The sequence below is a fragment of the Microbacterium sp. W4I4 genome (genome assembly GCF_030816235.1).
Classification (GTDB): Bacteria; Actinomycetota; Actinomycetes; order Actinomycetales; family Microbacteriaceae; genus Microbacterium.
Window position 1 is genome coordinate 3068664 of record NZ_JAUSXT010000001.1, and the last position, 113903, is coordinate 3182566.

At 66.4% G+C, this 113903-nt stretch carries 108 protein-coding genes and 1 tRNA gene (2 of these 109 cut by a window edge); 64 read left to right on the forward strand and 45 right to left on the reverse strand.

Translation table 11 applies throughout. From position 1 onward, the window contains the following. Both QF046_RS14495 and QF046_RS14500 read right to left on the reverse strand, forming a co-directional pair. Window positions 1-106, reverse strand: the 5' portion of a protein-coding gene (locus tag QF046_RS14495) for an endonuclease domain-containing protein (protein WP_307371100.1). 821 nt of this gene lie to the left of the window's left edge; 106 of the gene's 927 nt are visible here — the first part of the coding sequence; the start codon lies at window positions 104-106; its stop codon lies off the left edge, out of view. Between the two features lie 258 nt (window positions 107-364). Next, window positions 365-1417: an LLM class flavin-dependent oxidoreductase gene (locus QF046_RS14500; RefSeq protein WP_307371102.1), complete on the reverse strand. Its 1053-nt coding sequence runs from the start codon at window positions 1415-1417 to the stop codon at window positions 365-367. A 90-nt stretch (window positions 1418-1507) separates the two neighbouring features. Between QF046_RS14500 and QF046_RS14505 the strand changes: the two genes are divergently transcribed. From QF046_RS14505 to QF046_RS14530, 6 genes are all read left to right on the forward strand, one after another. Next, window positions 1508-2155 (forward strand): phosphoribosyltransferase, encoded by a 648-nt coding sequence (locus QF046_RS14505; RefSeq protein WP_307371106.1) that lies wholly within the window; start codon window positions 1508-1510, stop codon window positions 2153-2155. Window positions 2156-2379: 224 nt separating this feature from the next. After that, a complete protein-coding gene (locus QF046_RS14510; protein ID WP_307371110.1) occupies window positions 2380-3483 on the forward strand; it encodes an ROK family transcriptional regulator in 1104 nt (367 codons plus the stop codon). Window positions 3484-3581: 98 nt separating this feature from the next. Beyond that, window positions 3582-4691, forward strand: coding sequence for a sugar ABC transporter substrate-binding protein (locus QF046_RS14515; protein WP_307371113.1), 1110 nt, complete (start codon window positions 3582-3584; stop codon window positions 4689-4691). A 58-nt stretch (window positions 4692-4749) separates the two neighbouring features. Continuing rightward, the gene (locus tag QF046_RS14520; RefSeq protein WP_307371115.1) at window positions 4750-5568 is read left to right on the forward strand and encodes an ATP-binding cassette domain-containing protein; all 819 of its coding nucleotides are present in this window, start codon (window positions 4750-4752) and stop codon (window positions 5566-5568) included. Further along, on the forward strand, window positions 5565-6827 hold the full coding sequence (locus QF046_RS14525; protein WP_307371117.1) for a sugar ABC transporter permease: 1263 nt from the start codon (window positions 5565-5567) through the stop codon (window positions 6825-6827). The genes QF046_RS14520 and QF046_RS14525 overlap by 4 nt, the downstream gene beginning before the upstream one ends. 286 nt (window positions 6828-7113) lie before the next feature. Continuing rightward, complete coding sequence (locus QF046_RS14530; protein WP_307371119.1) at window positions 7114-8829, forward strand: sodium:proton antiporter; 1716 nt, start codon at window positions 7114-7116, stop codon at window positions 8827-8829. 187 nt (window positions 8830-9016) lie between these two features. On the opposite strand, the gene QF046_RS14535 is transcribed toward QF046_RS14530, so the two are convergent. The 3 genes from QF046_RS14535 to QF046_RS14545 all read right to left on the reverse strand — a co-directional run bounded on the left by QF046_RS14535 (window position 9017) and on the right by QF046_RS14545 (window position 11275). Beyond that, on the reverse strand, window positions 9017-10474 hold the full coding sequence (locus QF046_RS14535; RefSeq protein WP_373425733.1) for a dicarboxylate/amino acid:cation symporter: 1458 nt from the start codon (window positions 10472-10474) through the stop codon (window positions 9017-9019). 139 nt (window positions 10475-10613) lie between these two features. After that, the gene (locus tag QF046_RS14540) at window positions 10614-10952 is read right to left on the reverse strand and encodes a DUF2695 domain-containing protein (RefSeq protein WP_307371121.1); all 339 of its coding nucleotides are present in this window, start codon (window positions 10950-10952) and stop codon (window positions 10614-10616) included. Between the two features lie 50 nt (window positions 10953-11002). After that, window positions 11003-11275, reverse strand: coding sequence for a helix-turn-helix domain-containing protein (locus QF046_RS14545; protein WP_307371123.1), 273 nt, complete (start codon window positions 11273-11275; stop codon window positions 11003-11005). Window positions 11276-11366: 91 nt separating this feature from the next. On the opposite strand from QF046_RS14545, the gene QF046_RS14550 reads away from it, so the two are divergent. The 6 genes from QF046_RS14550 to brxL are packed head-to-tail and all read left to right on the forward strand — an operon-like array spanning window position 11367 to window position 23775. Beyond that, window positions 11367-12176, forward strand: coding sequence for a hypothetical protein (locus QF046_RS14550; protein WP_307371126.1), 810 nt, complete (start codon window positions 11367-11369; stop codon window positions 12174-12176). Then, window positions 12173-12730 (forward strand): BREX protein BrxB domain-containing protein, encoded by a 558-nt coding sequence (locus tag QF046_RS14555; RefSeq protein ID WP_307371127.1) that lies wholly within the window; start codon window positions 12173-12175, stop codon window positions 12728-12730. Before QF046_RS14550 ends, QF046_RS14555 begins: the two co-directional genes overlap by 4 nt. Further along, window positions 12727-16182 (forward strand): BREX system P-loop protein BrxC, encoded by a 3456-nt coding sequence (brxC, locus tag QF046_RS14560; protein ID WP_307371129.1) that lies wholly within the window; start codon window positions 12727-12729, stop codon window positions 16180-16182. The genes QF046_RS14555 and brxC overlap by 4 nt, the downstream gene beginning before the upstream one ends. 2 nt (window positions 16183-16184) lie before the next feature. Beyond that, the gene (locus QF046_RS14565) at window positions 16185-19391 is read left to right on the forward strand and encodes an Eco57I restriction-modification methylase domain-containing protein (RefSeq protein ID WP_307371132.1); all 3207 of its coding nucleotides are present in this window, start codon (window positions 16185-16187) and stop codon (window positions 19389-19391) included. Continuing rightward, window positions 19388-21721, forward strand: a complete 2334-nt coding sequence (gene pglZ / locus QF046_RS14570; protein WP_307371135.1) for a BREX-1 system phosphatase PglZ type B — start codon at window positions 19388-19390, stop codon at window positions 21719-21721. Before QF046_RS14565 ends, pglZ begins: the two co-directional genes overlap by 4 nt. Beyond that, entirely contained in the window at window positions 21649-23775 is a 2127-nt protein-coding gene (gene brxL / locus QF046_RS14575) for a protease Lon-related BREX system protein BrxL (protein ID WP_307371137.1), read from the forward strand. The genes pglZ and brxL overlap by 73 nt, the downstream gene beginning before the upstream one ends. Window positions 23776-23850: 75 nt before the next feature. Here brxL and QF046_RS14580 read toward each other — a convergent pair whose 3' ends face one another. Next, complete coding sequence (locus QF046_RS14580; protein ID WP_307371140.1) at window positions 23851-24255, reverse strand: hypothetical protein; 405 nt, start codon at window positions 24253-24255, stop codon at window positions 23851-23853. Between the two features lie 4 nt (window positions 24256-24259). Further along, window positions 24260-25048 carry a DUF433 domain-containing protein gene (locus tag QF046_RS14585; protein ID WP_307371142.1) on the reverse strand — a complete coding sequence of 263 codons (789 nt, stop codon included), beginning with the start codon at window positions 25046-25048 and terminating at the stop codon, window positions 24260-24262. A 67-nt stretch (window positions 25049-25115) separates the two neighbouring features. On the opposite strand from QF046_RS14585, the gene QF046_RS14590 reads away from it, so the two are divergent. The 5 genes from QF046_RS14590 to QF046_RS14610 are packed head-to-tail and all read left to right on the forward strand — an operon-like array spanning window position 25116 to window position 31660. Next, window positions 25116-26558: an APC family permease gene (locus QF046_RS14590; RefSeq protein WP_307371145.1), complete on the forward strand. Its 1443-nt coding sequence runs from the start codon at window positions 25116-25118 to the stop codon at window positions 26556-26558. 22 nt (window positions 26559-26580) lie between these two features. After that, a complete protein-coding gene (locus tag QF046_RS14595; protein WP_307371148.1) occupies window positions 26581-27894 on the forward strand; it encodes a glutamine synthetase family protein in 1314 nt (437 codons plus the stop codon). Beyond that, window positions 27878-29077: an amidohydrolase gene (locus QF046_RS14600; RefSeq protein WP_373425734.1), complete on the forward strand. Its 1200-nt coding sequence runs from the start codon at window positions 27878-27880 to the stop codon at window positions 29075-29077. Before QF046_RS14595 ends, QF046_RS14600 begins: the two co-directional genes overlap by 17 nt. Then, window positions 29074-30312: a M20 family metallopeptidase gene (locus QF046_RS14605; RefSeq protein ID WP_307371151.1), complete on the forward strand. Its 1239-nt coding sequence runs from the start codon at window positions 29074-29076 to the stop codon at window positions 30310-30312. Before QF046_RS14600 ends, QF046_RS14605 begins: the two co-directional genes overlap by 4 nt. A gap of 13 nt (window positions 30313-30325) precedes the next feature. Continuing rightward, on the forward strand, window positions 30326-31660 hold the full coding sequence (locus QF046_RS14610) for an aspartate aminotransferase family protein (protein WP_307371153.1): 1335 nt from the start codon (window positions 30326-30328) through the stop codon (window positions 31658-31660). A gap of 9 nt (window positions 31661-31669) precedes the next feature. On the opposite strand, the gene QF046_RS14615 is transcribed toward QF046_RS14610, so the two are convergent. From QF046_RS14615 to QF046_RS14625, 3 genes are all read right to left on the reverse strand, one after another. After that, the gene (locus QF046_RS14615; RefSeq protein WP_307371155.1) at window positions 31670-32566 is read right to left on the reverse strand and encodes a MurR/RpiR family transcriptional regulator; all 897 of its coding nucleotides are present in this window, start codon (window positions 32564-32566) and stop codon (window positions 31670-31672) included. 122 nt (window positions 32567-32688) lie between these two features. Further along, a complete protein-coding gene (locus QF046_RS14620; protein WP_307371157.1) occupies window positions 32689-33138 on the reverse strand; it encodes a TA system VapC family ribonuclease toxin in 450 nt (149 codons plus the stop codon). Continuing rightward, entirely contained in the window at window positions 33135-33371 is a 237-nt protein-coding gene (locus QF046_RS14625) for a CopG family transcriptional regulator (protein WP_307371159.1), read from the reverse strand. Before QF046_RS14625 ends, QF046_RS14620 begins: the two co-directional genes overlap by 4 nt. Before the next feature lie 67 nt (window positions 33372-33438). Between QF046_RS14625 and QF046_RS14630 the strand changes: the two genes are divergently transcribed. Continuing rightward, entirely contained in the window at window positions 33439-34923 is a 1485-nt protein-coding gene (locus tag QF046_RS14630) for an HNH endonuclease signature motif containing protein (protein WP_307371161.1), read from the forward strand. A gap of 11 nt (window positions 34924-34934) precedes the next feature. Here the strand turns inward: QF046_RS14630 and QF046_RS14635 are convergent, their stop codons facing one another. Genes QF046_RS14635 through QF046_RS14650 form a run of 4 tightly spaced genes read right to left on the reverse strand, consistent with a single transcriptional unit; the run spans window position 34935 to window position 36731 of the window. Continuing rightward, the gene (locus QF046_RS14635) at window positions 34935-35153 is read right to left on the reverse strand and encodes a hypothetical protein (protein ID WP_307371164.1); all 219 of its coding nucleotides are present in this window, start codon (window positions 35151-35153) and stop codon (window positions 34935-34937) included. After that, complete coding sequence (locus QF046_RS14640; protein WP_307371167.1) at window positions 35153-35383, reverse strand: helix-turn-helix transcriptional regulator; 231 nt, start codon at window positions 35381-35383, stop codon at window positions 35153-35155. Before QF046_RS14640 ends, QF046_RS14635 begins: the two co-directional genes overlap by 1 nt. Continuing rightward, complete coding sequence (locus tag QF046_RS14645) at window positions 35380-36123, reverse strand: hypothetical protein (RefSeq protein WP_307371169.1); 744 nt, start codon at window positions 36121-36123, stop codon at window positions 35380-35382. Before QF046_RS14645 ends, QF046_RS14640 begins: the two co-directional genes overlap by 4 nt. Further along, window positions 36123-36731, reverse strand: a complete 609-nt coding sequence (locus tag QF046_RS14650; protein WP_307371171.1) for a DUF2975 domain-containing protein — start codon at window positions 36729-36731, stop codon at window positions 36123-36125. The genes QF046_RS14645 and QF046_RS14650 overlap by 1 nt, the downstream gene beginning before the upstream one ends. A gap of 360 nt (window positions 36732-37091) precedes the next feature. Here QF046_RS14650 and QF046_RS14655 point away from each other — a divergent pair, with 360 nt between their 5' ends. The 4 genes from QF046_RS14655 to QF046_RS14670 all read left to right on the forward strand — a co-directional run bounded on the left by QF046_RS14655 (window position 37092) and on the right by QF046_RS14670 (window position 41500). After that, window positions 37092-39611 carry an ATP-dependent Clp protease ATP-binding subunit gene (locus QF046_RS14655; protein ID WP_307371173.1) on the forward strand — a complete coding sequence of 840 codons (2520 nt, stop codon included), beginning with the start codon at window positions 37092-37094 and terminating at the stop codon, window positions 39609-39611. Window positions 39612-39702: 91 nt separating this feature from the next. Beyond that, entirely contained in the window at window positions 39703-40206 is a 504-nt protein-coding gene (locus tag QF046_RS14660; protein ID WP_307371175.1) for an amino-acid N-acetyltransferase, read from the forward strand. A gap of 9 nt (window positions 40207-40215) precedes the next feature. Continuing rightward, window positions 40216-40875: a hypothetical protein gene (locus QF046_RS14665; RefSeq protein ID WP_307371177.1), complete on the forward strand. Its 660-nt coding sequence runs from the start codon at window positions 40216-40218 to the stop codon at window positions 40873-40875. 214 nt (window positions 40876-41089) lie between these two features. Next, entirely contained in the window at window positions 41090-41500 is a 411-nt protein-coding gene (locus tag QF046_RS14670; RefSeq protein WP_307371179.1) for a dehydrogenase, read from the forward strand. Between the two features lie 4 nt (window positions 41501-41504). Here the strand turns inward: QF046_RS14670 and radA are convergent, their stop codons facing one another. Further along, the gene (gene radA, locus QF046_RS14675; protein ID WP_307371181.1) at window positions 41505-42911 is read right to left on the reverse strand and encodes a DNA repair protein RadA; all 1407 of its coding nucleotides are present in this window, start codon (window positions 42909-42911) and stop codon (window positions 41505-41507) included. A 73-nt stretch (window positions 42912-42984) separates the two neighbouring features. Here radA and QF046_RS14680 point away from each other — a divergent pair, with 73 nt between their 5' ends. The 12 genes from QF046_RS14680 (at window position 42985) to QF046_RS14735 (ending at window position 54992) form a co-directional block, all read left to right on the forward strand. Beyond that, complete coding sequence (locus tag QF046_RS14680) at window positions 42985-44028, forward strand: hypothetical protein (RefSeq protein ID WP_307371182.1); 1044 nt, start codon at window positions 42985-42987, stop codon at window positions 44026-44028. 52 nt (window positions 44029-44080) lie between these two features. Beyond that, window positions 44081-44746: a GntR family transcriptional regulator gene (locus tag QF046_RS14685; RefSeq protein WP_307371183.1), complete on the forward strand. Its 666-nt coding sequence runs from the start codon at window positions 44081-44083 to the stop codon at window positions 44744-44746. Between the two features lie 112 nt (window positions 44747-44858). Further along, window positions 44859-46046, forward strand: coding sequence for a branched-chain amino acid ABC transporter substrate-binding protein (locus QF046_RS14690; protein WP_307371185.1), 1188 nt, complete (start codon window positions 44859-44861; stop codon window positions 46044-46046). A gap of 72 nt (window positions 46047-46118) precedes the next feature. Next, window positions 46119-47006, forward strand: coding sequence for a branched-chain amino acid ABC transporter permease (locus tag QF046_RS14695; protein ID WP_307372873.1), 888 nt, complete (start codon window positions 46119-46121; stop codon window positions 47004-47006). A gap of 1 nt (window position 47007) precedes the next feature. Then, entirely contained in the window at window positions 47008-48180 is a 1173-nt protein-coding gene (locus tag QF046_RS14700) for a branched-chain amino acid ABC transporter permease (RefSeq protein WP_307371187.1), read from the forward strand. After that, window positions 48177-49085 carry an ABC transporter ATP-binding protein gene (locus QF046_RS14705; protein WP_307371188.1) on the forward strand — a complete coding sequence of 303 codons (909 nt, stop codon included), beginning with the start codon at window positions 48177-48179 and terminating at the stop codon, window positions 49083-49085. Before QF046_RS14700 ends, QF046_RS14705 begins: the two co-directional genes overlap by 4 nt. Further along, window positions 49082-49795 carry an ABC transporter ATP-binding protein gene (locus QF046_RS14710; RefSeq protein WP_373425762.1) on the forward strand — a complete coding sequence of 238 codons (714 nt, stop codon included), beginning with the start codon at window positions 49082-49084 and terminating at the stop codon, window positions 49793-49795. Before QF046_RS14705 ends, QF046_RS14710 begins: the two co-directional genes overlap by 4 nt. A 133-nt stretch (window positions 49796-49928) precedes the next feature. Continuing rightward, window positions 49929-51134: an FAD-binding oxidoreductase gene (locus QF046_RS14715; protein WP_307371192.1), complete on the forward strand. Its 1206-nt coding sequence runs from the start codon at window positions 49929-49931 to the stop codon at window positions 51132-51134. Between the two features lie 226 nt (window positions 51135-51360). Next, a complete protein-coding gene (locus tag QF046_RS14720; RefSeq protein ID WP_307371195.1) occupies window positions 51361-51606 on the forward strand; it encodes a (2Fe-2S)-binding protein in 246 nt (81 codons plus the stop codon). After that, window positions 51603-52988, forward strand: a complete 1386-nt coding sequence (locus QF046_RS14725) for an FAD-dependent oxidoreductase (protein ID WP_307371198.1) — start codon at window positions 51603-51605, stop codon at window positions 52986-52988. Before QF046_RS14720 ends, QF046_RS14725 begins: the two co-directional genes overlap by 4 nt. After that, window positions 52985-53917: a dihydrodipicolinate synthase family protein gene (locus tag QF046_RS14730; protein ID WP_307371200.1), complete on the forward strand. Its 933-nt coding sequence runs from the start codon at window positions 52985-52987 to the stop codon at window positions 53915-53917. Before QF046_RS14725 ends, QF046_RS14730 begins: the two co-directional genes overlap by 4 nt. A 73-nt stretch (window positions 53918-53990) precedes the next feature. Continuing rightward, window positions 53991-54992, forward strand: coding sequence for a proline racemase family protein (locus QF046_RS14735; RefSeq protein WP_307371202.1), 1002 nt, complete (start codon window positions 53991-53993; stop codon window positions 54990-54992). Window positions 54993-55108: 116 nt separating this feature from the next. Here the strand turns inward: QF046_RS14735 and QF046_RS14740 are convergent, their stop codons facing one another. Then, window positions 55109-56092 (reverse strand): proline racemase family protein, encoded by a 984-nt coding sequence (locus QF046_RS14740; RefSeq protein ID WP_307371203.1) that lies wholly within the window; start codon window positions 56090-56092, stop codon window positions 55109-55111. A gap of 34 nt (window positions 56093-56126) precedes the next feature. Continuing rightward, window positions 56127-57056, reverse strand: coding sequence for an ornithine cyclodeaminase family protein (locus QF046_RS14745; RefSeq protein ID WP_307371204.1), 930 nt, complete (start codon window positions 57054-57056; stop codon window positions 56127-56129). A 106-nt stretch (window positions 57057-57162) separates the two neighbouring features. Here QF046_RS14745 and QF046_RS14750 point away from each other — a divergent pair. Then, a tRNA-Ser gene (locus QF046_RS14750) sits at window positions 57163-57252 on the forward strand. A 209-nt stretch (window positions 57253-57461) separates the two neighbouring features. Here the strand turns inward: QF046_RS14750 and QF046_RS14755 are convergent. Together QF046_RS14755 and QF046_RS14760 are read right to left on the reverse strand one after the other, a co-directional pair. Continuing rightward, entirely contained in the window at window positions 57462-58685 is a 1224-nt protein-coding gene (locus QF046_RS14755) for a site-specific integrase (protein ID WP_307371206.1), read from the reverse strand. After that, entirely contained in the window at window positions 58678-59268 is a 591-nt protein-coding gene (locus QF046_RS14760) for a hypothetical protein (protein ID WP_307371208.1), read from the reverse strand. The genes QF046_RS14755 and QF046_RS14760 overlap by 8 nt, the downstream gene beginning before the upstream one ends. A gap of 115 nt (window positions 59269-59383) precedes the next feature. Here QF046_RS14760 and QF046_RS14765 point away from each other — a divergent pair, with 115 nt between their 5' ends. The 4 genes from QF046_RS14765 (at window position 59384) to QF046_RS14780 (ending at window position 61722) form a co-directional block, all read left to right on the forward strand. After that, window positions 59384-59617 (forward strand): hypothetical protein, encoded by a 234-nt coding sequence (locus tag QF046_RS14765; protein WP_307371211.1) that lies wholly within the window; start codon window positions 59384-59386, stop codon window positions 59615-59617. Then, a complete protein-coding gene (locus tag QF046_RS14770) occupies window positions 59607-60314 on the forward strand; it encodes a ParA family protein (protein ID WP_307371214.1) in 708 nt (235 codons plus the stop codon). The genes QF046_RS14765 and QF046_RS14770 overlap by 11 nt, the downstream gene beginning before the upstream one ends. Window positions 60315-60820: 506 nt before the next feature. Continuing rightward, on the forward strand, window positions 60821-61066 hold the full coding sequence (locus tag QF046_RS14775; protein WP_307371217.1) for a glutaredoxin family protein: 246 nt from the start codon (window positions 60821-60823) through the stop codon (window positions 61064-61066). A 74-nt stretch (window positions 61067-61140) separates the two neighbouring features. Then, window positions 61141-61722, forward strand: a complete 582-nt coding sequence (locus QF046_RS14780) for a hypothetical protein (RefSeq protein ID WP_307371219.1) — start codon at window positions 61141-61143, stop codon at window positions 61720-61722. 169 nt (window positions 61723-61891) lie between these two features. On the opposite strand, the gene QF046_RS14785 is transcribed toward QF046_RS14780, so the two are convergent. The 3 genes from QF046_RS14785 to QF046_RS14795 form a co-directional block, all read right to left on the reverse strand. Then, on the reverse strand, window positions 61892-62881 hold the full coding sequence (locus QF046_RS14785) for an Abi family protein (protein ID WP_307371222.1): 990 nt from the start codon (window positions 62879-62881) through the stop codon (window positions 61892-61894). A gap of 291 nt (window positions 62882-63172) precedes the next feature. Then, window positions 63173-64171: a zeta toxin family protein gene (locus QF046_RS14790; RefSeq protein WP_307371225.1), complete on the reverse strand. Its 999-nt coding sequence runs from the start codon at window positions 64169-64171 to the stop codon at window positions 63173-63175. After that, entirely contained in the window at window positions 64164-64415 is a 252-nt protein-coding gene (locus QF046_RS14795) for a hypothetical protein (protein ID WP_307371228.1), read from the reverse strand. Before QF046_RS14795 ends, QF046_RS14790 begins: the two co-directional genes overlap by 8 nt. Window positions 64416-64587: 172 nt before the next feature. Here QF046_RS14795 and QF046_RS14800 point away from each other — a divergent pair, with 172 nt between their 5' ends. Genes QF046_RS14800 through QF046_RS14815 form a run of 4 tightly spaced genes read left to right on the forward strand, consistent with a single transcriptional unit; the run spans window position 64588 to window position 67079 of the window. Next, window positions 64588-65124: a type IV toxin-antitoxin system AbiEi family antitoxin domain-containing protein gene (locus QF046_RS14800; RefSeq protein WP_307371230.1), complete on the forward strand. Its 537-nt coding sequence runs from the start codon at window positions 64588-64590 to the stop codon at window positions 65122-65124. Next, window positions 65121-65480 carry a hypothetical protein gene (locus QF046_RS14805; protein ID WP_307371232.1) on the forward strand — a complete coding sequence of 120 codons (360 nt, stop codon included), beginning with the start codon at window positions 65121-65123 and terminating at the stop codon, window positions 65478-65480. The genes QF046_RS14800 and QF046_RS14805 overlap by 4 nt, the downstream gene beginning before the upstream one ends. Next, window positions 65477-66025 carry a nucleotidyl transferase AbiEii/AbiGii toxin family protein gene (locus QF046_RS14810; RefSeq protein WP_307371233.1) on the forward strand — a complete coding sequence of 183 codons (549 nt, stop codon included), beginning with the start codon at window positions 65477-65479 and terminating at the stop codon, window positions 66023-66025. Before QF046_RS14805 ends, QF046_RS14810 begins: the two co-directional genes overlap by 4 nt. A 22-nt stretch (window positions 66026-66047) precedes the next feature. Further along, window positions 66048-67079 (forward strand): hypothetical protein, encoded by a 1032-nt coding sequence (locus tag QF046_RS14815; RefSeq protein ID WP_307371235.1) that lies wholly within the window; start codon window positions 66048-66050, stop codon window positions 67077-67079. 225 nt (window positions 67080-67304) lie between these two features. Here QF046_RS14815 and QF046_RS14820 read toward each other — a convergent pair whose 3' ends face one another. The 3 genes from QF046_RS14820 to QF046_RS14830 form a co-directional block, all read right to left on the reverse strand. Continuing rightward, on the reverse strand, window positions 67305-70109 hold the full coding sequence (locus tag QF046_RS14820; RefSeq protein WP_307371238.1) for a DNA methyltransferase: 2805 nt from the start codon (window positions 70107-70109) through the stop codon (window positions 67305-67307). A gap of 616 nt (window positions 70110-70725) precedes the next feature. Then, window positions 70726-71289: an ImmA/IrrE family metallo-endopeptidase gene (locus tag QF046_RS14825; RefSeq protein WP_307371240.1), complete on the reverse strand. Its 564-nt coding sequence runs from the start codon at window positions 71287-71289 to the stop codon at window positions 70726-70728. Between the two features lie 3 nt (window positions 71290-71292). Beyond that, on the reverse strand, window positions 71293-71664 hold the full coding sequence (locus QF046_RS14830) for a hypothetical protein (RefSeq protein WP_307371242.1): 372 nt from the start codon (window positions 71662-71664) through the stop codon (window positions 71293-71295). A gap of 135 nt (window positions 71665-71799) precedes the next feature. Between QF046_RS14830 and QF046_RS14835 the strand changes: the two genes are divergently transcribed. From QF046_RS14835 to QF046_RS14850, 4 genes are all read left to right on the forward strand, one after another. Further along, a complete protein-coding gene (locus tag QF046_RS14835; protein ID WP_307371244.1) occupies window positions 71800-71967 on the forward strand; it encodes a hypothetical protein in 168 nt (55 codons plus the stop codon). A 3-nt stretch (window positions 71968-71970) separates the two neighbouring features. Next, the gene (locus tag QF046_RS14840) at window positions 71971-72558 is read left to right on the forward strand and encodes a hypothetical protein (protein WP_307371246.1); all 588 of its coding nucleotides are present in this window, start codon (window positions 71971-71973) and stop codon (window positions 72556-72558) included. A gap of 9 nt (window positions 72559-72567) precedes the next feature. Beyond that, complete coding sequence (locus QF046_RS14845) at window positions 72568-73407, forward strand: hypothetical protein (RefSeq protein ID WP_307371249.1); 840 nt, start codon at window positions 72568-72570, stop codon at window positions 73405-73407. An 889-nt stretch (window positions 73408-74296) separates the two neighbouring features. Further along, on the forward strand, window positions 74297-74851 hold the full coding sequence (locus QF046_RS14850; protein ID WP_307371251.1) for a hypothetical protein: 555 nt from the start codon (window positions 74297-74299) through the stop codon (window positions 74849-74851). Window positions 74852-75080: 229 nt separating this feature from the next. Here QF046_RS14850 and QF046_RS14855 read toward each other — a convergent pair whose 3' ends face one another. The 3 genes from QF046_RS14855 to QF046_RS14865 form a co-directional block, all read right to left on the reverse strand. Continuing rightward, window positions 75081-78401, reverse strand: coding sequence for an HNH endonuclease (locus QF046_RS14855; RefSeq protein ID WP_307371254.1), 3321 nt, complete (start codon window positions 78399-78401; stop codon window positions 75081-75083). A gap of 591 nt (window positions 78402-78992) precedes the next feature. After that, window positions 78993-79838, reverse strand: coding sequence for a hypothetical protein (locus tag QF046_RS14860; protein ID WP_307371256.1), 846 nt, complete (start codon window positions 79836-79838; stop codon window positions 78993-78995). A 322-nt stretch (window positions 79839-80160) separates the two neighbouring features. Then, the gene (locus QF046_RS14865; RefSeq protein ID WP_307371258.1) at window positions 80161-80862 is read right to left on the reverse strand and encodes a hypothetical protein; all 702 of its coding nucleotides are present in this window, start codon (window positions 80860-80862) and stop codon (window positions 80161-80163) included. Window positions 80863-81199: 337 nt separating this feature from the next. On the opposite strand from QF046_RS14865, the gene QF046_RS14870 reads away from it, so the two are divergent. The 3 genes from QF046_RS14870 to QF046_RS14880 are packed head-to-tail and all read left to right on the forward strand — an operon-like array spanning window position 81200 to window position 85594. Beyond that, the gene (locus QF046_RS14870; protein WP_307371261.1) at window positions 81200-84121 is read left to right on the forward strand and encodes an AAA family ATPase; all 2922 of its coding nucleotides are present in this window, start codon (window positions 81200-81202) and stop codon (window positions 84119-84121) included. After that, on the forward strand, window positions 84118-84378 hold the full coding sequence (locus QF046_RS14875; protein ID WP_307371263.1) for a hypothetical protein: 261 nt from the start codon (window positions 84118-84120) through the stop codon (window positions 84376-84378). The genes QF046_RS14870 and QF046_RS14875 overlap by 4 nt, the downstream gene beginning before the upstream one ends. Before the next feature lie 4 nt (window positions 84379-84382). Further along, complete coding sequence (locus QF046_RS14880; RefSeq protein WP_307371265.1) at window positions 84383-85594, forward strand: hypothetical protein; 1212 nt, start codon at window positions 84383-84385, stop codon at window positions 85592-85594. 100 nt (window positions 85595-85694) lie between these two features. On the opposite strand, the gene QF046_RS14885 is transcribed toward QF046_RS14880, so the two are convergent. Next, on the reverse strand, window positions 85695-85886 hold the full coding sequence (locus QF046_RS14885; protein ID WP_307371267.1) for a hypothetical protein: 192 nt from the start codon (window positions 85884-85886) through the stop codon (window positions 85695-85697). Window positions 85887-86053: 167 nt separating this feature from the next. Here QF046_RS14885 and QF046_RS14890 point away from each other — a divergent pair, with 167 nt between their 5' ends. The 4 genes from QF046_RS14890 (at window position 86054) to QF046_RS18325 (ending at window position 88395) form a co-directional block, all read left to right on the forward strand. Continuing rightward, entirely contained in the window at window positions 86054-87094 is a 1041-nt protein-coding gene (locus QF046_RS14890; RefSeq protein ID WP_307371268.1) for a hypothetical protein, read from the forward strand. Beyond that, on the forward strand, window positions 87091-87942 hold the full coding sequence (locus QF046_RS14895; RefSeq protein WP_307371270.1) for a hypothetical protein: 852 nt from the start codon (window positions 87091-87093) through the stop codon (window positions 87940-87942). The genes QF046_RS14890 and QF046_RS14895 overlap by 4 nt, the downstream gene beginning before the upstream one ends. 81 nt (window positions 87943-88023) lie before the next feature. Then, a complete protein-coding gene (locus tag QF046_RS18320; protein WP_373425735.1) occupies window positions 88024-88167 on the forward strand; it encodes a GntR family transcriptional regulator in 144 nt (47 codons plus the stop codon). Between the two features lie 3 nt (window positions 88168-88170). Continuing rightward, entirely contained in the window at window positions 88171-88395 is a 225-nt protein-coding gene (locus tag QF046_RS18325; protein ID WP_373425736.1) for a UTRA domain-containing protein, read from the forward strand. A 261-nt stretch (window positions 88396-88656) separates the two neighbouring features. Here the strand turns inward: QF046_RS18325 and QF046_RS14900 are convergent, their stop codons facing one another. Genes QF046_RS14900 through QF046_RS14925 form a run of 6 tightly spaced genes read right to left on the reverse strand, consistent with a single transcriptional unit; the run spans window position 88657 to window position 93815 of the window. Next, on the reverse strand, window positions 88657-89103 hold the full coding sequence (locus tag QF046_RS14900) for a single-stranded DNA-binding protein (RefSeq protein WP_307371271.1): 447 nt from the start codon (window positions 89101-89103) through the stop codon (window positions 88657-88659). Window positions 89104-89141: 38 nt separating this feature from the next. Next, the gene (locus QF046_RS14905) at window positions 89142-89621 is read right to left on the reverse strand and encodes a hypothetical protein (protein ID WP_307371272.1); all 480 of its coding nucleotides are present in this window, start codon (window positions 89619-89621) and stop codon (window positions 89142-89144) included. Further along, on the reverse strand, window positions 89618-90007 hold the full coding sequence (locus QF046_RS14910) for a hypothetical protein (protein ID WP_307371275.1): 390 nt from the start codon (window positions 90005-90007) through the stop codon (window positions 89618-89620). The genes QF046_RS14905 and QF046_RS14910 overlap by 4 nt, the downstream gene beginning before the upstream one ends. After that, window positions 90004-91851: a type IV secretory system conjugative DNA transfer family protein gene (locus QF046_RS14915; RefSeq protein ID WP_307371277.1), complete on the reverse strand. Its 1848-nt coding sequence runs from the start codon at window positions 91849-91851 to the stop codon at window positions 90004-90006. The genes QF046_RS14910 and QF046_RS14915 overlap by 4 nt, the downstream gene beginning before the upstream one ends. Before the next feature lie 9 nt (window positions 91852-91860). Then, entirely contained in the window at window positions 91861-93135 is a 1275-nt protein-coding gene (locus tag QF046_RS14920) for an AAA family ATPase (protein ID WP_307371280.1), read from the reverse strand. Further along, window positions 93132-93815 (reverse strand): hypothetical protein, encoded by a 684-nt coding sequence (locus QF046_RS14925; protein WP_307371282.1) that lies wholly within the window; start codon window positions 93813-93815, stop codon window positions 93132-93134. Before QF046_RS14925 ends, QF046_RS14920 begins: the two co-directional genes overlap by 4 nt. Before the next feature lie 166 nt (window positions 93816-93981). On the opposite strand from QF046_RS14925, the gene QF046_RS14930 reads away from it, so the two are divergent. After that, window positions 93982-94362, forward strand: coding sequence for a hypothetical protein (locus tag QF046_RS14930; RefSeq protein ID WP_307371284.1), 381 nt, complete (start codon window positions 93982-93984; stop codon window positions 94360-94362). 371 nt (window positions 94363-94733) lie between these two features. Here QF046_RS14930 and QF046_RS14935 read toward each other — a convergent pair whose 3' ends face one another. Both QF046_RS14935 and QF046_RS14940 read right to left on the reverse strand, forming a co-directional pair. Continuing rightward, window positions 94734-96227, reverse strand: coding sequence for an SCO6880 family protein (locus tag QF046_RS14935; protein WP_307371285.1), 1494 nt, complete (start codon window positions 96225-96227; stop codon window positions 94734-94736). Beyond that, a complete protein-coding gene (locus tag QF046_RS14940) occupies window positions 96224-97255 on the reverse strand; it encodes a hypothetical protein (protein WP_307371287.1) in 1032 nt (343 codons plus the stop codon). The genes QF046_RS14935 and QF046_RS14940 overlap by 4 nt, the downstream gene beginning before the upstream one ends. Here QF046_RS14940 and QF046_RS14945 point away from each other — a divergent pair. Continuing rightward, window positions 97254-97391 (forward strand): hypothetical protein, encoded by a 138-nt coding sequence (locus QF046_RS14945; RefSeq protein WP_307371290.1) that lies wholly within the window; start codon window positions 97254-97256, stop codon window positions 97389-97391. The two genes, QF046_RS14940 and QF046_RS14945, sit on opposite strands and share 2 nt — an antisense overlap. Window positions 97392-97707: 316 nt before the next feature. Here QF046_RS14945 and QF046_RS14950 read toward each other — a convergent pair whose 3' ends face one another. From QF046_RS14950 to QF046_RS14960, 3 genes are read right to left on the reverse strand one after another with little or no spacing between them, the layout of a single operon-like run. Continuing rightward, entirely contained in the window at window positions 97708-97995 is a 288-nt protein-coding gene (locus tag QF046_RS14950) for a hypothetical protein (RefSeq protein ID WP_307371292.1), read from the reverse strand. 17 nt (window positions 97996-98012) lie between these two features. Next, window positions 98013-98630, reverse strand: coding sequence for a M23 family metallopeptidase (locus QF046_RS14955; protein WP_307371294.1), 618 nt, complete (start codon window positions 98628-98630; stop codon window positions 98013-98015). Window position 98631: 1 nt separating this feature from the next. Next, a complete protein-coding gene (locus tag QF046_RS14960) occupies window positions 98632-99363 on the reverse strand; it encodes a hypothetical protein (protein WP_307371295.1) in 732 nt (243 codons plus the stop codon). Between the two features lie 278 nt (window positions 99364-99641). Here QF046_RS14960 and QF046_RS14965 point away from each other — a divergent pair, with 278 nt between their 5' ends. From QF046_RS14965 to QF046_RS14990, 6 genes are all read left to right on the forward strand, one after another. Further along, window positions 99642-99959: a hypothetical protein gene (locus QF046_RS14965; protein ID WP_307371297.1), complete on the forward strand. Its 318-nt coding sequence runs from the start codon at window positions 99642-99644 to the stop codon at window positions 99957-99959. Between the two features lie 577 nt (window positions 99960-100536). After that, a complete protein-coding gene (locus QF046_RS14970; protein ID WP_307371299.1) occupies window positions 100537-100743 on the forward strand; it encodes a hypothetical protein in 207 nt (68 codons plus the stop codon). Between the two features lie 5 nt (window positions 100744-100748). Next, a complete protein-coding gene (locus QF046_RS14975; protein ID WP_307371302.1) occupies window positions 100749-101669 on the forward strand; it encodes a BadF/BadG/BcrA/BcrD ATPase family protein in 921 nt (306 codons plus the stop codon). Continuing rightward, window positions 101669-102442, forward strand: a complete 774-nt coding sequence (locus QF046_RS14980) for a GntR family transcriptional regulator (protein ID WP_307371304.1) — start codon at window positions 101669-101671, stop codon at window positions 102440-102442. Before QF046_RS14975 ends, QF046_RS14980 begins: the two co-directional genes overlap by 1 nt. Before the next feature lie 69 nt (window positions 102443-102511). Beyond that, entirely contained in the window at window positions 102512-103873 is a 1362-nt protein-coding gene (locus QF046_RS14985) for a hypothetical protein (protein WP_307371306.1), read from the forward strand. Continuing rightward, window positions 103870-104616 (forward strand): sugar isomerase domain-containing protein, encoded by a 747-nt coding sequence (locus QF046_RS14990; protein WP_307371308.1) that lies wholly within the window; start codon window positions 103870-103872, stop codon window positions 104614-104616. The genes QF046_RS14985 and QF046_RS14990 overlap by 4 nt, the downstream gene beginning before the upstream one ends. Window positions 104617-104849: 233 nt before the next feature. Here QF046_RS14990 and QF046_RS14995 read toward each other — a convergent pair whose 3' ends face one another. After that, window positions 104850-105944 carry a LacI family DNA-binding transcriptional regulator gene (locus QF046_RS14995; RefSeq protein ID WP_307371310.1) on the reverse strand — a complete coding sequence of 365 codons (1095 nt, stop codon included), beginning with the start codon at window positions 105942-105944 and terminating at the stop codon, window positions 104850-104852. Window positions 105945-106076: 132 nt separating this feature from the next. Between QF046_RS14995 and QF046_RS15000 the strand changes: the two genes are divergently transcribed. Further along, window positions 106077-108869: a hypothetical protein gene (locus QF046_RS15000; protein WP_307371312.1), complete on the forward strand. Its 2793-nt coding sequence runs from the start codon at window positions 106077-106079 to the stop codon at window positions 108867-108869. 21 nt (window positions 108870-108890) lie between these two features. Beyond that, window positions 108891-109925 (forward strand): alpha/beta fold hydrolase, encoded by a 1035-nt coding sequence (locus tag QF046_RS15005; RefSeq protein WP_307371314.1) that lies wholly within the window; start codon window positions 108891-108893, stop codon window positions 109923-109925. Here the strand turns inward: QF046_RS15005 and QF046_RS15010 are convergent. The 4 genes from QF046_RS15010 to QF046_RS15025 form a co-directional block, all read right to left on the reverse strand. Continuing rightward, window positions 109887-111716 carry a hypothetical protein gene (locus QF046_RS15010; protein WP_307371316.1) on the reverse strand — a complete coding sequence of 610 codons (1830 nt, stop codon included), beginning with the start codon at window positions 111714-111716 and terminating at the stop codon, window positions 109887-109889. The two genes, QF046_RS15005 and QF046_RS15010, sit on opposite strands and share 39 nt — an antisense overlap. Beyond that, on the reverse strand, window positions 111713-112615 hold the full coding sequence (locus tag QF046_RS15015; protein WP_307371318.1) for a carbohydrate ABC transporter permease: 903 nt from the start codon (window positions 112613-112615) through the stop codon (window positions 111713-111715). The genes QF046_RS15010 and QF046_RS15015 overlap by 4 nt, the downstream gene beginning before the upstream one ends. After that, on the reverse strand, window positions 112608-113564 hold the full coding sequence (locus QF046_RS15020; protein WP_307371321.1) for a carbohydrate ABC transporter permease: 957 nt from the start codon (window positions 113562-113564) through the stop codon (window positions 112608-112610). Before QF046_RS15020 ends, QF046_RS15015 begins: the two co-directional genes overlap by 8 nt. An 87-nt stretch (window positions 113565-113651) precedes the next feature. Next, a protein-coding gene (locus tag QF046_RS15025) for an ABC transporter substrate-binding protein (protein ID WP_307371325.1) crosses the window boundary here: on the reverse strand, window positions 113652-113903 show its final stretch. It continues 1077 nt past the right edge of the window; only the last 252 of its 1329 coding nucleotides appear in the window; its start codon lies off the right edge, out of view — the gene reads right to left on this strand; the stop codon is at window positions 113652-113654.

Below are 113903 nucleotides of genomic sequence, written 5' to 3' on the forward strand. Positions count from 1 at the left end.
GCAGATCGGGGGTGTCGCGTCGCCATCGGCCGACGCCTGCAGCATCCGCAGTTCTGACAGCGAAGTGCTCCCCGAGGCTCACGGGGAGGGGGATCCGGTGTCGCATTCCGACATCGTGACCCGGCGGGCGTGATCAGATGGACCGGAATCCCGAGAACCGTGGAGAACTCGTGGCCACGGGCGATTGTGCAGGAGATTCGCGCCGCGCGGCGCTGCCCAGGCCGCGGATGGAAAACGTCGGTCACAGGGGTGTTTCACCGACGTTTTCCATCCGCGGAGTGTTGGGGAGATGGAAAACGTCGGCTACGCGGCTTGCTGACCGACCTTTTCCATCTGCGCGCGGGCAGGACGCGCGCAGCGCGACTCAGGCGAGCAGCTCCAGGGTATGGGCGCGGCCGACGGCGGAGTCGAGGGGCTCGGATGCGAAGGAGCCGGCCACAGGGGAGATCATGATCTCGTCGACGCCGTGCCGCCCGGCGAAGGCCGCCAGCTCGGAGCGCACCGTCGCCGGGTCGCCGACGAACCAGTTGGCGCGGGCTCCGTCGATGAGGGTCTGCTCGGCGGCATCCGGGGCATCGGCCAGACCCTGCTGCGCCTCCTCGACCGTCTCGAGAGCGGCCAGCGGCAGGTTGCGGCGCAGCCGCGCCATCATGCGCAGCTGGGGCAGCGCGCGGGCCTCGGCCTCGTCGGCCGTGGGCGAGACGACGACGTTCGCGGTGAGGAACGTGCGCGGCTCGGCGAGGGTCTCACTGGGCTGGAACGAAGCCCGGTACAGGTCGAGCGCGCGCTCGAGCCCCTGGCCGGCGAAGTGGTTCGCGAACACGTACGGCAGGCCGAGGGATGCCGCGAGCTGGGCGGAGTAGTCGCTGGAGCCCAGCAGCCAGATCTCGGGGGAGGCGGATGCCGCGGGCGTCGCGCGCACCGGGTACTCCTGGCCACTCGTGAACCGCACGGTCGCCCCACCGGAGGTCATCAACAGCGCGATGTCCTGCACGTGCGAGGGGAACCGCTCCACGTCGCCCGTGGTGCCGGACTGACGCAGCAACTGCGTGATCACCGGGTCGCTGCCCGGCGCACGGCCGAGGCCGAGATCGATGCGGCCGGGCGCGATGGCCTCGAGCGCCGCGAACTGCTCGGCGACGATGAGCGCCGCATGGTTCGGCAGCATGACCCCGCCCGAGCCGACCCGGATGCGCGTGGTGCGCGAAGCGGCCGCAGCGATGAGGACCGGGGGAGAGGTCGAAGCCACGGACGGCATGTTGTGGTGCTCGGCGAACCAGTAGCGGCGGAAGCCGAGCTCGTCGGCGCGCTGGGCGAGCGTCATCGACGAGGCGACGGCCTGCGCGCTGGTCTGCCCGGTGCGCACCGGGACGAGGTCGAGGACGGACAGCGCTGGGGTCATCTCGGAGGCAGTCATCACAAGGGGCAACCGCATCGAGGTCCGGGGCATTCCGCGAGGGGCTTGACCCAGGCGGTCGCGCGGCGTAGTCCGGAGGCAGGTGATGTCATGTGGAATTTCGAGGACCGGTTCGACGCGGGCCAGGAACTGGCGAGGAGCCTGACGCATCGCGCGCACGAGGATGCCGTCGTGCTGGGCCTTCCGCGCGGCGGAGTGCCGGTTGCGGCGTTGGTGGCCCGCGCGCTGTCCGCACCGCTCGACGTGCTCGTCGTGCGCAAGGTTGGCGCACCCGGACACTCGGAGCTCGCCATGGGGGCGGTCGGTGAAGACGGCGCGGTGGTGCGCAACCCCGGAGTGATCGACGCCGTCGGGGTGAGTGACGCCGAGCTCGCCGCCGCCGAGCAGCGCTCACGGGACGAGGTCGAGAGCAGGGTCCGGATGCTGCGTGCCGGGCGGCCGCCAGTCCCGATCGCCGGGCGCGTGGCGATCATCGTCGATGACGGCATCGCCACGGGCGCCACCATGCGGACGGCCTGCGCGGTGGCCCGCTCGCGGGGCGCCCGCCAGGTGGTCGTCGCGGTGCCGGTGGCGTCACCGGGCGCGCTGTCAGGGCTTGACGGTGCTGAAGGGGGCGATGCCGACGAGGTCGTGTGCCTGTGCGCGCCGCCCGGGTTCATGGCCGTCGGCATGTACTACATCGACTTCCGGCAGACCACGGACGAAGAGGTGACCCGGCTGCTTGCCGAGGCTCGCTGAGGGCCCTCGTTCCGGCTGCTCGCCGAGGTCTGCGACCGGCTGCGGCAGACGCCGCTGGCGGAGCGGACGCGGATGCCGGCGAGCACGAGGCGACGGCATCCCGAACCATCGCATCAAGACAGTGATCGCGTTGTCGCCCTCCTGCCGGGTAGTGTGTCGTCGTGGCATCACATAGGCGTCCTCCCGGGTCTCAGGCTTCATTGCGTGAAGCCAACCGGCGTCGTGTGACCGCTGCGATCAAGAAGCAGGGCAGCCTGACACAGGTGGAGCTCGCCGCGGTGACGGGGCTGTCGGCGGCATCCGTCTCGAACATCGTCAAGGAGCTCGCGGCCGCGGGCATCCTGCGCACCGCTCCCAGCATCCGCAGCGGCCGGCGGGCGACGCTCGTCTCCTTCGCCCGCGCGGTCGGGCTGGTGGCCGGAATCCATGTCGCGGCGCGCCACCTGCGCGTGCTGGTGGCCGACATCAATGGCACCGTGCTGGGCGAGAACCACATGCCGCTCGCCCGCGATCACCGGGCCGACAACGAGCTTGATCGCGCATCGCTGCTGCTCTCCGACATCCTCACCAACCTCGAGTCCGGCATGGACGAGCTGCGCGGCGTCGGCATCGCCGTCTCGGCGCCGATCGACCGCGCCTCAGGGCGCGTGGCCGGGCGCGGCATCCTGCGCGGGTGGACCGGAGTCGACATCGTCGAGGTCGTGCACCGGCGGCTGCGGCAGCCGGTCTTCCTCGACAACGCCTCGAACCTCGCGGCGCTCGCCGAGACGCGGCTGGGCGCGGGGCGAGGCAAGCAGAACATCGTGTACCTGGATGTCGGCGAGGGCGTCGGCTCGGGGCTCGTGCTCGACGGGCGCGTACTGCGCGGGCACAACGGCACCGCGGGCGAGCTCGGCCACACCGTGATCATCGAGGACGGGCCGCTCTGCCGCTGCGGCAACCGCGGATGCCTGGAGGCGATCGCCGGTGGCCCCGCGATCCTGGAGCGATTGGGCGATGCCGGCGGCATCACGAAGGTCAGCGACGTGGTGCTGCGGGCGATGGCGAACGACGGCGACTGCATCCGGGCTCTGGCGGATGCCGGCAGGCACATCGGACTCGCCGCTGGCAACCTCTGCAACCTCTTCGACCCCGAGCGGATCGTCGTGGGCGGCGACCTGGCGCGGGCGGGGGAGCTGCTGCTCGGCCCCATCCGGCTGGCGATGGAGAACACCGTGATCGTCGAGGGGGATGCCGTGCCTGATGTCGTGCAGGGGCAGCTCGGCCCTGGCGTCTCGGCGCGCGGGGCGGCTGTGCGCGCGATCGATGAGATGAACGTCCGCGACTGAGGGAGATAACGGATTGAGTTCAAGTCTTGACGTCAAGGCGTGAAGACTGCAACACTCAGGAAGTCGCCAAGGTGGTCGGCACAGCTATGGAGGTTTCGATGAAGAACATGACCAAGCGAGCGCTGGCGGTCGGCGCCGCACTCGCCCTCTCCGTGGGCATGCTGAGCGCATGTTCCAACGGCACGTCGACCGGCGCCGCGCCGGACGACTCGGCGAAGGACGGAGCCAAGACGATCGGTCTGCTCCTTCCCGACAACGTCACCGAGCGCTACGCCAGCGCCGACAAGCCCTACTTCGAAGAGCGCGTGAAGGAACTCTGCGCCGACTGCAAGGTCCTCTTCGCCAACGCCGACGGCGACGCCGCCAAGCAGCAGCAGCAGGCGGAGTCGATGCTCACCCAGGGCGTCGACGTGCTCGTCCTCGACCCGTTCGACGGCAAGGCCGCCGCAGCTGTCGTGAACCAGGCCAAGGCCAAGAACATCCCGGTCATCTCCTACGACCGCCTGATCGACAGCGCCGATGTCTCCTACTACGTCTCCTTCGACAACGAGAAGGTCGGACAGTTGCAGGCGCAGGCACTCGTCGACCAGATGAAGACGCTCGGCCTTCCGGCCGACTCCGGCATCATCATGGTCAACGGCTCGCCGACCGACCCGAACGCCGCCCAGTTCAAGAAGGGCGCGCACAGCGTCATCGACGCCTCCGGCCTGACCGTGCTCAGCGAGTACGACACACCCGGATGGGAGCCGCCCAAGGCTCAGGACTGGGTCTCCGGCCAGGTGACCAAGTTCGGCGACAAGATCACGGGCGTCTACGACGCGAACGACGACACCGCCGGCGGTGCCATCGCGGCGCTGAAGGCCGGTGGCATCACTCCGCTTCCTCCCGTCACAGGTCAGGATGCTTCGCTCTCGGGCATCCAGCGCATCCTCACCGGCGACCAGTTCATGACCGTCTACAAGGCGTTCAAGCCCGAGGCGTACAAGGCCGCCGAGCTCGCCGTCGCGCTGGCCAACGGCGAGTCGCCCAAGGCCGACACCACCGCCGACACCGCCAGCGGCGCAGCCGTCCAGTCCTTCCTGCTGAACCCGGTCGCCGTGACCGTCGACAACATCAAGGACACGGTCGTCGCCGACGGCCTGTACACGATCGACCAGATCTGCACCACCGCGTACGCCGACGCGTGCGCAGCGCACGGTCTCAAGTGATCACCCCCGCGGTGCCGGCGATCCGCCGGCACCGCGGCCACACAGCGAAGGAGCCGCAGTGGCTTTAGCATCCGACCTCGACGAGCAGCCTGATGCGGTGCGCGAGCCCGTTCTCTCGATCCGAGGCATCTCGAAAGGCTTCGGCGCCGTCAGGGCGCTGACCGACATCGACCTCGACGTCTACCCGGGAGAGGTCGTCGCCCTCGTCGGCGACAACGGCGCCGGAAAGTCGACGCTGGTGAAGATCCTCGCCGGCGTGCACCCCGCCGACAGCGGCGTCATCACGTTCAACGGCGCACCGGTGTCGATCCCCTCCCCGACCGAGTCGCGGGAGCTGGGCATCGCCACGGTCTTCCAGGACCTGGCGCTCTGCGACAACCTCGACGTCGTCGCCAACCTGTTCCTCGGTCGCGAACGCGGCGGATTCCTGGTCGACGAGGAGCTCATGGAGGAGCAGGCCTGGGCGCTGCTGCGCCAGCTCTCCGCGAAGATCCCCTCCGTGCGCATCGCCGTGGCCTCCCTCTCCGGAGGTCAGCGACAGACGGTCGCGATCGCCCGCTCGCTGATCGGCGAACCGCGCATCGTGATCCTCGACGAGCCGACCGCGGCCCTGGGCGTCGCCCAGACGGCGGAGGTGCTGAACCTCATCGAGCGGTTGCGCGAGCGCGGCCTCGGCGTCATCCTGATCAGCCACAACATGGCCGACGTGCAGGCTGTGGCCGACCGCGTGGTGGTGCTGCGACTCGGCCGCAACAATGGCGTGTTCCGCACCGCCGATGTCAGCTACGAGGACATCGTCGCCGCCATCACCGGCGCCACCGACAACCCCGTCAGCAGTCGCAGTGCCGCGCACTCCACCCCGAAGGACGCAGAATGAGCGAGCAGACGAAGGACAATTCCGCGCCCACCACGATCGCGACCGATCTGCAGGATGAGCGCGTGCTGCGCGGCGAGGGCCTGCGCGGAGTGATCAGCGGATTCGGCATCCGGGTGCGCACCGGCGACCTCGGCTCGCTGCCCGTGTTCCTGGGGCTCATCGTCATCTGGGTCGTCTTCCAGATCCTGAACCCGCGGTTCCTGTCGGCGACCAACCTCGTCGACCTGACCCTGCAGTGCGCGGCGCTCGGCGTTCTCGCGCTCGGTGTCGTCGTGGTGCTGCTGGTCGCGCAGATCGACCTGTCGATCGGATCGCTCGCCGGACTGTCGTCGGCGATCCTCGGTGTGACCTTCATCAGCTGGCAGTGGCCCATCTGGCTGTCCATCGTCGTGGCGCTGGCCGTCGGCGCGGCGATCGGCTACCTGTACGGGTTCCTGTTCACCCGGTTCGGCGTACCGACCTTCGTGGTGACGCTGGCCGGACTCATGGGCTTCCTCGGTCTGCAGCTGTGGGTGCTGGGGCCGACCGGAACCATCAACCTGCCGTACAACTCGTGGATCGTGCAGTTCTCGACCAACTGGTTCCTGCCGCCGTGGCTGGCGTACACGATCGCCGGAGTGGTCGTGCTCGCGATCGTCTTCAACGACGTCACCAAGGCCCGCCGCCGCACCAAGGCGGGGCTGTCCACCGGGCCGACCTCGCTCATCGTGATCAAGGCGGTCGTCATCGCGGTCGTCGCGTTCGCAGCGATCACATGGCTGGCGACCAACCGCGGTGTCGCGGTGTCGTTCCTGTTGTTCATCGTCCTGGTCGCCGTCATGGCGCTGCTGCTGACGCGCACCCGCTGGGGGCGTTGGATCTACGCGGTCGGCGGCAACGAAGAGGCCGCGCGCCGCGCGGGCATCAACGTGAAGGCGATCTACATCTCGGCGCTGATGGTCGGCACGGTGCTGGCGACGCTCGGCGGGCTGATGCTCGCGGCGCGCCTGACAGCGGCGAGCATCTCGACGGGTGGTGGAACGACCAACCTGGTCGCCATCGCCGCCGCGGTGATCGGCGGGACCAGCCTGTTCGGCGGGCGCGGATCGGCCTGGTCGGCGCTGCTCGGAATCGTCGTGATCCAGTCGATCTTCAACGGGCTCACGCTGCTGAGCCTGGATTCGGACGTGCAGTTCATGGTCACCGGAGGCGTGCTGCTGCTCGCCGTGATCATCGACTCGCTGTCGCGCAGATCGAGGGCGCAGCACGGCCAGTCCTGACGGAGGGGAGCGGATGCCCCGCCATCGCCCACGTGGGGATGGCGGGGCATTGCTGTGTGCGGGTGCCGGCGTGCTGGTTCCCGGTGCAATCGGCCGCGGATGGAAAGTGTCGGTGGGAGCACCCTGCCGCCAGCGTTTTCCATCCGGTGCAACCGGCCGCGGATGGAAAACGTCGGTGGGGAGGCTGTGGGACCAGCACTTTCCATCTGCGTGGAGGGCATTCGCACCGCGGCCCCTGCGGTGCGGCATCCGTTTTCCCAGCGGATACGGGCAGTAGCCTTTTCAGATGGATGCCAGCATCTTCTTCGTCATCGTCTGCGCGGTCGCGGTCGCCGCTGTCGCCCGATGGAAGGGGTGGCCGGCACCGCTGCTGGTGACGGTGGTCGCGCTCGTGGCATCCTTCCTGCCCTTCGTGCCGAACCCCTCGATGGACGGGCACGTGCTGCTGAACATCGTGCTGCCGCCGCTGCTGTACTCCGCGGCGCTGGACGTGTCGTTCATCAGCTTCACGCGGGCGATGCCGCAGATCCGGCGGCTGGGGATCGGGCTCGTCGTGGTCACCACCGTGGTCGTCGGGCTGGTGGCCTGGTGGCTGTTCCCCGCGCTCACGCTGCCGGGCGCACTGCTGCTGGGAGCGATCGTCGCGCCGCCGGATGCCGTGTCGGCGGCGGCCATCGGACGCAGGCTCGGGCTGCCGCGGCGCGTGATGACCGTGCTCTCGGGCGAGAGTCTGATCAATGACGCCACCTCGCTGACGCTGTACCGGGTGCTGGCCGCAGCGGTGGTCGCGGGCGCAGCGACGTTCGACGGCTGGGCGGCGATCGGACAGTTCCTGCTCGCGGTGGTCGTGGGCGTGATCGTCGGGGTGCTGTTCGGAGTCGGCATGCACCAGCTGCGGATGCGCAGCCAGGACACGGTCATCAACGGAACGGTCGGTCTGCTCGCGCCATTCGGGGCGTATGCGATCGCCGAGCAGCTGAACGGGTCGGGCGTGATCGCGGTGGTCGCGATGGGTCTCTTCGTCGGCTTCAACGCCCCGCGCACGAGCTACACGACCCGGCAGCAGGAGGCACCGCTGTGGCTGTCGGCCGACTTCCTGCTTGAGGCGTTCGTGTTCGCCTACATCGGGCTGCAGCTGCCGCGTGTGGTCGCCGACCTCAACGACGGAGATGTGTGGCCGGTGATCGGGCTGTCCGTCGTGGTGCTGCTGGTCGTCCTCGTCGTGCGGCCGCTGTTCGTGTACCCCGCGAACGCGTGGGGGCAGTGGTGGGCGAAGATGCGCCTGCGCCGGTGGGAGGCCATGAAGCAGGGGCACGGCCGCGTGCCCGTCGACGTCTCCCGGCGCGGGAGGAAGCCGCTCACCGAGCAGCAGCTGCGCACGCGGTTGGTGGAGACCAAGCTGTCCTGGCGCGACAATGCGGTGATCTCCTGGGCCGGGATGCGCGGCGTCGTCACTCTGGCGACTGCGCTCGCGGCATCCGATCTCGCCGGTCTGGATGATGAGGCGGCGCACGCGATCGTCGTGGTCGCGTTCGTCGTGACCGTCGGCACCCTGCTGCTGCAGGGGCTGACGCTGCCGTGGCTGATCAAGCTGCTCGGCGTCGTCGATGACAGCGAGGCGCTGGAGGATGCCAAGCAGATCACGGCCGTTCGTGAGCGCAGTCGGGATGCCGGCAAGGCGTACCTGCGCGACATGCGGCGGAAGTGGGCCGACAAGCACGGCGAGGGGCAGCTGGCGGTGTTCGACGCGTTCGCCCAGCGACTGGTGCGGGTGGAGGCGGATGCCGAGACCTCGCAGATCGACCTGCGGCCGCGGCCGACGTACGAGCAGTTCCTGGAGATGTCGAAGGGCTGGCTGGCTGTGCGGCGTCAGCTGCTGCTCGAGGAGCGGGATGCCGGCACCCTCAGCGAAGAGGTCATGCACGAGCTCATCACGGCGATCGACGCCGAGGAGCTGGCGCTCGACACCCGTGCGGCGACGCGGAGCCAGTCCCGACCCTGAGGTGGGGCGAGCCTTCCCTGCTTCCGTCGAGAGCACGGGACCTCGCCGAGTGCACGGCAACTTCGCGCTGATTTCTCGTGCGCTCGGCGACATCGCGTGCTCTCGACGACAGTGGGCGGGAGCACGGGGGAGAACGCGAGAGCGCCCCGCCCCGGATGGGGCGAGGCGCTCAGGCGGACGGATGCTGTCAGCGGGTGGCTGCCGGCTCCTTGTCGGACTCGGGCTCCGCGGCATCCGCGTCATCCAGGTCTTCGGCGAACGGCAGGCCGTTGCGGGGAGCGTTGTAGAGCTCCTCGTCGAGGATGCCTTCGCGCTTGGCGACGATGGTCGGCACCAGTGCCTGGCCCGCGACGTTGACCGCGGTGCGGCCCATGTCGAGGATCGGGTCGATGGCGAGGAGCAGGCCGACGCCCTCGAGCGGCAGGCCCAGTGTCGACAGGGTCAGCGTGAGCATGACGATCGCGCCGGTGGTGCCTGCGGTGGCGGCGGAGCCGACGACCGAGACGATGACGATCAGCAGATACTGCACGAAGTTCAGTTCGATGCCGAAGAACTGTGCGACGAAGATCGCGGCGATGGCCGGGTAGATGGCGGCGCAGCCGTCCATCTTGGTGGTCGCGCCGAGCGGCACGGCGAAGGACGCGTAGCCGCCGGGGACGCCGAGGTTGCGCTCGGTGACGCGCTCCGTGAGGGGCAGGGTGCCGATCGAGGAGCGGCTGACGAAGGCCAGCTGGATCGCCGGCCATGCGCCGGAGAAGTACTGCTTGACCGACAGGCCGTGCGAGCGCACGAGGATCGGGTAGACGACGAAGAGTACCAGCGCGAGGCCGATGTAGATCGCGCCGGCGAACCAGGCGAGCGAGGTGAGCTTGTCCCAGCCGTACTTGATGACGGCGGAGCCGATCAGACCGAAGGTGCCGATCGGGGCGATGCGGATGATCCACCACAGCACCCGCTGGATGATCTTCAGCAGCGACTCGGTGAAGGCCAGGAACGGCTCGGCCTTCTTGCCGGCCTTGAGCGCGGCGATGCCGACGACCGCGGCGACCACGATGACCTGCAGGATGTTGAAGCCGACGCCCGATGTGACGATCTGCGCGTCGGCGTCGAAGGAGCTCGAGACGGAGAGGCCGAGGAAGTTCTGCGGGATCAGGCCGAGGAGGAAGTTCCACCAGGTGCCGACCGTGTAGGGGGCGCCGGTCTCAAGATCCGCGCCGGCCTTGGCGCCGGGCTGGATGACCAGGCCGAGCACGATGCCGATGATCACCGAGACGAACGCGGTGATCGCGAACCAGAGGAGGGTCTGGCCGGCCAGGCGGGCGGCGTTCTGCACGCGTCGCAGGTTCGAGATGCTGGCGACGATGGCCGTGAAGATCAGCGGCACGACGGCGGCGCGCAGCAGCGTGACGTACGAGCTGCCGATGCGGTCGAGCGTGTCCGACAGCACCGTCGGGTTCGTTCCGCTCGCGCCGAGCGAGACGCCGAGCAGGCCGACGGCGATGCCGAGGACGAGGGCGACGAGGATCTGGAACCCGAAGGAGGTCAGCAGTTTGCGGACCGGTCCTCGGGTGTCGGGCGCTTTCTGCGCACGGGCAGTGGTGGTCACGAGGGCTCCATGTGTCAGTGAGCGCACAGTGCGCGTCATCTGAAGCCAACGCTATGAGTCTGCTGGCATTCCCGGGGCCGTTGTGACGAAGGATGACGGATGCATCGGGCTCTGAGCCTGTCGAACGGCACGCCCGTTCTGGGCCCTGAGCCCGTCGAAGGGCGTCGCCCCTCGTCGACTACCGACGTCTTCCCTCCCAGAGGTCGCACGCCGCGGTGCTGCCGCGCGGTACGCCCGAGCAGGGAAAGACGTCCTCGGACTTCGAGTTGTAGACGTTCCAGAGGATCTCGCAGTCGCAGCATCCGCCGCGGTCGTGCATGCGGCGCTCCAGCGCGGTCGCGCGCGGCGCGACGGCATCCCGATATCGCATGGCCAGGCGCAGGGTGCCGTCGCACGGTGCTGTGCGCAGCAGGCGATCGAGATAGCAGGGCAGACACTCCGCGGGCTGGGGCTCGGTGAGAGCAGCGGCCAGGGAGTGGACGAGTTGTTCGGCTTCAGTGACGAGTGGAGTGTTCATGCCTGAAGTGTCGAACATACCTCCGACATTCGGGCGCGTGATCGATCTCGTCAGCCGGTCCGGCGCCGATCGGATGCCGAGGTCGTGAACATCTCCGGGGTGACGCCATCCAGCAGCACTCCCGGTTCGATCCTCAACGCGTCCGCGATGCGGACGAGGGTCGGGATGCCCATCAGTGCGCGCCCCTTCTCGTAGCCGCGGATGTTCGACGAGTCGATCTGAGTGAGCACCGCGAGCTCGTCCTGAGTGATGCCGCGGTGCTTGCGTGCGTCCGAGATCAGCTCGCCGATTCGGGCAGCTGCAGGGGAGGGGACGCGGGGCACCTGTCAAGCGTCATGAATGTCGGTGAGATGTGCCAGGGTTAACGCACCCGGGTACTTGTACCGCATCCGGGGATTCCCCTGGGAGGTGCACATGGCCGGCGAGCGTCTGGTCAAATCGCGGCAGCGAGTCGCGGGCAAAAGTGAGACGGCGGAATTCGGAGACGTCGGGGGCACCTGCGTCCTGGGGTCTCTGCGAACGACTGCCAGCCACACCATCGGCATCCCTCATTTGGTTGAGCTCCTGCGTGAAGCACCGCCCGATGCGTCGGTGGAGCAGTACCGCGAGCTGGTAGTCGAGGATAATATCCTCGGTCGCCCGACCCGGGCTGGGCGGCAGCGGTCGTTTCGCCACCTGCGCGAGCTCTACCTCCTTGACTCGGCTCGCCCTGAGTTTGCGGCGCTACGGCACTTCTGGGATATCGATCCGTCGTCGCACCCGCTCCTGGCGGGGTTGCTGGCATTCACACGTGACGAGGTGCTCCGTGCCTCGTTCGCTGCGATCGCGGACCTCCCGGCGGGCTCGGGTGTGACGTCGGCAGACCTCACCGCCGCGGTCGCCGCGCAGTTCGGCAACGAGATGTCAGAGTCGACTCTCGGAAAGACTGGTCGCAACACTGGGGCTTGCTGGACCCAGACCGGTCATCTCGTCGGTCGAGCCAAGAAGGTGCGCACGGAGGTGGAGGCCCGCCCGGCCGTCATCGCGTATGCCGCCTACCTCGGACACGTCGCCGGCGGAAGTGGTCTCGGCGTCCTCGACAACCCATGGTCGAAGATTCTTGGGCTCGCTCCCGGACGCATCGTGGAGGCGCTGCGCGACGCGCACAACCAGGGCCACCTCAATCTGCTCGTCGCGGGCAACGTGGTCGATGTGTCCTTTCCGGCCCTCGGCGGTGCCGCATGAGCCGTGTGTCCGATCTCGTCGACGCGTACAAGGCTGAGTTGTCCCTGACGTGGAAAGACAACCTCTCCGGTGGCGAGCGGGTCTGGATGCTCGTCTACACACCAGAGTTCGAACGCCAGATCCGCCACGCCCTGCCGAATATGGAGTTGGCGACCACACAGGCAGGCCACGACTGGATCGTCCTCGATGTCACCGACGACTTCGGGCACTGGTTGTCGTCACACCGGCACGCGGAGGCGTTCTACGAGGAGCCGAGCGACCTCACGCCGTCGATCCTTGATCAGTTCGAGACGACACTGGTCGCGCGCATCCGCCAGGCACTTGAAGCGGCTCCCGCGGGCGCCGTCGTTTCGCTCGTCGGTATCGGCTCGATCTTCCCGTTCTTGCGTGCGTCGAGCGTGATCAAGTCCGTCGATTCTGCTGTCGCCGGCCGCCTCCTCGTGCTCTTTCCGGGACTTCACGACCCGGAGACTCACTCATTCCGCTTGCTCGACGCGCGCGACGGGTTCAACTACCGCGCCCGCGTCATCGATCCTCAGAAGGACCTCACGTGACGATCAACAATGACGTGTTTGTTCGGCACCCGCTGAGCTTCGAGATTCCGAACGACGGTGTCACCAACGTTGACCGTCCCGAGGACTCCAACCAGTGGGATGTCCTCAAGTACGAGCTCGAGAGCTTCGTCTGCGAGGGCGAGTACGAGCACGGCCTTCAGCGCATCCTTGATTCGTATGTCGGACACCGAAACAGGACGACGCAGCCTGCCGTGTGGGTCTCGGGCTTCTACGGCAGTGGTAAGTCACACCTTGTCCGTGTGCTTCAGCATCTGTGGGCCGACACGAACTTCCCGAACGGTGCGAGCGCGCGGGGCCTGACCAACATCCCGCAAGGCATCCAGGACCAGCTGGCCGAGCTGACCACGCTCGGCCGCCGGGACGGCGCCGCACCGTGGGCAGCCGCAGGTGCGCTCGACCGAAGCGGCGACAGCCTCAATTCGGTGTTCCTCTCCATCGTCCTCGGCGCGGCCGGGCTGCCTACGCGCGTCGCGCCTGCGCAAGTGGCTCTCTGGCTTGCAGGCAACGGGCACCTCGTCGCCGTCCGTGACCACATCACGACCAACGGTGGGGACTTCATCGAGGAACTTGGCGAGTACAACCTCAGCACGAGGCTCGCGAACGCCATCCTCGCCTCCGACACAGAGTTCGCCGCATCAGCCAAGGATGTGCGTGCCGCGCTTCGCAGCCAGTTCCCGCCGGACACGCGGTCGTTCTCCACTGACGAGACCGTCGCGCTGCTCAAGAAGATCCTTGAATACGTCGGCGGTGGTCAGATCTCTCCGTCGTTGATTGTCCTCGACGAGGTGCAGCAGTACATCAGCGGCGACGGCGGCCGCGCTATGGAGGTGCAGAACCTTGTCGAGTCGGTGTCCCGCGAACTCGATGGTCGCGTGCTGCTCGTCGCCACGGGGCAGCAGGAGTTGACGGCGGACGCGACACTCCAGAAGATCCAGGACCGCTTCACCGTCAAGGTCGTGCTCAAGAATCAGGATGTCGATGCCGTCGTCCGTCGTGTGCTGCTGAGTAAGGAGCCCGCGAAGAAGCCGGGTCTCGACAACACGCTCGCGTCCGTCGCTGGGCAGATTTCCCGACAGCTCATCGGAAGCAGGATTCAGCACACCGCGGAGGACGACAAGGACCTCACCGAGGACTACCCGCTGCTTCCTGTGCGGCGTCGATTCTGGGAAAGCGTGCTCCGTCAGGCCGACGCCGGCCGCGCCGGACAGCTGCGCTCCCAGCTCCGGATCGTGCACGAGGCGAACCGTAAGGTTGCGCCCGAGTCGGTGGGCACCGTGGTTGGTGCGGACTTCCTCTACTCCCAGAAGAATGAAGACTTGAACGGCGCGGGGCTGCTCCTCAAGGAGACGCAGACGCTGATCCACGAGCAGTGGCAGAAGAACGCCCTGCGTGGGCGCGTCCTCGGCCTGATCCATCTCATCGGTCTGCTCCCCACCTCGGGGCACGGGGATATCGGCGTGCGCGCCTCGGCAGACCATCTCGTCGACCTGCTCGTCGAAGATCTCGCCCACGATGGCGAGAGGCTTCGGCAAGAAGTGCCTGCCGTGCTCGAAGCGCTCGCTGAAGAAGGTATCGTCCAGCAGGACGGCGAGGAGTTCCGTCTTCAGACGAAGGCGGGCCGCGATTGGGACGAGGCGTTCCGCAGGCACCACGCCCAGGTCACCGACAGCGAGGTGAGCACCGAGCGTGATTCGCTGTTGCTCTCGGATATCGGTCGGTCGCTGCCCGCTTCGATCCAGCAGGGGCGCGCCAAGGAATCGCGCAAGCTTGCCCTGCACGCCGATGCGTCGCTCCCGCCCGACTCCGAGGCGATCCCGGTGTGGCTCCGCTCAGAGTGGGACGAAGGAATCACGGCGAAGCAGTTCGATGAGGCCGCCCGCAGCCTTGGTGTCGACTCGCCGATCATCCTCGTCCACGTCCCCCGGTTCCAGGCCCCCGCGTTCGCCGCGGCGGTGCGCAACAAGCTCGCTGCACAGCGAGTGATCGACCAGCAGGGTATTCCGCAGGACGATGAGGGCAAGCAAGCCAGAAGTGCGATGCAGACCCGCCTCAACCGTGCAACTGACCAGGTGAACGCCCATGTCCGCGACATCATCTCCAAGGCGAATGTTCTTCTCGGCGGCGGGACGGCGCCCAACGGAATCAGTCTGCGTGAACGGATTGAAGCTGGCGCTCAGGACGCCGCGACGAGGCTCTTCCCGCGGTTCTCTGAGGCAGACGACAATCGCTGGACGCAGGTGATCGACAGGGTCAAGAGAGGGTCGGCAGCAGATGCCCTTAAGGCTGTTCAGCACGATGCTGACCCTGAGCAGCATCGCGTCATCAAAGAGGTGCTCAGCCACATCGGCTCGGCTGGCACCTCCGCGAACGACGTCGAGAAGGCCGTCACCGCGAAACCGCTCGGCTGGCCGAAGGATGCGCTTATGGCCGCCCTCGGTGTGCTCCTCGACACCGGAGTGATCCGAGCGACGCTCAACGGCAGCGACGCGACTACGGCCGACGTGCTCAAGCAGACCCGTCTCGGAAATGTCCAGCTCCGACGCGAAATAACAGTGCTCAAGCCAGCCGAGAAGATTCAGGCGCGGCAGGTGCTGAGCACGCTTGGGTTCCAGACTGACAACGATGGACTCGTTTCGGCGGCTGAGCAGGCCGTAAAGTCGCTCGTTCAGCGAGCGAAGGACGTCAGTGGACCCGCACCGCTCCCGGACGTCAGCTTTCCGAGCAACATCCAGGTCATCATCAGTAGTTCCGGCAATGACCGTGTGCATGCATTGCTGGGCGCGAAGGACGAACTCACGAGCTTCAACGACAGGCTCGCGGAGCTTGAGCGCCGCAGCAAGAGTCGAACCACAGCCCTGGCGCTCGCGCGCTCGCTCGCCACCTCTTCTATCGGATTAGAGACCGCGTCAGCCGTACGCAACCGCCTCGACGCACTGGTCGCAAGCCGTGATCTGCTCGCCGACGCCGACCCTGTCGTCCCGATCGTCAAGGACCTGGCTGACGCGCTTCGCGACGCGATCCACTCAGCCGCGGGCGCGTTGAGGGACGCCCGCAAGCAGGCTGTCGAAAGCCTCGAAGCGCAGTCCGTATGGAAGCCGCTTGAACAGCCGCAACGCGCGTCGCTCCTCGCGGACCATCACCTCACTGCGGAGCCGGAGCCCAACCTGGCCGATCCCTCGGCTGTACTGGCGGCGGCGCAGGCGCGACCTCTCCATGGGTGGACCGCCGAACTGGACGCGATCCCGCAGCGTGCATCTCGCGCTCTGGAGGCAGCCCTGCGGCTCATGACTCCTTCGGCGAAGACCGTCACGGTCACCGTCTCGACTGCGAGCCTGAACAGCTCGGACGAGGTCGAGCGGTACATCGACGAACTGCGGTCGCAGCTTCTCGAAGCCCTGAGCAGCAATGACACCGTCGTGGTGAAGGGCTGATCATGACCGAAGCCACGATTACCGTCCTGAATTCCGACCAACGGCGCTTCCTCGATGCCCAGACGCAACGCGCCCGCGAGGCGGCAGAGCGCGCAGCCGAGGACGCCCTGCGCGCGCTCGCGGTCGGTGAGCCGAGCCGGCCTGACTACCTGAGCGAGGAGCAGAACGGGCTTCGCCTGGCGCTTCGGGACAAGGGCCGGCAACTCGGCGACGACACGTCGCGAGCGGGCGCGCCCCTCACAAACCTCGTTCATGACGTCGCCTATGAGCAATGGCACCGCTTGCTGTTTGCGCGCTTCCTGGAGGTCAACGAACTCCTGCGGCACCCCGAGTACCGCGACATCCCGTTGTCGTTGGAGGACTGCGGCGATTTTGCGCTCGACCTCGGCGAACCCGACGCGTGGGCCGTTGCCGCTCGCTTCGCCTCGGAGATCCTGCCCGGTGTCTTTCGCCTGACCGACCCTGCGGTAAAGGTGCGATTCGCGGCTGAGCACCGGACCGCGCTGGAGCGCTTGCTGCTGGAGATCCCCGCTGAGGTGTTCACGACCGAAGACGCGCTCGGCTGGGTGTATCAGTTCTGGCAGACGGCCGAGAAGAGGCGGGTGAACGACTCCGGGGTCAAGATCGGTGGCGCCGATCTGTCTCCCGTCACGCAATTGTTCACTGAGAACTACATGGTCCGCTTCCTGCTGGAGAACTCGCTCGGCGCATGGTGGGCGGCGCGGCACCCCAAGTCGCCGATGGTCGATACGTGGGAGTACCTCCGCCGCAATGAGGACGGCACTCCCGCCGCGGGCTCGTTCAGCGGCTGGCCCGAGCATGCGGCCGACGTCACCGTGATGGACCCCTGCTGCGGCTCGGGTCACTTCCTCGTTGCCATGTTCGGGATGCTCTGGCGCATGCGCGCCGAGGAGGAGGGGCTCACACCGGCCGAGGCACAAGACGCCGTCCTTCGCGACAATCTTCACGGCCTCGAACTCGACCCGCGCTGCACCCAGATCGCGACCTTCAACGTCGCGCTGGAAGCGTGGAAGCAAGGCGGGTTCCGTGATCTTCCTGCGCCGCAGATCGCCTGCTCAGGCGTCCCTGTTCGAGGGACGTTGACCGAGTGGGAGACGCATGCTGGCGATGACGCGGAACTCCGCGAGGTTCTCGGACGGCTCCATGCCCTGTTTCAGAACGCAGACACGCTAGGTTCCCTGATCGACCCCCGCCCCACGACTGGCGGCGATGCGTTGTTCGGCACCGACTTGACGATCGCCGCGAGCGGCGACTTGATCCGCGCAGCCCTCGGTCGCGCGCTGGCTGGCGAGAGCGAAGCGCGGTCAGTGCTCGCCCACGTGGCCGACGACGTCGCCCACGCGGCAGCGTTGCTATCTCGTGGTTACACGCTCGTCGCCACCAACCCGCCCTACCTCAAGCGCGCATCCATGGACTCGCGGCTTCGGGCTTACATTGATGCCCATCACCCGCGAGCGAAAGCAGATATCGCGACTGCGTTCATTGAGCGCGCACTCGGATTCACGGGCGTAACAGGGACCCTTGCAATTGTGTCACCCCAGAATTGGCTTCTGCTCACCTCGTATGCGGACTTCCGAGCGCGACTGCTCGCCGACCGACAGTTCGAATCCGTGGCGCGACTCGGATCCGGGGCCTTTCGCCAGATCTCCGGCGAGGTCGTCAAGGTCGCACTCACGATCCTGAGTGGCTGTCAGTCCGAGTCCGATCACACGATCACTGGTGTGATGGCTCACCGGGTAGACGGCGTCAACGCGAAGGCTGACGCACTCCGGCGCTTCGCGCTACTCTCACCCGTCCAAGGCGAGCAATCCAACAATCCGGACGGGCGTATCACTCTGACGCGGATCGAGCCAGGACAGTTGTTGAAGGAGAGAGCCTCTGGGCTGCAGGGGATCGCCACCGCAGACTACCCGCGATTCGGACGCTGCTTTTGGGAACGTCCGATGCCACATTCCGACTGGGAGCTGCAACAGAGCACGGTGTCTGAAACTGTGCCGCATGGGGGACGTGAACACATCGTCTGGTGGGAGAACGGACGCGGAGCGCTGGCTAACAGCGACCAAGCGCGAATCCAGGGACTGGCAGCACTAGGAAAGCGTGGTATCGCGGTTTCTCAGATGGGAGCGCTTCCGGTGACTCTCTATACGGGCGAGCTGTTCGACAACAACACTGCCGTCATCATGCCTCACAACCAGGAGGATCTGCCCGCGATTTGGGCCTATTGCTCGAGCGCCGAGTTTGCGGAGGACGTGCGGGACGTCGACGATGCCCTGAAGGTTACGAACGCAACCCTCGTGAAGGTGGCGTTCGATCGCGAACGCTGGCAGGCGGTCGCCGGAGCGGCCCGACCAATTCCTGTTCCGAGTTCGGACGACCCCACACAGTGGATCTTTGATGGTGCGGTCACCCCATCAACGCACCCGCTCCATGTCGGAGTCGCCAGGATTCTCGGCTACCGCTGGCCCGAGCAAGTGCCGGACTCTCTCGATGCTCTGGCGGACCGAGATGGCATTGCGTCTCTCCAGGCGCTCCCGAGTGAACCTGAGCTGGCTACGCGGCTACGCGAAGTCCTTGCCGTTGCGTACGGCAACGAATGGTCGAGCTCTACCGAAAGAAGACTCGTGGTTGAGGCTGGCGGCAAGAACGGGCGCCTTGAGGACTGGCTTCGTGACCAGTTCTTTGCTCAGCATGTGAAGCTCTTCGACAACCGCCCCTTCCTTTGGCATGTCTGGGATGGTCGGAAGGACGGATTCTCGGCGATCGTCAACTATCACAAGCTCGACCGGCGGACGCTGGAGAAGCTGACCTTCACATCGCTCGGATCGTGGATCGACCGGCAGAAGCACGAGGCGCGCGCGGAGCGAGCAGGTGCAGATGCGCGCCTGACCGCAGCCGAGGATCTCCAGCGCAGGCTCAAGCTCATCCTCGAAGGAGCGCCGCCCTACGACATGTACGTCCGATGGAAGGCGATGGCCGAGCAGCCGGTTGGGTGGGAGCCCGACGTCGACGACGGCGTCCGCCTGAACATCCGTCCGTTTGTGACCGCTGATGTGCTTCGCACGAAGGTCAACGTGCACTGGCGGAAGGACCGCGGCGCAAATCCGGATGGGTCCGAGCGGCACAACGACCTGCACCCAACGCTCGATGAGCGCCGTGCAGCCCGGAAAGCTGCGGAGGCAGCCGAATGACGCTTGTCCGTGCCATAGTCGCCAAGGCCCTTCGTGATGCCGCGGCCTTCAACGCGGGGGCGAACTTTGCCCCAGCAACTGTTCTGTGGGCCGACCCCGAGCGCACATGGGAGCCGCTGATCCGCAGCCTCCAGGAGGCGGTGCCCATCCTCGTCCTCGGCGAGTACGACCCCGCAACTGCGCAGGGCCCGGCGCTCTGGCTTCGAGCCGTTCTTGCCTCGCCCGAGTCAGCGGAACTACCGTCTCATCTTGCCGTGCGCGATGAGCGCAACCCGTGGGTGATCTATTTGCCGGGCTTCAGCCGAAGTTCCGTGGCTGAGGCATCGGCTCTCAACGACTCGCTCGCGCCGCTCGCGGAGGTCGCGATCCGCTCCAACTGGTGGCCATCCGCTCACGGCCAGACACCGTGGACGCCGCACTCGTTCCTCTCGTCAAAGCAGGGTGCCGGGCTGGACATTGCTGGTGACGCCGCGACAAAGGCGGCCCTCACGCAGGTACTGGACAAGTTCCTCTTCGAGGACATCGATGACGTCAAGCGCATGGGGCGTCTAGACTCGTCGCGCCTGCACCACCTCGTGCTCGATGACTCGGTGCGCACCCTTCTTGAATGGATGGATGATCCGGTCACCGTACGAAGCTCACTTGAGGGCGCGCGATGGCAGGCACTCACCGCCTCCTGCAAGTCCGTCTACGGTTTCAGCCCTGAGAAGGACGGCACGCTCACTGCTGCCAGCAAAGTCGGAAGCCGGGCTGGCGAGTGGAGTGCGGTTTGGCAGCGGTTCGCGGAGAATCCCGCCCGCTATCCGAACATCGCCAACCTCCTCGATCAGGCACGCCCCTCTGTCGTGCCGCTATTTGGAGACACCGACCCGCATCCTGACTCGTGGCCCTCATGGAATCGCGACCAGGAGGAAGCCTTGCGGACTGCACTCGGTGCGCTCGCGACTCACCCGAACCCGAACGATCGGGTCAACGACCTAGCTGCCGCACACGCGGGGCGGGAGGACAACGTCTGGGCGGCCCTCGGGCAGGCACCGCTCGCGCGGGCCGTAGGCCACCTCGCCGAACTGGCAGACCGCGCGACGACCGCCACACCTGCGACAGACCTCAAGACTCAGGTCGCCTGGTATGGCGAGGAAGGGCACGTTATCGATGACCTCGCTCTGCGAGCGATCGCGGCGGCGAAGACCGCACAAGACCGGGCAGCAGTGGCCACTGCGCTTGGCGCGCTCTACGACCCCTGGGTGGACGAGTCGGCGCGGGTCTTCCAGAAGGCGGCAGTGACCAATTATCACGGGCGAACCGGCCTCGACATCGGAGCGGGAACTGCTGTCGTCTACGTCGACGCGCTTCGCTTCGACCTGGCTACACGCGTGGCTCGGCGGTTGTCACCGCTCGACGCCGCTGTAGAGACTCGGTTGGCCGCATTTCCCAGCGTGACCCCGACCGGGCAGCCGGCGGTCGCCCCCATCGCGATCACCATGGGCGGCGGAACCGCCTTCGACGCCGCCGACGACCAGGGCCGATCCCTTAAGGGCGCCGTCCTGCGTTCGGCACTCGCGAGTGCGGATGTTCAGTTCCTTGAGTGGGACGCCGCCGAGGTCGGCGACCCGAGAGGAAAGGCGTGGACGCAGACGAACTCGATCGACTCGCTCGGTCATTCGCACGGACACGCGCTCGCGGACCTCGTCGAACAGCAGCTCGACCTCGTTGCAGAGCGCGTTCGCGGGCTGCTAGACGCTGGTTGGAAGAAGGTCGTCATAGTCACCGATCACGGGTTCCTCTTGCCCGGCCAGGCAGCACAGAAAGTCAACCTGCCGTTGCACGTCACGGAAGGGGACGCTGCGCGCAAGCCGCGTGTGGCTCGGTTGAAGGCCACGGCGGCGCGCCCGGACTTCCCGATCCTGCCATGGACCTGGGACCCGGCCGTCGACATGGCGAGCGCGCCGGGAGCTGCTGCGTTCGAGGCGGGCCGCCTCTACGAGCACGGTGGTTTGAGCCTCCAAGAGTGTGTGATCCCCGTCGTCACGGTGACGCGTGGCGATACGGCCGTTGCGCCCGTCCAGGTTGAGGCCGTCCGGTGGACCGGACAGCGATGCCGCCTCGACTACAGCCCCGCGGAGGCCGACATCGTCGCCGAGATCCGGCTCCGCCCCGCCGACGCGTCAAGTGTCGTCGGCGGTCCGAAATCGCCCACGGAACCGGGCGAGGCCAAAGTGCTCGTCGACGAGGAACTGGCCCCCGCTGGGGCTGTCGCGTGGGTCGTGCTTCTCGACCCGAACGGTGGGGTTCTGGCCCAAACACAAACCAAGGTAGGAGGCGCCGAATGACCGAGGCGATCACGCTCGATGAGATCGACGAGATGGCAGCATCGGCCTTCGAAGGCTATGTCGTCCGCAAGGATCTCGCGCGGCAGTTCAAGGGTGCTTACCCGGTCCCGACGTACGTGGGTGAGTTCCTCATCGGACGCTACTGCGCCACGACCGATCCCGACGAGATCGAAGAGGGCCTCCAGGTTGTGCGACGTCTGCTCGCCGACCGCACCGTGCGTGCAGGCGAGGAGGAGTTGTTCAAGTCGCGCGCTCGCGAACGCATGACGATCAAGCTCATCGACCTCGTCAAGGCTCGACTTGACGCAAAGTCGAACGCCTACGTCGCCGAATTGCCGAGCCTTGGGCTCCGCGACGTGCGCATCGACGACGCCGTCGTCCGCGACAACGAGCGCATGCTCACCGGTGGCTTTTACGCCGAGGTTGATCTGTTCTACGACGCTGCGATCGCGGAGGAGAACAACGGCAAGCCCTTCGCCATCGGCTCGCTGCGCCCCATTCAGCTCTCCACCCGTGACTCACTCTCGCGGCTGGCCGAAGGACGCTCACGGTTCACGACCCAGCAGTGGAAGCACCTGCTGCTTCGATCGGTGGGATTCGAGCCCGCGCAGCTCAGCGACCGCGCGCAGGACGTTCTACTGCTTCGGATGGTTCCGTTCGTGCAGAGAAACTTCAACATGGTGGAACTGGGACCGCGTGGCACGGGCAAGTCGCACCTGTTCCAGCAGGTATCGCCGTACGCGCATCTGATCTCAGGCGGCAAGGCGACCGTCGCCCGCATGTTCGTGAACAACGCGACTGGGCAGCGCGGCCTCGTCGCGCAGTACGACGTGGTCTGCTTCGACGAGGTTTCTGGCGTCTCCTTCGATCAGAAGGACGGCGTCAACATCATGAAGGGCTACATGGAGTCGGGCGAGTTCTCCCGCGGACGTGAGTCCATCCGTGCTGACGGCTCGATCGTGTTGGTCGGCAACTTCGACGTTGATGTCGCTCATCAGCAGCGCATCGGCCACCTGCTCTCGCCCCTGCCGCCGGAGATGCGCGACGACACCGCGTTCATGGACCGCATCCACGCCTACCTGCCCGGCTGGCATGTCCCGAAGCTCAATCCCACGTACTTCACCCACCACTTCGGGCTCGTGAGTGACTTCCTATCCGAGTGCTGGTCGCGACTCCGGGACCAGTCGCGGCTTGCGTCGATCCAAGGTCGCGTGAACTACTCCGACGCGTTGTCTGGCCGTGACCTCTCGGCGGTGAACAAGACCGTCGACGGGCTGCTCAAGTTGCTGTACCCCGACGCGGAGTCCGCCATCGCCGACGAGGACCTCGAATGGGCGGTGCGCATCGCGCTGGAGTCCCGTCGTCGCGTCAAGGAGCAGCAACGGCGTATCGGTGCTGCCGAATTCCGCAACACGCAGTTCGGCTACCGCCTCGGCGAGGGGGTCGAGCAGTTCGTCTCGACCCCCGAGTTGGCGAGTCCCGACTCCATTGGCATCGACCCGCTGCCGCCAGGTCAGGTCTGGGCTATCTCCGAAGGCAGCGGCGATGCCGGCCCGGGGCTTTACCGGATCGAGGCCGCTGACACGCCCGGCTCGGGCGCACGGGGACTGCTGAACCAGGCCGCGCCTGCCACTCTCCGTGAGAGCTTCAAAGTCGCCGAGCAGAACCTCGTCGCTCAGGCGAGGCAACTCGTGGGCGACCGCGACCCTCGTGAGCACAACCTGACTGCTCAGGTCCGAGCCCTCGATGCTGCCAAGACCGGCGACGGCCTCGGGCTCCCGATTCTCCTCGCACTTGCCTCCGCAATGCTTCAGCGGTCGGTGCGTGGTGGGCTGATCGCGGTCGGTAATCTGTCCCTCGGTGGCGGGGTCGAGACGGTGCTGAATGCCGCGACCCTCGCCGAGCATGCGATGGAGAAGGGCGCCTCCGCTCTGCTTCTGCCGGTGTCCGCGCGCCGTCAACTCCTGGACGTCAGTGACGAGGTCGCGACGAAGGTCTCATTCATCTTCTACAACGACGCCCAAGATGCCTTAGTTAAGGCCCTCGACGAGTAGTTCCATTGTCCCGCGACGCGCGTACAGGCCCCAAGAGGCGGACTGGATCATGCACGTCGCGCTGTCCAAGGCCGCCTAGGGCGCATTGAGATTCTTGCGCCTCAGTCCGCCCTTCCCGAGGGACATGACGAACGGCGGCTGAGCGGACGCCATACGATGGATTGGCTTCTCGAACTCGAGGCACAAATCACCCATCTGCGTGGCGGTGAGGTTGCCGTTCGCGAATGCGATCGCACGGGCATCGTGCATGTAGATCGCGAGCGCTTCGAGGGGGCGTGATGCGATCCTGTGGTCCTTGGCCAGCAGAACGAATCCTGACGCCGTCCCGGAAGCGATCCACTCCTCATCCGACATCGCCTGCGCTCTTGCGTCGCCGAATTCCTCGGCCAGTGTGCGGGCGTCCCAGCCTGCATCCCGAAGCCTCGCAATCAGCAACCGCCCGCCCAGTGAGCGGTCAAGCAGAAAGCGGGCGGCGGTCATGATGTCAGGCGGCCTGCACCCAGAGCGAGCGGATCTCGGCGTCCGTCAGTCCGAAGTCGTCCGCGACGTCCGACATCAACTCGCCTGCGCGTATGCGACTGACCACGTCTTCAACGCGTACGCCCAGCTTCGCGATGGTCGGCTGCCCGGAGTTGCGCAGCGGATCGACGATCACCTCGGCGCCCTCGTACGTGGGGAGTCGTACAGATTCGACCAAGCCGCCGCTGTATGTGATGGTCTGCAGGTACTGCTCGACCGCGTCGCGGAAGACGCCTTGCCGGTTGCGCACAACGATCAAGTCGCGGTCACCGTTTTCAAGAAGGATCTCTGCGCCGTCAGTCTTGAGTTGTTCGCTGAGCAACGCGTGTTCCAGACCGATCTCGTCGCGAAGGATTTGGACAGCGGGCCGAATCCGCGCCATCGGAAGGCCGGCCCGCCGGAACGACTCGACGATGTATCCCTCGGCCAACGCGTCGAACGGGACTGTATAGCCACGGCCGCCTCGCACGCCGGAGAGGATCGGTTCGCTCCAGCCGTACTCTCCGTCGCGTCGCTGAGGGAATCGGTGCCCGTGAGCCCAGCGCGCAAACGACGTCGCAGGCGCACGAATGATCTGTGCAGCTTCCGTCAGCGAGTAGATCGGCGTCGTGTATGCCGCCCCCCGGACCGTTGTTTGCATGTAAACAGGATACGCCACGACACGTGATGCATGGATTCGGAACCCGTGCTGCGACTGAATGTATTGAAACATCTCGACGTATTCCACCCATCCATGTAACATCTGTTTCATCATCGAACGAGCCGATACCCGATCGGTTCATGTCCCGGTGTCAACGCAGACATCAGATGGAAGGCCAGGAATGACTTCGACGACGAGGGCCCCGCACGGAGCCGAATCCACGGAACCGACAGCGGGCATCGCCCCGCGCAAGACCCTCCGCCTCTGGGAGGTCGTCGCCATCTCCGTCGGTTTCATGGGGCCGGTGATGGCGATGTCGCTCAACGGTATCGGCGTGGCGGGTCTCGTGGGTCCGGCCGTCCCCTTCACCTTCCTGGTGTCGTTCCTCGGCACGATGCTCGTCGCCTACGCCTTCATCCGGCTCACCCGCTACATCACCCACGCCGGTTCGGTCTACGCGCTCGCCGGATCCACACTCGGGCCGCGCGCCGGATTCTTCGGCGGCTTCGCCCTGCTGGGCACGTACATCTTCTTCGCCGTCTGCATCGCCGGCGCCTGCGGCGTCTTCTTCGAGGCGATGATGGAGCAGCTCGGCGTCACCCTGCCGAGCTGGACCTGGGTGATCGTCCCCGTGGTGGTCGCGGTTTTCGTGCTGATCCTCAACGTCCGCGAGTCCACCGTCACCGCACGCACGCTTCTCGGCATCGGCTTCGTCGGCATCGCCGCCATGGTGGTGCTCTCGATCGTGATCATCGTCCGCGTGGCATCCGGTGACGCCCCCGTCTCGACGGGAGTCGACTTCTCAGTGCTCATGCCGGGCGACGCGCCGATCAGCGCGGTCATGACCGCAGCCGTCTTCGGATTCCTCTCCTGGGCGGGCTTCGAGTCAGGCACGTCCCTCGGTGAGGAGACCCACAACCCCAAGCGCGTCGTGCCCCGCGCCCTGCTGCTGGCCGTCCTCGTCGCCGGAGTCATCTACACGCTGGTCATGTTCGCGCAGACCATCGGCTTCGGCACCGACGAGAAGGGCGTCGCGGCCTTCGCCGGCTCGTCCTCCACGCTCACCACACTCGCATCCACCTACGTCGGCCAGTGGTTCTCGGTGCTCATCGCGATCTTCGCGTTCCTCGTCGCCTTCGCCTCGCTGCTGAGCTCCAGCGCCGCGGCATCGCGGCTGCTGTTCGCCCTCGCCCGCGACGGATTCGGACCGAAGTCGTTCGCCTCCACCAGCGCCAAGACCGGCGTCCCGGTGCGCAGCACGATCTTCGTGGTCCTGCTCACCGTCGTCTTCGCGGTCGGCTTCGGCCTGTTCGGCGCCGGCGCCGTCGATGTCTACTACTGGTTCGCGACGATCGCGACCCTCTGCATGGTCGTGGCATACGGCATGACGTCGGTCGGCGTGATCAAGCACACTCCTTCTCGCGCGGCTCGAAGATCCCGAAGTGGGAGATCGTCATCCCCGTGCTCGGCCTGGCGTTCCTCGCCTACGTCTACTTCATCCAGATCGCAGGCCAGGTCGCGCCGTACACCTGGTTCCCGTGGATCTCGGGCGCCTGGTGCCTCATCGGCCTGGTCATCGTGCTGGCCCGCCCCTCGCTGTCCAACCGGATCGGCGCACGACTGAGCACGGAGGATCTGGACTGATCATGGACAAGAACAACGAAGCCGGACCCGACGAACTGATCTTCGTCGCCACCACCGATATCGCCGCCCGCACCAAGGGTCGCTCCATGCGTCTCGCCGACTTCGACGAGGACACCTCCCTCGGCTGGGTCCCCGCGAACCTCGGCATCGGCTCGCTCGGGCACATCGTCGACGACATCCCCTACGGCTCCACCGGCGACCTGCGCCTCAAGCCCGACCTGAGCTCGCTCGCCCGCATCGACGGCATCCCCGGCCGCCCGCCCCTGAACGTCGTCTACGGCGACCTCGTCAACACCGACGGCTCACCGTGGGAGAGCTGCCCGCGCACCTTCCTGCGGGATGCCGTGCAGCAGCTGCGCGACGAGTTCGGCATCACCGCCCGCTGCTCCTTCGAGCACGAGTTCGTCGACGTCAGCGCCAAGGGCGACCACCATCCGTTCTCGCTGCAGGCGTTCCGCCGAGCCGAGCCGATCGGCTCGGAGCTGATGGCGGTGCTGCACCGCGCCGGCCTCGAGCCCGAGACGTGGCTGCCCGAGTACGGCCGCCACCAGTACGAGATCACGGTCGCCCCGACCGACCCGCTCGCCGCAGCCGATCGCGCGATCCTCGTGCGCGACATCGTCTACGACCTCTTCGAGGCCCACGGCCGCGAGGCATCCTTCGCCCCTGTCATCTCGCCCGGCGAGACCGGCAACGGCGTGCACGTGCACTTCGGTCTCGACGACGTCGACGGCAACACTCTCGTGTTCGACCCGTCGCGTCCGGGCCGTGTGTCCGACCTCGCGGGTGGATTCGCCGCGGGGATCGTGCGGCACGGCCCGGCGATGGCCGCGCTGTTCGCCCCGCTCGCGACCAGCTACCTGCGCCTCGCCCCGCACAACTGGTCGACCGCCCGCTCGTTCCTCGGACTCCAGAACCGGGAGGCGCTGCTGCGCATCTGCCCGACGAACGAGATCGACGGCCGCGATCCCAGCCGTCAGCTGCACTTCGAGTTCCGCGGCGGCGACATCGGAGCGAACCCGTGGATCCTGCTGGGCATGATCCTCCGCGCGGGCATGCAGGGCATGCGCGAGGGCCTGCAGACTCCCGAGATCGTCGAGGGCGAGCTCGACCTGGAAGACCGTCACGCGCACCTCGCCAAGCTGCCGCGCGATCTGGAGCAGGCGCTCGAGATGCTGCGGCAGGACGAGATCGTCACCAGCTGGTTCTCGCCGGCGTTCCTGGCCACTTTCGAGGCGATCAAGAAAGACGAGTTCGCCTCGGTGCAGGCCCGCTCGCTCGCCGAGCAGTGCGAGGTGTATGCGCGTGTCTACTGAGCCGGCCGTGACGCCCGCGACCGTGCCGCTCCTGGACCACCACTGCCATGGAGTCACCACGGGCGACCTGGATCGCGGTGCCTTCGAGGCCCTCATCACCGAGTCCGACTGGGATGCCCCTGCGGGGACGACGCATTTCGACTCCCAGGTCGGCTTCGCGATCCGCCGACACTGCGCGCCGGTGCTGGGCCTTGCGCCCTTCGCGTCGGCCGAGGAATACCTGCAGCGGCGGCGTGAACTCGGCGGGATCGAGGTCAGCCGACGCCTGCTGCGCGCCACCGGCATCAGCGACTACGTGATCGAGACCGGGCACAAGGCCGACGAGATCCTGGATCCCGCGCAGATGGCGGATGCCGCGCAGGCGCGCGTCCTCGAGGTCGTGCGCCTGGAGAGGCTGGCCGAAGAGCTCGTGAGCGACGGATGCCCGGCATCCGGATTCCGCGAGGCCTTCGCGACCCTGCTCGATGAGCGTCTGCAGCACGCGATCGGCGTCAAGTCGATCGCGGCCTATCGGATCGGACTCGACTTCGACCCGGCCAGACCCGCGACCGATGACGTCGACGCCGCCGTCGCACGCTGGATCGCCGGGGGAGCGGATGCCGCGCGCCTCGACGACCCGGTGATCATCCGCCACCTGCTGTGGGAGGCCGTCGATCGCGAATGCGCCATCCAGTTCCACATCGGTTACGGCGACTCCGATGTCGATCTGCACCGCTGCAGCCCGCTGCTGCTGACCGAGTTCCTGCGGCTCACCCGCCCCAGCGGCGCCCGGGTGATGCTGCTGCACTGCTACCCGTTCCACCGCGAGGCCGGCTACCTCGCACAGGTGTTCCCGCACGTCTACTTCGACGTGGGCCTCGCGATCAACTACACCGGCTCCCGCTCCGACGAGATCATCGCCGAGTCGTTCGAGCTCGCGCCGTTCCACAAGATCCTCTTCTCATCGGATGCCTGGGGCGCGGCCGAGCTCTATCACCTGGGCGCACTGCTCTTCCGCCGCGGCCTGGCTCGCGCGCTCGACGTGTTCGCGGAGCGCGACGACTGGCCCGAGCACGAGCGCGCCCGCGTGACCGAGCTCGTCGCCTGGCGCAACGCCCGCCGCGCCTACCGCCTCGGCGACCTCGACGCGCACGACGCGGTCGACGATCCCGATGACTTCGACGACCGGAGCGATTCCCGATGAGCCCCACGGTCACCCGGCTCGCCGAGCTCGCCACCCGCTGGAGCGCAGCGCTGGACGAGCAGCTCCCCGCGGCCACCGTGCTGCGCCGGCAGCTGCACGCCGCGCCGTGCGCATCGGGTGAGGAGGGTCCTGCGCGCGACATCCTCATCGCCGCCCTGGCGGACCACGTCAGCTTCGAGGCCATCGCCGACACCGGTGCCGTGGGCCGAATCGGGCCCCAGGACGGCCCGTCCGTCGCGGTGCGGGCCGAACTCGACGCCCTGCCGGTGACCGAACTCACCGATGCCCCGTTCGCGTCGCGCAACGGCGTCATGCACGCCTGCGGACACGACGTGCACCAGGCCGCGGTCGTGGCGCTGCTGCGCGCCGCCCGGCACCTCGAACTCCCCCTGGGGCTGGTCGGACTGCTGCAGCCCCGCGAGGAGAGCTACCCGTCCGGTGCGCTGGAGGCGATCGAGGCCCGCGTGATCGAGCGCTTCGACGTCGCGCACGTCATCGGCGCGCATGTGCATCCGGGTGTTCGCACGGGTGCGGTCGCCGCAGGAGGCGGCTTCATCAACGCGGCGGCCGACGAGATCGACATCCGCGTCGAGGGGCGCGGCGGTCACGGCGCCTACCCGCACTCCGCGAGCGACACGGTCGCCGCGGTGGCGCAGATCGCCATCGGCATCCCCGAGGTGGTGCGGCGCACGGTCAGCCCGCTGCGGCCGGCCCTCATCAGCGTCGGCACGCTCACGGCGGGCGAGGGCGCCGCGAACGTCCTGCCCGCGCAGGCCCGCATCCGTGCGACGATGCGCACGACCGACCCGGCTGACCGGGTCGCGCTGTTCGACGCCGTCCGGCTGATGGCCGAGCACACGGCCGAGGCGTACGGCACCACGGCGACGGCCGTGCTCGTCGAGGGAGAGCCTGCGCTCATCAACGATCCGGAGCTCGCCGCCGGCACCGACGACTGGCTCGGGCGACTGGGCGTCGACGGCGCGGAGCCGATGCGCTCGCTCGGCGCAGACGACTTCTCGTACTTCTGCGATGCGGTCCCCTCGGTGATGCTGTTCGTCGGCGTGGAGACTGCAGATCGGCATCCGCAGCCCGCCCTGCACCATCCGCAGTTCCTGCCCGGCGACGACGCCGTCGGACTCGCCGCGCGCGCGCTGATGGCGGGCTATCTCGCCGCAGCGGAGCGGGTGCTCGGGATCGAGCATCACCGCGCGGATGCCATCAGCCCGGTGTCCTAGGAGGTCGGACGAGATGATGGATGCCCGACGACTGATCGCCCGCGACGAGCACGCGATCGCCGGTGTCGAGAAGCTGCGCTTCTTCCCCCTGGCCGCCGAGTCCGGCCTCGGGGAGATGCTCACCGAGCCGGGTGGCCGGCAGCTGATCGACCTGAGCGCCAGCTGGACGGCATCCGGCTTCGGCCACGGCGAGCCGACGATCGCGGCGGCCATCGCCCGCGCCGCGACGACGGCGCCGGGCGCCTCGATCCTCTCCGGCACGCACCCCGATGCCGTGCAGCTCGCGGAGGAGCTGCTGGCGCTCGTCCCGAGTCGGCTCGCCGACGGCGACCGTCGCGTCTACCTCGGCCACGCCGGAACGGATGCCAATGAGGTGGCGATCCGCGGATGCCGCCACGCCACCGGCCGACCCCGGATCCTCGCCTTCGAGAACGGCTATCACGGCGGGCTCGGGGCCGCGCAGGGCGTCTCCGGCGTGCACGTCGGCGCCGGGGTGCCCGCCGATCCTGGTGTGGTCTTCCTGCCCTATCCCGATCCGTACCGGCCGCACACCGGGGATGCCGCCACGGTCGTCGCGGACGTGCTCGGACGGGCGGAGGTCGAACTGGCGCAGGGCGGCACCGCGGCCGTGATCGTTGAGCCCTTGCAGTCGGACGGCGGGGTGATCGTCCCTCCGATCGGTTTCCTCACCGGGCTGCGCGAGCTGTGCGACAGGCACGGCGTGTACCTCATCGTCGACGAGGTGAAGGTCGGCCTCGGCCGCACGGGCCGCACGCACGGGTTCGAGCACGACGGCGCGGTGCCCGACGTCGTCACTCTCGGCAAGGCGCTGGGCGGCGGTCTGCCGCTCTCCGCGGCGGTCGGGCCGGCGCAGGTGCTGGACGCCCCGGTCGCTTCGGCACTCATGACCACCACGGGCAATCCGATCTCGTGCGCGGCGGGCCTCGCGGTGCTGAAGATCGTGCGCGCGGGGGAGACCACCGCGAACGCACGAGCCCGCGGTGAGCAGCTGCGCAGCCTGCTGGCTTCATACGCGGGCGGAGATGGGCCGGGAGCCTCGCGCATCGGCGACGTGCGGGGGCGCGGCCTGTCGCTCGGTATCGAGCTGGTCACCGGAGCGGGATCCCCGGATGCCGACCCCGGGCTCACCGCCAAGGCCGCCTACCGGGCATGGCAGCTGGGCGCCGTCGCCTACCCGGTGCGGGGGAACGTGCTCGAGCTCACGCCCCCGCTGATGATCTCCGCCGAATCGGTGGAGCGCGCTGCCGGCATCCTGATGAGCGCGATCGACGATGCGGCTCTGGGGGCGGTGTCCGACGAGGAGATCGCCCCGTTCCAGGGCTGGTAGCGCGAGGGCTCAGCCGGCCGGTGCCGGGGGAGCAGCGCGCAGCGCCTCGATCCCTTCGAGCCGCTGCCTGCCGATCTCGCCGAGCACCTCGGTGATCCCGGCGATCACCGTCTCGACGATCGCCATCGCGGGCACGAGCGAGTCGAACGGCGACGGCGCCTCCACGTTCGCGGGGAGCACCGTGCCCGCGACCTCTGCAGCCGGGGACAGCCAGCGGTCGGTGAACAGCACGAGTTCGCCGCCCCGCTCAGCGACACGGCGCGAGAAACGCACGATCTGAGGGTCGTAGCGTCGGTAGTCGAACACCACGAGAAGATCGCCGCGTCGGGTGTCCGAGACGGCCGCGATCCGGCTGAACTCGTCCGCCTCGATCACCTGCACGTCGGGTCGGAGCAGGATCAGGTGCGCGCCGAGGTACTCGGCGAGGAGCCTGCTGAACCGTCCCCCGATCAGGCGCACCCTGCGGTGCGGATCGGAGAGCAGCGCGACGGCGCGGTCGAACTCGCTCTGCGGGAGGTCGTCGATGGTCGCCGCGATGCTGGCCGCGAACATCTGGGATGCGCGGGGCAGGCCGTCGTCCCCGGAGTGCAGGTCAGCGCGCCCGTACTGCTCGAGCGGTGAGCCCAGGCGCTCCTGCACCTCTCGGACGAGGCGCTTCTGGAACTCGGGGTAGCCGCTGAAGCCGAGTCGGTTCGCGAAGCGCACCACGGTCGGCGGGCTGACACTCGCACGCTGCGCGAGCTCCGCGACCGTCCCGAGACCCGCGATCGGGTAGTTCGCGAGAAGCGCCCGGCCGACCTTCCGCTCGCCGGAGCTGAGGGAATCGAGGGAGCCGCGCACCAGCGCGTCCAGTGGCAGCTCGGATGCCGAACCGGCCTGCGTCATCGCGGGTACTCCCTCGTCCATGAAACATACGTTACAGGCGCGGAGCGACGGTGAGCAGACCCCTCGCCTCGGATCCCGGCTCACGCCCGGATACGGACGATCCGCTTGACTCTCTCGCAGGCTTCAGCAGCGGGATGCGATGTTCAACGCCTCGCCACGTCCGTACCCGGCTCGACGCGCTTCAATCCCGGGAACCGTGCGAAACCTCGATCTCGCGTGGCCAGCGTTGCGCCGTTCGTCACGCAGAGCGCCGCGATGTGAGCATCCGGAACGAGATTGCCGCGAACCCCGGCATCCGTTCCTGCCAGGTTCTCGAACGACTCCCACGCCGCCGAGCCCTGCCGCAGCCACTCGGACCGGGGCGAGTCGACGAGGTGGCGTGTGAACGCGACAGCGAGAGATGTCGGAGTCGGCTCGGTGAAGATACGCGGATGCGTCACGATGCGCACGAAGCCGCTGAGGATCATGTCGGCGAGGCCGACGCGCTCGGTCAGCAGTGCGGTGTTGAGCCACTGCGCATGCACCTCATGGTCGGTCGAGTCCGCGCGGAACGCGTAGATCAGCACGTTCACGTCGGGAACGAAGAGGGTCATGCGCTCTTGTCCAGCGCGTCCCACACGGCATCCCGATCATCCAGGTCGATCAGGCTGCCGGGGTTCTTCGGCACATATGTCGGAAGTGGTGTGGGCGCATCATCGGGAACCTCACGAGCCAGATGTTCGCGCAGCGCCTCTTCGAGGTAACTGGTGAACGTGCGTCCCTCGGCGGCTGCACGCGACTTCGCCGCGCGCGCGAGCACGTCGGACAGGTTCAGTGTGGTGCGCATGCAGATCAGCATACCCGGCTCGGCAGATATCTGCACCCAATGTCGGTGGCCTGTTCGATGATTGAGTATGGCAACTTTCACCGACGTCGCGGCGCTGATCCCCACCCTGTGTGGGCAGCTCGGCGACAGAGGTGACGCTGATCTCGCGCAGGCGTCGATGATGCTGATGACGGATGCCGACGTCGTGAAGGTGCTCGAAGAGACCGCGGCGCTTTCACGGCAGGTCGAGCAGATCCAGGTGGCGGCGGCGGGTGTGATCGCTGTGCGCTCAAGGCGCGACCAGGGGCACTCGGGGCTGTCGGCGTCGCGTGGGCATCGGTCCGCGTCGGCGCTGATCCAGGACGTCACGGGGTCGACCAAGGCGGATGCGAATCGCAAGGTGCGCGTGGGTGAGGCGCTCATCGATGACGCCGAGTCGGATGCCTACGACGGCGATCCGAAGCGCGAAGAGCGCCCGACTGCTGCGCCCTGGTACCAGCCGCTTCGCGACGCGCTGCGCGATGACCGACTCACTTCGGCCCAGTTCGACGCGATCCGGCGCGGGCTGGGAGAGCTTCCGGAGATCGGCGCGGATGCCATGGATGCTGACGCCCGCGCGCAGGCGGAGGAGGAGTTGCGCGACGCGTGGGCTCGAGCGGCGGAGCACCTGATCGATGAGGCGTCCGACCGCACGGTCGAGGAGCTGTGGCAGCAGGCGCGCACGATCCGCGACCTGCTCGACCCGGAGGGTGCGGAAGCGCGGTTCCTGGAGCGTTTCGAGAAGCGGTCGTTCCGCACCTACCTCGGGCAGGACGGGCAGAAGCGCGCGAGCATTGTTCTCGACGACGAAGGCGACCTGTTCCTCGAGACCGTGCTCGCCGCCGCGCTGCGCCCACGGCGAGGTGGTCCGCGGTTCGTGGATTCCGAGGAGATTGCCCAGGCGGCATCGCTCGCCGACGACCCGCGCACGAATGACCAGCTCGCCTACGACCTGATCATGGATGTGCTGCGGGCGGGCGCCCTGACAGATGCCGAGAGTGTGTTCGGCACGCGGCAGGCGGGGGTGCGCCTGGTTCAGGTGGTGGATGTCGACGGCCGCCGTGCCCCGACCGCGCACAGCGAAGACCACCTGGTCTCGGTGCCGGGTGCCGTCGCCGAGCAGCACCTCTGCGACAGCGGCTTCGTGCCGGTCCTCGTCGACTCCTGCAAGCCCCTCGATGTCGGGCGGGAACAGCGATTGTTCACCCCGAGGCAGCGCATCGCTCTCGCGATCCGAGACGGCGGATGCCGTTGGAAGGGCTGCGACCGTCCGGCGTCGTATTGCGAGGCGCATCACGTTGATGAATGGCACCGGGATCAGGGCCGGACGGACGTCGACCGCGGCATCCTGCTCTGCCGCTTTCATCACATGGAACTGCATCACGGCGGCTGGCGAATCACCCGCGATCGAGACGAAGACTTCGTGCTCCATCACCCTTCGGGGGAGAGGTCTGCCCTGCGCGACCGGGCGGTTCTCACCTACGCCTTCGGAGGGATCGACCCGCCACCCAAGCGGTTCAGACCCGCGGCCTGAGATCGGGCAACTCAGCCCCGATTGCGTGGATGCTGTTTCGCTGCGCGCTCGTTGCCGCGCTTGTAATTGCCGGTCCAGCGCGCCATCGCACCCTGCGGGTCGACCTCGGCATCCGACAGGAACTCCGCGGCACGCGCACCCCGCAGCACCGTCACCTTGCGGTCGTGATGGGAGATGACGACGCTGCCGTCGGCGCGCTCGGCATATTCGAAGCCGCTGGGGGCGCCCATCAGCTCAGCACCAACAGGTCGCCGACCTCGCACTCGAGCGCCTCGCAGATCGCGCGCAGCGTCGAATACCGGATCGCCCGCGCGCGGTCGTTCTTCAGTACAGAGAGGTTCACGATGCTCACTCCCACGCGCCCGCTCAGCTCGGTCAGAGTCATCCCGCGCTCGGCGAGCAGCTCGTCCAGCCGGCAGTGGATGCCGGTGAGCTCGTCGTCCGATTCTGCAGGACTCATACCAACCCCTCCGTCTCCCGCTGCAGCACAGCGCCGTATCGGAAGATCGCCGACAGGGCGAAGAGTCCGACAGCAACCGCGAACGGCCAGACAGGGATGCTGAGCATGAATGGTATCTGGACGTCATCGGACCACTCCAGTGATCGGGCCGCGAGCGTCATCCCCACTGACGTTGCGATTCCACTCAGCGCCCCGCCTGCCATAACGGCGATCGATGTGACCCCGAATGTCCGGAACACGGTCGGGTGGAAGGGCTCCCGCATTCCTGCCCTTCTCGTGGCTGTGTGGATCGCCCACGCGATCGCAGCCGAAGCGGCCAGACCGAGCAGCGTCCCCAGGTAGATCACCAGCCGCGGACCGAGCGGGATGTTGTCGATCCACCCCTGACAGTAGATCATCGGTTCAGGGCCCCCGACGGGCTCCGGATCGACAGGGTAGGCGCCGTCTGCATCGCATGCAGGGCTCAGCAGCCAGTCCTGCTGTTCGGTGATCCGCTGGCGCACGTCGTCGTCGAGCGCGACAGAGCCTGACGCGAGCTGACTGAACGCGCTCATCACGGCCCCGAAGGCAGCCAGGCCGATATAGGCGAGAGACGCGTTCCGCGTCACATCAAGCGCAAGAGTCCTGCTGCCGTGCCTGCGGGCGCGCCAGATCGAGAAGCCTACGACGAGCCCGGCGATCGCAAGCCACAGTGCAAGCGTCGACAACCCGGAAGCGAGATCGTTCGAGGTCAGTTGCATCAGACCAGTCCTTCCGTTTCGCGCTGCAGGCGCGCGCCGACGACGAACACGGTGCCGATCACGGACAACGCGAACGCGGCGAGGATGAACGTGAACGGCTCGATCGACATCACCGCCGTGTCTGTCGGACCGTCCGTCAACTGTGCCATTGCAGCGTTCGCGAGCATGTTGTCGAAGAAGCGGGATGCTGCCGCGCCGACCAGCCCGATCATCCCGCCGGTCATCACGATGCGGGTGTTGACCTTGCCGAAGACGCGTCCGCGCAGCAGGTTGCGGCTCAGCAGGATCAGACAGGCCACGACGCCGGTGATCGTCAGCGCGAAAGCCACCTGCCCGATGATGCCGGGGACGGCTCCCATCGTTCCGAGTGCGTCCACGGTGACGGATGCCGTGTCCAGCTGCACAGGCAAGGAGCCGCTCGGCAGCTGCGCCTGAGCCGGGGCGTCGATGAACTCCACCGCCACGCGCACGTCGCGCCCGACCGCAAGTTCGATGATCCGCGTGACCGCGTGCCAGATCGTCCACCCCGCGATCACGACACCTGCGGCCACGAACAGCGCCATCGCGCCGGCGTCGCCCTTGCTGATCGCGCGCTCCTGAGCCTTCATGACCACCCCTCCGTATCGATAATCGTTGTTATCGCTTTTCGTTAACATAACGACTGTCGATATGTGTGTCAACCGTTCCTCTTGGGGTGGGGAGGGCTCCGGGATGCCGCGTGAGCGAGCATCGGGAGGGGCCCGCGAAGCGGGAGGGAACCCGCTCTGCGAGCGAAGCGGCATCCCGGAGCCCGGACCCCTCGACAAGCAACGCGAACGGAACCCGCATTTCGTCTCGCTGTGCTCGCTCAATGACCGGGGAGGGAGGTATGCCGACGGCGAACACGGCCGATCCGGCCCTCGCCGGTAGTTACTCTCGATGTACACGGCACCACTGCCGCTTCGCCCCGCGCGAAAGGAAGACACAGCATGTTCGAGAGATTCACGGACCGAGCCCGTCGAGTGGTCGTCCTCGCCCAAGAAGAGGCGAAGATGCTCAACCACAACTACATCGGCACCGAGCACATCCTGCTCGGCCTCATCCACGAGGGCGAGGGTGTCGCAGCCAAGGCCCTCGAGAGCCTGGGCATCTCGCTCGACGCCGTGCGCGAGCAGGTGCAGGACATCATCGGCCAGGGTCAGCAGCAGCCGACCGGGCACATCCCCTTCACCCCGCGCGCCAAGAAGGTGCTCGAGCTGAGCCTGCGCGAGGCGCTGCAGCTCGGCCACAACTACATCGGCACGGAGCACATCCTGCTCGGCCTCATCCGCGAGGGTGAGGGCGTCGCCGCGCAGGTGCTCGTCAAGCTCGGCGCCGACCTGAACAAGGTGCGCCAGCAGGTCATTCAGCTGCTCTCCGGCGCCCCCGGTCGCGAGACCGCGTCGGTCGGCGCGCAGGCGAACGAGGGCCCGGCGTCCGCGCAGGGCGGCTCGCAGGTGCTCGACCAGTTCGGTCGCAACCTCACGCAGGCGGCCCGCGACGGCAAGCTCGACCCCGTCATCGGCCGCGAGAAGGAGGCGGAGCGGGTCATGCAGATCCTGTCCCGCCGCTCCAAGAACAACCCGGTCCTGATCGGTGAGCCCGGCGTCGGCAAGACCGCCGTCGTCGAGGGCCTCGCCCAGGCGATCGTCAAGGGCGACGTGCCCGAGACGCTCAAGGACAAGCAGCTCTACTCGCTCGACCTCGGCTCGCTCATCGCCGGTTCCCGCTACCGCGGTGACTTCGAGGAGCGCCTGAAGAAGGTCACCAAGGAGATCCGCACCCGCGGCGACATCATCGTCTTCATCGACGAGATCCACACCCTGGTGGGTGCAGGTGCCGCTGAAGGCGCGATCGACGCGGCCAGCATCCTGAAGCCGCTGCTCGCCCGAGGCGAGCTGCAGACGATCGGTGCGACGACCCTCGACGAGTACCGCAAGTACTTCGAGAAGGATGCCGCTCTCGAGCGCCGCTTCCAGCCCGTTCAGGTGAACGAGCCGACGCTGCCGCACACGATCAACATCCTCAAGGGTCTGCGCGACCGGTACGAGGCGCACCACAAGGTGCAGATCACCGACGGCGCGCTCGTGGCCGCGGCGAACCTCGCCGACCGGTACGTGTCCGACCGCTTCCTGCCCGACAAGGCAATCGACCTGATCGATGAGGCCGGCGCGCGTCTGCGCCTGAGCATCCTGTCCTCCCCGCCGGAGCTGCGCGAGTTCGACGAGAAGATCGCGAAGGTCCGCGAGGACAAGGAAGCAGCCTCCGAGGAGCAGGACTTCGAGAAGGCCGCATCGCTGCGCGATCAGGAGAAGGAGTTGCTCGGTGAGCGGCTGCGCCTGGAGAAGAAGTGGCGTGCGGGTGATGTCTCGGGCCCGGCAGTCGTCGACGAGGGTCTGATCGCCGAGGTGCTCGCACAGGCCACCGGCATCCCGGTCTTCAAGCTCACCGAGGAGGAGTCCAGCCGCCTCGTGTTCATGGAGAAGGCGCTGCACCAGCGCGTCATCGGGCAGGAGGAGGCCATCGCGGCGCTCTCCCGCACGATCCGTCGCCAGCGTGCGGGTCTGAAGGACCCGAAGCGCCCGTCGGGCTCGTTCATCTTCGCCGGCCCGACCGGCGTCGGAAAGACCGAGCTGGCCAAGGCGCTCGCCGAGTTCCTGTTCGACGACGAGGCAGCCCTCATCTCCCTCGACATGTCCGAGTTCGGCGAGAAGCACACGGTCTCGCGACTGTTCGGTGCACCTCCCGGATTCGTCGGCTTCGAAGAGGGTGGCCAGCTGACCGAGAAGGTGCGGCGCAAGCCGTTCTCGGTGGTGCTGTTCGATGAGATCGAGAAGGCGCACCCCGACATCTTCAACTCGCTGCTGCAGATCCTCGAAGAGGGTCGTCTGACCGATGGTCAGGGACGCATCGTCGACTTCAAGAACACCGTGATCATCATGACGACGAACCTCGGTTCGTCGGCGATCGCCGGTGGCCCGGTCGGCTTCCAGGTGGAGGGCAACTCGCAGACCACCTACGAGCGGATGAAGGGCAAGGTCGACGAGGAGCTCAAGCGCCACTTCAAGCCCGAGTTCCTGAACCGTCTCGATGACATCATCGTGTTCCCGCAGCTGGACAAGAGCGAGCTCCGCCAGATCGTGGGCCTGTTCACCAAGCAGCTGGGCGACCGCCTGCTCGACCGTGACATGACGATCGAGCTGTCGGATGCCGCGAAGGACAAGCTCATCGACATCGGCTTCGATCCGACGCTCGGCGCCCGTCCGCTGCGCCGCGCCATGCAGCGCGAGATCGAGGATCAGCTCTCCGAGCGCATCCTGCACGGTCAGCTCGACGCCGGCGATCACGTGAAGGTCGACGTCGTCGACGGCAAGTTCGACTTCGAGCACGCCCCGCGCGGCGAGAAGGTGTCCGTCGGTGTGAACACCGGCGGCGGCATCTCGGCCACGCCGGATCTCGCGGCCAGCTGATCTGACAACGGCGAACGAGGGGGCGGATGCTGCGGCATCCGCCTCTTCTTCATTCCCGGCAAGCGCGGGTGAGCGTTCTAGGCTGGACGATGTGAGCGAGTACATCATCCGACCGGCGCGCACCGCCGACATCACCGGCATCCACAGACTTCTTGAGCCGCTGGTCGATCGCCGCATCCTGCTCGGCAAGGATCTCGCCGTGCTGTACGGCGCGGTTCAGGAGTTCGTCGTCGCCGAAGTGGACGGTGAACTGATCGGATGCGGAGCCCTGCACGTCATGTGGGAAGACCTCGGCGAGGTGCGCACGCTGCTCGTCCGCGAGGATCACCTGCACCACGGCGTCGGCCGGGCCCTCGTCGAAGGGCTGGAGGTGCGCGCCGCACAGCTCGGCCTCACGCGCCTGTTCTGCCTCACCTTCGAGACCGCCTTCTTCATCCGCCGCGGATTCGAGCCGATCGGTGAGCACATCGTCGATGCCGACGTGTATTCGCAACTGCTGCGCAGCGGTGACGCCGGCGTCGAGGAGTTCCTGGATCTGGCGCACGTCAAGCCGAACACGCTCGGCAACACCAGGATGATCAAGCACCTGAATTAGCCTGGAGTCATGCCTCGTCAGTCCGCCGCCGTGTATCGCCGACGGAGACTGCTCGTCGTCTTCATCATCGCCCTGCTGATCGCCGTGGTCGCGGGCGGCGCCTGGCTGGCGATCGCGCAGCCGTGGAAGTCGACGGCATCCGCGCCGCCCGTCGCTACGACCCCACCCGCCGTCGCTGATTCCGCGACCCCGACGCCGGGAACGACGAGCACAGCACCCACGGACACACCGAGCCCTGATCCGTCCGGGACGCCCGCGATCGTCGCCTGCGAGCAGGCCGACGTCGACGTCACGGCAGTGACGGATGCCGAGACCTACGCTGCCGGCAAGCTGCCGCAGCTCTCCATCCGCCTCACCAGCAAGAGCGCCGTGGACTGCACCCTCAACGTCGGTTCCTCCACCCAGAAGTACACGGTGACCAGCGGCGGCGACGTGTGGTGGCGCTCCACCGACTGCCAGACCGACCCGAGCGACATGATCGTCACCCTCAAAGCGGGTGCGTCGGTGACCAGCGCGACCCCCGTCGTGTGGGACCGAACCCGCTCCTCGGTGGAGACCTGTGGGGAGAAGCATCGCGCACGCGCACCGGGCGGCGGGGCTTCGTACCATGTGGCGGTGTCGATCGGCGGCTTCGACAGCGTCGGCTCACGACAGATCATCCTGCGCTGAACCTGTTCGGAGACGGTTTCAGGTGTCACAAACCAGTATTTTGGGATACCATGGAAAGAGTTCTCCGGATATTGCGGTGAAGCCATCCCCAGTGGTGTCGAATCAAGCGTCCCCAGCGCTTCGACACTCACCGCGTGAGAACCTCGAGGGCCCTTTCGTATTCTCCAGTCCCCACTGGACGATTCGAGAGGGCCCCACTCTTTAAGCTGGAGACATGGCTAAGAAGAGGGCGGGCGCGAAGCGCCCCGCACCCCAGGATTTCCGCGTCGAGGCGCTGGCTCAGGCTCTCGAGAAGCAGGACATGGCAGCAGTCGCACTCGCGCTGCGCAATGGCAACACGATCGTCCCGCTCGTCAAGCCCGGCCCCCGCGACAATCCGCTCGATGGCGGCGAGGTGTGGACCTACCGCGACGCGAACACCGGAGAGCTCGCACTGCTGCTGTTCAGTGATGCGAAGAACAAGCCGGCCAACCTGCCGCCGGGCGTCGGGATCTACTCTCCGTTGTGGCTGAAGTCGTTCCTGACCACGCACCGCGACACGATCACGACGGTGTTCCTGGACATCGCCGGCCCGCACCCCATGCAGGCGGCTCCGGGCGACCTGCTGGCCGCTCTCGAGATCTGAGGGATCAGAACGGCGGGACGTCGAGCTCCGCGCGCTCGCGCGACGGAGCGGAGATCTGTGCCGGGCGCCGCCCTTCGCCTTTCTGCGAGCGCACGTCGCTGAGGGCGTCCCGCAGCGTCTTCGCCCGTTCATCCACCACCCGCCGGTAGCCCAGCCGTGCGGCTTCGCTGCGTCGCTGGGCGGCCTGCGTGACCGGGCGGATCTCGCCCGCCAGTGACAGTTCGCCCACCGCTGCGATCGTGCGCGGCACCGACCACTGCCGGATCGAGCCCGCCACCGCGATCGCGATGGCCAGATCGGCGGCGGGCTCGGTGAAGCGCACGCCCCCGACAGTGGAGACGTACACGTCGAGCTTGGAGGTGGCGATGCCGGCCCGCCGTTCGAGGACGGCCAGCACCATCGCCACACGCGACGAGTCAAGCCCGTTCACCACGCGGCGCGGGTTCGGCGCGTTCGTCTCGATGGTCAGCGCCTGCACCTCGACGGGCAGTGCCCGCCTGCCCTCCATCGCGATCGCGACGCAGGTGCCGGGCTCTGCGGCCCCCTGGGAGAGGAACAATCCGCTGGGATCGGGCACCTCGGCGATGCCGGTTCCGGTCATCTCGAAGCAGCCGACCTCGTCCGTCGGACCGAATCGGTTCTTCAGCGCGCGGATGAAGCGCAGCGCGGTCTGCCGGTCGCCCTCGAAGTGGCAGACGACGTCGACCAGGTGCTCGAGCACCCGGGGGCCCGCCACCTGGCCGTCTTTGGTGACGTGGCCGACGATGATCACGGGCAGGCCCCGATCCTTCGCGATGCGGATCAGGGTCGCCGCCACTTCGCGCACCTGGCTCGGCTGGCCGGCGGCGCCGTCGATGAGACCGGATGCCACGGTCTGCACGGAGTCCACGATCACCAGATCGGGCTTGACCTCGTCGATGTGGCCGAGGATCGTGGCCAGGTCGGTCTCGCTGGCGAGATACAGCTCGTCGTGCAGCGCGCCCGTGCGCTCGGCCCGCAGTCGCACCTGCGCGGGGGATTCCTCGGCGCTGGCGTACAGGACCCGGCGGCCCGACTTCGCCGTGGCGGCAGCCACCTCCAGCAGCAGCGTCGACTTGCCGACGCCCGGCTCGCCGCTGAGCAGGATGGCCGCGCCGGGCACGATGCCGCCGCCGAGCACGCGGTCGAACTCGCCGACCCCGCTGGTGCGCCGCGGGGCGTCGGCCGTGGTGATCTGCGTGATGGGTCGAGCCGCGCGGCTCGCGGCTGGAGCGACGGCATCCGTCTGCCGGACGATGCCCGTGCGCACGGACACCTCCTGCACGGTGCCCCACTGCTGGCACTCGCCGCAGCGGCCGACCCACTTCGCCGCGGTCCACCCGCACTCGGTGCAGACGAACGCAGGCGGTGCAGGTTTACGGGTGGTGGCCATGCTGCAAGGCTATCCGCGGCATCCGACAGTCGAGCCGTCCTGGCCGTGTCGACCGCCTGGATAGTCTGGACGCATGACTCAGCCCCAGGGTGCACTGCTCGTCGGCAGCGTGAACTACGACGACGCCGAGAAGACCATGCGCACGGCATCCGCGATGCTCGGCGGACGACTGCGCCGCATCCCCGACGGCGAGGTCGGCAAGCGGTTCCACTGGATCATGTTCCAGCCCGACGTGCTGGGGCAGGCGGAGGGCATCGAGCGCGTCGGCGACGAGCCGCGCTGGCTGCGCGATCTGGACGCTCGTCCGCTGCGCATCGCGGAGGGCGCGGATGCGGCGGCGATCGAGCTGCCCGCCCTCGGCTACGCGGATGCCGCGATCGACTCGTACGCGATCTTCCGGAGGCTGCAGGATGCCGGTGCGATCGCCGACGGCATCCGCTTCCAGGTCTCGCTGCCGACGCCCGTCGCCGTGATCTCGTCGTTCTTCGCCGGTGACGACCGCGCGGCCATCGAACCCGTCTACACCGCCGCGCTGCGGCGGGAGCTGGATCGCATCCTCGCCGAGATCCCGGCGGCGGACCTGGCGATCCAGTGGGACGTCGCCAGCGAGATGGGCATCATCGAGCGAGCGGCCGGCTACGGCAGGACGATGGATGCCTGGTGGCCCGGCGACCCCTTCGACGGGCTGGTCGACCGACTCGCCGCGCTGATCGACGCCGTCCCGTCCGACGTCGAGGTCGGCGTGCACCTCTGCTACGGCGACGCAGGCGAGAGGCACTTCATCGAGCCGACCGACACCGCGACACTGGTCCGGTTCGCGAACGCCGTGATGACGGCATCCGCCCGCGACCTCACCTGGCTGCACCTCCCCGTGCCCATCGAGCGCGACGATGAGGCCTACTTCGCCCCGCTGTCCGGGCTGACGCCGGTGGGCGAGCTGTATCTCGGGGTCGTGCATCGCGAGGACGGCGTCGAGGGCGCCCGGCGGCGGATTGCGGCAGCATCCGCCGTTCTCGACGGATTCGGCATCGCCACCGAGTGCGGCATCGGCCGGGCGCCCGTCGGCACCACCGAGGAGATTCTGCGGACTCACGCGGACACAGCCTCAGCGTGGTGAAGGAATGCGTGGGTACCATATGACGCATGACCAAGCATCATCGCGGTGAGTCGTGAGCACCTTCGGCACGCTGCTCTCGCCCGCTGAGAGCCTGCGCGAGCAGGTGGAGAGCCAGCTCGCATCCCGGATCATCTCGGGCGAGATCCCGGCCGGACAGGTGCTCACCGTGCCCACCCTCGCGAGCGACTTCGGCGTCAGCGCGACCCCGGTGCGCGAGGCGATGCTCAATCTCGCCCGTCGCGGATTCCTGCGCCCCATCCGCAACCGCGGCTTCGAGGTGACCGAGGTGTCGCCCGACGAGCTGCGGGAGCTGAGCGAGGTGCGGATGCTGCTGGAGGCCCCGCCGATGGCGGTCGTCGCCGGCACGCTCGACGAGCCGACCGTGGCGGAGCTGCGGACGATCGCCGACCGCATCGTGGCTGCAGCGCGCACCGCGAAGTTCGACGAGTACCTGGCGGCCGACACCGAATTCCACCTGCGCATCCTGGCGTGCACGGGCAACTCCAAGCTCGTCGAGACCGTGCGCGAACTCCGCCAGCAGACGAGGCTGGTCGGACTCGTGCAGCTCGCCTCGACCGACGCGCTGGTGTCCACCTCACTCGAGCACGCTGAGCTCGTCGACCTGCTGGTGGCCGATCGGGGCGAGGATGCCGTGGCGCTCATGCGTCGGCACATCACGCACGTCGGCGGCGTGTGGAGCGGCCAGGGCGAGGACTGAGCAGACCCGACCATCACGGATCGGTCTCGAAGGTTCCGCTCGACGCCGCAGGTGAGTAATGTGTCACGTGCTATTCAGTGCTCATGCAACGACGCATTCTGGAGGACCCGACATGCATACCCGAACCCCGCGCATCCGGCGCGCACTTTCCATCGCCGCAGCCATCGGCGCGATCATCATCACTGCGGGCTGCTCGGGCGGCCTCGCCGGAGGCGATGGCGGTGACTCCGGAAACAGCGACGGCCCCATCAAGATCGGCATGCTCGCTCCGTTCTCGGGCAGCGAGTCCGCCTTCGGCGACTACATGAAGAACGGCGCTCAGCTCGCCGTCGACGAGATCAACGCCGACGGCGGCGTGAACGGCCGCGACCTCGAGCTGCTCGTCGAGGACGGCGCGTGCGATGCGACCACCGCGGTCGCTGCTGCCAACAAGCTCGTGACGGCCGGCATCGTGGCATCCGTCGGCGGCTACTGCTCCGGCGCCACACTGCCGACGCTGCCGATCTTCGATGAGGCGGGCGTGCCGATGGTCATCCCGGCCGCCAACTCCAATGAGCTGGTCAGCCAGAAGCTCCCCGGTGTCTTCCTCATCAACGGAACCGGAACCCAGCAGGCCCAGGCCGCCGTCGCCTATGCCCAGAAGAGCGGCGCGACCGTCGTCGGCGTGATCGACGACGCCACCTCGTACTCGGCCGACCTGGCGAAGTCCTTCGCCGACCAGGCCGCGGCAGCGGGGCTGGACGTGAAGCTCAAGGCCACCGTCACCCCGGGTGAGAACGACTACTCCTCAGTGGCGACGCAGCTCGCATCCGAGAAGCCCGACCTCGTGTACTGGACCGGCTACTACCAGGAGGGCGGCCTGATCGTCCGTCAGGCGACGGATGCCGGTTACGAGGGCGCCTTCCTCGTCGGCGACGGCTCGGTGGACGCCAAGTTCGCCGAGATCGCAGGCAAGGGCTACACCGAGCATGTCCTCGGGACTTTCACGCAGACGCCGGACATGATCACGGGCGCGGACACCTGGATCGCCGACTACGAGAAGCTCGCCGGCGGAAAGCCCGGCCCGTACTCGACGCAGTCCTACGACGCCGTGCGCGTGGTCGCCCAGGCGATGACGGATGCCAAGAGCACAGACTTCGACAAGGTCGTCTCGGCTCTCGAGGGCCTGAAGGACTTCAAGACCTTCGCCGGTCCGCTGACCTTCACGAAGGATCACACCCTGTCCGGCGGTGGGTTCGTGATCGTCGGGATCGATCCGGCGACCGGCAACTTCGTCCTCAAGGACGACCTTCAGGGCTGATCCGAAAGGCGGGGCGGCGCGAGTCGCCCCGCCGGTCGGCGTCTCCCTCGACGCGGAAGGACATCCGCAGTGATGCAACTCATCTGGAACGGCCTGATCGTCGGCTCGTTCTACGCCCTCGTCGCCCTCGGGTACAGCATGGTCTACGGGATCATCAAGCTGCTGAACTTCGCACACGGCGACATCTACATGCTCGGCGCCTTCGCCGGCTTCGCGACCCTCTCGGCATTCGGGATCTCGAACGAGTCCTCGATCCCGCTGCTGCTGGTGATCATGCTGCTCTCGATGGTCACGACCGGTCTGATCGGCGTCGGCATCGAGCGCATCGCCTACCGGCCGCTGCGCAAGAGCCCCCGGTTGGCAGTGCTGATCACCGCGATCGGCGTCTCCTTCACTCTGGAGTACGCGGTGCGGCAGATATTCGGCCCCAACCCCGAGGCGTTCCCCGTGCGACTCGAGTCCTCCGGGTTCGACTTCGCGGGCATGCGCATCACCGCCGCCCAGATCGTGCTGGTCGTGATCGCCGCGGCCCTCATGCTCGTGCTGGCGCACATCGTCGAGCGCACCCGTCAGGGGCGGGCGATGCGAGCCATCGCCCTCGACCCGCAGGGTGCGCAGCTGATGGGCGTCAACGTGAACCGCGTGATCGCCACCGTCTTCTTCATCGGATCGGCACTCGCGGGAGCGGCGGGGGTGATGGCCGGCGCGTACTACGGCTCGATCGACTTCCTGATGGGCTTCATCATCGGATTGAAGGCGTTCACCGCGGCGGTGATCGGCGGAATCGGCAACCTGTACGGCGCCATGCTCGGCGGACTGCTGCTGGGGCTGCTGGAATCCTTCGGGTCGGCCTGGTTCGGCGGCGAATGGCGGGACGTGTTCTCGTTCGCCTTCCTCATCCTGTTCCTCACGTTCAAACCGACCGGCATCCTCGGTGCCCGCGTCGTAGAGAGGATGTGACATGTCCCGCTCTGCACTCTCTCGATCTTCACTGACCCGCGACGCGGCGCTGCGTGCGCCGTCCCCTCTGTTCGACCGTGCGGCGGCGCCCGCCGGCATCTTCGACTCCAACCGCGGATTCCTGCGGGCCCTGGGTGGGCTGTGCATCGTGATCCTCGCCGTGCTGCCGTTCCTGGACGCCTCCCGGTACACGATCTCGATCGCCACCACCGCGCTGATCTACATCATGCTGGCGATGGGGCTGAACGTCGTCGTCGGCTACGCCGGCCTGCTCGACCTCGGCTACATCGCCTTCTTCGCCGTCGGCGCCTACACGTCGGGCATCTTCACCACCGTGCTCGGCTGGCCGATGTGGGCCGCGTTGCCGGCGACGGTGCTCGCCTGCATCCTGGCTGGCATCATCATCGGCGCCCCGACCCTGCGATTGCGCAGCGACTATCTGGCGATCGTGACGCTCGGCTTCGGCGAGATCATCCGCATCACCGCCAACAACCTCGAGATCACGGGCGGACCCTCGGGTATCCACGGCATCCCGTCCTGGAGCTTCGGGGGCTGGAGCTTCGACGACGGGTTCTCGCTCTTCGGGCTGGAGTTCCCCGGCCGTGTGGTGTTCTACTACTTCGTCGCGATCGTGGTCGTTCTGGTCGGCGTCATCGGCGCCGGCCGCCTCGCGAAGGGGCGCCTCGGACGGGCCTGGAAGGCCGTGCGCGATGACGAGGACGCGGCCGAGGCGATGGGCATCAACACCTACATCGCCAAGATCACCGCCTACATCATCGGGGCCGTCTGGGCCGGCATCGCCGGTCAGCTGATGGCCACCCACCTGTCGGCCATCAGCCCGAACAGCTTCCAGTTCCTGTACTCGGCGCTGATCCTGATGGCCGTGGTGCTCGGCGGCATGGGGTCGACGCCCGGCGTCATCATCGGTGCCCTGTTCGTGTCGCTCGCGCCGGAGCTGCTGCGTGACTTCTCGGAGTGGCGCTTCCTCATCTTCGGCGTGCTGCTCGTGGTCGTCATGCTGTTCCGCCCGTCGGGACTGTGGCCGTCCACGGCGATCCTGCCCTGGCTGAAGAAGCACAGGCCGGTGCCGCCGCCCACGGCCGGGTTCATGGCCGTGCCGTCGCCCACAGCCAACGAGGATCTCGAGACCGTGGAAGGGGAGGAGACCCGATGAGCGCGCTGCTGGAGGTGAAGGACCTGCGTCTGCAGTTCGGCGGCGTCAAAGCCGTCGATGGGCTGAGCTTCACCGTGGAGTCCGGGGAGATCCTGGCCGTCATCGGACCGAACGGGGCCGGCAAGACCAGCGCATTCAACTGCATCTCGGGGTTCTACCTGCCCACATCCGGTTCGGTCGTCTTCGACGGCAAGGACATCGTGCGCCAGGCGCCACCCGTGCTGCGCACGCTGCGCCTGGTCGACATGCTGCAGAGCTTCGGCTTCTACCGGGTGCTGCCCTCGCGGGTGACCAAGTGGGGCATGGCGCGCACGTTCCAGAACCTGCGGCTGTTCCGCGAGCTGAGCGTGCTCGACAACGTCAAGACCGCCATGCACGCGAACCTGCGCGAAGGATTCTGGGCGACGCTGCTGCACACCCCTGGCTACCGCCGCGCCGAGGAGGAGTGCGCCGAGCAGGCGCGGGGCTGGTTGGATTTCGTCGGCTTCACGGGTGACGAGAACCTCTACGTCACGCAGCTGCCGTACGGCGAGCAGCGCCGGGTGGAGATCGCGCGAGCGCTCGCCACCGCGCCCAAGATGCTGCTGCTGGACGAGCCCGCCGCCGGACTGAACTTCAATGAGAAGCAGGCGCTCATGCAGCTGATCCGCCGCATCCGCGACCTCGGCGTCGCGGTGGTGCTGATCGAGCACGACATGGGCCTGATCATGGAGCTCGCCGAACGGATCGTGGTGCTCAACTACGGCAAGGAGATCGCCGAGGGCAGCCCCGAGCAGATCAAGAACGACCCGATCGTCATCGAGGCCTACCTCGGAGTCGAGGACGAGCCGTTGGATGAGACCAAGCTGCAGACCGGAACCGTGGATCTGTCGCTGCTCGACCCGACCCGCAAGGAGAAGCGCTGATGAGCACGCTGACCGTCGACGCCGCCGACGTCTACTACGGGCGAGTGCACGCGCTGCGCGAACTGAGCTTCGAGGTGCGCGAGGGCGAGATCGTGTGCCTGCTCGGCAACAACGGCGCGGGCAAGTCCACCACGATGAACATGCTCTCGGGGCTGGTCAGGCCGAAGACCGGCACCGTGCGCTGGGGAGACATGGACCTCACCACGGCGAAGCCCTGGGACATCGTCGCGGCGGGCCTGATCCACGTGCCAGAGGGGCGCCGGATCTTCTCCACCATGACCGTGCACGACAACCTCCTGCTGGGTGGGTACACGGTGAAGGATCCGAAGCTGATCGCGCAGCGGATCGACCAGGTGTACCAGCTGATGCCCCGCCTCGCCGAGCGCCGCAAGCAGCAGGGCGGCACGCTCTCCGGCGGCGAGCAGCAGATGGTCGCCATCGGCCGCGCCATCATCGGCGGACCGAAGCTGCTGCTGCTGGACGAGCCGTCGATGGGACTGGCGCCGCTCGTGGTCAAGCAGGTGATGGAGACGATCCAGGCGGTCAACGCACAGGGCACGACGGTGCTGCTCGTGGAGCAGAACGCCCGTGCCGCGCTGAAGATCGCCGACCGGGCGTACGTCGTCGAGACCGGGCAGGCCACGATGGACGGGCCGGCGGCCGAGCTCGCCGCGGACGCTCGCGTGATCGACGCGTATCTCGGCGGCTGAGTCGACGAGGGTGCACCTCGCGGTGCGCCCTCGGTCCGGTGGGCTTCCGTAGCCGTCATCGGTAGAGTAATATGTCACACGGTACATACGTCGCCGAGGATCGGAGCCTCGGAGGAGAGCGAGGGGGGAGCGGATGCGGATCATCGTGATCGGCGCGGGTGCGGTCGGCGCCGCCTGCGCACTCGCCCTCACCGAAGCCGGCGCCGAGGTGATCGTGCTTGACCGCACCGGCGTGGCCGGGGAGACCTCCAGTCGCTGCGAGGGCAACATCCTCGTCTCCGACAAGGAGCCCGGTGCCGAGGCGCTGATGGCCATCGAAGCCAACCGCGCCTGGCGCGAGCTCGCGTCGAGGCTGGACGAGGATCGCGTGCCTGGACAGCCCGCCACCGAGTTCGAGGCGAAGGGCGGCATCGTCGTCGCCTTCCCGGGTGGGGCCGAGGTGCTGGAAGAGTTCGCCGCCGAACAGCGCGGGATCGGCATCCGTGCCGAACCGCTCGACGACCACGCACTGCGCGCCGCCGAACCGCACCTGTCTCCGGAGGTCGCGCTCGGTGTGCACTACCCCGACGACGCCCAGGTGCAGCCCAGCCTCGCAACTCAGGCCATGCTCGCCCGCGCCCGCCACCTGGGTGCGCAGCTGCGCATCACCGAGGCGACCTTCGGCATCGTGGACGCCGGCCGGGTGCGCGGCGTGCAGACCACCGGCGGACGCATCGATGCCGACGTCGTCGTCAACTGCGCAGGCCCGTGGGCGGGCGATGCGGCCGCGCTGTTCGGCTCGGTGCTCGACATCCGTCCTCGCCGCGGCACCATCCTCGTCACCGTGCCCATGCCGCAGCGCGTGTTCCACAAGGTGTACGACGCCGACTACGTCGGAGCGGTCGGCTCTGGGGATGCCGCGCTGCAGACCTCCACGGTCGTGGAATCCACTCCCGGCGGCACGGTGCTGATCGGGTCGAGCCGTGAGCGCGTCGGGTTCTCCGAGGACGGGCTCCTGGAGCCCCTGGCCGAGATCGCCGACAAGGCCACCCGGCTGTTCCCGTTCCTCCGCGACACCATGCTGCTGCGCACGTACTTCGGCTTCCGCCCCTACGCGCCGGATCACCTGCCGGCGATCGGTGCGGATGCCCGCATCGACGGGCTGTTCCACGCGGCCGGTCACGAGGGTGCCGGCATCGGCCTGGCACCCACCACCGGGGCGCTCATCGCGCACGCCGTGCTGGGCACACCGGCCCCGCTCGACCCGACGCCGTTCCTGCCCTCCAGGTCGACCCTGCAGGGTGCGGATGGGCAGGGTGCTGATGGGCAGGGTGCGAATGGGCAGGGGGTGCCCGCATGAGCGCGACTGTGAGTGCGACCGTGGTCGTCGGCATCCGGGCTCTCGTCCGACCGGCCGTCCAGGTCGCGGCCGATGCCGTTTCGGGTGCGGATCCCACCGTCCAGGTCGCAACGGATGCCGCTATATCCAGCGAACAGCGGCACAAAGTGCGACCTGGACGGGGGAGCGGGGCGACACAGCGGCACAAAGTGCGACCTGGACGTCGTCAGCGCGAGGGAGGCGCGGCATGAGCATCCGGATCAGCTTCGACGGCGAAGCGCTCGAAGGGCGCGACGGACAGAGCATCGGCGGCGTCCTGCTCGCGAACGGTCGTCGCACCTGGCGCACCGCGGCCGGTGCCGAGCGCGGCATCTTCTGCGGCATCGGCATCTGCCAGGACTGCGTCGTGACCGTCAACGGAGTCGAGGGCGTCCGGGCCTGCCAGCGCACCGCCTGCGAGGGCGATGTCGTCGAGCGGGAGGTGCGGGCATGACGCGCGTGGTCGTTATCGGTGCGGGCCCCGCGGGGCTCGCTGCCGCGGCATCCGCCTCTCAAGCGGGAGCCGACGTGGTCGTCCTCGACGAGGGCGAGCGCGTGGGCGGCCAGTTCTGGCGCCATCACCCGGCCTTCACCGACCCGCGCCTGCAGCACCAGCTGACCCGCTTCTCCGCCCTGCAGGAGGCGCTCGAGGACGTGCGCGTGGTGACCTCGGCGAGCGTCTGGCGCGTCGAGCCCGGGACGCCTCTCCGGGTACACGCGCTGGTCGGGCCCGTCGATGCCGCGCGGCGTCGTGGAGAGACTCTGGAGGCGGATGCCGTGGTGCTCGCCCCGGGCGCACACGACCGCGTGCTGCCGGTGCCCGGCTGGACCCTGCCCGGGGTCACCTCGGCCGGAGCCGTGCAGGCGCTCGCCAAGCGCGACGGCGTGGCCCTCGGCACCCGCACGGTGGTCGCCGGGGCCGGGCCTTTCCTGCTCCCCGTGGCGCAGAGCGTCGCCCTGCTCGGCGGCGAGGTCGTCGAGGTCGTGGAGGCGGCATCTGCCGGAACGATCATGCGCGGCTGGGGTCGCCGCCCCTGGCAGATGATCGCGGCCGCCGGTAAAGCGGGCGAACTCGGCTCCTACCTCGCCACGCTCGCCCGGCACCGCACCCCGTACCGTCTGGGCAGCGCGGTCACGCGCATCCACGGCGGCAGCTCCGTCGAGGCCGTCACCGTGCAGCACATCGACCGCGACTGGCGTCCCATCCCGGGCACCGAGCGCATCGTCGAATGCGATTCGGTCGCCCTCGGCCACGGCTTCACCCCGCGCCTGGAGGCCGCGATCCAGTTCGGCTGCGAGATCACGGGTGCCCGAAACGGCGGGGACCGTTTCGTGCGCGTCGACTCGCAGCAGCTCACCAGCATCCCGGGAGTGCACGCCGCCGGCGAGATCACCGGGATCGGCGGAGCGGACGCCGCGCTCGCCGAGGGCGAGATCGCCGGCCTCGCCGCCGCGGGAGTCCCCGCCGCCGACCTGCGCTACCGGGCCCCGCTGACCGCCCGCCGCCGGATGCGCGCCTTCACCGAGCGGCTGGCGACCCACAGCATCCGCCCCGGCTGGACCGCCTGGCTCGATGACGACACGATCGTCTGCCGCTGCGAAGCCGCCACCCGCGGCGCGATCGCCGAGTACGCCGACGCCTCTTCGCGAGGCATGCGACTCGCCACCCGAGCCGGCCTCGGCCCCTGCCAGGGCCGCACGTGCGGCCGCAGCGTCGAGGACATCATCGGCGCGGCATCCGGCTTCGACCGTCGACCTGTCCTGTCCTCGGTGCGCATCGGCGAACTCGCCGCGCACCGCATCCCACCCACCACCGGAGAAGAGAGCAAGCAATGACCGAGAAGAACATGGACCTGGGCGGCGTCGTCGTCGCCACCACCCTCGCGTTCAAGGAAGACGCGTCGGCACCGGCAGGTCTCGCCGTCGATTACGACAAGTTCGGCGAGCACGTCGACTTCCTGATGTCCAACGGATGCCGCGGCGTCGGCCCGAACGGCTCGCTGGGCGAGTACTCGTCGCTGAGCGACGAGGAGCGCCGCCAGGTGATCAAGGTCGCCGTCGAGGCCGTCGACGGGCGCGGCATCGTTATCGCCGGCGTGCACGGCGTCGGCAGTCACCAGGCCCGCCAGTGGGCGGAGTACGCCCGCGAGGACGGCGCCGACGGCGTGCTGCTGCTGCCGCCGACGATCTACCGCGCCAACGAGCGCGAGGTCATCGCGCACTACGAGGAGGTCGCCAAGGTCGGCATGCCGATCATGGCCTACAACAACCCCTTCGACACCAAGGTCGACCTGGTGCCCTCCTTCGTCGCGAGGCTCGCCGCGATCCCCGAGGTCGTCGCGATCAAGGAGTTCTCCGGGGACGTGCGCCGCGTCTACGAGATCAAGGAGCTGTGCGACATCGACATTATCGCCGGCGCCGACGACGTGCTCTTCGAACTGATGGTCAACGGCGCGGTGGGCTGGTTCGCCGGCTACCCGAACGCCTTCCCGCGCGAGGCCGTCGAGCTGTACAACCTGCTCGCGAACGGCGATTGGCATGAGGCGAAGGCGCTGTACGAGCAGCTCGTCGCGGTGTTCCGTTGGGACTCGCGCACCGAATTCGTGCAGGCGATCAAGCTGTCGATGGACATCTGCGGCAACTCCTACGGCGGCCCGACTCGTCCGCCGCGCGGCCCGCTCAGCGACGAGCAGCGCGCCCAGGTCACCGCAGACACCGAGCGGGCGCTCGCGGCACTGGCCGCGCGGCCGGCCGCGGTCGCGTGACGCATGTGATGATTCAGGGAGGGGATGCCGGTCTGCGGCATCCCCTCCCATCTCTCTCTACAGGAGGCTGCTGATGCGTGCTCGCCGGACCATTCAGGCCGTCGACTCCCACACCGAGGGGATGCCGACGCGCGTCGTCACCGGCGGCGTCGGCCGCATCCCCGGCGCGACCATGAACGACCGGCGGCTGTATGCCATGGAGCACCTGGACGGGCTGCGCGGGTTCCTGATGAACGAGCCGCGCGGTCATGCGGCGATGTCCGGCGCGCTGCTGCAGCCGCCGGCTCGTGATGACGCCGACTGGGGTGTCGTCTTCATTGAGGCATCCGGGTTCCTGCCGATGTGCGGTCACGGCACGATCGGCGTGGCGACCGTGCTCGTGGAGACCGGGATGGTGGAGGTGACCGAGCCGGTCACCGAGATCCGTCTCGACGTGCCGGCCGGGCTCGTCATCGCCCGGGTGCGGGTGGAGGACGGGCGCGCGGTCGACGTGACCATCGAGAACGTCCCGAGCTTCGTGGATCGTCTCGATTCGCGGATCGATGTTCCGGGCTTGGGTGAGATCACGTACTCGGTCGCCTTCGGCGGCAACTACTACGCGCTGGTCGACCTGGAACAGGTCGGCCTGCCGTTCGACCGGACCCGTCAGGCGGAGATCCTGGAGGTCGGCCTGCGGATCATGGACGCGATCAACGAGCAGGAACCGCCCGTGCATCCGACGCTCGAGGGTGCGAACCATGTGCATCACGTGGAGTTCATCGCCCCCGGATCGGATGCCGTGCGCTCGAGGCATGCGATGGCGATCCACCCGGGATGGTTCGATCGCTCGCCGTGCGGCACCGGCACCAGTGCCCGGATGGCCGAACTGCACGCCCGGGGAGAGCTCGCGCTGGACACCCCTTTCGTGAACGAGTCGTTCATCGGCACCGAGTTCACCGGCACGCTCGTGGGGGAGACCACCGTCGGCGACCGCCCGGCCGTCATCCCCACGATCACTGGCCGCGCCTGGGTGACCGGGCTCGGCCAGTACCTGCTCGACGAGAACGACCCGTTTCCTGAGGGGTTCGTGTTCTGAGGCGCGCTTCGCGCGGAGATGTGCGCTTCGCGCGGATCGATTCTTGGTATCCGCCCGCGCGAAGCGCAGTTCTCCGCGGCGGAGGCGTGCGCCCCGCGGGCACGGTTCAGCGCAGCTCAGCGCAGGCTGAAGCCGTCGGGGAGGGGGTCGCCCTCGTCGAGCTCGAAGGTCGAGGATCCGACCCGGTAGGCGTTGCCGGTGATCTCGGGGATGACGCCGGCGACCGTGCGCTCCGCGATCCGCGCGTGGAAGCGCGTGTCGATGATCGAGTCATGGGTAAGCTGCTCGTCGTCGGCGAGTTCGCCGGTTGCCGCCAGCAGCGCCACGCGGGCGGCGGTGCCTGAGCCGCAGGGGCTGCGGTCGACCTCGCCGTCGGCGAAGACGGTGACGTTGCGCTGGTGCGGGCCGGTCGCGGTGCGGCCGAGGTCGTCGAACAGGGTGGTGCCGTAGACGCCGCTGAGGCGGGCATCCGACAGTTGGGCCGACGGATGCTCGTTCAGCGCCCATTTGATCTCGCGGCCGATCGCGATGAGTTCGGTGGTGTGCTCCGGAATCACTTCGAGGCCGACGGCGGATGCCGGGAGGGTGGCGTAGACGGCGCCGCCGAACACCAGGTCGACGGTGACGTCGCCGCGAGAGGTGTGCAGCGGGATGCCGCGCTCGAGCACGCGGGACTCGACGTTGCGGAAGACGATGTCCTCGATGCGTCCGCCGCTCCGCCGCACGCGGGCCTGCACGCGTCCGCTGGGCACGTCGATGGTCACGACCGTTTCGCCGTCGGGGTCCGAGGTCACGCGTCCCGTGCGCACCGCCCACGCGCCGAGCGCGATCGTGCCGTGCCCGCAGGCGGTGGAGAAGCCGTCCTTGTGCCAGAACAGCACGCCGAAGTCGGCGCCGGCGTCGTCGGGCGGGGTGATGAAGCCGCCGTACATGTCGTCGTGGCCGCGCGGTTCCAGGCAGAGGAAGCGGCGGATGCCGTCGGCTTCGCCGTTCATGGCATTCACTCGTCGCTCGGCGACCGTGGCGCCGTGCGTGGGCACGTCCTGCACGATGCGGAACGGCTCGCCGGCGGTGTGCCAGTCCTCGGTGCTCCAGCGCATGAGGCTCCTTCAGGGTTTCAGATGGCTCCGTGTCTCAGATGACGAGTCGGGCGACGGCGAGGTCCTGCCAGCCCATGCCGCAGGTCTTCACGATGCGGGGGCGGGCGGTCGCTGGCGCGACGGCACCGGTGAACAGCTCGTGCATGGTGACCAGGTCGGTCTCCTGCAGGGAGCCGGTGCCGATGGCACGGATCACGTCGCCCGCTTCGGCCAGCGCGACGCGACGGCTCTCGACGACGACCTGCGAGCGGCCGACGAGGTCGGGATGGATCTCGGCTTTCGTGGGTTCGTGCGAGCCGATCGCGACGATCGTCGCATCGTCGCGGGCGTCGGATGCGGCGAACAGCGGCTCGGATGCCGTGGTCGCGCAGACGATCAGGTCGGCCGTGCGCACGTCTTCCGGCGTTCCGGCCATGATCTGCGCATCCGGCGCGATGGCGCGAGCGGCTTCCACGGCCTGCCGGGTGCGGTCCTGGTCACGGCCGATGAGTCGGACGGTGCGGAGCGGACGGATCGCCTGGAGCGCCTCGACGTGCCGTACGGCCTGCGGCCCGGTTCCGAAGACGACCAGGTCGCCGGCATCCGGCTCGGCGAGCAGATCGACGACGGATGCCGACACTGCGGGAGTGCGCAGGCTTGTCAGCGCGGTGCCGTCGAGGATGGCGGTGGGGGCGAGGGTGTCGCCGTCGAGCAGGATGTACAGCGCCTGGATGCGCTCGAGCCCGTGGCTGGGGTTGCCCGGGGCGACGGTGGCGAACTTCTGGCCGACGGCGCCGTCGGCGGCTGCGGGCATGAGCAGGAGCTGTCCGTTCGGCACGTCGAGGATGCTGCGCGGCAGGTCGTCTTCGGGGTCGAAGCCCGCCCGGAGCAGGCGCTGCAGTTCGGCAATCGCGCCGGACATGGTCACCCGTTCGGCGATGCTGCGGGCGCTGACGAGGGTGAGGTCGGCGATGACGTCGGACATGCTCCGAGCCTATCCGGCGGTGTGTAATATGTCACGTTCTATGCGGCTCGAGCGGCGGCCGGTTTCGATTCGCGCGCAGGGCGCCGCGTAACGTAAGCTTGTCCGCGGTGACGTGTCCGAGCGGCCGAAGGTGCAACACTCGAAATGTTGTGTAGGTTCACCCCTACCGTGGGTTCAAATCCCACCGTCACCGCCACACCGAAGGCCCCGACTCCCCTAGAAAACACTGGGAAGTAGGGGCCTTCGCCATTCGCCCAGAAGGGTGAAATCACACATTTCTCACACATCTGAACTGGATTCGGTCCGATCGGAGCGTATGCTCACGCGCTCGAAACGCCGCTTTGTGCGTCTGGAGCATCGATCGCAGTCGCCTCGACATGCCACACGTGGTGAGCATGCTTCAGGTCATCGTTCGAAGGTCCGCCCGGATCCTGTGGCGCCCGTCACGGGTGCGGCGACGTAGTACCGTTTGTTCTCTTCGCGAAGCTTCTGTGCGCGACGCGTTCGTGCGACCGCGCCGTTGGCGAGGCCGGTCGGCTTCAATGGCTGAGCCTCGGTTCGTGCTCGATCGAGTGCCTCGGCAACAGCGTCGAGGTCATCCTCGAAGAGATCGCTGTAGGTATCGAGCGTCATGGCCGCGCTGGCGTGCCCAAGCATGTGCTGCACAGCTTTCACGTTCGCACCGGAGCTGATGGCCAGGCTTGCGGCCGTATGGCGCAAGTCGTGAGGGGTCACCTTCTTGAACGAGGGGTCGACCTTCCGTGCTCGCTTCACTGCGGCGACGAACCAGCCATCCTGCGATGACGGTGTGCGCATGTGGTCAGTGCCGTCACCGAATACGAGTTCATCATCGTTCTTTCCGGCCGCTGCCTTACGCAGATCTGCGGCGAGGAATCTTGGAAAGGGTACTGATCTCTTCTCGTGATCCTTTGGCGTGCCGACGATGATCGATCCGCCGACGGTGACGGCATTTTCTTCTACGAACGCGCGGCGGCGCGTGAAGTTCAGGTGCTTGACGCGGAGGCCGGTGGCTTCGCCCCAGCGCATGCCTGTGTATGCGAGGAAGTAGACCAGTGTCGGGTAGAGCGAGGTTCCCGCGAGCACGTCGACCTGGCGATGGGTCAGGTAGACGTGGCTCTTCTTCTTCTTGCGTGGGAGTTTGACTCCTCGGATCGGGTTGGAGCTGAGCCGTCGGTCCCGCACAGCGGTGTCGAGGATGCCGGCAAGGATTCCATACGCGCGGGCGACAGTGGTCGCCGATCTTGTCGCGGACAGCTCTGAGACCCAGTCCTCTGCCTCGGAGTACAGGATCTTCGTAATGGCGCGATCTCCCCAGACGGGCCTTACCTGAATCTCCCACGCTGATTGCAGCGTTCGCGCATAGGACGGTTTGACGACGCGCATCCTGTTCGCCAACCAGCGCTCGCCTAGCTCCGCGATCGTCACTCGAGCATCCTTGGGGTCGATGTACTCGCCGCGAGTGATGGCGACCTCGACACGTGCGCGGAACTGCTCGGCGTCGCGGCGGGTCTTGAAACCGCTCTTGTCAGTCTGGAGGCCGTCTGGCTTGCGATATCTCACGCGATATCGACGCCCATCCGCCGTCTGATAGTAGGTGATGCTAGCCATCGGCCTGGCGGCCGACGGTGTACGTCATGCCTTCCAGGCGTCCTGCGTCGCGGGCCTTCTTGATCCAGTCGGATGCGGTGCGGTGGGGGATGTCGAGTTCGACTTGCACGGCGCGTACGGGCGGGGTGCCGGCGAGAGCGGCGGCGCCGTAGAGGATTTCCACGACTTCCATCCGCTCATCCTTCATGCCTCGTTTCACGGCGGTGGCTGCCATCCACGGCGGGATGATCCGCCCGTCGGCGGAGGTGAGGTCCGCGATGGTAGTCCAGTTCGAATCTGGTTCGTCTCCGAGACGCACGGCGATGCATTGGGGGACGGCAGCCTGCACGATGGCTGCTGATGCTGTGCGTCGCAGTGCTTGGTGGTCGAAGCCTGGCCGGATGGCGCGGTTGAGGATCGTGGTGACGATGTAGCGGCCTTCGTCCGTGTTGTAGTGAGCTTCGATCGTCGTTTCCACGCCGGCGTCGTCGTCGATGACGGAGGCGACGAACTCGGGTGCAATGCGCAGCGCGGACCCGACCGGCTGTGTGGCGGATTGCCATGTCATTGCCGTGCCATCAGGATTCTTCACGTCGACCTTCACCCCCTTAGTTTGCCTTACCGCGCCAGAGATTCGCAGAAACCTCTTGACTAAGTGTACGACTAAGTCGTCTACTTGTGTCAATACGCAATTCCGATACGCAAGAAGGGTGAAGACGATGTCTATGGTGACCACCATGAAGTCGCCCGACGTAGGGCACGAATTCGTGAAGCCGCAGGAGGTGGCCCGTCTGATCCCGGGTCTCACGGTCAAGAAGCTGGCAGAGTGGCGCTACGAGCGGCGCGGCCCGGACTACTACAAGTTCGGCCGAGTCGTCCTCTACGACCTGGAAGAGCTCAAGGCCTGGATCGACGCCTCTGCGATGTCGTCCAGTGACGGTCATGCACGTTGACCGTGCCATCCCCTCCACCGCGATAGATCCTGGCGGTCTGAAGATCATTTCGCTCGCGAACCAGAAGGGCGGGATGGGCAAGACGACCGTCACGATGCAACTCGCTGCGGCGTTGTCGCGCCGGCATCGAGTGCTGGTGGTGGATGTCGATCCGCAGCAGTCCACGGTGTGGTGGGCGGAGAACGCCGAGCGGCATCTGCCGTTCGATTTCGCCGGCCGTCAGCAGCCGTCCGTCCTGTCGCGGCTGTCGCTTCTCGCAGGCGAGTATGACTTCGTGATCGTGGACACTCCAGGGAGCCTGGAGGACACCCGCATCCTGGAGGTCGTCGTCGATGCTTCGGACTTCGTGATCGTCCCCCTCGCCCCGGAACCGCTGGCGGTGGAGCCCACGATGCGCACGATCCAACGGTTGATCGAACCACGCGGCACCCGCTTCGCGGTTCTGCTGAACCGGATCGACCCGAGGGTCCATGGGCAGCTGGACACGTGGAAGGAGCTCCTTGACGTCACGCTGGGTGTTCCGCGCCTGGACGCGTACCTGCGTCAGTACAAGGCTCAGGCCGACGCTCCCGTGCTGGGACGTCTCGTCACGACGGTCCGGGACAACCGGAGCACGCAGGGGGCGATCTGGGACGTCACCCTGCTTGGCCTTGAGGTGACCGAGCAGTTGAGTCCCCAACTGCAGGGAGCGTGGTGAGTCTTGGGGCACGTCAATCTCGGCGAGCGACTGGAGAAGACCCGCGTGCGCCTCGAGCGCCAACAGGACGGTGTGGCGGAGCCGGTCGCGAAGTTCGCGCAGCTCACCCGGAAGGAGACTCGGCTTCGTGAGGACCAGTACGCGCAGCTGACCAGCCTCGCCCGCGCGTTGATGCGCGGTCGCGTCTCGCGTCGTGAGCGCATCACCGAGAACACCCTCATCCGCGTCGCCATCGACCTGCTCCTCGCACATCGGAGCGAGCTGCACGGGTCGGACGAGGACGAACTCCGACGCTCTGTCACGTCCGGAGTTCCAGACTTGCGGACTTCGGAAGTCGCAGACTCCGGGGGTTCGGAACATGCGCAATCCCGCAGTTCAGGAGTCGCGGAGTCGCGGAGTACGGATGCTCGGGACCCCGGACGTGCCGAATCGTCGGACTCTCGACCTCCCGGCGGCGCGCACGGCGGTGGCGCGGCGGGAGTCGGGAGCGGATGGGGGAAGGTGTCGTGACGCGCATCACCGTGTATTCGACCGGGCCGTCATGCCAGCGGTGTCGCCTCACCTGCCAGCGCCTCGACGCGCTCGGCATCCGATACGACCTCGTCGACATCCATGCCGAACACAACGCTGCGGTGCGGGCGTTCCTGGTCGATGAACTGGGCTACCGCGAGGCGCCCGTCGTCGAAGCGGGGGACGTACGATGGTCGGGATTCCGGCCAGACCTCATCGACGCCATCGTCGTCCTCCGATGAGGGAGGCCGCTTTCCGGCTAAAACCATCACAGGTATGCTTTATCTGTAATGGTTTCTGTCGGAATGGAGTGAGGATGGACGCCGCAACCTTGCCGGACCTGCTCGGCTATGACAGTCTGGCAGGCCACGGTCTTACCCGCCATGGCCTGAATGGGTTGATCGAGTCTGGTGAGTTCGAGCGCATCGCGCCCGGGTTGTTCCTGCGCGCTGGACTCACGGACGACACGACCGCGGCATGGATCGCGATCGCTGCGAAGAAGTCCGACGCAACACTCTGCCTACTCACCGCGCTGTCGTTGCACGAACTCACCGACGAGATCCCCACACGGACCGACATCGCTATCCCGCGCGGGACGCAACCACTCACTGTCCATCACGCACCCATCGCCTGGCACCGCTTCGACGCCAACACATTCGACATCGGCCGCGAGGACTACGCGCTGCCGGGTGGACGGGCGATCGGGCTGTACTCGGCCGAGCGGACCCTCATCGATCTCTTCCGGCTACGGCACACCTGGGGGAGCGACCTCGCCATCAGTGCGCTCAAACAATGGCTGCCGGGACGCGGCAACAGTCCCGCCGCACTGCTCACGATGGCCGAGAGCTTCCCGAAGGCGCGTCCCTCGATCCAGGACGCCTTGGAGATTCTGCTGTGAGCCCGAACCCGCAGCACGGCCTGACCGATGAGCTCGACTACTGCGAGGCGTCAATTGCGGAGGTCGGAGATGAACGGTGGGCAGACTTTCGGCCGACCTCATCGATGAACAACTTGTCAAGCGATTCGCCCTCGAACGCTGACCTGCTGTCACTACGCGGCGGTCGTCGCTACACGCGCCACAGTTCGAACTCTGCCCATCGGGGATGCATGCCTAGGGCCTCGATGGATAGGCCAGGCGCCATCGGGAAGTTCTCCAACAGCTCGATGAGACGCTGCGGCCAGCCGGATCTACCGTCGATTGAGCGCAGGAGGTACGCGGTTACGGCGATGGCGTTGTAGAGGCCGTATACAGCTTTCGCGGACTCCTCATCGCGAAGATGATTCAGGAGCGGGACGACGCCGACAGCCGGGCGCCCGGGGGCGACCACGAGTTTGCGATTGAACAGCCGTGCATGGTGCGCGGCGACATTGCGCACGTAGTTGAGGCTCGCAATCCAGCTGGCCATTACCCGCTTAGACGGTGCTCCATACCCGCGTGCAATCTTCGTCGCGAGCGAGTTGGTCAGTCCGCCGTACAGTCGGCCAAGGTGCCCGAGCTCCAGAACCTCGGTGAGAGCCCAAATGGGCATCTGCCCGTCGTACTTGTTGCGAAAGTGCGCAACGAACGTCTCATCAGAGCCTGCCAGGCGGGTTTCCACTCGCCGTAGCCATTCGCTGTGCTTGCTTGTCGGCTCGCCGGTGTCCGGATCCGGATGCACGTCGGTAAATGCGGAGACGAATGAGGAAGAGTCGAGGTGGGCGAAGGGCGATACTTCACCCAGTACATAACCGAGCTCCATGCGGAGTGACACTTCGATGCGCTCGATGCCGTCCAGCACCAGCATCCGCAACGCACGATCGAAGTCGATCACCCGAGCGGCGTGATCAAGTGATGTGCCGGAGACATACTCGCCGAGGACCCGAACGCGAACCCTGCCGTCGTCATCCTCGTATTGCTCCGAGCGTCGGAACGGAAAGAGGTAGCCCGTGAGCCGGTAGTAGCCGACTGCGTGCAGCAACTGCGACGCATCAGGCCTCGGGCCGACGTCGACTCCGCGCGCGGCCAACTTGTCGATCTGCGCATCGATCGAAAGCCACGGCTTGTTGTAGTCGACCATCACATCCACCGTACAAAGAAAATCAGCCCGAGCCGTGAGGCGAGCGGGCTGATCGTGATGGGTTCAGGCTACCACGACGAACCGACATGCGCATCGAGCCCGATTTGTTCAGCAGAGGCAGCACCGCCGGCTGCAAGAGGGTAGTGGGTGGTCTGCTGGTCCGTTCCGCGCTTTCGCGGCATATCCTCCCTCGCTGGCGCTCGGTCCGGTATTCCACGACGCGGCACTACCCAGCCCACCGCCCACTAGGGATCGGCAGCTATCCGGACGGGCCCAGAATGCGCGGTCGACTCACCGGGAGACCGAAGGACCAGACTCCACGGGTGCGACCGTAGGGGCGGCCACATCGACGGCCTCTGGGTGCACTTGCATGCCTCTGAGTGCCGCGAGATCCGCGGCCAACTTCTGCTGCTGAATCCTCGCGACCTCAGAATCGGATGGTACGGGCAGCTCGGGAACGACGCGTCGGATCGCCATCTCGTGCAGCTCGACGAGGGAATCAAGCGCGGCGGTGGGGACGGTGCGTGGGGACCGTGCGTACTCCGTCATGTGGCGAAGCTCGCTCAGCCACTGGGCCGCGTCGAGAGCTCTCATCGCCTCGGACCGTGAAGTGCTCAGTGCGACGGATGCTCCGCTCAGCATCCCAGATTCTGACCGTTCGGCATCGAAGACACTCACACCGCGCTGATTGAGCACGGACACCCGTCCGACCAACGGGCTGTCAGCGGCAGCCACGATCAGTGCGCTCACGTCCCGCATGCTCTGCTCGTTCTCGGCAGGGGTGACGAACTCCGCCGGCTGCCCTTCCTGCATGCGGCGGAGGCCACGCGACGTGGCCGCGAGCAGGCTTTGGTCATCGCGCGCAGCGACCGTGACGACGTGCACGTCATAGCCGGCATCAGCAAACCGTAGCGCCACGCCCAGCGCCGTTCCCGGAGTCCGGAACTCGCCCTCAAGAAGCAACGAGTACCCGTTCTCACGCGCATGGCTGATGCTGGCCTGCAGCCACGACGCCGCCAGCAGCGACAACTCCTTCCGACCCGCAGGGGACTGCCGGAACTGCGTGTCCAAGTACCTCGGGTGGAAGGCCTGCAGATCCTCGATCGAGACGGGGACGAGGTCCCCGTCATGCTCGCGACGTAGCCGCCCGATCACACGTCCCGTGCCGGCGGACGGCGCACCCGCCAGAAGCACGAACGTCGGGGTCCCGCTCGGACGGGCGCCATCGAACAACGACCGCAGGATGACATCCTGCACCCGTCCAGCATCCATCGATTCATCGTCAGCCACGCGACCGCTCCGATGCCGTTCGCATGGATGCTCGCACAGCTTCGAGACGCGCAGCGATCCCGTCGCGGTCGAACCCGTCCGTGCCGTACATCTCGGACCGCAACTGCCGAACCAGGGCGACGGTGTCGTCGCCGGAGTCATTGGCGGTGGCCATCACAGTGGCGATGGCTGAACGGAGCTCATCGCGCAAGGCGTCGTAAAGCACCGCATCATTCACTCGCCATGGCGAGAGTTGCTGTGACATCTCGACTCCTTGAGGCGAGCCTACCAACGGCGAACTCGCACCGCCGGGGTCCTCTGAGCGGTCCTACCAGTTCGAGAGACCTTGTGTACACGACTCCACAATTGCCCATGCTCATTAAATCCCTCCTGTCAAGAGAGTACCGTTTTTGGTACGGTATTAGCGAGGAGGCGTGATGGCGACCTATCGGCAGGACCTGTGGGAGATCGCTGCATCCCGCAACGGTGTGGTGACTATCTCGGATGCGGAGGATGCGGGCGTTCCTCCCGTCGAGGTACGCAAGCTCGCTGCCCGAGGCGCACTCCGGGGGTACGGGCAAGGTGTTTACACGCACCGTGACGTGCCGATGACACCGTTGACCGAGCCGACGATAGCTGTCGCTCTCGCCGGCGCCGGGGCGTTCCTGCATCGTGAGTCCGTGCTGCATCTGTTCGGGCTCGGGCAGTTCAACCCGCCAAAAGTGCGCGTCGGTACGCGACGTCGGGTGCGGCGTGCTCTGCCGGAGTGGATGGACCTGGAGAACCGACCTGATGTGCCCGACTCGGACCTCACCCGCTACGAAGGCATCCCCGCAACGACCGTCCAACGGGCCTTGAAGGACATGCAGCATCGAATGCCACCCGACCGGTGGGAGGCGCTAGTCGATGCAGCACAGCGGCGCGAACTCGTCGGAGAACAGCACGACGCCATAGGACGAGTGACGTCGACATGAGTAACGTGACTCCGCCGCTGAACGTCACTCAGCGCAACGACCGGCTCGCGAAGGTTGCCAGCGAGCTGGGCATCCCCGTCGCGCGTGCGCGGATGATGCTCTGCACGTTGATCGTCTCGCAGATGCTCCCCGACGCTGTCGCGGTCAAGGGCGGGATGGGTGTCAAGCTGCGCTTCGGCGAACGCGGCACGCGCGCCACTTCCGACCTCGATGCATCCGAGGTGAAGAGTTTGAACAGGCGTTCCGGGCGCGGCTGGCGCAGGGATGGGGCACCGTACCCGCGTCGAAGGGAGAACTGCGACGCAACCCGGCCGCACCCGGCCGTGTGGCGTTCACTGCGACGGTGCGCGCCGTGAAGCTCCACGACCCTGGGCTCGACCGTCCCGAGTACGTGATGCACCCGTACCGGGTGTCGATAGCGTTCCTCGGCGCTGCTTGGGGCGCGCTCGATGTCGAGGTGTCCGACCCCGAGATAGATTCCCACGCGCACGCGCGGAAGGAGATCGACGGGGAACTCGTGAAGTTCGGTGCTCAGTTCGGCTTCGGCGACCTGCAGCCGGTCGAATTGGTCGAGCTGGAGTACCAGATCGCGCAGAAGCTCCACGCCGTGACCGACCCCGCCTATGTGCGGGCGCACGACCTCGTCGACCTGCAACTCCTCTGGAACGCCAGCCCCGACCTGGCCAACCTGCAGCGCCTGTGTATGCGCACCTTTGACTGGCGACGGCAGCAGGCCTGGCCGCCACTGCCGATATGCCCGATGGACGGCTGGGAGCTCGCTTATGCAGACGCGCGCGCCGAAACCGAGGTCAACGGCAAGACGCCGGTGCTTGCGGATGTCGGATCAGCACGCGACTGGCTCGGTCAGATCATCGAGACAATATCCAGTACTGAGACATGAATGACGACGAGGCTCTGGCCGCATGAACGCGACAGCAGCAGATCGGTTCTGGCGCAACGATGATGCCGACGCACGGACATGGGAGGCCGGCATCAGTCCGGCTGAATGGCGTCGGCTTTGCCGGGGTTCCTACCAGCGCAAAGCCAGCGAATTGGTCGAGACATTTGACGAGCTGGTCCTGGTCACGCATGAGGAATCGCGTTCGAGTGGGTTCATACAAGACCCGCCATACGACACGCTGACCCATACGTGGGTAGCAGCGCGTGGTACAGATTATGCTCCTGCGAGCACGTGGAATCTCGAACCCGGCGCCGCTCGTGAGATCGTCGTTGATCTCGTGCCCACGCCTCTCAACCCGCACGATCCGTTTGCGGTCGCCGTTGAGTGGGAGGGCAAGAAGCTTGGCAACCTCTCGCGCGGCTATGCAGCACACGCGCACCGGAAGCTCCGGATTCTCAACCTCACGGGGTACCGGACTACGACGGCAGCCGTCGTGCGGGCGTTCTACCGTGAAGAGATCGGCGAGGCGACTCCCGAAGGCTTCGTCGCCATCCCGACCTTCAAGAGACTCGATAGCTTCCTCCCACCGTTCGAGATCATCGTCGAGACGTTCCGCCCGCTCTGGGATGCTCTGAGTAGTCAGATCAAGCAGAAGATCATCGAAGACGAGTACCACCTGTCGGAGCGGACCATCAGGGCCGTTCTGAAGGCAGGGCTCGAGTTCCCAGAACTCGTTCTTCATCCGAAGACTGAACTGCACAACTTCCCAGTGGAGTTCGACTACGTCCTCCGAGACGTCCGTCAAGCGGACGTGAGAGCTCGGCGTGCAGTACGAGAAGCCGAGAAGGCCGCTCAGTGGAAGAAGGACTGTGACGCGGTGACCGAACTCGTCGCGGCCGGCCTGGCCAGGAACCAGATGCGCGAGAAGCTTGGGCTCTCGGAGAATCGCCTTCGAACGATCCTGGTCGAGACCGGCCAGAACAGCGCAGTCGCCCGCACGCGCGCTGACGGAGGACGGGCAGGCGAGGGGCGTACTCGGGCCAGTGCTACTTGACGGAACCGTCGTGTGCACGGCTGTCGGTCATTGCTGGTGTGTTGGACGGCACAAGCATGGCAGCGGCGAAGTTGGGGTGCGTGCTGGGGTCGGTTGCCGACGTACGGGAAGGCGGACGGAGAGGAGTCACGTCGGAGTGCTCTACGACAGCTTGGCAACGCACCATGTGCTCGGGCTGCCCGCATTCCGCGCGCCCGAGCGCGTGCAGACTGATGACTCGGAGGGTCAGCGACGGCGGCGTACCGGCGTGGGGATCAGCAGCTGTTCGGTGGCGTCGCGGCGTGTGTAGGCGTCGATGAGGAAGCTCAGCCGCTCTGCGTTATCGGTGAACCGGCGCCGTGTCCCGAACGCGCGATCCACGACAGCATCAAGGTTCCGGTGCGCGTCCAGAAGGTTCCCGGGCATCGCGTTGGGGTCGTACAGGTCTGCCAATGTCGCGCCGGGGTAGTCGGCTCGGGCGTCGGATACTGCGCGCCAGACGTCGGAAAGCTTCGTCGTCGTGGCGTTGTCAGGCGTCGGCCAGGGGATCGGGAAGTACGCCAAGGCAGGGGCAATGGAGTAGCGAGACTCCAGTCGGCCCGCGAACGTCTCAATCCAGGCCATGAACATCGATGATTGGAGGAGCGCCGCGTGCCAAGGCAGGGCACCGGGAAAGATGATGAGCTTATTCCCGGCGATCACGTCGGGTGAGTAGAAGCGGCCGGGGATCCAGGTGCGGTTCTCGGACGACACTTCCGGGAGTGCGAAAAACGTCGTGTCCGGCTGCCGGTCCTGCGTGAACAGGCCCGGTCGGTCTGCGAACTCACGCACAGAAGCCGTCGGTGATCCGGCGCGCGCCGCTCGGACTCCCGCAAGCCTGTCACGCAGCACCCTAGACCCGCGCATGTCCGCCGGGTCAGCGTTCCTGAGCCACAGGCACCAGCGCTTTGGCATGCCTTGCAGCATGTCCTGCCCCTGGACGAACTGGCGCAGGTACCGCTTAGCTTGCTCGTCCGCCTCAGCCTCCGGCATCTGCTCCTCGGTGACGATCAGATGTCCACCATCCGTGGGCTGGCTGCCCTTGTGAGAGTTCGGCATCCCGATGGTGCCGGGGCGCGTGAGCTTGGCGGGAACAATGCTCGCGCCGTCGGCGAGGTAGAAGTTCAGTTGCTGGACGGGGCGCTCGATGGGCTCACCGGCGATGTGGTCGTAAGTGAACAGGCGCGGTTTCCGTCCCACCCGGGCGCTGGGTGAGAATCCGACGACGACGCAGTGCACTGCTGCCGCTCCCGGTGCCTCCGAGGTCCAACGGAACGTACGGTGTGCGAAATCGACGGTGAAGCCGTTGCGGTCCAGCAGAGGTACCATCGTGCGAGCCTGCTCACCCTGGGTGATCGAGTTCGTAGAGACGAACGCCGCCCGAGCACCCTTCGTGCCGCGGAGAGTGGTCATCGCCTTGGCATACCAGCACGCCACATAGTCCAGACGCCCGGTGCGCAAACCCTGCGCATCGACGGCTGCGAACGTGAGGCGATTGTCGGCCTGCTGCTCGGGCGTCATCCGGTTCATGCCGATGAATGGAGGATTTCCCATGATGTGCAAGTCATCGCTCGGCTCGATGACATCAGCCCAGTCCATGCGCAGGGCGTTTCCGACGACGATGCTCTTGATCTTGTTCAACGGCAGGGGATCCGGGGCCGCCCCGAGGGCGAGTTCCATCGCCTGGTTCGCCTGGTGCTCGACCAGGTGCAGTGCCGTCGCGGCGATCTGCGCGGGCCATTCCTCCAACTCGATGCCGTGGAAGCTCGACAGCCTGACGCCCAGGTCGTCCTCTGTGAAAAACATGGAGCGTGCAGTCTCGCCGGTCAGTTCCTGGATCCGCACCAGCACATCGAGGTCGAGGGCGCGCATCTCGCGATACGCGACGACGAGGAAGTTGCCGCAGCCGCATGCGGGGTCGAGAAACTGCATCCGAGCCATATCCATCCGCAGCTTCTTTAGCGTCTTCGTGTCGCGATAGCCGTCCGTGAATCGCTGCCGCAGGTCATCGAGGAACATCGGTCGGATGACCTTCAGGATGTTCGTCTCGGTCGTGTAGTGCTCACCCAGGTCGCGGCGGGCCGCCTTGTCCTTGACTGCTTGGAATAGGCTGCCGAAGATCGCCGGGCTGATCGCCGACCAGTTGAACAGCGCCGCGTCGATCAGCCGCTTGCGCATCCCCGTATCGAACGACGGGATGGACAACGGCTCCTCGAAGATACCGCCGTTGACGTATGGGAACCGGGCGATCAGCTCATCCAAATTGGACTGCCGTCGCATAGGGGCGCGACCCATCACCTGATAGAGCAGCGAGAGCTGGGGACCGAGGTCGGAGCCATCCTCCGCGGTGCGGGTCTCCAGGAACTCCAGGAACAGATCCTTGTCCCACACGCCAGCGTCGTCGGCGTACAGCGCGAAGAGAGTGCGGACGAGGAACACGCTCGCCTCATGGTCGGAGTATCCAGAGCCCTCCAACGCCTCGTAAAGACCGGCCATAAGCTTGGCGGCCTTGATCGACGCGGTTTCCTGTTCCTTCGACCCAAAAGAGCGCTGCCCATACCCGGCGAAGAACGCCAGCCTGTCCGCATGCTCACGGAAGTCTTCCAGGTCGAACTCGACGGCGATCGTGTCACGGGCATCATTAAGGTCGATCAGACGGAACCTGCGGAAGTCGCTAGTGAGCACCCACCGCGGCATCTCGGGGTCGGGAAGGTGGTGAATGTAGTCGAGCGCCTGCTGCTCGGCGGCGCTGAGATCCATGCCCGCCGACTTCATCTCGATCAGCGCTAACCCGGGAATGAGGGCATCGATGTAGCCGCGGGACCCGGTGGAGGCGCGCTTCACCCGCCGCTCATAGAACGCCGCCCGCGTCTCCGTGATCCCGTACACAGCGAGCAGGTCGCGCACGAACGATTGAGCCTGCTGCCGCTCGTCCCCGGGTTCGTCCCCCCAGTCACGACTCAGCTTCGCCGCGCGGGTCCGGATCTCATTCAGCGACAATGACTTGGCCACACCGCAAACCTACCGGCCGCGTGCGATCTTCACGCCTCTCACCACGGTTCGATAGGCGGCGACCGTCGAAAGGTCGCAGCGCCTAGCTCCCGGCCAGGCAGCGGCCCGCCGTTGTCGCTGGGGGCGATTCTCTCGGGGGGACACTGCGTCGGCAAGTCTTGACACAGCCAACAATTCAGTGGCCAGTTCTGTCGGTGTCGACCGTGCGCCCCAAAACCGGTATGCGGACTCTGCTTTCCTGCAGACACCGCAGCTTCGTGCGCGTCGGATACCCCGCCGACACTTGAGCGCCTTTGTCGCCGAGCCAACTATTTCAATCGTGTGGTGGATTCCTGACAGGGTAGACATCGACGTGCCCACCGTAGACGACCCTTGCCAGCCATGCCGGCTGAAGGCGCCGGAGGATGCGTTCGATAGCCTTCCACCGCTCGTTCGGAATCCCTGGATGGGCATTGCACTCTAGCGGGACGGCACTGCGGTTCCGATCCCCAAACGGGCGCTGCCCGCGAGTGGGGCCGGTGCGTACGCGCGGGACTTCCAATCGCGTGCTGCGCCTTGCAGCAGCGGGCCGCGTGCATTCGGCGCTCGGAGGAGGGGCCGAATCCGAGCAGGCAAGCTACGCGGTCCTGCTCCACTTGCGGCGGCTGCGCTCGCGGATCGCGTAGCCTCCCGACATTCTCATGCGCCAGCTCGCCATCTCCACACTGACCTGAAATCGGGTGGCGACGACGTCGGCAGTGATGCCTCGAATGACGGCGACCTTGGCCTTCTCTTGTGGAACCAGCAAGGCGCCAGCAAGTTCGGCGGCTTCTTTCTCCTGCGCTTTGCTCGCGCCGCCGCAAGTGTTGTCCTCACCTGTCCACGCAGGTGATGGATCGTGCTCGGCTTCGAAGTGCGCGACTTCATGCGTGAGGTCGGAGCGGATGCGCTCGGCGCTGCGTTCCGGGTTGTAAATCACGAGGCTGCGCCGCCCATCTCGTAGGAGCGCGGCAGACCAGACGTGCGGTTTCTCTTCGAGGAATCGGCGCATCGCCGCCTCATCGGCGGTGAACTCGCGGAGCGATATGAACGGGATGCCGTTCTCGTTCGACCAGCGAAAAGGATCGAAGGGATGATCATCGGTGAGGTGGAAGTCCTTCCGCACCTCCTTTGCAAGCCTTCCGAGCGCAGCTTTGTTCATCGATCAGCTCGACTTCCTTGTCTGACGGAAGTAATCAAGACCGGATTGAAGTATCGACTCGAGGTGTTGTTTGTCCTGCTCGTCGAGGTCGCTGCGTGCGCGCAGGAGCGCATTGATCGACGATCCAAGCTCCGGCTCTTCTCGGTTCGCGAGTTCGTCGGCATCTACCAGGAACTGGTCAGCAGGGATTCTTAGCCATCGAACGATGCGCGCAAACGCGTCCAGATCGGGTCGCTGGTCGTTTCGAAGCCTGGTGAGTAGCGAAGGACTAACGCCGATCTGGCCGGCCGCCTGTCGCCATGAGATCTCGTCTGCTTTGACTCGAGTTTCGAGCGTGCTCGCGAGGCTGGTGACGTCGATGACTGTGTCTGGCATGAGGCTCCCATCTCTGGATCGACCTGCGATCCACGCCTCTAGCGTATCGCGCCGACGCCTCATTGTTTTGCAACTGGAACAGTGTGTTACTCTTGAAGCATTGTTTTGCTACTAGAACACCTTCGGGAGGAAGTTTTGGCAAAGAACACTGGCAAGGGGTATCGGCAGGGTGCCGTGACTGGTCGCTCGCAGTCGTACAACTCGAAGACCAGGACGCACACGAAGCGGGACACGTCCACCGGTCGCTTCATGGACGGCAAGAGCGACGGCACGCCCTTCAAGGGCGTGCGGCGAGAGGGCTAACTGATGGAGATCGGACTCGGAGCGTTCATCAAGTTCGCCAACGCCAGCCAGCGAGCACGCCCCCGGCTTGCTCGTCTAATCGCGGAGCAGTCGCGCGGGGAGTACGACCCGGCGACGGACTTCTGGCGGCCGATGCGCCAGGCGATCAGTCGTGATCGGAAGACCACCCGGGACGGCGACGCGCTTCGCCAGGTCACTCAGGCTGCCCCGGAGCGCCGTCGTCCGAGTTATGCCGAGATCAGTGATCGCTGGGGCGGGGTCGCGACGCGCTGGTCGGGTGCCGGTCACGTCGCGTCGCATGCCTCGCGCATCGATGTCGGCGGGCTCAAGATCCGAGTCAATCCTCTGTTCTCCGAGGGATGGGCTGACGGCCATGCCGAATCGGCTTACGTTTGGTTCAACAAGGAGGAGCTACACGACGACACGCTCGAAGGCGTCCGCCATCTCCTGACGCGCGACGGCCATGAGGCGCACCTAGAGCCGGTCTTCATCGACGTCCGACGAGCTCTCGCGGTGTCCGCCGCGCCGATCAACGGCATCGACGAGTGGCTCGACGATCTGGGCGGCGAGTTTCGTCGCCTCGCCGAGTAGGGGGCATCTATGGAGGAGGCAAAGAGTCGCGCGACCGGCGCCGTCTGGGATGCCGAGGACTTCGCTGCGCTCAGCTCTGGGGAGCGCAGCGCTCTCCGAGACACGCTCGTCTGCACGGCGTGTGGGGCTGATGCGTACTTCATTCGCGAGGCACGCAATGGTCGCCGGGCCTGCTTCGGCGCACGTCCGCACCGCGACGATTGCGAACTAGCCTCGTTCGTCACGGAGGACGGTGGCGGTGCCCCGCTGGACGAGGTCGACGAGCTGATCAACGCCGGCGACGCGTTCCGAATTGACCCGAATCGTGCTCGTACGATCAAGCACGTTCGCCACGATCCCTTCGCCCCAGCAACGAGCGGCGGTTCCGCCGTTCGCTATGTTCGACGTGGACGAGGCAACGTACGCCAGTCGTCGATGGGCATCGGTAGACTTCTCCGCCAGCTTGTCTTGCGTGAGCCGTTCCGGCGTAGCCGCACCCTCTTGACCATGTCCGACGGCTCACGCCAGACCGTGCGATCCGGCTGCGTGCATCTCTCCGAGATCGAGGACAAACACAGCAATCGCCTTCGGGTGTACTGGGGCACGATTCGCTTCCCCAAGCCGAAGGAGGATGGTGGTGCGTGGCTCAACACAGGCTGGAGATCGCCAACCATCGTCATCGGAGAGGACGAGCTGACGACGCTCCTGGAGCGAGCAGGGTTGGAAGACCTCGACGATCTATCCGGCGCGTTCTTCGCGTTCATGGGCAAGCTACGACAGGCCGCGAGCGGTAAGCAATACTTCTTCATCAATCAGAACGTTGACTGGGTTGCCGTTCGTCCGTTCGTCGATGACGAAGACCTCAACTGATCTGGAGGTCGGTCCGATCCCTATCTGTGCGGTGCGCGTTGAGCGGGCGGCTTCGCGAACTACAGCTCAGGCGCGGTCGCCGCGCTCGACACGACCGCGCAGGCCGGTCCTACCTTGACGCACCTCGCCAAAGTGGTAGGAAACGACAGCGGCCATCGTGACGGCTCCGGCGAAGGCAGCGAGGAGCTCACCGGTGGATCGGACGAGTCGCCGTAGCAGAAGCACCCCGGCGATCGCATTAACAGCGCTCCAGCCCACGTTCACCAGTGGCGACTACGCTCCGCTGCCGGGAGGATCACTGAATGGACTCGGGAACGGCCTGACCTGCACCCCGCTCACCCCGTGCGGCACCGCGTTCACCACAAGCGCCCCGCCGAGCGCGGCTCGCAATACCGATCCAATCGACATGCGCACACCATACGCCGCGACATGGCCTGACCTGGCCCAGCTCGATCCTCAAAACGGGCGCCGATCATAGCACCGGCCGCTGCGGGTACCTGGGGGGTTGCTCTGGGCTTGGCGCGTGAGCGGGCCGCTCGGTTTCTGCCGCGGGGATGCGGCGAGGATAGCGGCGGGTGGCCACGGAGGGCAGGTGTCAGAAGATATGTGCCCAGCACGTGGCAAGGAATGCCACTCGCCGGCGCTGGAGTTCGCCGTAGACGGTCGCGCGGGACACGTTGAACAACTCGGCGATCTGTATTCCATACCGCCGAGCGTGCTACCCGCTACTCGCAGATATGCACCCGTGATGATCCCTATCTGAGCGACGTTTGGTGGAGGCTCCTCGACGTGGGATAGCGATTTCTATCCGGACGGCTGAGCGAAGTGGGTCTCGGCGCTCTCACGCGCGTAGTCCGCCAATACAGCGCTGCCAGCTACGCTTGCCCATATGGACTTCTGGACGTGGACGGACCAGCACGGAGTAGGCCTCACCGCGATTGCCACCGTCGCTCTCGTGTTGGCCACGGTGGCAACGCTTTGGGTCGCTGGCAATGACTCGCGACGGCGCAACCGACCGATGGTCTCCGGAAGCTTCGTGTTCGGCGCAAACAGCCCCGACACGATCCTGCTCCGCATCAAGAACTACGGACCTACGCGCGCGGAAGATGTCATCGTCACCTTCGAGCCACCGCTTCCCGACGACGCCACCACGGAGCTGGTTCGCAAACGGTACGAACAGCCGCTCGGTGTCATCAATCCTGGTGAGACGCTCGAAAACGCTTGGTACCTCGCGAAATTCTCCGGCAGCGACTTCGTCGGCAATCACTACGCGTATCCCGACGAGGTCACGCTCCGCATCACATATCGGGGTGTGCTTTGGATGCGACGAGAGGATGTCACCCGTCTCAATGTCGCGACACACCTACACACGTCGGATACTGTCTCATCGTCCTCCATGCTCGGCAGTATCCGGCGCATCGCAGGAGCGCTTGAAAAGAAGTAGTAGGCGCGGATCGGTACGCCGGCGCGAAGGGCATCCTTCTACGCGCAGTCGCGCGCTTCCGAACCTGCGTCGTGAGGTCTTGCCGTAGCTGGGGCGATGCGGGCCGTTCGACTATGCGCCGCCCGCCGCATCTCTCGCCGCGGTGTGCGCGACGAGGCACGCGGAGTGTGCGGGTGAGGGCGCGGGGGCTTGCGGGCCTTCGCCGGCACGCTCGATGGGCGAGTATCGGTTAGCCCACGTCCCAGTTGTCATCCCGCGCGACCTTTGCAAGCGGCGGCAACTGGGCGCCCTTCTTCGTAGCCAGCACGCTGATCGCGCTTTCTACGATCTGCACCGGCCACAGCTCGGGGGTCGACATCACCTCGTCCACACGAGACGCTGTTAATGCCTCGAGCTTCACGGTCGGCGGCAGTTCCTCCAGTGTTGCACCGCGGACGATGTCCACTCTCACTGTTCGACGTGGACGGACGGCCGCGAACAGCTGAGTGGGATCGATTCCTGCCGCCGCGACGTCTGCGAGCGACCGCTCGAGCTGTTTGTCGATCCATCCTGTGGGCTCGGTACTCACGGCTCGTAGTAGCCAAAGGACACGCCCAGTGGTACGAATCGTTCCGATGCGCACTGCCTCGTCCAACGGGAGCCGTCGTCCTCGCGAGACGCCATGACCGGTGACAAGTGCATCGCTAACCGCCGAATACTGCGTCGGAGACATCGCGCCCACCGACTGTTCGAGTTGCGTTATGGACTCGATCAGGACGTCCTGACGCGCATGCGAGAGGAGGCCGACGACGCGGAGGTCACGCTCAGTGTCGGTAGCCGCGGTCCGTAACACGTCCAGCCACCATGGTGCGTCGTCGGAGCGCGTGCGGAAGGAGTGTTCGGCGCGAAGTGCAATGTTCAGGTGCGGATTGGAGGTCACGCGAGCAAGGTCGGCCGTCGACGGGAGCGAGGAAACCGCACGCCTGAGCACCCATCCATCGCCCCAGACACCAGCGACGGCAGCCAGCGAGTCGACCTCTTCCACCGTCGTCTTCCCCAGAAACAAGCGAGCGGCATGCGCCGCGCCCAAAAGGTCGTGTTGGTCGCGACGAGCCCGCGGAAGGCTCGCTCTGTTGTTGGTGACGATCGCGGCCGCGTACTGACTCAGCAACGCGACCGGTGTTGCTTCTGCGGCTGCGGCGACTACACCATGGTTCTGTTCGCGAAGCACGAGCTTGAGAATGCGGTCGTCACCGCCGTCGTAACCCCCGCTGAGGAGCAGGTGGGTGAGCGGCGCTTGTCCCTGCGCAGCCACTTCGAGCCCCGCGGCAAGCCGCGCGCTCTTGGCCGGATCGAGCGAATGTAGTGCTTGAAGGGTCGCTGCAACCTCGATCCACGATTCGCTAGGCGTATAGCGCTCCCACCACCACGCGACCAGATCATCGTCGCCCGTAGCGTGGCGGTACAGGCTTGAAGCGACTGATCGAACCGGACCGTCGCCTTTCTCCAGCCGCTGTCTCAGGTAGGCGACTGCTTCGGCGCGTCCGGCGCGGTCAGCGAACTGCAGCGGGATGTGCGTTCCGTCGAGCAGCCCCAACTCCCCGAGCGTCACCCCCGATCCATCAAGAATGAATCTAACGACTTTCTCCACTACAGCCGACGACTGCGACTGATAGACGCGATCCGTCAGCGTCAGCACCGCTGTGGCGCGAGCCAGTGGATGTGGGGCGACGGAATGCTCAGCAGACCTGAAGTTGTCATGCAGCGAACGGACCTCGCCCTTGGTGAACATGCCCACAAAGAAGCGCGTCACGTTCGTCCAGTAGGCGCGAGACAGCAGCGCAGTCGCACCGTCATCCCGGGAATCACCGACACCTCGGGATGTCAGGTTCTCGAACAGGTGCCAGGCGGCAAAATACTCGCGCAGCGACTGGACTTCGAACTCGAACTTTTCTTCACGCTCCACCAAACACAGTACCCGCGATGTGATGGCTGAGTAGATGGCGTCCGCGAGCACCTGTGCGTCCGGTTGTCCTTCCAGTCGGACGCGTAGGACTCGCCGCAATTCGTCTTGGCCGATGCCACCCTCTAGCGCGCCTAGCTCAGTTTGCGAGTGCAGGTACCAGCCGAGGTAAGCGTGCGTATCGATCAGCACGTTGCGGTGCTGGGCGAGAAGTGGTTCCTTGTTCTCCGCCTGTTCCCGGTCGAGAAAGGACTCGAGGTAGTTGCGAAAGAGCTCGGTGCGCTGCTCGGGGAGGAGTTGGCGTCTGTGGAGAAGGTTCAGCAGGATGGCCAGCTGCATCGGCGACGAGGCAAGCTCCTGGATATGAGGGAGGTGCTCGTTGTCGTGGAACGCCGCCGTCAGTCGGTCCGCAGGGCCTGGTTCGAGCGTGTTGACGTCGATCCACCTGGCGAGATACTGCCGGCGTAGCCCGGAGGTGAGCGGTAGCACTTGGAGAACCGTGAACGTGCCTGAGGCGGTAAGCGCGTTCAGTGAGCTGCCGGGACGGGTAGTGACGAGCACGACGAGGTTCGCCGCCAGTGATTCGAGCCGGTCGCGGGCCCGAGCTATCTCGGTGGTTACCTCGTCTCGGTCCTCTACGTTTGGGATCTCGTCTAGCCCGTCCAGAGCCAAGAGCACCGGTTCTGTGGCGAACATCAGCTCGAAGTCTTCGGCTGTGAACTCGTGGGTTCCGGTGTGCCGGGTTATATCGCTGAGGAGATACCATTCGAGCTCGGTGCGCGCCTCCGACTTGTCCTTGCCCTGCTCGGCGGCGCGTTCCTGCTGCGCGCGCCTCCATTGGGCGTACCGACGCAGGTCTAGGCGGAGAGGAATACGCGCCAGACCGGAATTGCGAATAAGGCCGCTGTCGTGAGCGTCGTAAGCTCCTTTGCCGAGCCGGCGCGCCCGGTAGTACTGAGCTACGTACTGCAGAATGGTTGATTTGCCTTGCCCGGGACCGCCCACCAGGACGGCGTTCTCTTTCCACTCCGGGTGCAGCAGTACTTGAGCAGCTCCGGCGACTAGGAGCGTCCGTCGTCGGTCCGCCGGCAGCGGATCGCCCGGGTGCACGCGAGAGATCTGACTAATCAATGCAGCAACGCGACTGTCTGCCCGGCAGCCGAGCGGAACGTCCACGAACATCGCATCGACGTGCGCTTTCAACTCAGCCTGCTGGAACTGGACGAAGTCCTCAGCACCGTACCGGTCTGCCATGTACGCGCGAATCGCCGGGCTGAAGCGTGCTCGCTTGTCCTGTTGACGCACGTGCTGGGCTTTCATCTGCTCGAGTTGCGCCACGGTGAAGTGACTGCCGTTATCGGAGTCGATGAGGGTGTGATGGGTAGGACAGAGGAGGATGAGGTTTTCAGCGCTGTCGACATCCTCGTAGTGGGGGTCGTAACGCGGACCACGAATCCGGCCGGAGCGAATGTGCGCCTGCTCGCCCACGACAACGCTGCCGTCTCCGTCTCCGGCGGCCATGGTGAGCGGCTGAACGCACAGAGAGTAGGCGCAGACATTGTGCGATGTGCCCCACAGCACCTTCTGTGTCGCCACCGTGATAGTCATCAGAACCTCCGTCGCCATCTTGTCAGAGCTGAGTGCTGGCCCGTGCGTCGGCTGCAACGCAGCACGCGGTCGTCGACAGGGAGGCCCACGCACCCAACCGCACGCGGGCTCCATTAGCGGGACGCATGCGTGCGCGCGGCGAGCCCTACTCAGCGGCCCCAGTGTCGGTGCGATGCGCTGACGGCGAACTGGAGCTGTATCACCAACTGTGGGGTGATCCGCTGTCCGAAGACGAGCTCACCCCCACTCGAGGGTGCCCCGTACCGACCTTCCACGGATCCGCCGCCGATCTTGCCGCGGTTGCTGGCGCACTCACCACATTGTTGGGCACCCACCTCAGCGCCCAGGATAGAGATGTCCCGGGGACCCACCTCGTCGCCCTTCCCCTCGCAGGCGATGGCCCGCGGCACCGGTTCGTCGCGGCAATTCCGCCAGGTCAGTAACCTCCTAGGCGCGGGCGAACAACCCTCGATCGGCACTAGGGAAGCCAAGAGAGTTGGCGAGCTAGAGGATGTGAGCGACCGCTTCCTCGGCAGGCAAGCATCGAACGAACGCGAGGGAGTCCTCCTGCGATCGCCAACGCCGCGGTGTTCAGTCGGGTGAAGCGGATGGCATCCCATCCAGGACCGCCATCGCCCGGTTGCTCTCAAGTCTCAATGACTCGATCTCGTCCGCGGATGCACCCGTGACTATTCGCTCCGAGAGCTTGGCTGCTAGCTTGTCGACCGCTTCTATCCCGACGCCGTAAATTTGCTCAAGCTCCGCTGTGTCCCGCATTATGCGCTCCCACTGTGCGTCGAGTGCGGGTCGTTCGCGCTGGATTCGACCCGAGGCCGCCGTGACGGCGCCTTGAACGAGGTCGGCGCGCTCGTAAGCAGATAGACCAGGCAGCTTGCTCGCGAGCGTCTCTGCAAAGCGCTTGAGACTGCGCTCCATCAGCAGGTGGTCGGCGTGCCCCATCAGTGCGTCGAGACGCCGCGATCGATTCTCCCGCCGGCCGACACGAAGCTGGTCGGCAAGGTGCAGTGCCTTGCGGTGAAGGCGCCGGAGTTGTCCCCAAGGTAGACGCGCCTGCATCACCCAGACGATGTCAGCCAACAGCGTCGTCGTCACCGCTGCCAGCGGGATCATGAAAACCGCGAGTAGCGCTAGAACGATGACTGCGACCGCAGCCAGGTGTGCGGGATAGTCCGGCGAGCCGAAAAGAATGAACCACAGGGCCCCGATTTCGACCGCCGCCATGGCGATGCCCAGCACCGCGAACAGGACACCCCACCGAGCCCGGCGAAACCGTCGGGAGAACTCGTCTTTCGAGCGACTCACTCGCTGCGCGACGAGCCTCGCCTCCAGGACCAACGGAATTGCGAGTACTGGAATGATCTGCGCCACAGCGCCCCAAAAGGCAGGATCTCCGGCGGAGCTTGGATCATTCGTCACCTCCGCAGGATACTGTCCTGCGGGAGTGCGTCTGCTTCCACCCCGGGTAGCTCGCGTTCAGAGTCCTTCGCTCGACTACGGGTTGCGTTTCCGCGCTCAGATCGGTGGTTCAGCCCGGCGGGCACCTCGACGGAGACCACCGGCCAGGAGTGCCCGAGGGCCGCTGAATAGCTGGCAAGGTCACGCCGTAGTTTGACCGGGGTCGGTCGTCACCAACCGAGCTGACCCGGGGGTCGCTGGCCGGACGCCAGCCGGTCCCTGAACGGCCGCCGGGAAGGTGCGCCTTGGACGAGGTTCTCTCTGGATGTCTGTCGCGCCAGGCTCAGGGCATGGAGCGACCGCCCGCCGCCCGCACTATGCGCGCCGCAGCGCGCCATCTCTTCACCTCGGCGGAGGTGAGATCATTTCCGTCAGCCAGAACTATGAGGAGTGAATCAATTTCGGCGCGCGCCTCGGATAGGCCCGACGAAGGGAGGCTGGCGAGCGTGAATCCTTCAAGCGCGTCGTCAACTGGTGAAGTGCCACCGTCATTGACGGTGGGCTCCGTTCGGATCGCCTCGACTACTCGTCCAGATGCCTCGCCCATGGACTCCAGTCGGGCGGTGCGCGCAGCACGGTCGGCTTGCCGAAAGGCCTCATCAACCTGACCTCGAAGCCGACCGAGCTTCCAGCGCCTGACACCGTCGGGTGAAATCGGTAGGTCATCGACCAGCGCCCAGATGAGCGGGGTCGTCGGCGCCACGACCAGCAACAGGAATGTGAAGATCAGCGCGTACAAGGCGAGCTTGGTCCGCCCATCCGATATCGAGGCACCGGTCATGCCGCTCAGCCCCGTCAAGAAGGAGAATGCCAAGCCGATGACGGCCAGCGCGTACATGACTGCGATCGCGATGCGCGCTCCGCGCGAACGTGACTTGTCGATCGCCTGAACTCGTTGGTACATGGCTCGAACCTCGATGACAAGTGCGAGCGCAAGGACCGCGATCAACTGAACTATCTGGGCCCAGAAATTGGTCGCGTCCACGGAGACGACTTTAGCGACTGATACCGTGTGCGCAGATCGGTCCCTGAATACACGGCTTCAGTTCCTTCAGATCGAGCACGATGCCGGCCGCGCCACCGCTGCACGAATACTCCGCCCGCACCCATGCCCGATGAACGCGCGTCCTACGAACCCTCGAGAAGCACGCTGAACGACATCCGCAGCGAGCACGGACGAGATGAAACGGAAAGGGCAATGCACGCAGGCACTTTCTGTGAATACTCTGGCGTGATAGGCAAACTCGGCGTAACCTGATGGCGTGCGAGGAGGACTCGAACGTTGGAAGCGGGGCGCGGGCTCACAGGGGGTCCGGCAGGCGATGGCCTACGCGTTCCGAGGTTCCTGTGACTCGCACCTGCGAGCGGCCGGCATCGAAGCCTTGGGTGCGTACAGCCAGGTCGGCGCCGCAACGGTCACGCGGTTCAGCATCGAGTCCGGCAGGATCATCGCTGATGAGCTGGATGCGGAGCAGCTCACGAAGTGGGTTGACGGTCGTGATCCGGAGACGGGGGAGCTGCGCGGGCGCGAGCTCGCGTCGCCGGCGTCGGATCTGATTCTGGACAGCACGATCAATGCGTCGAAGTCCTTCAGTATCGCAGCGCTCCTGCATCCGGAACTCGCGAGCGCTTTCGAAGCCCTGCAGGACCGCTTGCGGGATCGGATCATCGCCACGTGGCAGCGCGAACTGAACGCCCGGCGCGGCGCGGGCGGCAGGATCCGGGAACGCCTCTCACATCTCGAAGTGGTGGAGCTGCAACATCGCCGTTCACGCGCGCTGGATCCTCATATCCATCGACACCTGTGGTTGAACGTGCGCGTCCGCGGAGTCGATGGCAAATGGTCCAACGTGGACTCGCGCGTCGCGATGCGTGTCCAGAACCTTGTCAACGCTGAGGGGGAGCTCGCGGCACGGACGGACCCGGAGTGGGTCGCGGCGCTCGCCGCGCACGGATACACGCTGGATGCGGATGGCGAGATCACGCAGCTCGCGCATCTCGTCCGCGCTGTCTCTCGACGTTCGAACCAGATCGAAGCGAACCGGGCGGTTCTGCTCGAGCAGTGGAAGTCGGAGCAGCCGGGTCAGGTGCCGAGTCCGGATGTGGTGCAGATGATTGATCGGCGGGCGTGGGCGACGGGCCGCCCGGGCAAGCCCCGCGAGGTGGACGAGGACGAGTGGTCCGATCTCACGAAACAGGAACTACTCCACCTGGACCCCAACGTGCTCGCACCATGCCCACCCATCGTTGGGCCGCGACGCGCGGAGAGCCTGCTCGATCATGACCTGCTCGCGCGCCGGGCTGTGGCGGATGCGGATGATCGGTCGCGGGCGAGCAATGGTCGCTTCAGTGTGTTGGACGTCCGTGCCGGTGCCGCCCGGGCGGTGGCATCCGCGGGCCTTGTCGCCGACCGTGACGAGTTGCAGTACCTGATCGACGACATCACCGCGCGTGCCCTTGCACACACCCGAGACTTGATCCCCGACGACCTCGAGAAGCCGCAGCACGTGAAGGTGCTCGTGACGCACGCGTTCGCGCAGCTCAAGTCTGACCTCAGTACCCGGCTCAGCATCCTGAGCAACGACCAGCCGCCCGCCCCGCGGCTCGCCTCGGGTGATGCTGCGCGGATCGTGACGGCGGGTGGGTTGGATACGTCGCAGCAGGCGGCTGCGGGTGCGGTCGCGGATGTCGATCGGCTCGTGACCGTCACGGGGCCTGCCGGTACGGGCAAGACGACGATGTTGCGGGTGGCGCGAGCGGCGCTGGAGGTGCAGGGACGGCGGCTGCTGATCGTTGCCCCGACGAGGAAGGCGGCCGCGGTCGCGAGCCGCGAGATCGGAGCCTCCGGGACCAGCGTCCATGCTCTGCTTGCTGACCATGGCTGGAAGTGGGGCACCGACGACGCCGGCGCTGACCTGTGGTGGCGGTTGCGTCCCGGACAGACCGACCCCGCAACCGGTGTGATCTATCGGGGTCCTCGACGGTATCCGTTGGATGCGCGGGCGCGGATCGTGGTGGATGAGGCGGGGATGCTGGACCTGAACGCCGCCGACGCCCTGGCGCAACTGGCGATCGAGACCGGCGCCGGGATCGCGCTGGTCGGTGACCCGCTGCAGGCAAGCCCGGTGGGGCATGCGGGTGCGATGGCGCTGGCGCAGCGCCGCGCGGGCAAGGATGTGGTGCTGAGCGGGATGCATCGCTTCGCAGACCCCGACTACGCCGCCCTCACCCTGCGCCTGCGATCCCCAGACACCCTCTTCGACGCCATCGAGACCGCGACCGCACTGCAACAACAGCACCATGTGAAGCGGGTCGATGACCTGGAGTCCGCGCGCGCCGCGCTCGTCCACGGCTACTTCCAGCATCATGAGCACGGCCGGACAGTCGCGATCGTCACCGCGACGAATGAGGAGGCGTCGTCCATCAACGAAGCTATCCAGCAAGAGCGCGTCTCCCGCGCCCAGCTCAGCACCCATCGGATTGCTGTCGGCGCCGACGAACAGCGGATTCTGGAGGGTGATGTTGTACAGACTCGGCGCAATGATCGGGATGCCGGGGTGGAGAACCGTGCGATCTGGCAGGTCGTACACATCGGCCCAGCCGCCCTCGAGCTCCAACGGATCGACGATGCCGCCGACACCCGGGTCGTCTCCCGCGAGTACGCGGCGGACTACGTGCACCTGGCCTATGCCACGACCGTGCATGGCATCCAAGGTGAGACCACCGACACCTCCCTCGTCGGACCTGACGTCGACGCGTCAGGCCTCTACGTCGGGCTCACGCGGGGGCGCCGACACAACGAGGTCGTCGTCATCGCGCGCACGGACGCAGAGGCCCGGGAGGAACTCGCCGGCGAGATGATGCGCGGACTCCCTGAACCAGACATCGCGGATGCCATCAGTGCCGCACGTCGCGACCTGCACCGCTCCGCACGCGACGAACATCCCGAAGGGGCGGCTGAGTTCGGCCGATGGGTGCACGCGGCACGAACGGCGCTCCTCCAGGCGGATGCAGAAGACGCGGGAGCCGAGGCGCGGGAGCACGGCAGAGCGGCAACGGAAAGACCGCGTGAACGTGCCTCCCTCGACAGTGAGACCCGGGCTCGACTGCAGGAGCGCCTGGCGAGGGCGGAGGCGATCGAGGCGCGGGACCTCGTGCGCTACGTCAACGATGACCGCGAACAGAGACTACACCCAGAGCTGGTTGCTGCGGCGCCAGCATCCACACAAGGAGGAATCCAATGAGACTCGACGATGCAGACGTGCTTCTTCAGCGAGTCGGGACGATCGCGATCATGTACTACCAGGCGCTGCCAGCCGACTCCCCGGAGTACCAACTCAACGAGGACATCGACTGGTGTCTCGATGGCCTCTTGGCGGAGGACGTGAGTTCTGAGCTGCGGGATCTGATCGGGCGCACCGTGGTGGATCCCACCGGTCACCGGGAGGCGCTGACCTCGTTCGTGTATGGCACCGTCGCGGCCGCCGAGCAGGCGGAGTGAGCGCATGTGCCCGACGGGCGAGGACGACGAGCCGACCGGCGCGCGTCCTCAACAAGACTGGAGAAAAGCGCACCCCGAAGCGGCAGCGGAAGGCCGCCGACGTTACCGTGAGGCGCATCACGAGGAGCTCGCGGCGGCGCATCGGGCGTGGCGTGAACGCCATCGTGAGCGGTCGCGTGAGCTGAACCGTGAGTCTCAGAAGCGGCAGGCCCAACGGCGCCGGCAGCGACTGAAGAAGAACGCGCACCAGAGGGAACGGCGTGAGCAGAATCCGGATGTCGCTCGGGCGAAGTCGCGCGCGTTTCGGGAGGCGCACCCGGACAAGATTCGGGAGTATCAGCGGCGATACAAGGAACGGCATCCGGAACGTGCACGCCAGTCCAGTCGTGAAAGTGCGCAGCGCTACCGCGACAAGAACGCTGAGGAGCTCAGAGCTAAACAGCGCCTGGCTGCGGAGGAACGTCGCAAGAAGAACCCCGACCAGCACAAGCAGTGGTACGAGAAGCACCTCGAGGAACAACGCGCGCGAGGCCGCGACGCTGCACGGCTCCAACGCCGACTCAAGAAGCTCGGCCTGCCACCGATTCGGTTCCACCGGATCTACGCGGAGGAACGCCGCGCACATGACGCTGCAGCAGCGGAGTACTTCGCACGGCGTCGGGATGTGGCGGAGCGGGGTCGGATCGCCGCAGAGGCGAGTGATGCGGACGCGCTCACCATCCCCAAGATGGTTGCCGCGCGCAGGCGAGTGGTGCTCAGAGAACAGTCGACGCCCAACAACTCCACTTCGAGCAAATGGAACGCGAGTAGCCCCGAAGGAGACATACCCGCCATCGTTCGACGGTGGCGGCGTGCCAGGGACCTACAGGCGTTGAGGGAGACTCACGAGGCGCTCGTCGAGAAGATCCGTGCCGAGCGCCCTCAGATCCTCGAACACCACCGCGAACGGCACGAGGCACGTCTCCGAGAAGAGATCCGGCTGGACTCCATCGCCCGGGAGGTGCAGGGGCTGCCGCCGTATGACGTTGACGAGGAGGTTACGGCTCGCATCGACAATGAGGTGACGCTGATCGTCGACCAACGGCTGAGGTCCATGCGAAACCGTACGATCGCACGCGCCGAAGATATCGTGCACCGAGGTGCCGTGAACGGCGACCCTGCCGCTCCACACCAGGTGCCGGGCACGCGGCCAGATGTGGGCACGGGGCTTCGCTAACGGTCTTGATACCGGCATTGGCCGTACTGAGCGAACTTAGGCGACCCGCATGTCCGTTCGAGGATATGGGGTCTGAGAGACCCCATATCCTCGACCTCGATCAGATCGGCACCACCTCTGCCCGGCTGCGGATCCTTAGGGCCTCATCGATCGCATCGAGCACGCGTGCGGCGGCGACGGCTTCTTCGATGCAGATTCGATTGAGGAGGTCATACCCGATCAACTGGAGGAAGTAGTCGAACTCCCGGGGCATGACGCCCTCGAGTCGACCATCGAGCTCGGGGTCGAGCATCGTGCTTGGCAGGTGGTAGCTATGGACGGGGTCCCGGGCGATGCCTTCTGCGGCGACATCGCCTTTGACGTTGGCGTCGACGCCGTTGAGGTCGAATTGCGAGGCTATGTAGGCGGCGTTGGCACGGTATGTTCAGTCCAAACGCATTCGACGGGGAGGTCGACGCCATGGGGAAGCGCCAAGACGAATGGCAAAGCAGTGAAGCCAGCACCGAACAGCTGTCTGAAGAACACAATCGACATGGCGACACGAGACGTTCGCGCAGGCGACTCCTTACTATCGTGATTTCGATCGCCGCTCCGCTCATCGGTGTGCTGAGCTTCGTCATACCGCTGCTGGCATCGCAGGGCGAGCGGGAGAGCGCCGCTGATACCCTGGAGATCGTAAAGGCTGCACCGGTCGAGGTTGGCCAAGCGGGGGACAACACCGCGCTTTCGATGCAGGTCATCGGCGAACAGGAACAATTCTCGAAGGCCGAGCTCGCTGAGATCATCGGGCTCGGAATGATCACCAATTGGCTCATTCCGGTCTCTGCCCCGATCGAAACCTTCCCTGTGAATGATGAGCTGCAATGCGATGGCCCCGTCCTTGAGTGGCTGCTCAGTCATGCCACGGTGACTGACATCCAAGACCGACTGTTCAGTGGATTCACCCCCGCGATGCTACGAAACAATTCCACCTCGATCGCGGCACTCTCGTTGGGGAATGTCCGGTTCGACGGCGAACCGAAAACAGCAGAGCCGGCAGTCCGATTTACGTGTCTTCCGCAGCAGACCGGTGGTCCGGTAGCCTTCCAGCCCATTCAGATCCGTCCGAACGGCGAACCTGGCGTGATGGGCCCCAATCCGTTTGGCGTCGAGATGCCGGAACAGCAGCCTGTGGGGATGCTCGCGGTACTGAACATCGCGGCCGGCGAGTCCTTGTTCGTCACATTTGAAGCAGTGGATTTCGACGCCGAGTTCGCATACGAAGGGCGGGTCCTTGCTGATGTCATGGATGAGTCTGGCAGTTCAGTGATTCTCGTCGATCAGCTTCGCATTGAGCGGCCGGCGATACCGGGCTTCGTCGTCACACTCGATGTTCAGGCGAGGAGCTTTGCCTGCGGCAGGTACGATCCGGCTGAAGAGTTTCCGTTCCCGCTCTACAGCGAATGTACGCCCCAGGAGGCCTCGAGCTTGCTGGCTGAAGCGGCGGTGGCGGCCGGATGAGCGACGAAGAGCCGAGTGGCGCGCTCGCCCAGGGGGCCCAGCCACGCTTCGACAAGCGATTCTGGCAGAGAACGGGCGTCGTTATCACGACTTTCATCGCCGTCGCAGGGCTGGTCGTCGGTGTGGTTCAGATCCTGCAGGTCTGGTCGCGAGACACGACAAACTTTTCGCACTTGACGATGGCAGCGGCGCCGGTCAACGATGACATCGTGGAGTGGGCAGTGACCGCTGACCACGTCATGGGTGGACTGCCCGAAAACGTCTGTGACGACGACGCATGGCTCGCGCAGAGTGCGATCCCGTTACACCGCCGCTACACCATCTCCATGCGGAACTCGGCGACGGAAGGCCCGATGCTCGCTCTTTTGGACTTTCGATCGAGCGCGCCGCCGGTGGAGGAACGTGAATCCATCCACGTCCGACTGATGTGTGATCCACGCACCACGCTTCCGGAACAGCTCACGTACGGTCGTCTCAACGCGGATCGGAGCGATGAAGTCGTTCAGTACTACATCGTGTCTACGACTGGTCCTGCGCAGTCGACACCGCTGAGTCCCGCCGGCTTCAACCTCGCACCCGGCGAGAGCGGAACCCTACAGTTAGAACTCTTCAGCCGGAACCAAGCTGAGGGTGCGATCCAAGTATCGGTGCTCAGCCGAGACGAGCGACGCGAAGAGTCTATTGATGGAAGCGAGTTCAGGATGCCGGCGCTCCTCTTCGCAGGTGAGATGTACCTCGTGTCGACTCCGGGTGGGCTCAGCTGTCATCGAATCGAACGGGACATCCTCAGCGATTGCACGCTGGATGACATCTATTCTGAACTCGCGATCGCGATGGAGGCCCCGTAACCCAGGGTCTATGCGATAGGAGGCGTCAGCTCAATACCCGTAGCGTCTGGTAGTGCTTCGCTGGCATGCTCTGGCGATCAGTTGCCGACAGGGCAGCAACTCGCTGTCACCTTCAATGACTCGACCATGACGGTCCGGCGCGCACTACAGGCGCTCATCAGCGCCAAGCGGATCGTTGGCATCCGGGGCAAAGGAACCTTTATGGCAGAGCCCGAACTGACGTAGCACATGACCCGCGCGTCGTTCACGGAATCGATACGCGCCGCGGGCCGTACTGCCCGTGCTGAGGTGCTGTCCGCTTCTGTTGCTGCTATGCAGACAGAGATCGCCACGGAACTCGGGATCGCTCCCGAATCGTCGATCTACACCATCGAACGGCCGCAGCTCGGAGATGACACCGCGCAATGTATCGACCGTTCGCGGCTATCCTCAGCCATATTCCCAGTCTGCTAGGCAACGACCTCTCCCGTCTCGCTACTCGAAATCTTGCGATGGCGATACGGCGTTCACCTCACCCGTGCTTGCGCGTCGTAGCACGCGGAAGTCTTGCCGACGGTCGTGTTTCTGAGATCACAACGTCGTTCTACCGGGGGTGACCTTTATGAGCTGCTCATGGAACCCGCGGACACCGAGGTCTGACGCGCGAGTGAGTTCGCTCTAACACTAAGAAGCGGACGGGAGTAGCATCGCTCCCGTCCGCTCCTGTCTGGATGATCAGCGCGCGACACCTGCACTGGCGTACGAGGCCGGTGCTGCTACCGGCCCCGAAGCGTCTGCTGCGGGGCCGCTAGCTTTTGGGGCGCGGTTCACGGTGGCGGCGGCGAACTTGAGGGAGGCGCCGACGTTGTCGGCGATGACGTCGCGGGTCTCGCGGACTTGGCCGGTCTCCTTGTCGGTGTAGCTGCCGAAGCGGAGGTCGCCGACCACGATCGCGGAGTCGCCCTTGTGGAGCGAGTCGGTGACGTGGCGGGACTGCTGGTTGAAGACGACGACGCGGTGGAAGACGGTGCCGGCGTCTTCCCACCGACCGGTGTCTTCGTTGAGCCTGCGGTCGTTGACGGCGAGGGTGAAGCGGGCGTACTCGTTGCCTGATTCGCCGGCGCCGTGTTCGGGGTCGGCCGTGAGGTTTCCCTCCAGCGTCACCGGAATCTTGGTGGTCATGCGTTTCTTTCCTTCCGTTGCGGACGCATGCTGCGTCCTTAGTGGGCGTGGGCCTGGGTGGTCCACGTCTCCCATTCCTGCTCATCGGTCGAGCCGGCCCATGAGCGGGGTCTGGTGGGTTTGTGTCCGTTGTTGCATCCGCCGCCGTAGGCGCGGTTGAGTCGGGGCAGGGCAATGGCGAGGCGTTCGTGCCATCCGATGGGTCCGAAGCCGCTGTCGGCGGGATCGAATGCGGTGACGTGTGCGGTGTGGAGGGCGGAGAGCTCTTCGACGAGGTGTCCGTGGCGCCACCAGCAGTCGGGCACGATGCTGATGGGCACGGTGTAGCGGACGGTGAACCATTCGACCCATTCGCGCAGCGCTTGCCACCGCTCGGCCGCTTCCTCATCCGTGAGTTCGCGCCAGCTGGTGACGGTCCCGCCGATGATGCCGGAGCTTCCCGTGCGGGAGTTCGGGTCGAAGCCGCTGAGCTCTTGGGCGAGGAGGGCGTCGACGTCGTCGGGGTCGTATCTGCTCATGATGCGGCCTGCACGTCGTGGAGTTTGAGTTGCAGGGCCCGGAGGGCGTGGTCGGACGCGTCACGGCGGGTGCGGTGGCGGGCGAGGACGACGTCGCGGTCGATGAGCCGGTGCAGAAGTTCGTGGCAGTGCGGATGCAACGCGACAAGGTCGTCGTCGTCTTCCCAGGCCTGCCAGACACCTTGGGTGATGCGGACGCCTTCGTAGTCGCGGTGATGCAGCTCGAGTTCGTCCTTGACAGTCACTACTCCGCACGCCGCGCACGGGAGGGCTCCGGTGGCCGTGTGATCTCGGAACCAGCGGTTTCGGCGGGCGAACCAGGCGGGCGAGCGGAGGAACTCCTCCCGGTACAGGTTCTTCAGCCCGGTGCGGCGTTGGTTGGTCATTCGTCATTCACCGCCTCGGCGGGTAGCTCGGCGCCCTCGGCATTCGAGGCGCTCTCGGCGGTTCGGGGTGGGGGTGTGGTGCGTCGTTCGGCGGCGTCGAACACGGTGCGCTGTTCGGCTTCGGTGCTGGCTTTGCCGTGCTGGATCGCTTTCGCGTCGTGTCGGGCGTCCCACCCGGCGAGGTCCAGGAGCACACCGCGCCGGTTTCGGTAGGCGAGCAGCCCGAGGGTTTCGGGCATGCGACGGACCTCGTCGACCGACATCAGTGGCAGGCGGTCTTGTCGTTCGCTGGTGTGGTGGCCGTGTTGTTCGGTGTTCCAGGATCGTTCGGTGCGTCGCGCATCACGGGTCCCGAGCAGGGCTTCGATGTCGCGCAGGTGGGCGACGTGGGAGGCCCCGCCGAGGAGCACTTTGGCGGTGGCGGCGGCCCAGATGGTGTCTGCTTCGGCGCGGGACCAGGCGGTTTCGGCTTGGGAGAGGGCTTGTAGGACGACGAAGGTGCAGATCCCGCGTCCGCCGCCGTCTGCCATGGTGCGGGGCAGGGCGTCCCAGCGGAAGATGTTCGCGATCTCGTCCAGGATCAGCCCGAGCGGGTGCACGAGTCGGGAGCCGGGGGAGGCGAGGGCTCGGGCGCGGGCGACTTCGACGATGTCGTCGAGGAGTGCGCCGAGGAATCCGCCCATCGCCGCCGCTCCGGAGGAGGATCCGATCAGGTAGAGGGTGTTCGCGTCGTCGAGGAATTCGCGGGGGTCGAGGATCCGGTCGCCGGGGCGGGGCATGAGGGCGTCGCGGATCTGGGGGACGGCGAGTGGGGCGACGGCGCCTTGGACGCCGAACCAGATGGAGGAGACGAGTTTCTCGTCGCCGCTGATGGTCGCTTCGAGGTTGTCGCCCCACCCGGGTGCGCCGTCGGAGCGCAGCACGTCGACAGCGGTGCGCGCGAAGGCAGGACTGGAGCCCCAGTCGTAGACGTCCTGGATGGTGCGGTCGCCGATCGCGGCGGCGTGCAGGAGCCGGCCCAGGACGACTCCGGATGCTTGCGCCCATTCCCCGTTCGTCGTCGACGCCCCGAGCGCCGTGCCGGTGATGATCGCGTTGCCGCGTTGCATCGCCACGAGCGGGTCCTCACATCCGCTGAGGGGGCTGACGCGGAGCGGGTGCCGAATACCGGACAGCCCCTGCGGGTCGAACACGTGCACGTCGCCACGCTGCTGACGCAGCCGCATCGTCGCCGTCAGATTGTCATTGGTGGTTGAGGTGGTGATGAGCGGGCCCGACCAGTCCAGGATCGCGGAGATCAACACCCGATACCCCTTCCCCGACCGTGGCGGACCTTCCAGTGCGACGGAGTCCTCGATCGATACGTAGACGTCGCGGCCCCTTGATCGTCCGACGCGCCACCCGACATCCGTCGGCCTGGGCTTGTCGAGGTCGGGGCGGAGCTGACGGGCGCGACGGAGCACGGCCCGGGCGGAGAGGTGCTGGCGGACCTCGGAGGCGCTCGCGAACCCGGGACGGGCCCGCAGGTCGGTGATGAACGCACGATCGGAGCTCTTGTAGCGGCGGTAGAGCCCCCACAGTGCCACCGCGGCACCAGCGAGGAGGAGCAGCAGTAACAGGTCCAGTGCACGGATCGGCCAGACCGGTACCGGGCACATCGACGTGTACTGGGATGCGTCGCCGGTGACGCCGAGCACGAGACCGGAGAACACGCTGCCCGGCCGGGGTCGTTCCCCGCAGACGAGAGCGGTGACGGCTTCCGCGATGAGGGCTGTGGCGAGGCTCAGCCCGAAGCCTACGGCGATGAGGACCGCCGCGGCCTTTCCCAGTACCCCGGTGTTCATGGCGGCACCTCACTCCCACCCTGTACTGGCCGCGCTGGCGACCCGCAGCCAGGCATCCTTCGTTCGTGTCCGGAGCGAATCGAACCGCAACGGTCCACTCTTTAGCGCGTGGTCGAAGGGCACGATCTGCACCGTGCGCACCTGTCCGGCAAACCCGGCGGCAATGTCTTTCGCGGCCTTTCGGGCGCCGGGTTCTGACTGGGTGACGACGAGGACGGCGTTCTCGGCGAGGCGAGCGGAGTGTTCGTCTCTGTCGCGGAGGGCTTCCAGGAGGAGGGCTGCGGATTCGGCGGATTCGGGGGAGGGGAGTGTGGGGATGACGAGTTGATGGGAGGCGTCGATCATCCGCAGCCACCGGTCGGCGGACTCGTCATTGCCGGAATCGAAGACGACGAGACGGTAATAGCGGGTTGCGACCTTCAGCAGCTCCGCGAACTGTGCAGATTCGATGCGCAGATGGGTGGCGAGCAGTTCAGGGTTGGAGCGCAGCACGTCATACCGGTCGACGGACTGGTGATGCACGAACCGGGAGATGTCGGACACAGACGCGGAAGGTGCGAGCAGCTCCCCGGTGGCCGGGAGGAGGTCACGAATGGTGGTGTCGTAGCTGCCCTGTTCTGTTCTCCAGCCGAGCGTGCCGCGGGTGTCGTTGTTGTCCCACGCGAGCACGTTCCCGCCTCCGAACCGTGCGAACACTGCGGCGAGCATGGCGGTGGTCATGGTCTTCCCGATGCCGCCCTTGCCGTTCGCGACCGCGAGCGCACGGCACCCCGCCACATGCCGGGACACGTTCGCCTCGTCGATCCTGCGTTGCCGCTGACGCGCGGAATCAGGGACACGGATGCCGAACGCGGATACCGTCCCGCGCCATCCGGTCGCAGGCGTCTGCTCGAAGACTCTCGGGGTGATGAACGAGGCACGCTGAGGACGCTCGAGATCACCCGGTTCGTCCGGATCTTCCGCTTCCGAGGTGACCGGGAGGTCAGCATCCTGCTCCGTGACGCTGGCTGTGCGTGCTCGCTCGGCGGCGCGCGTCGCCGGCACGGACGTCAGCTCTCCCGTGCCACTGACGAGCAGGCGGTGCTCACCGCGGTCGCCGGAGGTGATCAGTTCCAAGGCGACGCCGGTGCGGCGGGCCAGGTCGGTTGCGTGTTGCACGATGATGCGGCGGATGTCCTCGTCCGGGGCCGCGGTGATCGGTTCGGCGTGTCCGTCGGGGGTGATGAACGTGGCATCCGTGCCCGTGACAGTCGCATACGCGCGAGGGACAGCTTCGAGGGTCATTTCAGCTCCTTACTGGACGACAGCCAACCGTCCACGGCAGTGTCCGCCGGCCACACGGCATCCAAATCTGGCTCGTAGAGATCCGGTGAGTCGAAGTACTGCAGCTCGCCGGCCCGGCTCGGGTCGAGGTTCATCGCGTCGTCGGTCTTGAACAGCTCGTACTCCCACGGGGTGGATGTCGCGAATGCGTCGACGAGGTAGGAGTATTGGCCGACGTAGGCGAGGAACTCGCCCCGGCGGAGTTGCCGGGCCATGTCGGCGTGTGCGGGTGGGACGGCCAGGCGTTGTTGGATGCTGGTGGCTTCTTGCTGGTTGATGCGGAAGATGAACTTGTTCTCGATGTCTCCGGCGATCGAGTAGGCGAGGTTGCGTTCTTGGGAGTCGGCTTCTCCGACGGCATCCAGGTCGCCCATCTTGTGCAGGATGACGATGTTGCTGATCCCGTAATGCCGGGACAGCTTCAACCACTGCTGATACATCTGCAGCGAAGCGAGCGAGGTCATGTCCCGCCAGCCTTCTTCGCGGATCACGTACCGGGTCTTGTGTGCGTCGCGGTCGGAGATCACGGCCTGGTTCCAGGCGGTGGTGCAGATCTGGGACAGCTGGGCGACCAGGTCGCCGCGGGCGAACAGCTCGCTGGTGTCGACGACGACGATCGGCGCATCGTCGTCGAAACTCACCGTTGATTCGTCCTCGAACAGGCCGGACAGGTCCGCCGTTGACGAACCGGCGCAGGACGAAGGACGGCTGGATGGCGCCGTGAGCGAGGTGCCGATCCCGGTTCGTCTCGGTGGTTAGCTGGGTGAGTTCCGCGAACACTCCGCGAAGGGTGGGCTGGTCGTCGGTGTGGACGATGCAGCGATCGAGCGCTTCCAGGAGGGCTGCGTGTTCCACGGCGGTGAGGCTCGCACTGGGGAGGGCGGCTTGGACGAGGGAGGTGAGGACGGTGATGCGACGCTGTTTCACCATCAGCTCATGCTGCTCGTTCGTGACATCGGTGCGTCGTGGGCCGCGGTCGAGTGGGTTGAGTCTCGTGTCGAACGCGCCGCCGAGGCGGATGACGTTCCCACCGGGGACCGCTTCCGCGACCGTCCGCCATTCTCCCTTCGGGTCCGAGGGGACCACGGCCTGGTGGCCGAAGGCCATGGACCGGGTGACGAGCGTCTTGATGACCGCGGACTTGCCGGCGCGGTAGGCGCCGAGCACGAGAACGTTCGTGGAGAATGAGCCCCGGTCGGTGCTGTCGGCGTAGGTCTCCCAGGGGGAGAAGTGCCACAGGGCGTCGGCGTTGAGGTCGACGCCGAGGATCGGCCCGCGATGCCCGAGCCCGGCATCCGCAACGAACGGATAGATCCCCGCGACATGCTGCGACGTCGCCTGATGCGGCGGGACATTCACGGCGGCGAGATTCCAGTACCCGCCCTCGGTGAGCCCCGGCCCGAACGGCCCCGGCACCGCCGGCTCCGGGAGCGTCTGCTCCCGACGACGAGTCCTTACCGGCTCAGAGCCGCGGTGCTCGTTCGCGCGTTCGCGCCGCCCCTGCCGACGCTCCTTCCAGGAGAGCCCGCTGGCTTCGAAGTCGATCCGTTGCCGGCTCATCACTTCATCCCCAGCCCCATCGGCAGGGCGTTCACCATGAGGGCCTCGGCCTGTTGGCAGTACAGGATCTGTGCTTCCATCTCCGCCTGCGCCAGTGCGTTCCGCATCCCGGCGATGGCCTGATCGAGTTGCTCCTCATCCGGGGCGGTGACGGTGAGGTACCCGCCGTACCGGAACTCGCCGTGCCCGGCGACGAGCTCCTGCTCTTCCTTCTCCAGCGCTGTCCAGTCCGCTGCATCTGCCGCTGACCCGTCCGCTCCGCGCTTCGCGCGGAGGCGTTCGTTGCCGCGCCACACCTTTTTCTCATCACGCACCCGCTTCAACGCCCGCTTCAACGGCACCGGGGTGAGGACGAGGGAGAGGATGTGGGTGACGGCTTCGCCGGTGTGCGGGTGTCGGGCGAACACGATCGGGGACACGAACCCCACATGCGCATCAGAGCGCGGCCACTCGTGAATCCACATCGTCGTGTGCACACCGGAGTCGGTACGCACCAGATGATTCACCCCGCGCGGCTCCTCCAGATACATCGGCCCCATCGCAGCCAGGTCCACACCCGCCGTCGCGTCGGTGCGGTTCTGGATGGTGGAAGCGAACTCCGGGTCGAAGGTGATGCGGGTGAGTGCGGCGATCTCCCGCGGTGACAGCCACTTGCGGACGTTGATCTTCGCGGCGCTGAGCGCGTCCGAGAGGGTGCGGGTCTCGACGAATGCCAGCGCCTGCGCCCCCTCACGGCCCCCGCCGAGCGCTTTCACCTGCGCGCTCGATGCGATCAGGTCCAGGGTGAAGGTGAGGTAGTTGCGGTGGGCGACCGCGAACCGCTCCGAGTCGTTCATCACCCGCTCGTAGTTCTCCGCGAGCACCGAGGTGCGATCCATCTCCCGCCGCTGGGCCATGGTGTCGTAGTGTTCGCGGGCGCTGCGGATCGTTGTGGGCAGCGTGCGCTCCTGCAGCGTGACCCGCTTGATGCCCGGGCGTTGGGTGAACGACGCGAGCACCCGCGACCATTGCTGGGCAAGGTCCAACCGCTCCGGCTCGTCATGCATGAGGAAACCTTGAACCTCGAGCTCCGCAGTGACGGAGACGGTTCGGCCGTGCGGGTCGTAGACGCACGCGATGCCCTCGACATCCCACAGCTGCACCGACGCGCGCACCCCAGGCAAGTTCAGCGTGCCGACCAGCTGTGGGCGCTCGGGACGGTAGGCCTGCGTGGTCGCACCCGTCGCATGCCGGACCTGCTTCATCAACCACAACCCCGCCATCTTCGGAGCCGACATCCCATGCACCGTCACCACCGCCGAGACCCCCAACGCAAGATAGAGGGGAGCCGCGTAGAGGAGCCCGACGGGTCCGAACCGGTTCACGAAGATGAGCACAACAACGGCTGCGGCGGCGATGAAGGCGAGCTGCCAGCCGTCCATGCCGAGCACGATCCCCTGGCGGGACCGCCCGGGCAGGCGGACCGGACGGGAACTGTCGGATGCAGAACTCATGACTGCTTCCCCTCAGAATTCGGAACAGGTGCGGATGCCGGCGGCGACGCCGGACGACTCGACGCCGACCCGGTGTACCGCGCGGACGTGGTCGGCGCGGCAGAAGAGGCGGATGCTGCAGGGCGAGCGCCCGAAGGTCGGGTGCCCGCGGGCCGGGCAACACCTCGGCGGGCGGAGCCGGAACCAGACACTGCTTGTGCGACGGCGGCGGCGCGCGCGGGCGCCGCGCCCTTGGTGACACCGGCTGGTAGGGCGCCGAGGCGTGAGGGCAGTCGGGCGGCGGAGCGTGCGGCGCCGGACGCGACCCGCCCCGCCCCGGAACCGAGTCGTGATCCGAGGGCGTCGGATGCGGACGCGCCGACGAAGCTGAACAGCCCGAACACCGCGAAGGGGGCGAACGCCGCGAGGGCGAGACCGATCAGCAACGGCCAGGACTGCGGATCCCAGATCGTTGAGACTTCAGCGAGCCCGTTGATGATCAACGTCACGAACCCGATCGTCAACGGCCCCGCCAACAGCAGAGCGACCGTGGCGGACACGTAGCGGACCACCCACTGCGGGCCGACGCTCTTGACGGGGAACAGCATCCACGCCACCGGGCCCACCGTGATCAACGCCGCCAACGCGATGTTGCGGAAGGTGAAGACCAGCACCAGGAGCAGCATCGACAGCAGCAGCATCCCGTGGATGAGGAACGCGAAGAAGTAGTTCGCCTGCCCGCCCGCCCACATCACCTTCTGCAACGTCCGGAACAGCGCCACCGGCCCGTCACGATTCAGGATGTACCAGGTGAGATCATCCACCGCATTAAGGACGTGTCCCAGCATCCACAACGTCAGCGGCACGGCAGGGACCGCGAGGAAGCTCCGGATGATCGCCCCGACGAGCTCATCACGGTCCCCGGAGATAACCGCGGCGGCAATCGACCAGACCATCGCAGCGAACAGCACCACCAGGACGGCCCACTGCCAGAACGACCACTCATTCACCGCGGCAGTCCACAGAACGCTGCTCGTATCGAACTTCATGCTCGACGCCACCAGCATCATCGCCGACGTCGCCGTCAACGCCATCCCTCGCCCCGCGTTCTCGAACGTGACACACACCGCATCACCGAAACTGCAGCCGTACTCGACCAAGAGCGGCCTGCCTCCTGCCGCTTGAATCGCAGCGACGTGTCCCTCGTACGTCGTGCACACCGTCGTATCCGAGCCGTTCATGAAGACGCCGATGAAGCAGGCCTGCGGCTTGACATCCTTGGGATTCGTGGGGGTGCACGAGACCTGACGGGAAGCCTCGTTGCAGGCCACCGGGTATGTCGGTGCCGACCAGGACTCGCCAGTCACGGAGTCCAACTGCGTGCGCGGTTGAACGGTGCCGGTCGATGACGGCAGCGCGGCAGCAACCGCGGGGCTGATTACGCACACCACAGTGAGGAATCCGAGGAGGATCCCTACCAGTGCGGTGCGGAGGGTGCGCATCAGAAGCCGAAGTCGAAGTTCACGAACCAGGCGAACAGCCCGTTCGCCGCGCCCAGGATCGCGGCGGCGATGAAGATCCAGAGGATGTTCTCTCCCGCCCAGGTGCGCACGCGGTCTGAGGCGAGTCCGCGGAAGGCGAGTGCGGCGCCGGCGAGGATGAGCATGATCAACACGACGAGCATCGCCCCGGCGAGGATGTAGGACGCGATGACTTGAAGGCCCTGGAAGAACGGGGCGGAGAAGTCCGGGTTGATGTCTGGGATGTCGACGTCGGCTGGCAGTTTCACGATGATTCTCCTTTGGATCACTTCAGCGGTAGGCCGAGCGCGGCCATGAATGGTTGCGGGTCGATGGCGACACCGCTCTTGCGGACTTCGTAGTGGAGGTGACAGCCGGTCGAGTGGCCGGTGCTGCCCTCGGTGCCGATGCGCGCCCCGACGGTGACGTGCTGGCCGACAGCGACCTGAAGCGAGCCCCATTGCATGTGGCCGTAGAGGGTCTCGAGTCCGTCGCCGTGGTCGATCAGGACGGTGTTGCCCCACCCGAAGTACGAACCCGCAACAGTGACGACCCCACCGCCGGCGGCATAGACGGTGCTTCCGCAGCCCTGGGCCATGTCATAGCCCTTGTGCTCGGTCGAGCAATAGCTGCAGCCCTTGACCGGGTTGTGCCCGAACCCACGACCTTTCCGATAGCTGCCGGCCAGCGGGTATCCCCAGTCGCCCTCGGCAACCGGCGCAGACCCCGACAGCGCGGAAGAGTCGGACTGAGCTGGGGCGCCGGCGAGGGCAAGCGGAACCACAAGCAGTGGCGAGAGAATCACAACCAGTACGAGTGTGACGGGGAGGAACAGTGTCAGTGCTACCCGGCGTGCGGTCCTCGCTTTCGCGAGGGCCGATAGGGCCAGCAGTGGGGCGGCCACGTCACGGCTCCATCGGCTCCGAGAAGTAGCGGACGATCTTGCAATCGCCGGGCTGCTGGTCGCTATCAGGGGTGGGGATGCTCTCGCCGCCGCACAGGACCTGCACGCTGACGCGGGCCTGCTCGTCGTACGAGTTCTCCGTGCCGTTGTTATCGGCACGGGTATAGGTGAGGGTGACGTCGGCGGTGCCGATCTTCATCAGACCTGTGGGGTCCTCAGAAACCGGCACGTAGTCGATATCGCCCCTCACCGTAGCGCGGACTCGACCCTTCTCCGCCGCGAGGGAGTTCCAATCGTCCTCGGGGAGCACGACGGCCTGCCGCATCTCGAGCTGTGACCCCGACATGGCATCCTTCGCGTCGGTTTCTGACGTGTAGCGAGTGTCGGGGGTGAACCAGGAGTCGAGGTACGCCAACCATGCGTCGCGATCACCATGCTGGGTGTCGAACGTCGCCGCCGCTTCAAGGGCTGCCCGGATGTAGACATCAGCGTCGGTGGTGATCGGCTCGGGAACCCACCCGTGCTCGGCCACAGATGCGTCTACGGCATCGGCCGGAGTGTTGCTCGGTGTTGACGGAGGCGTCGATGGTTGCGTCGTGCCGGAGGGCGTAGGCGTCGGGCCCTGAGCATTCAGGGTCGAGCTGATGATGATGGCGATGATCCCGGCGACCAGGATGGCACCGCCGATCCACGCCCACAGCAGATGGCGTCCTTGCTTCCGCTCCCTGGCCACGATGGTCAGCCCTCCCGAAATCTCAGGATGGCGACGATGCGCGGACTGCACTGAGCCGGCATACGCCGCAGTGACTGACTGGACGCTACTCCAGTTCGGTTTGCCGCGTCTGTAGGCCATTTGGGGGACAAGCTCGCCGAACCACCCCCGAAACGGAGCCGATCCGACTGCGTCACCTCGAACATGCACTGAACGGTACACCCGTTCAGTCGTGAAGTAAACGGGTAATTCGTGTGCTCGGTCTGGACGCGACTGCGGGGCACGAGCACAATGGGAGGATGCCGAAATACGCGCGCCCAGCAGATGGCGACGGAGCCGAGGGGCCCCTCGCCATCTTGGGTAACCGCGTAATGGCCGGCATCATCCGGCAGCTGCGCAAGACGCCGAATGTTGGGCGCAAGGTCGTCGCTGACGCGCTTCAGGTGCCGGCGTCGACGCTCGTGCCGTATCTTGGAGAGCTCGAGGCAGCGGGGCTGCTGCTAGCCGACCCGCCTCGAGGGGAGCGCAAGCGAGGAGAGTGGGTCAGGTACCGCGTCAATGATGAGGCGGTAACCGAGATCTACCTGAGGCTGGGGCAGGAGATCGGCGAGATCTAGTCTCCTGAATTCCGGTTCTCAACGGCCTGCGCCAAAGGGATGAAAGGGGCTCGGGGTGCGATGCGTTGCCATGTCGAGCGTACACCGCCGAAAATGACCCATGCGGTAGCGGAGTCGCGGCTGCTCCGCGTAGGGCTCGACGGAACGTCAGTGGCCAGAAAACTGCCCATAGGCGGCCCATGAGACCGCCCACTGGCGACCAGCAGAACTGCCCGCTGGTAGCCGTGAGATCTGCCCGCTTGGCCCTTCGGCGATTCTTGACGCCTGCTCGTAATGCCGCTAGCTTAAGTGGACTAGTCCAATAGTCACCGAGGAGTAGCCCATGCTCGACTCAGGCCGTCGCCTCTCATCCGAGTGGCCTAATGCATACCCAGCGGCTGATCACTGGCTGGCGGCCGCGCGCTCTTCGATGCTCTCGATCTCGCCGACGAGCGACTCGATGCCAACTTCGGCGAGAGTTCTGCCATCTCGATCGACGTTCAAAGGGCAGTCGACGTCGCGGTGGGCGGCCCAGTGGCGCCGAACCGCTGGGAGGCGGGGATCGCGACGAGTACGACGATCGAACACAGTGGTGAGGATGAAGTTCGCGCAGGCGCATGTCCTGCACAGTGTTCTTCGCGGTGTCAACGAACGCCTCTGCGGCGAGCGGTGGGCGCCGGAGGATTCGGTGAACGACCGTAACATGGACGGCATCGAAGCGAGTTGGGGGTCAGCTGTCGAGCGCCTCGACGTCGATATCGATGCGCTCGGGCTTCCTGTCGAGATGGCGGGAATCGAAGAATGAGCGCGATGGATGTCTTCGTCGACGTCGGCAAGTCGGGGACGCGCCTGCACGTCGTCGCTGGTGGCGTAGTCCGCACTTTCCTTGGCGAGGGGATCTCTCCGACGCAGCGGGGCGATCATGGGCGCGTTCTTGGGTCGATCATTGCGAAGCTGCTCGTCCAGGCAAGTGCGCGCTCGACTGAGAACCTGCTGGTCGGATCCACGAGCGAGCTCTCGCCGACGGAGCATCGATCGCTCGTCGCGCAGGTGCGTGCTGTGCTCCCGACGGCGAGAATTGCCGTCGCTGACGATGGGACGCTAGCGCACGCAAGACTCTTCAATGCTCCCGGGGTTCTCCTGGCCGCGGGGACAGGCGTGATAGTCATCGGCCGATCCGCGAGCGGTGAGTTACGTCGTTTCGACGGGTGGGGTCCACTTGCCGGGGACCGCGGGTCCGCGGCAGACGTCGGGCGGTCCGCGCTCCGTGCGGCGTACCTTGCGGCGGACGAGCAGCGTGACAGTCCACTCCGCGATGGCGTTGCGCGGCTGTTGGGCGGGACCGACCTGGTCACTGCGCGGAGCATCCTAATGGACGCGCAGTGGCCGGCGACGCTCGCCGGGCTGGCGAACCTCGTCGGTGATCTTGCCCTGGAAGGGTCAGCGGAGGCGTCGGAGATCCTCGATGCGGCTGCGGCCGCCCTGATGGGAACTGTACGGACCGCCGCCGAACGCACAGGCGTCAAGGACCTCTTGGTGACCGGTCGCTTCGGCACAGCGCCAGCCATCCGCCTGCGACTTGCGACGCATGCTGAGGCGCAAGGGATCCGGATCGTGCCTGCCCTTCCCGCGACGGCGGTTAGCGCAACCGAAATTCTGGCTGGGCCCTATCAGGTGAACATGACGATCGCGGACGACCGCGATCTCTCCAAGTTGGAGGGAGGCTCCTGATGGTGCGACGATATCGCGTCAATATGTCCGCCCTCGACCTGCGAGGCGAGCTCTCCGAGGAACGGCCGCGAGGCGACCAGATCCGGGAACGGCTGGAAGACCTTGCGGCCCGGTTGGGCCCCGGTACCATCATCCCGTCTGATCGTCAGCTCGCCGAGCACTTCGGAGTCGCGCGGATGACGGTGCGAACGGAGATCAAGCGCCTGACGTTCGACGGGGTCCTGGAGGTGGAGCAGGGGCGCGGGACGTTCGTCTCCAGCGCTCCTCGATTCGCGCCCGAGTGGGGAACTTCGTACACCTTCTCGGCGCGGGCAGCACAGGGGGAACCGAGCGCGACCCTGGTGCAGAGTGCTGCGACCGCGGCGGATGCGCGTACGGCGGGGCTGCTGAGGATTCGAGAAGGGGACCCAGTCTTTACACTCACCCGACTCCGCGCGCTGGATGGTCGCCGCGTCGGCGTCGAACGCGTGAGCATCCCCCTCTCCCGCTTTCCGGGGTTAGAGGAAGTCAACCTGGAAAACACCTCCTTATACAGAGTGCTCGCGGAGCGCTGGGGGCTCATGCGTGGCGGATCGACGGGTCGTGTCGCCGCAACGCTGCCGAGCGAGTCGGACGCGGCGCTCCTTGGAGTGACCGTACGCGACCCGTGCCTGGTTGTGCAGATGATCAGCACCGACGCCGACGGTGTGGTTTTCGAGGTCGGCCGTTCGGTCTACCGTGCCGATCGCTATGAGGTCGGAATCGACCTGATGCATTCACGAGCTGATGGCTGACTTCAGCGGCGCGGCAGTATTCGCGCATCCGGTGATTGGCGAGGGCCGTCGGCCAGGAGGAGGACAATCGTGATCGAGAGCGGAACAACGGTTCAAGCAGATCGGGAGTACGGCGGTTTGTGGATGCGCGCTGGGGTGAGAGACGTCACACCGAGCATCTCGGGCCCGCTTGCGGGCTTCGAGGCCCGGCGCGGCAGATCCAGCACGGGCAGGCAGGACGCGCTCGAGGCGGCCCTCCTCATCGTCGGAGACCCACGCTCCCGTGTTGCCTGGCTCACGATCGACGTGATTGCCGTTCCGAGTCCGCTTGCGATGCGGCTGCGTGACGCTGTGCGTACCGGATTGAATGAGCAGTCGCTCCCCGTGGTCGTCGCCGCTTCGCACACCCATTCTGCGCCGCTCGACTGGGTGGGCAGTATTCACCCAGGGCATTCCGGTGAATCCGATCAATTCGTCGTCTCAGAACTTGTAGATCACGTTCGAGCACTCGCGGCGAGCATTTCGATGCAGTCTCAGGTGCCCGTGGTGGCGGGGTGGGCGGAGCGTCAGGCGGTGGGGCTGGGCGCGAATCGGCTCGATCCTCAAGGCCCCCATGATGACCGGGTCGGTGTGCTGGCACTCCGTTCCGTGCAGAATGGTGCTCTGCGGGCGGTTCTCTTCGATGCCGCGACGCATCCCACGGTGTATGGACCGGACAACCTTCGCTGGTCCGCGGATTGGCCCGGCGTAGCACGACGGGTAATGCGCGCGGCCGCGGCAGAGATGAACTCCGCAGCTGGGCATATCGATCCAGAACCGATCTTCCTCTTTCTCCAAGGTGCAACGGGTGATGTCAGTACCCGGTTCACACGCCGAGGAAACGACGCGGTCGAAGTCGCGCGCCTCGGTGCCATCGCGGCTGCCGCGGGGATCGCCGCCATCGCCCACGATGCGCGGCCGCTGAGTTCACGGGTTCGTCATATCGCCCGAGTGGTCGATTTCGAACGTCGGGTTCTGCCGTCCAGAGAGGCAGCCGAACGGGAGGTCAGCGAGGCCGTCTCAGCACGTGAAGGAACGGCCGGACTCTCGCCGATCAAACCCCAGGTGCGGCTTGCGCAGTCGCGCGTTGAGGGTGCGCTCGTGCAGCGCGCGCTCGTGGACGCGGACCCCGCTCGAGTGATCGCGTGCGAAATGTCTGTAACGGCGATCGGTGACGCGGCATGGATTCACGTTCCTGTTGAGCTCTTCTCGAGCATCGGAGAGCGGATTCGTGCGGGCAGCCCTTTCCCGACGACTCGAGTCATCGGCTACGCGGACGGGTACCTCGGATACCTCCCTGACGAGCCCGCTTTCGTCCAGGGCACCTACGAAGCGCTGTCCAGCCTGTTCCCCGCTGAGGCGGCGGATCGTCTCGTTCGCGAGGCGTGGGAGATGTTAGAGGAGATCCGATGAAGTACGACTACCCCACCATTGCTCATTCCGTTATTGACGCGTTGTCAGTGGGACAAGGTCCTGCGATAGATGAGGCGGTCGCGCTCATCACTCCCCGGCTGCGAAGGGGAGGCGTACTGCACGTGTTCGGCACTGGCCACGCACGTATTCCGATGCACGAGATGGCTGGGCGGGCGGGCGGACTAGCCCCTGTGAATCTTGTCCGTCTCAGTGATCTCGTCTTTCGCGGCGGACATGAGCCCGCCAAACTCGCAAATCCGTTGATCGAGCGCGATCCGGAGTGGGCGGCCCCGCTCCTTGAGCTCGTCGCCCCCGAGGCGGACGACGTCTTCCTTATCGCCTCGAACTCCGGGATCAACGGCGTCGTAGTGGAGTTTGCCCGACTCGTTCGCAAAGCGGGATTCCCGACTGTGGCGCTGACGTCGGTCGCGCACAGCACGTCCGTTCCCTCCCGGCACCCCTCAGGGCTACGGCTGCGCGACCTCGCTGATGTGGTGATCGACAATGGCGCTCCCGCGGGTGATGCAGCGCTGGAGCTTTGCGATGGGACGGCTGTGGGAGCGGTATCGAACCTGGCGGGAGTCATTGTTGTTCAGATGCTCACGGAAGGCATCGTGCGGGCGTTGCTCGCTGTTGGGGAGCCTCCGCTCGTATTCCGTTCGATGAATCTCCCCGATGGCGACGCGCGAAATGCGGACCCGCTTGCTGCGTTTGCGGGCCGCGTACATCCGATCGAACCTTGAGTTGTGCTGCACGCGTGAGAGAGAAGGTCGGGCAGCGTCCTGACGGATGCGAGAGTGGTCGCCGACGGCAGAGACTCGTCGCTACGTTCGGTTTTCAGAGCGGTGAACTCAATAGCCCGACCATAGTGTACGAGGCGAGCTCTGATCGGTCCGGCACCATGCGGCACGTGGTTGCCAAACGCATCCGCGGCCCAGCTAGATGCTCGCCTCCGAGATTGGAATCCGCTCGCAGATCAACTGATCGCATCTCCGGTGGAGCGCCGCGGGAGGAAGGCCGGAGCGAAATACCGGAGGTGTCCACCCTTTAAGGAATGCCCAAGGCCGAGGGCTGCCGCCACCTTGTCGATCGCCGCGGCGCCCATCTCCTCGAGATGGAGATCGTAAGCCGACATCGGAGGTGACGTGAACGGTGCGATGGTTGACTGAAATGTGATGATTTCGAGATCGCCCGGGATAGACAGGCCCAGTTCCTCCGCGCGACGCAAAAGATCGTAGGCCGCGAGGTCATCGACCGCAACGATTGCAGTCGGCCGACTGCCCTCCGAGGGGAGTAGTTCCCGTGCACGAGCAATCCGCGGGGACACGTCGCTGTGGTCGTATCGCAGGATGCCGCTGGTAGCGGACACGCCGTGTTTCTTGGTCGCTTCCTCCCACCCGCGGCAGTAATCACGCACGACAGACGTTTCCTGTTCGCCGACGACGAGACGGAGCTCGTGATGGCCGCGCGAGACCAACCGAGAGACGGCGTCGGTGATTCCCGCACGGACGTCGGCGACCACGGCATCGACATCGGGATCGCCGTCGAAGTGGCGATTCAGTAGTACGAACGGGAGTCCAGCCTTCCTGAGAGGCTCGATGTGCTCGGGGAGCAGGTCGGTGAATGTCTGTACGACGACGGCATCCGCGCCGTCGCGCGCGAGGAGGGTGCGGAATGCTGAGCCGGTGGCAATTTCCTCATCCGTGACGCGGATGAGACGGATATCGAGGCCGAGCTCCGCTGCTCGGAGCAGAGCGCCATCGAGCATTCCGCTCAAGAACGTCCCGATACGGTAGCTCTGGACAGCGGATGCGGGGTCGGATGCGCCGCTCATCACAATGGCGCAGCGGGTGGAAGCCCTGCCGCGGCTTCCAAGGAGCCGTGCGTGCGCGCTCGGTGCATAGCCGAGCCTGTCCGCGACGTCGCGCACACGCTGGCGCGTGGCCTCGTTAACGTCGCGGTAGCCCGAGAGCGCACCCGACGCCTGAGCCAGGCTGACTCCCGCAGCGTCGGCCACGTCCTGCAACCGGACGCGACGGCCAGCACGATCACCTACTTTATCGCTCGCCATTGACCGGCTCCCTCCGGGCGCTCGCCCACTCGGGGTCTCGCCTCGGCCTAGTTTATGGCAATCCTTGACTTCCGAAGCGCTTCGGCAATAGGCTCGCGGCCATCCAGACATCACTCTCATCAGGAGGTCCTCGTGCGCCGACGTCTTTGGTTTGCATCCGGCTTGGTAGTCGCCCTGGTCAGCGCACTGCTGGTCACGTCACCGCCGCCGCCAGCTCGGGCTGCGAGCGCGGGCGGGTCCTTCGCTGACATGGGCGGCGCTGTGCAGGGGATCACCCGCTTCGACGGCGGATTCTTTACCGACAGCTCCGGCCGCCTTCTGTCTTGGAGCGTGAACTTCGGTCCCTCAGCGGAGTTCTCGGTCTCCACGGTGCACGACAGTCCGAACACGACCGTCTTCAGTGCCGAGTTGAGCGGCGCGCACGGATCACAGAACTCCGTGCAGGCATCGGATGGATCGATCTACTTCGGTACCTATCCCAACGGACGTCTCTATCGGTACAACCCCGCGACGAGCACGATCACCAACCTCGGGCAGCCCGTCACGAACACCTCGTATGTCTTCGGGCTCTCTGCCTCCACGGATGGACGGATCTCCCTGGGGACGTTCCCGAGCGCGCACGTGCTGACGTACTCGCCGTCCGCGGGATTCACCGATCTTGGGCAGATCGCGCCCGGCAGCGGAAACCAGTACGTCCGCTCCACCGGATTCGACACCCTGCACAACAGGGTCTACGCGGGGGTCGGTTCCGTGAGTAACCGCATCTACTCTGTCGACATCACCACGAAGGCACAGACGCTCATCACCTCCACGACCGCGATGCCCGTGGACATCACGGTGATGGAGAACCGTGCCTTGTCAGATGCGGACGGGCAGCTCGTGCTCATCAACACCGACACGAATGCGCGGATCCAGCCGAAAGACGCCGCAGGTAACACCGTCTCATCGTTCCGCGCGGTATCCCGGGGCTTCTCGCGTCCGCGGAACTACCTCAGCTACTTCACCACGGAGGTGGCCGTCGCCGGCGAGATCGAACGCCGCATCGGAACATATGACTTCCGCACCGACACCGTCGTCGCCACTCCCACTGTGCTCCCCACCGCACTCGGATACGGCTGGCACACGATCGGCGGTGCGCTGACGTTGCACATGATCACCAACAACTACGGACCCGACTACTCGACGTACGTCCCGGCGACAGCAGCCACTGCAACCGGCACCCTGGCGGTGCCGACGCAGCCGCAGGAGCTCCACAACGTGCTGGCGAATCCAAAGGCGCCAGAGGTGATCGCAAACGCGTTCCTCAATGGCAACAACAGCCAGCTCGACACGCCCAGCGGAACGTACTCCGCCTTCCCGCGGTTCGGCCAGGTGGAGAGCTGGATGATGGAGGGCACCAAGATCTATGCGGGCGTCTACCCTGGCGCCTCGCTCATGGTCTACGACACCGCGACTCCGTCGGTTCCCCCGCGCGAGCTCGCCGAGTTGCACAGCCAGCCGATCGACGGCGGCAACCGTCCTCGGGCGCTGGTGAAGATCGGCAACATCCTCTATGCGGGGACCGCCCCGTTCTACGGGCAGCAGGGTGGAGCGATCGCATCGGTCGATGTGACCGCGCCCTCTCCGGTGACCCCAACGATCACGCGGAACGTCGTCTCCCAGCACACCATCGCGGCCCTCGCCGCGCTTCCCAACGGCAACCTACTTGTCGGCTCGAGCACCGAGGCAGGCGACGGCGCTCCTGCAGGCCCCGGCCCTGCCAAGCTCGTCGAGTGGAACCCCACCACGCGGACGGCGGTGCGTCCCGCGCTCACGCCGAGCTCGTCGGCGCCGAGCATCAGCGCCCTCCTCGTGGAAGGGACGACGGCTTACGTGTTGGAAGGGCCGTCCCTGTATGTCGTGAACACGAGCACATGGACCGTGACGCGCACGGTCCCGCTTTCCGGTGCGGGAAGCTGCACCGCCGACGGAACAGTCGCACGGCATCCCTACAGCGGACTGCTATACGTCGGCTGTGGTGGTGCCTACTATGAGATCGATGGCGCATTCGCGGTGACCAAGCTTTCGATCGGGCGCGCGGCCAAACGACTGAGCATCGGCTACGACGGCGATCTGTACTTCGACGCGGACAGCTCGCTGCCCGGCTGGATGTCCAACGTGGGACGCTGGCACCCCAACCCTTCAGCCACGGCGAGCTGCTCGGGACTCTCGCAGCTCTACGGGGTGTCCGCCCAGTCCGGCGGCGATCAGCTCACCTATACGATCGTGGATCCGGTCACCAACCGGATCAGCACGGGTCTGGTGCAGACCGCGACTCCTCTGCCGTTCACCGTGAAAGCGATCGCCGCGCACAACATCAACACCCTGTTCGCGACGTCGACGAACGGCGCGCTCTACCAGCTGAACGTGCAGGGCCTGTATGGGGCGGTCACCTTGGCCGGGGTCACGCAGCTCGCGGCGTCCGGATGGGGCGACGTTGACAAGCTGACGTCGGACGGGACCCGGCTCTACGCGACGACGACCGCCGGCGCGTTCACGCGCTATCCCGTCACACTCGCGAAGCCGGCGTCGACAATCGGCACGGGGACGCTCATCGGCACGGGGTTCGTGCTCAAGACGCTCGCCGCCGAAGCGCCGAACCAGATCATCGCGACCACCAACGTGGGCGAGCTCGTTGGCTACAAGATCTCCAGCACGGGAGGCTGGACGCGATCGTCGCTGCGGGCGAGCACCTGGAACTTCGAGTCGCTCTCTGCGGTGAACGGTCTGATCTACGCGCAGAAGAACGGCGAACTGTGGGGCTATCGTGACGCGAACCCCTCCGACGGCTCCGGAACAGACATCTACCAACTCGGCCCGACGAGTGTGCGAGGGTGGACGCAGAAGCTGCTGAGCGCTGTGCCTGCATCCACGCCGAGTTGCTGAAGTCGTGAGAGGAGGGCCCGCGTGTACCGTCGAGCCGAGATCGAAGCGGACGGCCTGCCGTCATTGACTGCTGGTGGGTGGCAGTCGCGACGCGCCGAGATCCTCGAGCGGTGGCTCGACGCTCTTGGCGAACTGCCGCCGCTCCTGTCCGAACCTCGGGTGGAGCTCGGCGAGGCGGAGTCGTTCCCCACGCACGTCCGGCGAAGGATCGTCTTCACGACTGGCGATCAGGATCAAGTACCCGCGCTGGTCCTCACCCCGATCGCGCCCGGTCGCAGGCCCGCTGTGCTCGCGCTGCACCCGACGGCAGAGGAGGGGAAGGCGGACATCGCCACCGCCGAAGGGCGGGACGATCGTCGCTACGCCCTGGAGCTCGTGGAACGTGGCTACGTGGTGTTGGCGCCCGACGCGATCACCGCCGGGGAGCGTGTCTCCGCGGGTGCGCAGCCTTTCGCTACCGCGGAGTTCGTGAGAAGTCATCCGGGGACGAGCCCGGTCGCGAAGATGCTGTCCGATCACCGGCATGCGCTGAGTGTACTGGCGGCCCTCGACGAGGTCGATCCCACGCGGATTGGGGTGATCGGTCACTCCCTCGGCGGATACAACGCGTGGTTCCTCGCCGGTCTGGATGCGCGCGTGGCGGCGGTCGTCTCCAGCTGTGGATTCCTCGCCTTCGCCGGAGACCCCGACGAGAACCGGTGGGGTGAGCGGGATTGGTTCAGTCACTTCCCTCTACTGTCTCCGATGCTCCGGGAAGGTAACGTCCCCTTCGAGTGGACCGAGATCCTCGCCCTCGTCGCCCCGACTCCACTCTTCACTTGGCTCGCGACCGGCGACGAGTACTTCCCGAACTGGCGGGAGTCGATCGCGGCGCTCCAGACGGTGTCCGACCTGTACACCCAGCTCGAGCAGCCGGATGCCATGGTGTCGTGGGTCGGACACGGAGGACACGACTTCCCCGCGCATGTCCGGGAAGCGGCGTACGGCTTCCTGGATCGGCGACTCACGGACGATCGCTCAGGCGACGCCGCGGATCCGCACGAGTCTCGGACCTGATCCCGCGAGGAGATCGCGACCCACGACAGCGCCGCCTGTGGTCAGGGGAGACGAAGAACGGTGCCTGACCACGACCTCGTGTGTCTGCAGGTCGACGCGGGTGATCGCCCTCTCCTGGATCGTCCAGAGGGCGCCTTCGTGTATGAAGCATCCGCCGTAGGCCATCGGCCCGCCGTCCACTCGCGCCAGCCGTTCCACGCGGCGGCCGCCGCACGGATCCACGAGGACGTGCACGCCGTCGGAGCTCACCAGATGCACTGTGCCATCCGGGCTGGGAGCGGCACCCGACCATGTGGTGACGTTGTCATCCGGGACGAATCGATCGGTCACCGCGTGCTCGCTCGAGGAGAGGAGGTAGACGTACGCGGCACTTCCGGAGGGTATGCCGCCGCCCGGGTTCTCGATGCTGGTCCCGCCGAGGACGAGGCCCGGCTCCAGCACCGCGAGTGCCGTCGTTGACTGTCCACCGATGACTTGCTCGTCGGACAGCACCGTTGAGGTGCGAGCGCGGAGATCGGTCAGGATGAGGCCGGCACCCTCGCCTCCGTAGTCGGGATAGCCGCCCCAGATGAGCGTGTCCCCGTCGACCACGGCGCAGCGCGGACGCCCCACCTCGGGGAACGCGCCGAGGTGAACAGGGTTGATGCCCGCCTCGATAGCGCGCACCGGATCGAGGAGGTAGAGATGGCCGCCAGTGTAGGCGACCCCGGCCAGGAGATCCCCCCAGGCGGCCCAGGCGCAGACGTTGCCGCCGGCCTCGGCGACTGGCGCCAGCCCGTGTACGCTCACCGTCGCGGTGACGGGATCCGCATCGAAGAGCTGGAGCGGATGATTGGTCGAGCCGTGCAGTCGTCCCGTGGGGCCGAGGCGGAAGGGGGAGAGCTCCGCGCCCTCCGAACGGTAGTCGAGGCGCGTGTTCCGCAGCCCCGGATGGGCGGTGATGAGTCGTCGGTCTCCCGTGTCGAGTTCGATCAGTGACCAGTTCGGGGGGTCCTCGCCGTGGATACGGGAGAAGCCGCGGCCTCGGAACGTCGGTGCCGCGGGCGCTGGAACGCGGTGGGCAACGCCCTGCTCGAAGCGCCACCAGTGCGCCGGAGCGTCGTCGACGGGGTGGAGCTCGGCCGCGTCGATGTGCCCGTACACTTCCCCGTCGACGCCGCGGCGGACGTATCCGGTTCCGGCCTCGGGGGTCGAGAGCAGGACGATCCCGGCCCCTCCGTCGGGAGGGACGGCGATGATCGAGCGCGTCGTCGTGCCCAGCCCCGCATAGACCCAGCCGTACCGGTCGATGGCTAGGTGGGCGGGGTACTGCTCGCTGTCGCTCAGCGACACGGGTTCGCTGAGGGCATCCGTCCACCTGTCCCACCGCAGGAGCGACGAGCCGGGGGAGGTGGTGAACCAAATGCCCCCGTCCGCGTCCTCGGCGAAGGCGAGGCCGATGAGCTCGTCGCCCTGGTCGATGATGCGGGTCCGAACCTGTCCGCTCGCCGGATCCAGCTCGCTGATCCAGCTCCCGACAGCGCTCGTCGCCTCCGGGTCGATTCCGTAGATCGAACCGCCGGTGACGAAGCGGCCGTCGGAGGTCCCGAGACCGGCGAACGGGAACGAGTCGTCGGGAAGCGGGAGCTGCCGGCTCCTACCTGTCTCGGGATCGGTGAGGAGGACCCATCCCTTCGCGCACACGGCCACGACGGCCGACCCGTCGCCGCCGGGCGGATGCAGGATTGCCGCTGCGCGTGCTTCTGCGGCATCCACCAGGATGCCTAGGTCTTCCTCGCGCACTTCGGTCATCCCTTCACCGCGCCCTTCGCCGCCTCCATGACGTGACGCTGCAGGAAGATGAAGAAGATGACGATCGGAATGATCGAGATCACCGTTCCGGCGCTGACCAGCCGCAGATCGAGACCGGCGATGCCGGCGAGGTACGCCACTCCCAATGACAGCGGGTAGAGCGAGTCGCTGTTGAGGACGACGAGAGGCCAGAGGAAGTCGTTCCAGATGGCGATGAACCCGAAGATCGCCGCGATAGCGAGCGTGGGTCGGACGGTGGGCAGCATGACGTTCCAGAAGATACGCCATTCGCCGCAGCCGTCGATGCGCGCGGCGTCGGCGAGTTCGCGCGGGACCGAGGCGAACGCCTGCCGCAGCAGGAAGATCGCAAAGGTGCTGACGAGCCCGGGGAGGATGACGCCCGGGTAGGTGTTGAGCAGGTGCAGTTCCCCCATGATCAGGTAGCGCGGGATCAGCAGCAGCTCACTGGGCAGGAACATGGCGGCGAGCAGCGCGAAGAACACGGTGTTCCTGCCGCGGAACCGCATGATGGCGAGCGGATACGCGGTCACCGCGGTCACCACTACATAGAGGGGGACGCCGATTCCCACATAGATCAGCGAGTTGATCAGGTACTGCAGCAGCGGGATGGTCGTCCACGCTTTGATGTAGGAGTCGAGCACCGGGGGGCGCGGGATCAGATCAGGAGGTGTGGAGAACACATCCTGATTTCCGGGCTTCAGGGATGCCGAGAGAAGGAAGAGGAACGGCAGGAGGAACACCACGCCGATCGACGCCAGAAGGAGGTACCAGCCGGCGTTGCGCAGCAGTCGCCGCAGGCGCGGTCGGGGCGAGCGTCCCGCTGCGTCGTGCCGGGAGGTCGAGGTGCGGGCCTGCGCGTCTGTCATGAGGTCAGTCACCTTGGTTCTCCTGCATTCTGCCGATTCGGTAGTTGACGACCGACAAGAGGATGAGGATGCTGCACAGGAGGATTCCCACAGCGCTGGCGTATCCCATGCGGAAGCCCTCGAACGCCTCGGACCACACGTAGTAGCCGAGGGAGCGCGTACTGCCGTCCGGGCCGCCCCGGGTGAGCATGTACACCGAGGTGAAGACTTGCATCGCCGCGAGCATCTCCATCGTGAGGGCCACGGCGAGGAAAGGGCGGATCATCGGGACGGTGATGTGCCGGAGCCGTTGCCAGGCATTGGCCCCGTCCACGCGCGCCGCCTCGTAGAGGGAGTCGGGGATCGCCTGCAGACCTGCGAGGAAGATCATCATGTAGGTGCCCATGCCCTTCCATCCCTCGACGAGGATGATGGAGAACGGCGCCCAGCGGCTGTCGAGCAGGAAATGGATCGGAGCGTCCGGCACTCCGATCCATTGCAGGAACGCGTTGAGCAGTCCCTGGTCGGCGAAGAGGAAGTTCCATGCCACCGAGACCGCGACCATCGAGGTGATCACAGGGAGGAAGTACACGGCGCGGAAGAATTTGATTCCGCGAAGCTGCCGGTTCACGAGGATCGCGAGCAGTAATGGGAAGACGATGGCGAACGGCAGCAGCCCGATCATGTAGATGAACGAGTTACCCAGAACCTGCCAGAAGGCGGGATTGGTGAGCGCTCGGCCGAAGTTGTCGAAGCCGATGAACTCGGGCGGATCGACGACGTTGTACTTGTAGAGCGATAGTTGGCCTGCCTGGATCGCCGGCCAGACGAAGAAGACCCCGAACAGGATCAGGCAGGGCAGAAGGAACAGGTACGGCACGTACCAGGCTCGTCCGATGACTCCCGAACGGTGGAGAGAGCCGGCCTCCTTAGTTCGGACTTTCGCTCGCAGGGTGGTCGGGGGGAGTGGGGGTGCGGTCACGTCGTCATGCTCTCGTTCGCTGCGCCGATGCGCGGTCGGGGCTGGTCGGCGACACCTCGGGGCGCCGCCGACCAGCCGGGGTCTGGCTCAACCGGCCAGGATCTCGTTCCACTGCTTCTCGAGTGCGGTGAGGGCATCGGCAGCCCCCTGCGACCCGCTCAGGTAATCACGGATCCCCTGACGGAAGACCTTTCCGAGTTCAGAGTCGAACTTCGTGCCAAACGAACCGGTGTAGGTCAGATCCGGCAGTGCGGCGGCGGTGAGCTTTCGTGCCTCATCCGTCAGGGCCGTCCCGCTGACAGACGTGAAGAAGGGATCCTTGGCCGCCTCGACGGAGGA

Coding starts and splice junctions, on each gene's coding strand:
- QF046_RS14500 (WP_307371102.1), bottom strand. CDS start 1,417: ATGACTGCCTCCGAGATGACCCCAGCGCTGTCCGTCCTCGACCTCGTC.
- QF046_RS14505 (WP_307371106.1), top strand. CDS start 1,508: ATGTGGAATTTCGAGGACCGGTTCGACGCGGGCCAGGAACTGGCGAGG.
- QF046_RS14515 (WP_307371113.1), top strand. CDS start 3,582: ATGAAGAACATGACCAAGCGAGCGCTGGCGGTCGGCGCCGCACTCGCC.
- QF046_RS14525 (WP_307371117.1), top strand. CDS start 5,565: ATGAGCGAGCAGACGAAGGACAATTCCGCGCCCACCACGATCGCGACC.
- QF046_RS14530 (WP_307371119.1), top strand. CDS start 7,114: ATGGATGCCAGCATCTTCTTCGTCATCGTCTGCGCGGTCGCGGTCGCC.
- QF046_RS14535 (WP_373425733.1), bottom strand. CDS start 10,474: ATGACGCGCACTGTGCGCTCACTGACACATGGAGCCCTCGTGACCACC.
- QF046_RS14540 (WP_307371121.1), bottom strand. CDS start 10,952: ATGAACACTCCACTCGTCACTGAAGCCGAACAACTCGTCCACTCCCTG.
- QF046_RS14550 (WP_307371126.1), top strand. CDS start 11,367: ATGGCCGGCGAGCGTCTGGTCAAATCGCGGCAGCGAGTCGCGGGCAAA.
- QF046_RS14555 (WP_307371127.1), top strand. CDS start 12,173: ATGAGCCGTGTGTCCGATCTCGTCGACGCGTACAAGGCTGAGTTGTCC.
- QF046_RS14565 (WP_307371132.1), top strand. CDS start 16,185: ATGACCGAAGCCACGATTACCGTCCTGAATTCCGACCAACGGCGCTTC.
- pglZ (WP_307371135.1), top strand. CDS start 19,388: ATGACGCTTGTCCGTGCCATAGTCGCCAAGGCCCTTCGTGATGCCGCG.
- QF046_RS14580 (WP_307371140.1), bottom strand. CDS start 24,255: ATGACCGCCGCCCGCTTTCTGCTTGACCGCTCACTGGGCGGGCGGTTG.
- QF046_RS14585 (WP_307371142.1), bottom strand. CDS start 25,048: ATGATGAAACAGATGTTACATGGATGGGTGGAATACGTCGAGATGTTT.
- QF046_RS14590 (WP_307371145.1), top strand. CDS start 25,116: ATGACTTCGACGACGAGGGCCCCGCACGGAGCCGAATCCACGGAACCG.
- QF046_RS14595 (WP_307371148.1), top strand. CDS start 26,581: ATGGACAAGAACAACGAAGCCGGACCCGACGAACTGATCTTCGTCGCC.
- QF046_RS14600 (WP_373425734.1), top strand. CDS start 27,878: ATGCGCGTGTCTACTGAGCCGGCCGTGACGCCCGCGACCGTGCCGCTC.
- QF046_RS14605 (WP_307371151.1), top strand. CDS start 29,074: ATGAGCCCCACGGTCACCCGGCTCGCCGAGCTCGCCACCCGCTGGAGC.
- QF046_RS14610 (WP_307371153.1), top strand. CDS start 30,326: ATGATGGATGCCCGACGACTGATCGCCCGCGACGAGCACGCGATCGCC.
- QF046_RS14615 (WP_307371155.1), bottom strand. CDS start 32,566: ATGGACGAGGGAGTACCCGCGATGACGCAGGCCGGTTCGGCATCCGAG.
- QF046_RS14620 (WP_307371157.1), bottom strand. CDS start 33,138: ATGACCCTCTTCGTTCCCGACGTGAACGTGCTGATCTACGCGTTCCGC.
- QF046_RS14625 (WP_307371159.1), bottom strand. CDS start 33,371: ATGCGCACCACACTGAACCTGTCCGACGTGCTCGCGCGCGCGGCGAAG.
- QF046_RS14630 (WP_307371161.1), top strand. CDS start 33,439: ATGGCAACTTTCACCGACGTCGCGGCGCTGATCCCCACCCTGTGTGGG.
- QF046_RS14635 (WP_307371164.1), bottom strand. CDS start 35,153: ATGGGCGCCCCCAGCGGCTTCGAATATGCCGAGCGCGCCGACGGCAGC.
- QF046_RS14640 (WP_307371167.1), bottom strand. CDS start 35,383: ATGAGTCCTGCAGAATCGGACGACGAGCTCACCGGCATCCACTGCCGG.
- QF046_RS14645 (WP_307371169.1), bottom strand. CDS start 36,123: ATGCAACTGACCTCGAACGATCTCGCTTCCGGGTTGTCGACGCTTGCA.
- QF046_RS14650 (WP_307371171.1), bottom strand. CDS start 36,731: ATGAAGGCTCAGGAGCGCGCGATCAGCAAGGGCGACGCCGGCGCGATG.
- QF046_RS14655 (WP_307371173.1), top strand. CDS start 37,092: ATGTTCGAGAGATTCACGGACCGAGCCCGTCGAGTGGTCGTCCTCGCC.
- QF046_RS14665 (WP_307371177.1), top strand. CDS start 40,216: ATGCCTCGTCAGTCCGCCGCCGTGTATCGCCGACGGAGACTGCTCGTC.
- QF046_RS14670 (WP_307371179.1), top strand. CDS start 41,090: ATGGCTAAGAAGAGGGCGGGCGCGAAGCGCCCCGCACCCCAGGATTTC.
- radA (WP_307371181.1), bottom strand. CDS start 42,911: ATGGCCACCACCCGTAAACCTGCACCGCCTGCGTTCGTCTGCACCGAG.
- QF046_RS14680 (WP_307371182.1), top strand. CDS start 42,985: ATGACTCAGCCCCAGGGTGCACTGCTCGTCGGCAGCGTGAACTACGAC.
- QF046_RS14690 (WP_307371185.1), top strand. CDS start 44,859: ATGCATACCCGAACCCCGCGCATCCGGCGCGCACTTTCCATCGCCGCA.
- QF046_RS14695 (WP_307372873.1), top strand. CDS start 46,119: ATGCAACTCATCTGGAACGGCCTGATCGTCGGCTCGTTCTACGCCCTC.
- QF046_RS14700 (WP_307371187.1), top strand. CDS start 47,008: ATGTCCCGCTCTGCACTCTCTCGATCTTCACTGACCCGCGACGCGGCG.
- QF046_RS14705 (WP_307371188.1), top strand. CDS start 48,177: ATGAGCGCGCTGCTGGAGGTGAAGGACCTGCGTCTGCAGTTCGGCGGC.
- QF046_RS14715 (WP_307371192.1), top strand. CDS start 49,929: ATGCGGATCATCGTGATCGGCGCGGGTGCGGTCGGCGCCGCCTGCGCA.
- QF046_RS14720 (WP_307371195.1), top strand. CDS start 51,361: ATGAGCATCCGGATCAGCTTCGACGGCGAAGCGCTCGAAGGGCGCGAC.
- QF046_RS14725 (WP_307371198.1), top strand. CDS start 51,603: ATGACGCGCGTGGTCGTTATCGGTGCGGGCCCCGCGGGGCTCGCTGCC.
- QF046_RS14730 (WP_307371200.1), top strand. CDS start 52,985: ATGACCGAGAAGAACATGGACCTGGGCGGCGTCGTCGTCGCCACCACC.
- QF046_RS14735 (WP_307371202.1), top strand. CDS start 53,991: ATGCGTGCTCGCCGGACCATTCAGGCCGTCGACTCCCACACCGAGGGG.
- QF046_RS14740 (WP_307371203.1), bottom strand. CDS start 56,092: ATGCGCTGGAGCACCGAGGACTGGCACACCGCCGGCGAGCCGTTCCGC.
- QF046_RS14745 (WP_307371204.1), bottom strand. CDS start 57,056: ATGTCCGACGTCATCGCCGACCTCACCCTCGTCAGCGCCCGCAGCATC.
- QF046_RS14755 (WP_307371206.1), bottom strand. CDS start 58,685: ATGGCTAGCATCACCTACTATCAGACGGCGGATGGGCGTCGATATCGC.
- QF046_RS14765 (WP_307371211.1), top strand. CDS start 59,384: ATGTCTATGGTGACCACCATGAAGTCGCCCGACGTAGGGCACGAATTC.
- QF046_RS14770 (WP_307371214.1), top strand. CDS start 59,607: ATGCACGTTGACCGTGCCATCCCCTCCACCGCGATAGATCCTGGCGGT.
- QF046_RS14780 (WP_307371219.1), top strand. CDS start 61,141: ATGGACGCCGCAACCTTGCCGGACCTGCTCGGCTATGACAGTCTGGCA.
- QF046_RS14785 (WP_307371222.1), bottom strand. CDS start 62,881: ATGGTCGACTACAACAAGCCGTGGCTTTCGATCGATGCGCAGATCGAC.
- QF046_RS14795 (WP_307371228.1), bottom strand. CDS start 64,415: ATGTCACAGCAACTCTCGCCATGGCGAGTGAATGATGCGGTGCTTTAC.
- QF046_RS14800 (WP_307371230.1), top strand. CDS start 64,588: ATGGCGACCTATCGGCAGGACCTGTGGGAGATCGCTGCATCCCGCAAC.
- QF046_RS14805 (WP_307371232.1), top strand. CDS start 65,121: ATGAGTAACGTGACTCCGCCGCTGAACGTCACTCAGCGCAACGACCGG.
- QF046_RS14815 (WP_307371235.1), top strand. CDS start 66,048: ATGAACGCGACAGCAGCAGATCGGTTCTGGCGCAACGATGATGCCGAC.
- QF046_RS14825 (WP_307371240.1), bottom strand. CDS start 71,289: ATGAACAAAGCTGCGCTCGGAAGGCTTGCAAAGGAGGTGCGGAAGGAC.
- QF046_RS14830 (WP_307371242.1), bottom strand. CDS start 71,664: ATGCCAGACACAGTCATCGACGTCACCAGCCTCGCGAGCACGCTCGAA.
- QF046_RS14840 (WP_307371246.1), top strand. CDS start 71,971: ATGGAGATCGGACTCGGAGCGTTCATCAAGTTCGCCAACGCCAGCCAG.
- QF046_RS14845 (WP_307371249.1), top strand. CDS start 72,568: ATGGAGGAGGCAAAGAGTCGCGCGACCGGCGCCGTCTGGGATGCCGAG.
- QF046_RS14850 (WP_307371251.1), top strand. CDS start 74,297: ATGGACTTCTGGACGTGGACGGACCAGCACGGAGTAGGCCTCACCGCG.
- QF046_RS14855 (WP_307371254.1), bottom strand. CDS start 78,401: ATGACTATCACGGTGGCGACACAGAAGGTGCTGTGGGGCACATCGCAC.
- QF046_RS14870 (WP_307371261.1), top strand. CDS start 81,200: ATGGCCTACGCGTTCCGAGGTTCCTGTGACTCGCACCTGCGAGCGGCC.
- QF046_RS14875 (WP_307371263.1), top strand. CDS start 84,118: ATGAGACTCGACGATGCAGACGTGCTTCTTCAGCGAGTCGGGACGATC.
- QF046_RS14880 (WP_307371265.1), top strand. CDS start 84,383: ATGTGCCCGACGGGCGAGGACGACGAGCCGACCGGCGCGCGTCCTCAA.
- QF046_RS14885 (WP_307371267.1), bottom strand. CDS start 85,886: ATGCTCGACCCCGAGCTCGATGGTCGACTCGAGGGCGTCATGCCCCGG.
- QF046_RS14890 (WP_307371268.1), top strand. CDS start 86,054: ATGGGGAAGCGCCAAGACGAATGGCAAAGCAGTGAAGCCAGCACCGAA.
- QF046_RS14895 (WP_307371270.1), top strand. CDS start 87,091: ATGAGCGACGAAGAGCCGAGTGGCGCGCTCGCCCAGGGGGCCCAGCCA.
- QF046_RS18325 (WP_373425736.1), top strand. CDS start 88,171: ATGACCCGCGCGTCGTTCACGGAATCGATACGCGCCGCGGGCCGTACT.
- QF046_RS14900 (WP_307371271.1), bottom strand. CDS start 89,103: ATGACCACCAAGATTCCGGTGACGCTGGAGGGAAACCTCACGGCCGAC.
- QF046_RS14905 (WP_307371272.1), bottom strand. CDS start 89,621: ATGAGCAGATACGACCCCGACGACGTCGACGCCCTCCTCGCCCAAGAG.
- QF046_RS14910 (WP_307371275.1), bottom strand. CDS start 90,007: ATGACCAACCAACGCCGCACCGGGCTGAAGAACCTGTACCGGGAGGAG.
- QF046_RS14915 (WP_307371277.1), bottom strand. CDS start 91,851: ATGAACACCGGGGTACTGGGAAAGGCCGCGGCGGTCCTCATCGCCGTA.
- QF046_RS14920 (WP_307371280.1), bottom strand. CDS start 93,135: ATGACCCTCGAAGCTGTCCCTCGCGCGTATGCGACTGTCACGGGCACG.
- QF046_RS14935 (WP_307371285.1), bottom strand. CDS start 96,227: ATGAGTTCTGCATCCGACAGTTCCCGTCCGGTCCGCCTGCCCGGGCGG.
- QF046_RS14945 (WP_307371290.1), top strand. CDS start 97,254: ATGCTCGACGCCACCAGCATCATCGCCGACGTCGCCGTCAACGCCATC.
- QF046_RS14940 (WP_307371287.1), bottom strand. CDS start 97,255: ATGAAGTTCGATACGAGCAGCGTTCTGTGGACTGCCGCGGTGAATGAG.
- QF046_RS14965 (WP_307371297.1), top strand. CDS start 99,642: ATGCCGAAATACGCGCGCCCAGCAGATGGCGACGGAGCCGAGGGGCCC.
- QF046_RS14970 (WP_307371299.1), top strand. CDS start 100,537: ATGAAGTTCGCGCAGGCGCATGTCCTGCACAGTGTTCTTCGCGGTGTC.
- QF046_RS14975 (WP_307371302.1), top strand. CDS start 100,749: ATGGATGTCTTCGTCGACGTCGGCAAGTCGGGGACGCGCCTGCACGTC.
- QF046_RS14980 (WP_307371304.1), top strand. CDS start 101,669: ATGGTGCGACGATATCGCGTCAATATGTCCGCCCTCGACCTGCGAGGC.
- QF046_RS14990 (WP_307371308.1), top strand. CDS start 103,870: ATGAAGTACGACTACCCCACCATTGCTCATTCCGTTATTGACGCGTTG.
- QF046_RS14995 (WP_307371310.1), bottom strand. CDS start 105,944: ATGGCGAGCGATAAAGTAGGTGATCGTGCTGGCCGTCGCGTCCGGTTG.
- QF046_RS15010 (WP_307371316.1), bottom strand. CDS start 111,716: ATGACCGAAGTGCGCGAGGAAGACCTAGGCATCCTGGTGGATGCCGCA.